The organism is Fusibacter sp. 3D3, assembly GCF_001748365.1.
Lineage (GTDB): Bacteria > Bacillota > Clostridia > Peptostreptococcales > Acidaminobacteraceae > Fusibacter_A.
Genome location: NZ_BDHH01000020.1, coordinates 1 through 86,401 on the forward strand (window position 1 = coordinate 1; position 86,401 = coordinate 86,401).

Annotated in this window: 72 protein-coding genes, 19 tRNA genes and 2 rRNA genes; 80 read left to right on the forward strand and 13 right to left on the reverse strand. The window is 37.9% G+C overall.

Annotated elements, in window-relative coordinates; all coding sequences use genetic code 11:
• The 20 genes from F3D3_RS18550 to F3D3_RS18645 all read left to right on the forward strand — a co-directional run.
• Window positions 1–842: ribosomal RNA gene (locus F3D3_RS18550) — 23S ribosomal RNA — on the forward strand; the annotation flags it as partial.
• A 374-nt stretch (window positions 843–1,216) separates the two neighbouring features.
• Window positions 1,217–1,333 (forward strand): 5S ribosomal RNA (gene rrf, locus F3D3_RS18555).
• Window positions 1,334–1,338: 5 nt separating this feature from the next.
• Window positions 1,339–1,413: transfer RNA gene (locus F3D3_RS18560), tRNA-Asn, on the forward strand.
• Between the two features lie 4 nt (window positions 1,414–1,417).
• Window positions 1,418–1,506: transfer RNA gene (locus F3D3_RS18565), tRNA-Leu, on the forward strand.
• A 66-nt stretch (window positions 1,507–1,572) separates the two neighbouring features.
• Window positions 1,573–1,649 (forward strand) — tRNA-Met (locus tag F3D3_RS18570).
• Between the two features lie 36 nt (window positions 1,650–1,685).
• Window positions 1,686–1,760: transfer RNA gene (locus F3D3_RS18575), tRNA-Glu, on the forward strand.
• Between the two features lie 34 nt (window positions 1,761–1,794).
• A tRNA-Asp gene (locus F3D3_RS18580) sits at window positions 1,795–1,871 on the forward strand.
• Window positions 1,872–1,972: 101 nt separating this feature from the next.
• A tRNA-Thr gene (locus F3D3_RS18585) sits at window positions 1,973–2,048 on the forward strand.
• A 7-nt stretch (window positions 2,049–2,055) separates the two neighbouring features.
• A tRNA-Tyr gene (locus F3D3_RS18590) sits at window positions 2,056–2,140 on the forward strand.
• A gap of 6 nt (window positions 2,141–2,146) precedes the next feature.
• Window positions 2,147–2,220: transfer RNA gene (locus F3D3_RS18595), tRNA-Gly, on the forward strand.
• A gap of 60 nt (window positions 2,221–2,280) precedes the next feature.
• Window positions 2,281–2,356 (forward strand) — tRNA-Val (locus tag F3D3_RS18600).
• A 6-nt stretch (window positions 2,357–2,362) separates the two neighbouring features.
• Window positions 2,363–2,437: transfer RNA gene (locus tag F3D3_RS18605), tRNA-Gln, on the forward strand.
• 9 nt (window positions 2,438–2,446) lie between these two features.
• Window positions 2,447–2,522, forward strand: a tRNA-Lys gene (locus F3D3_RS18610).
• Between the two features lie 5 nt (window positions 2,523–2,527).
• A tRNA-Ser gene (locus F3D3_RS18615) sits at window positions 2,528–2,616 on the forward strand.
• Window positions 2,617–2,624: 8 nt separating this feature from the next.
• Window positions 2,625–2,715: transfer RNA gene (locus tag F3D3_RS18620), tRNA-Ser, on the forward strand.
• Between the two features lie 12 nt (window positions 2,716–2,727).
• Window positions 2,728–2,804 (forward strand) — tRNA-Ile (locus F3D3_RS18625).
• 23 nt (window positions 2,805–2,827) lie between these two features.
• A tRNA-Trp gene (locus F3D3_RS18630) sits at window positions 2,828–2,903 on the forward strand.
• A 31-nt stretch (window positions 2,904–2,934) separates the two neighbouring features.
• Window positions 2,935–3,011, forward strand: a tRNA-Pro gene (locus F3D3_RS18635).
• A 25-nt stretch (window positions 3,012–3,036) separates the two neighbouring features.
• Window positions 3,037–3,113: transfer RNA gene (locus F3D3_RS18640), tRNA-Ile, on the forward strand.
• A 7-nt stretch (window positions 3,114–3,120) separates the two neighbouring features.
• Window positions 3,121–3,196, forward strand: a tRNA-Phe gene (locus tag F3D3_RS18645).
• 155 nt (window positions 3,197–3,351) lie between these two features.
• Here F3D3_RS18645 and F3D3_RS18650 read toward each other — a convergent pair.
• Complete coding sequence (locus F3D3_RS18650; RefSeq protein ID WP_069875953.1) at window positions 3,352–4,329, reverse strand: ribonuclease H-like domain-containing protein; 978 nt, start codon at window positions 4,327–4,329, stop codon at window positions 3,352–3,354.
• A gap of 227 nt (window positions 4,330–4,556) precedes the next feature.
• Here F3D3_RS18650 and F3D3_RS18655 point away from each other — a divergent pair, with 227 nt between their 5' ends.
• Window positions 4,557–5,615 (forward strand): HD-GYP domain-containing protein, encoded by a 1,059-nt coding sequence (locus F3D3_RS18655; RefSeq protein WP_069875954.1) that lies wholly within the window; start codon window positions 4,557–4,559, stop codon window positions 5,613–5,615.
• A 261-nt stretch (window positions 5,616–5,876) separates the two neighbouring features.
• Here F3D3_RS18655 and F3D3_RS18660 read toward each other — a convergent pair whose 3' ends face one another.
• Window positions 5,877–6,866 carry an asparaginase gene (locus F3D3_RS18660; RefSeq protein WP_069875955.1) on the reverse strand — a complete coding sequence of 330 codons (990 nt, stop codon included), beginning with the start codon at window positions 6,864–6,866 and terminating at the stop codon, window positions 5,877–5,879.
• Window positions 6,867–7,057: 191 nt separating this feature from the next.
• Between F3D3_RS18660 and F3D3_RS18665 the strand changes: the two genes are divergently transcribed.
• Both F3D3_RS18665 and thiI read left to right on the forward strand, forming a co-directional pair.
• Window positions 7,058–8,221 (forward strand): cysteine desulfurase family protein, encoded by a 1,164-nt coding sequence (locus F3D3_RS18665; protein WP_084389165.1) that lies wholly within the window; start codon window positions 7,058–7,060, stop codon window positions 8,219–8,221.
• A gap of 36 nt (window positions 8,222–8,257) precedes the next feature.
• Complete coding sequence (gene thiI / locus F3D3_RS18670) at window positions 8,258–9,442, forward strand: tRNA uracil 4-sulfurtransferase ThiI (RefSeq protein ID WP_069875956.1); 1,185 nt, start codon at window positions 8,258–8,260, stop codon at window positions 9,440–9,442.
• Window positions 9,443–9,524: 82 nt separating this feature from the next.
• Here the strand turns inward: thiI and F3D3_RS18675 are convergent, their stop codons facing one another.
• A complete protein-coding gene (locus F3D3_RS18675; protein WP_069875957.1) occupies window positions 9,525–12,962 on the reverse strand; it encodes a transglycosylase domain-containing protein in 3,438 nt (1,145 codons plus the stop codon).
• A gap of 162 nt (window positions 12,963–13,124) precedes the next feature.
• Between F3D3_RS18675 and hflX the strand changes: the two genes are divergently transcribed.
• The 18 genes from hflX (at window position 13,125) to F3D3_RS18760 (ending at window position 27,017) form a co-directional block, all read left to right on the forward strand.
• The gene (gene hflX / locus F3D3_RS18680; protein ID WP_069875958.1) at window positions 13,125–14,405 is read left to right on the forward strand and encodes a GTPase HflX; all 1,281 of its coding nucleotides are present in this window, start codon (window positions 13,125–13,127) and stop codon (window positions 14,403–14,405) included.
• Window positions 14,406–14,410: 5 nt separating this feature from the next.
• Window positions 14,411–15,055, forward strand: a complete 645-nt coding sequence (locus F3D3_RS18685; protein WP_069875959.1) for a YigZ family protein — start codon at window positions 14,411–14,413, stop codon at window positions 15,053–15,055.
• 34 nt (window positions 15,056–15,089) lie between these two features.
• A complete protein-coding gene (locus F3D3_RS18690) occupies window positions 15,090–15,500 on the forward strand; it encodes a CoA-binding protein (protein ID WP_069875960.1) in 411 nt (136 codons plus the stop codon).
• A gap of 18 nt (window positions 15,501–15,518) precedes the next feature.
• Window positions 15,519–16,316 (forward strand): DeoR/GlpR family DNA-binding transcription regulator, encoded by a 798-nt coding sequence (locus F3D3_RS18695; protein ID WP_069875961.1) that lies wholly within the window; start codon window positions 15,519–15,521, stop codon window positions 16,314–16,316.
• A gap of 140 nt (window positions 16,317–16,456) precedes the next feature.
• Window positions 16,457–17,326, forward strand: a complete 870-nt coding sequence (locus F3D3_RS18700; protein WP_069875962.1) for a carbohydrate ABC transporter permease — start codon at window positions 16,457–16,459, stop codon at window positions 17,324–17,326.
• A 10-nt stretch (window positions 17,327–17,336) separates the two neighbouring features.
• Window positions 17,337–18,167 (forward strand): carbohydrate ABC transporter permease, encoded by an 831-nt coding sequence (locus F3D3_RS18705; RefSeq protein WP_069875963.1) that lies wholly within the window; start codon window positions 17,337–17,339, stop codon window positions 18,165–18,167.
• 9 nt (window positions 18,168–18,176) lie between these two features.
• Window positions 18,177–19,529, forward strand: a complete 1,353-nt coding sequence (locus F3D3_RS18710) for an extracellular solute-binding protein (RefSeq protein ID WP_069875964.1) — start codon at window positions 18,177–18,179, stop codon at window positions 19,527–19,529.
• Between the two features lie 9 nt (window positions 19,530–19,538).
• On the forward strand, window positions 19,539–20,996 hold the full coding sequence (locus F3D3_RS18715) for a CehA/McbA family metallohydrolase (RefSeq protein ID WP_069875965.1): 1,458 nt from the start codon (window positions 19,539–19,541) through the stop codon (window positions 20,994–20,996).
• The gene (locus tag F3D3_RS18720) at window positions 20,974–21,672 is read left to right on the forward strand and encodes an HAD family hydrolase (RefSeq protein ID WP_069875966.1); all 699 of its coding nucleotides are present in this window, start codon (window positions 20,974–20,976) and stop codon (window positions 21,670–21,672) included. Before F3D3_RS18715 ends, F3D3_RS18720 begins: the two co-directional genes overlap by 23 nt.
• 202 nt (window positions 21,673–21,874) lie before the next feature.
• Window positions 21,875–22,591: a YebC/PmpR family DNA-binding transcriptional regulator gene (locus tag F3D3_RS18725; RefSeq protein ID WP_069875967.1), complete on the forward strand. Its 717-nt coding sequence runs from the start codon at window positions 21,875–21,877 to the stop codon at window positions 22,589–22,591.
• Between the two features lie 154 nt (window positions 22,592–22,745).
• Entirely contained in the window at window positions 22,746–22,979 is a 234-nt protein-coding gene (locus F3D3_RS18730; RefSeq protein ID WP_069875968.1) for a site-specific integrase, read from the forward strand.
• Between the two features lie 313 nt (window positions 22,980–23,292).
• Complete coding sequence (locus F3D3_RS18735; protein WP_069875969.1) at window positions 23,293–23,718, forward strand: hypothetical protein; 426 nt, start codon at window positions 23,293–23,295, stop codon at window positions 23,716–23,718.
• Between the two features lie 128 nt (window positions 23,719–23,846).
• Complete coding sequence (locus F3D3_RS18740; protein ID WP_069875970.1) at window positions 23,847–24,125, forward strand: phage portal protein; 279 nt, start codon at window positions 23,847–23,849, stop codon at window positions 24,123–24,125.
• A gap of 626 nt (window positions 24,126–24,751) precedes the next feature.
• Window positions 24,752–24,883, forward strand: a complete 132-nt coding sequence (locus tag F3D3_RS24950) for a hypothetical protein (protein WP_255364408.1) — start codon at window positions 24,752–24,754, stop codon at window positions 24,881–24,883.
• An 88-nt stretch (window positions 24,884–24,971) separates the two neighbouring features.
• Complete coding sequence (locus tag F3D3_RS18745; RefSeq protein ID WP_069875971.1) at window positions 24,972–25,631, forward strand: hypothetical protein; 660 nt, start codon at window positions 24,972–24,974, stop codon at window positions 25,629–25,631.
• A gap of 290 nt (window positions 25,632–25,921) precedes the next feature.
• Window positions 25,922–26,146, forward strand: coding sequence for a hypothetical protein (locus F3D3_RS18750; protein ID WP_069875972.1), 225 nt, complete (start codon window positions 25,922–25,924; stop codon window positions 26,144–26,146).
• A gap of 8 nt (window positions 26,147–26,154) precedes the next feature.
• Window positions 26,155–26,664, forward strand: a complete 510-nt coding sequence (locus tag F3D3_RS18755) for a hypothetical protein (protein WP_069875973.1) — start codon at window positions 26,155–26,157, stop codon at window positions 26,662–26,664.
• Window positions 26,655–27,017, forward strand: a complete 363-nt coding sequence (locus F3D3_RS18760; protein ID WP_069875974.1) for a hypothetical protein — start codon at window positions 26,655–26,657, stop codon at window positions 27,015–27,017. The genes F3D3_RS18755 and F3D3_RS18760 overlap by 10 nt, the downstream gene beginning before the upstream one ends.
• A gap of 354 nt (window positions 27,018–27,371) precedes the next feature.
• On the opposite strand, the gene F3D3_RS18765 is transcribed toward F3D3_RS18760, so the two are convergent.
• Window positions 27,372–28,241: a LysR family transcriptional regulator gene (locus tag F3D3_RS18765; protein WP_069875975.1), complete on the reverse strand. Its 870-nt coding sequence runs from the start codon at window positions 28,239–28,241 to the stop codon at window positions 27,372–27,374.
• 112 nt (window positions 28,242–28,353) lie between these two features.
• Between F3D3_RS18765 and F3D3_RS18770 the strand changes: the two genes are divergently transcribed.
• The 4 genes from F3D3_RS18770 (at window position 28,354) to F3D3_RS18785 (ending at window position 33,249) form a co-directional block, all read left to right on the forward strand.
• The gene (locus F3D3_RS18770) at window positions 28,354–29,076 is read left to right on the forward strand and encodes a hypothetical protein (protein WP_069875976.1); all 723 of its coding nucleotides are present in this window, start codon (window positions 28,354–28,356) and stop codon (window positions 29,074–29,076) included.
• Window positions 29,070–30,335, forward strand: a complete 1,266-nt coding sequence (locus tag F3D3_RS18775; protein WP_069875977.1) for a sensor histidine kinase — start codon at window positions 29,070–29,072, stop codon at window positions 30,333–30,335. Before F3D3_RS18770 ends, F3D3_RS18775 begins: the two co-directional genes overlap by 7 nt.
• A gap of 160 nt (window positions 30,336–30,495) precedes the next feature.
• A complete protein-coding gene (locus F3D3_RS18780; RefSeq protein WP_069875978.1) occupies window positions 30,496–31,182 on the forward strand; it encodes a hypothetical protein in 687 nt (228 codons plus the stop codon).
• A 36-nt stretch (window positions 31,183–31,218) separates the two neighbouring features.
• Window positions 31,219–33,249 (forward strand): clostripain-related cysteine peptidase, encoded by a 2,031-nt coding sequence (locus F3D3_RS18785; RefSeq protein ID WP_084389166.1) that lies wholly within the window; start codon window positions 31,219–31,221, stop codon window positions 33,247–33,249.
• 25 nt (window positions 33,250–33,274) lie between these two features.
• Here the strand turns inward: F3D3_RS18785 and F3D3_RS18790 are convergent, their stop codons facing one another.
• Complete coding sequence (locus tag F3D3_RS18790) at window positions 33,275–34,027, reverse strand: LytTR family DNA-binding domain-containing protein (RefSeq protein WP_069875979.1); 753 nt, start codon at window positions 34,025–34,027, stop codon at window positions 33,275–33,277.
• Window positions 34,028–34,226: 199 nt separating this feature from the next.
• Here F3D3_RS18790 and F3D3_RS18795 point away from each other — a divergent pair, with 199 nt between their 5' ends.
• From F3D3_RS18795 to F3D3_RS18825, 7 genes are all read left to right on the forward strand, one after another.
• Window positions 34,227–35,150, forward strand: a complete 924-nt coding sequence (locus tag F3D3_RS18795; protein WP_069875980.1) for a hypothetical protein — start codon at window positions 34,227–34,229, stop codon at window positions 35,148–35,150.
• Between the two features lie 119 nt (window positions 35,151–35,269).
• Complete coding sequence (locus tag F3D3_RS18800) at window positions 35,270–35,815, forward strand: LemA family protein (protein WP_069875981.1); 546 nt, start codon at window positions 35,270–35,272, stop codon at window positions 35,813–35,815.
• Between the two features lie 8 nt (window positions 35,816–35,823).
• Window positions 35,824–37,554, forward strand: a complete 1,731-nt coding sequence (locus F3D3_RS18805; RefSeq protein ID WP_069875982.1) for a DUF2207 domain-containing protein — start codon at window positions 35,824–35,826, stop codon at window positions 37,552–37,554.
• Between the two features lie 168 nt (window positions 37,555–37,722).
• Window positions 37,723–39,699: an SGNH/GDSL hydrolase family protein gene (locus tag F3D3_RS18810; RefSeq protein WP_069875983.1), complete on the forward strand. Its 1,977-nt coding sequence runs from the start codon at window positions 37,723–37,725 to the stop codon at window positions 39,697–39,699.
• A gap of 163 nt (window positions 39,700–39,862) precedes the next feature.
• Complete coding sequence (locus tag F3D3_RS18815) at window positions 39,863–40,993, forward strand: ISAs1 family transposase (RefSeq protein WP_069872581.1); 1,131 nt, start codon at window positions 39,863–39,865, stop codon at window positions 40,991–40,993.
• A 293-nt stretch (window positions 40,994–41,286) separates the two neighbouring features.
• Complete coding sequence (locus F3D3_RS18820; protein WP_069875984.1) at window positions 41,287–41,541, forward strand: HPr family phosphocarrier protein; 255 nt, start codon at window positions 41,287–41,289, stop codon at window positions 41,539–41,541.
• A gap of 227 nt (window positions 41,542–41,768) precedes the next feature.
• Window positions 41,769–44,417 (forward strand): translation factor GTPase family protein, encoded by a 2,649-nt coding sequence (locus F3D3_RS18825; protein ID WP_069875985.1) that lies wholly within the window; start codon window positions 41,769–41,771, stop codon window positions 44,415–44,417.
• A gap of 15 nt (window positions 44,418–44,432) precedes the next feature.
• Here F3D3_RS18825 and F3D3_RS18830 read toward each other — a convergent pair whose 3' ends face one another.
• A complete protein-coding gene (locus F3D3_RS18830; RefSeq protein WP_069875986.1) occupies window positions 44,433–45,797 on the reverse strand; it encodes a cache domain-containing protein in 1,365 nt (454 codons plus the stop codon).
• Between the two features lie 167 nt (window positions 45,798–45,964).
• Here F3D3_RS18830 and F3D3_RS18835 point away from each other — a divergent pair, with 167 nt between their 5' ends.
• The 4 genes from F3D3_RS18835 to F3D3_RS18850 all read left to right on the forward strand — a co-directional run bounded on the left by F3D3_RS18835 (window position 45,965) and on the right by F3D3_RS18850 (window position 51,681).
• Window positions 45,965–47,680, forward strand: coding sequence for a HAMP domain-containing sensor histidine kinase (locus tag F3D3_RS18835; RefSeq protein ID WP_069875987.1), 1,716 nt, complete (start codon window positions 45,965–45,967; stop codon window positions 47,678–47,680).
• Window positions 47,680–49,074, forward strand: a complete 1,395-nt coding sequence (locus F3D3_RS18840; RefSeq protein ID WP_069875988.1) for a sigma-54 dependent transcriptional regulator — start codon at window positions 47,680–47,682, stop codon at window positions 49,072–49,074. Before F3D3_RS18835 ends, F3D3_RS18840 begins: the two co-directional genes overlap by 1 nt.
• Window positions 49,075–49,251: 177 nt before the next feature.
• Window positions 49,252–50,172 carry a glutaminase A gene (gene glsA, locus F3D3_RS18845; RefSeq protein WP_069875989.1) on the forward strand — a complete coding sequence of 307 codons (921 nt, stop codon included), beginning with the start codon at window positions 49,252–49,254 and terminating at the stop codon, window positions 50,170–50,172.
• 54 nt (window positions 50,173–50,226) lie between these two features.
• The gene (locus F3D3_RS18850) at window positions 50,227–51,681 is read left to right on the forward strand and encodes a sodium:alanine symporter family protein (RefSeq protein WP_069876018.1); all 1,455 of its coding nucleotides are present in this window, start codon (window positions 50,227–50,229) and stop codon (window positions 51,679–51,681) included.
• A 34-nt stretch (window positions 51,682–51,715) separates the two neighbouring features.
• On the opposite strand, the gene F3D3_RS18855 is transcribed toward F3D3_RS18850, so the two are convergent.
• The 3 genes from F3D3_RS18855 to F3D3_RS18865 are packed head-to-tail and all read right to left on the reverse strand — an operon-like array spanning window position 51,716 to window position 53,697.
• Complete coding sequence (locus F3D3_RS18855; RefSeq protein ID WP_069875990.1) at window positions 51,716–52,378, reverse strand: hypothetical protein; 663 nt, start codon at window positions 52,376–52,378, stop codon at window positions 51,716–51,718.
• Window positions 52,379–53,368: a permease prefix domain 1-containing protein gene (locus F3D3_RS18860; protein ID WP_069875991.1), complete on the reverse strand. Its 990-nt coding sequence runs from the start codon at window positions 53,366–53,368 to the stop codon at window positions 52,379–52,381.
• A 14-nt stretch (window positions 53,369–53,382) separates the two neighbouring features.
• Window positions 53,383–53,697: a PadR family transcriptional regulator gene (locus F3D3_RS18865; protein WP_069875992.1), complete on the reverse strand. Its 315-nt coding sequence runs from the start codon at window positions 53,695–53,697 to the stop codon at window positions 53,383–53,385.
• A 405-nt stretch (window positions 53,698–54,102) separates the two neighbouring features.
• Between F3D3_RS18865 and F3D3_RS18870 the strand changes: the two genes are divergently transcribed.
• Window positions 54,103–55,878: an oleate hydratase gene (locus tag F3D3_RS18870; protein WP_069875993.1), complete on the forward strand. Its 1,776-nt coding sequence runs from the start codon at window positions 54,103–54,105 to the stop codon at window positions 55,876–55,878.
• 278 nt (window positions 55,879–56,156) lie between these two features.
• Here F3D3_RS18870 and F3D3_RS18875 read toward each other — a convergent pair whose 3' ends face one another.
• Window positions 56,157–56,483, reverse strand: coding sequence for an alpha/beta fold hydrolase (locus tag F3D3_RS18875; protein WP_069875994.1), 327 nt, complete (start codon window positions 56,481–56,483; stop codon window positions 56,157–56,159).
• A 179-nt stretch (window positions 56,484–56,662) separates the two neighbouring features.
• Window positions 56,663–57,568 carry a LysR family transcriptional regulator gene (locus F3D3_RS18880; RefSeq protein ID WP_069875995.1) on the reverse strand — a complete coding sequence of 302 codons (906 nt, stop codon included), beginning with the start codon at window positions 57,566–57,568 and terminating at the stop codon, window positions 56,663–56,665.
• Window positions 57,569–57,684: 116 nt separating this feature from the next.
• Between F3D3_RS18880 and F3D3_RS18885 the strand changes: the two genes are divergently transcribed.
• The 13 genes from F3D3_RS18885 to F3D3_RS18945 all read left to right on the forward strand — a co-directional run bounded on the left by F3D3_RS18885 (window position 57,685) and on the right by F3D3_RS18945 (window position 73,615).
• Window positions 57,685–58,692 carry an ABC transporter ATP-binding protein gene (locus tag F3D3_RS18885; protein WP_242877170.1) on the forward strand — a complete coding sequence of 336 codons (1,008 nt, stop codon included), beginning with the start codon at window positions 57,685–57,687 and terminating at the stop codon, window positions 58,690–58,692.
• 107 nt (window positions 58,693–58,799) lie between these two features.
• Window positions 58,800–59,885 (forward strand): ABC transporter substrate-binding protein, encoded by a 1,086-nt coding sequence (locus tag F3D3_RS18890; RefSeq protein ID WP_084389168.1) that lies wholly within the window; start codon window positions 58,800–58,802, stop codon window positions 59,883–59,885.
• A 29-nt stretch (window positions 59,886–59,914) separates the two neighbouring features.
• Window positions 59,915–61,597 carry an iron ABC transporter permease gene (locus tag F3D3_RS18895; protein WP_242877171.1) on the forward strand — a complete coding sequence of 561 codons (1,683 nt, stop codon included), beginning with the start codon at window positions 59,915–59,917 and terminating at the stop codon, window positions 61,595–61,597.
• Window positions 61,587–62,777: an MBL fold metallo-hydrolase gene (locus F3D3_RS18900; RefSeq protein ID WP_069875998.1), complete on the forward strand. Its 1,191-nt coding sequence runs from the start codon at window positions 61,587–61,589 to the stop codon at window positions 62,775–62,777. Before F3D3_RS18895 ends, F3D3_RS18900 begins: the two co-directional genes overlap by 11 nt.
• Window positions 62,778–62,790: 13 nt before the next feature.
• Window positions 62,791–63,633 (forward strand): hypothetical protein, encoded by an 843-nt coding sequence (locus F3D3_RS18905; RefSeq protein ID WP_069875999.1) that lies wholly within the window; start codon window positions 62,791–62,793, stop codon window positions 63,631–63,633.
• A gap of 328 nt (window positions 63,634–63,961) precedes the next feature.
• Window positions 63,962–64,825 carry a MurR/RpiR family transcriptional regulator gene (locus F3D3_RS18910; protein ID WP_069876000.1) on the forward strand — a complete coding sequence of 288 codons (864 nt, stop codon included), beginning with the start codon at window positions 63,962–63,964 and terminating at the stop codon, window positions 64,823–64,825.
• A 424-nt stretch (window positions 64,826–65,249) separates the two neighbouring features.
• Entirely contained in the window at window positions 65,250–66,980 is a 1,731-nt protein-coding gene (locus F3D3_RS18915) for a peptide ABC transporter substrate-binding protein (RefSeq protein ID WP_069876001.1), read from the forward strand.
• Window positions 66,981–67,060: 80 nt separating this feature from the next.
• Window positions 67,061–67,993: an ABC transporter permease gene (locus F3D3_RS18920; protein WP_069876002.1), complete on the forward strand. Its 933-nt coding sequence runs from the start codon at window positions 67,061–67,063 to the stop codon at window positions 67,991–67,993.
• 10 nt (window positions 67,994–68,003) lie between these two features.
• Window positions 68,004–68,921 carry an ABC transporter permease gene (locus tag F3D3_RS18925; RefSeq protein WP_069876003.1) on the forward strand — a complete coding sequence of 306 codons (918 nt, stop codon included), beginning with the start codon at window positions 68,004–68,006 and terminating at the stop codon, window positions 68,919–68,921.
• 7 nt (window positions 68,922–68,928) lie between these two features.
• The gene (locus tag F3D3_RS18930; protein ID WP_069876004.1) at window positions 68,929–69,942 is read left to right on the forward strand and encodes an ABC transporter ATP-binding protein; all 1,014 of its coding nucleotides are present in this window, start codon (window positions 68,929–68,931) and stop codon (window positions 69,940–69,942) included.
• Window positions 69,943–69,945: 3 nt separating this feature from the next.
• The gene (locus tag F3D3_RS18935; protein ID WP_069876005.1) at window positions 69,946–70,926 is read left to right on the forward strand and encodes an ABC transporter ATP-binding protein; all 981 of its coding nucleotides are present in this window, start codon (window positions 69,946–69,948) and stop codon (window positions 70,924–70,926) included.
• Window positions 70,920–72,293: a TldD/PmbA family protein gene (locus tag F3D3_RS18940; protein WP_069876006.1), complete on the forward strand. Its 1,374-nt coding sequence runs from the start codon at window positions 70,920–70,922 to the stop codon at window positions 72,291–72,293. The genes F3D3_RS18935 and F3D3_RS18940 overlap by 7 nt, the downstream gene beginning before the upstream one ends.
• Complete coding sequence (locus F3D3_RS18945; RefSeq protein ID WP_069876007.1) at window positions 72,290–73,615, forward strand: TldD/PmbA family protein; 1,326 nt, start codon at window positions 72,290–72,292, stop codon at window positions 73,613–73,615. Before F3D3_RS18940 ends, F3D3_RS18945 begins: the two co-directional genes overlap by 4 nt.
• A gap of 149 nt (window positions 73,616–73,764) precedes the next feature.
• On the opposite strand, the gene F3D3_RS18950 is transcribed toward F3D3_RS18945, so the two are convergent.
• Window positions 73,765–73,839: transfer RNA gene (locus F3D3_RS18950), tRNA-Thr, on the reverse strand.
• Window positions 73,840–74,118: 279 nt separating this feature from the next.
• On the opposite strand from F3D3_RS18950, the gene F3D3_RS18955 reads away from it, so the two are divergent.
• The 10 genes from F3D3_RS18955 to F3D3_RS24955 all read left to right on the forward strand — a co-directional run bounded on the left by F3D3_RS18955 (window position 74,119) and on the right by F3D3_RS24955 (window position 84,974).
• Entirely contained in the window at window positions 74,119–76,137 is a 2,019-nt protein-coding gene (locus F3D3_RS18955) for a methyl-accepting chemotaxis protein (RefSeq protein WP_069876008.1), read from the forward strand.
• 207 nt (window positions 76,138–76,344) lie between these two features.
• On the forward strand, window positions 76,345–77,511 hold the full coding sequence (locus tag F3D3_RS18960) for an iron-containing alcohol dehydrogenase (protein WP_069876009.1): 1,167 nt from the start codon (window positions 76,345–76,347) through the stop codon (window positions 77,509–77,511).
• Between the two features lie 126 nt (window positions 77,512–77,637).
• Window positions 77,638–78,804 carry an iron-containing alcohol dehydrogenase gene (locus F3D3_RS18965; RefSeq protein WP_069876010.1) on the forward strand — a complete coding sequence of 389 codons (1,167 nt, stop codon included), beginning with the start codon at window positions 77,638–77,640 and terminating at the stop codon, window positions 78,802–78,804.
• Window positions 78,805–78,995: 191 nt separating this feature from the next.
• The gene (locus F3D3_RS18970) at window positions 78,996–80,057 is read left to right on the forward strand and encodes an HlyD family secretion protein (RefSeq protein WP_069876011.1); all 1,062 of its coding nucleotides are present in this window, start codon (window positions 78,996–78,998) and stop codon (window positions 80,055–80,057) included.
• 12 nt (window positions 80,058–80,069) lie between these two features.
• The gene (locus F3D3_RS18975; RefSeq protein ID WP_069876012.1) at window positions 80,070–81,188 is read left to right on the forward strand and encodes an ABC transporter permease; all 1,119 of its coding nucleotides are present in this window, start codon (window positions 80,070–80,072) and stop codon (window positions 81,186–81,188) included.
• Window positions 81,169–82,266 (forward strand): ABC transporter permease, encoded by a 1,098-nt coding sequence (locus F3D3_RS18980; RefSeq protein ID WP_069876013.1) that lies wholly within the window; start codon window positions 81,169–81,171, stop codon window positions 82,264–82,266. The genes F3D3_RS18975 and F3D3_RS18980 overlap by 20 nt, the downstream gene beginning before the upstream one ends.
• Window positions 82,267–82,310: 44 nt before the next feature.
• A complete protein-coding gene (locus F3D3_RS24290; RefSeq protein WP_175438428.1) occupies window positions 82,311–82,484 on the forward strand; it encodes a hypothetical protein in 174 nt (57 codons plus the stop codon).
• Between the two features lie 53 nt (window positions 82,485–82,537).
• A complete protein-coding gene (locus F3D3_RS18985; protein ID WP_069876014.1) occupies window positions 82,538–83,713 on the forward strand; it encodes a TolC family protein in 1,176 nt (391 codons plus the stop codon).
• 9 nt (window positions 83,714–83,722) lie between these two features.
• Window positions 83,723–84,820, forward strand: coding sequence for a TolC family protein (locus F3D3_RS18990; protein WP_069876015.1), 1,098 nt, complete (start codon window positions 83,723–83,725; stop codon window positions 84,818–84,820).
• Window positions 84,821–84,851: 31 nt separating this feature from the next.
• A complete protein-coding gene (locus F3D3_RS24955; RefSeq protein ID WP_255364410.1) occupies window positions 84,852–84,974 on the forward strand; it encodes a hypothetical protein in 123 nt (40 codons plus the stop codon).
• A gap of 50 nt (window positions 84,975–85,024) precedes the next feature.
• Here the strand turns inward: F3D3_RS24955 and F3D3_RS18995 are convergent.
• Window positions 85,025–86,401 (reverse strand): IS1634 family transposase (locus F3D3_RS18995; protein ID WP_069876020.1); only part of this gene is annotated, 1,377 nt, incomplete at its 5' end.

The window sequence follows — 86,401 nt, forward strand, 5'->3', positions numbered from 1 at the left end:
GGAAAGACCCCGTGGAGCTTTACTGCAGCTTGGCACTGGATAATGGTATATCATGTACAGGATAGGTGGGAGACATAGAAGTGAGGACGCCAGTCTTCATGGAGTCACTGTTGGGATACCACTCTTGATATAACGTTATTCTAACTATGGACAGTAACCCTGTTCTAGGACAATGTCAGGCGGGCAGTTTGACTGGGGCGGTCGCCTCCTAAAGAGTAACGGAGGCGCCTAAAGGTTCCCTCAGCGCGGTTGGAAATCGCGCGAAGAGTGTAAAGGCAAAAGGGAGCTTGACTGCGAGAGGGACACCTCGAGCAGGGACGAAAGTCGAGCTTAGTGATCCGGTGGCACCGCATGGAAGGGCCATCGCTCAACGGATAAAAGCTACCCCGGGGATAACAGGCTTATCTCCCCCAAGAGTCCACATCGACGGGGAGGTTTGGCACCTCGATGTCGGCTCGTCTCATCCTGGGGCTGAAGTAGGTCCCAAGGGTTGGGCTGTTCGCCCATTAAAGAGGCACGCGAGCTGGGTTCAGAACGTCGTGAGACAGTTCGGTCCCTATCTGCTGTGGGCGTAGGAAATTTGAGAGGAGCTGTCCTTAGTACGAGAGGACCGGGATGGACAAACCTCTGGTGTATCAGTTGTTCTGCCAAGAGCACTGCTGAGTAGCTAAGTTTGGAAGGGATAAGCGCTGAAGGCATCTAAGCGCGAAGCCCCCCTCAAGATGAGATTTCCCATCCTTTATGGAGTAAGATCCCATGTAGATAATATGGTAATAGGCCTGAGGTGTAAGTACAGTAATGTATTCAGCTGACAGGTACTAATAGATCGAGGACTTGACCAATGACAAGTTTTCACTTGTGAAAACGAGCAAGGTTTAAGACCACAAAAGAACAAATCGGTTAATCTGATATATGCAATTTTGAGTGTGCAAACCAGCAATCTATCTTTGATAGATGCAAGGTAAGTATGGCGTTCTCGCTTGCGAGATTCTCCAGCCGACATAGCCTTTACGCAGTAAATGCAGGAGGCATGTTGGTAAAAAATACTTTAGTAGCATTCAAAAAATAGTGTTGACAATGGGTTTGCAAGATGGTAAAATTATTCTTGCTGACATAGTTGTAACAGCGAAATGAAAAAGGTAATTTCTTAACTTTACAGTTAAGACCGTTCGATTTAATGTGTTGCAAGCAACACTGCCTAAATTGAACTCCTATATCCAGTGATGAAGGCGGAGGGGCTACACCTGTTCCCATACCGAACACAGAAGTAAAGTCCTCCAGCGTCGATGGTACTTGGCGGGCAGCTGCCTGGGAGAGTAGAACGTTGCTGGTTTATGTTCCAAGATAGCTCAACGGTGGAGCACTCGGCTGTTAACCGATAGGCTGAGGGTTCGAATCCCTCTCTTGGAGCCATTTAGCCGGAGTGGCGGAACTGGCAGACGCACAGGACTTAAAATCCTGCGATCCTTACCGATCGTACCGGTTCGATTCCGGTCTTCGGCACCAATTTCTTTAACAAGAAATGTGCAAAATACTTGTTGAAATTTCAACAATAAAACAAAAGAAACACATGGCGGCGTAGCTTAGTTGGCTAGAGCGTTCGGTTCATACCCGAAAGGTCGGTGGTTCGAGTCCACTCGCCGCTACCATTTTTAGTCAATTTAGATTAAAGGATTCAAATTCATGGCCCCTTGGTCAAGCGGTCAAGACACCGCCCTTTCACGGCGGTAACAGGGGTTCGATTCCCCTAGGGGTCACCATTAGTTTCGTTCATAACTATAAAATGAACATTATGGCCTAGTAGTTCAGTTGGTTAGAACGCCAGCCTGTCACGCTGGAGGTCGAGGGTTCGAGTCCCTTCTAGGTCGCCATTTAAACATTTTGATTTATTGATCAATTGTTTGCAAGCAGCATGAATGTTGATCGTTCATGTGTACATTGATAGGAATATTGATGTAGAAATGTACCAAATGCCGGTGTAGCTCAATTGGTAGAGCAACTGACTTGTAATCAGTAGGTCGCGGGTTCGAGTCCCATCACCGGCTCCATGTTTTAGGAGGGGTTCCCGAGTGGCCAAAGGGGACGGACTGTAAATCCGTTATCAGCGATTTCGAAGGTTCGAATCCTTCTCCCTCCACCATTACTTGCGGGTGTAGCTCAATGGTAGAGCTCCAGCCTTCCAAGCTGGCTGTGAGAGTTCGATTCTCTTCACCCGCTCCAGAAACATTTAGTGATTGAATTCACGAGGCGCAGGTCGATGCCTGCAAAACGATAACCCACGGGAGTTTAGCTCAGCTGGGAGAGCATCTGCCTTACAAGCAGAGGGTCATAGGTTCGAGCCCTATAACTCCCACCATCATTTTGGGGATTCGCCAAGCGGTAAGGCACCGGACTTTGACTCCGTTATTCACAGGTTCAAATCCTGTATCCCCAGCCAACTTAATAGGGTCCATTAGCTCAGTCGGTAGAGCATCTGACTTTTAATCAGGGTGTCCCGCGTTCGAGTCGCGGATGGATCACCAAACATGGAGAGGTACCGAAGCGGTCATAACGGGGCGGTCTTGAAAACCGTTAGGGTGAAAGCCCACGTGGGTTCGAATCCCACCCTCTCCGCCAAATTTAATGGAGAAGTACTCAAGTGGCTGAAGAGGCTCCCCTGCTAAGGGAGTAGGTCTTGTAAGGGGCGCGAGGGTTCAAATCCCTCCTTCTCCGCCATTAAATTAATTGGGGCCTTTAGCTCAGCTGGTTAGAGCGCCCGGCTCATAACCGGATGGTCCGGGGTTCGAGTCCCTGAAGGCCCACCATATTTTATATTGATAAACACCTTAGGGGTGTAGCTCAGCTGGTAGAGCAGCGGTCTCCAAAACCGCGTGTCGTAGGTTCGAACCCTGTCACCCCTGCCAAGTTTCATTTAAAATTGCATATCAAAAATATCGGGGTGTAGCGCAGTTTGGTAGCGCATTTGGTTTGGGACCAAAGGGCCGCGGGTTCAAATCCTGCCACCCCGACCATTAAGGCTTTTAGTCTGAAAATTGTGGGCGTATAGCTCAGCTGGTTAGAGCGCACGCCTGATAAGCGTGAGGCCGGTGGTTCGAGTCCACTTATGCCCACCACAATTTTGCCCGGATAGCTCAGTCGGTAGAGCAGGGGACTGAAAATCCCCGTGTCGGTGGTTCGATTCCGCCTCCGGGCACCAAGTTTTTAAAATTTGAACTGTAAGGTTCTTTTTTTATTTTTTGAACTTATAAATATACGGTTAAAATCTATAAAATATGAAAGCACTCTTATTACAATAAAGCACTCTCATTACAATTTAGGAATGGATCTTAAAGGGTAACGAGAGTGTTTTTATTACAGGTATTTGCTATGAATTTTTTCCGCAATATGAACAATATTATGCCAATAAAGTTGATCATCAACGGCAATCAGATAGGTTTCCTTATCGCTTTGGCTCAGTGCGGAGAAATCAAGATTAAGGACAGAATTAGTATTTACAATGGTGAGAACAGTATCTGAATCTTTCATTTTCAATTTTTTTATTTCAAAACTAATGATTGTATTTTCAATTTTCTGATCAAAGGTTGAACCTAAAGTTTCATAATAACTTTCGATGCGAGGTGCTTTATAGGGATGACCAAGTAAAACGATACAAGTATTCTTTTTAAATTCACAGGATATTAAAAAGAATTGTTCTTGTGCAAGTGTGCATTTTTTATAAAGCGTATTGAATTTGATATTTTGATAAATACGGAGCAAAGGAACCATGTTGATTATATCATCATAATTATGAAGTAAAATAATCTCTTCGAGTTTAGGATCTTTGGTTTCAATAAAACTATGATAGAGTATGACGCTATCTTTTCCACTAATGGTATCTGATCGATGAATGCCAATAAATTTTTCAAGTGATTTTAAGGTATAGCTCTCAAAGGGAAAAAAGACTTTGTTCTGCCGTACAACCCTTAACAAATCTATATTAAATTTTTTATTTAACATACGATTGACTTTCAGAGCTTTTAATCTCGCATTGATGAATGGAAAATCAAATGAATCACCATTAAAGCTTACAAAGTAATTAATTTTATGAGCTTCAAGAAGTACAAAAAATTGCTTCAAAATATCGCGTTCGGATTGATAGTCTTCATTAAATAATTGAATGACTTTTCCCGTTTTAGTTTGATCAGAAAAGATGACCATGCCGATCAAAACAATTTTATTTTTGTGACTTAGGCCATCCGTTTCAATATCAATAAAAGCAATATTATGATCTTCAAAGAGTTTGGTGACGTAACTATAATCTTTAGAAAAGGCATATTCTAGTATTTTCATTTTAGTCCTCACTATATGAATTGAGTAAATTGGAAATTACTTTGAGAATTACTCAACTTTATTTTACTCAATTACATTATAGCACAATATTACATTTAGCTGAGTATGGTTCTCAAGAACTATTTAGCACATATTAATACTCATTTTTGTTGGCGAAGATTGAATATTATGGCAATGACAATTAATCTATGATAAGATTATAATGTGGTTGTTTGGTGGGGGGATATATGAGAGAAATTGCAATAGAAGGATTAACTTTAGGGATGTGCTTGTCGAAAGATATTTATAATGATCTTGGCAATATAATTTTGTCGCAGGGGACAGAAATTGCCGAAAAACATTTGGATTATTTTAGAAAACATGGTATTTATTTTGTTTATATAGAGGAAATTGATGATATTATATCGCGAGATCGCTATAAAAATGCTATGGCACATAAGCTAAAAGATTTAAATCATGCTTATGGGGAGGTTTTGTCACAGTTTAAGACGCTCTATTTTGAAATTGAAAACAAGAATTACACTTTCGATATAAATGCTGTTAAAGAAGGTTTAATGGAACTGATAGACACTTTACTTTCTGATAATGATATTTTAGGCAGTATGAGAGTAATCGCCCTTGATGAAAATTATCATTTTACGCATGCCGTTAATGTTGCAATGCTTAGCGCTATGATCTGTAAATGGTTAAATCTTGACAAAGAGACGATTTATATGGCATCCTTGTCAGGTTTACTACATGACGTCGGCAAAGCACAGGTATCTCAAACGCTTTTATTTAAATCAGATGATTTGGAAGCGGAGGAGTTCGAACAATTAAAGATGCATTCTAGATTTGGTTATGAGAGCTTAAAGAATAATCCGACTATCCCCAAGGCGGTATTAGCTGCGATATTATTCCATCATGAAAGAAGTGATGGCAGTGGCTATCCAAGTGGATTAAAAGAGGAACAGACACCTTATTTTGCGCGAATTGTTGCCGTGGCAGATGTCTTTGATGCCATAACTTCGGATAAGATCTATAAAAAAGGGGTGTCCTCATTTAAGGCGTTTACAATTATAAAAGACGAAAGTTTTAGGGGGCTTGATCCCAACATTTCAGAAGTTTTTTTAAGCAATATTGCAGCATTTTTTGTAAATAATCGTGTTCGGTTATCTGATGGAAGAGAAGGCGAAGTTGTATATATTAATAAATATGCACTCAATAGGCCTCTTGTCAAAGTATCCAATGCATTTATTGATTTATCTACGGATTATTCACTTGAGATTGAAGAAGTAATTTCATAAAAAAATGACGCCTCATAGGTAAAAGGCGTCATTTTTTATGTTTTATATTGTAAAAAAATGGATCAATGGGCATCCTTCAATAAAATATCTTGATATAACCCTTGAGGAGATGAACCCCCACTTCTCTAAGTGGGGGTTCATATTCCTAATTCAGTGGGAGTCCAAACGCCCACTGAATACAATCCGATAGGATTGTGCAAGTGTTACGAAGGTAGCGAAGCGGACTGAGTATACGCTTTGATCCCTTGAGTATACGCTTTTTTACTTATAGAATGAGGATTCAAATATGGTTTTAATTTCACTTATTTTTTTTGTTTTACCCAGTGCGAGCATTAATTTAATTCGAGCTTTTTGACCATTTAAATTTCCGCCAAAAATGGCCCCTAAATCTCTTAAGTTTTTACCACCGCCAAGATATCCATAAGAGTCTAATACGCGTCCTGAAGGACATCTGGAGACGATGATGACAGGTATATCTCTGGAGATGGCAAGTTTTATACCCGAAATCATTTCAGGAGGCACATTACCACGCCCCATGGCCTCAATAACAAAACCTTTAGCACCGTTATTGATGGCAAAAATCATATAGCTAGAGTCTGTACCAACACATGATTTTATGAGTTCAATTGAGGTTTCAATTTCATCCGTTTCAATGTGTTCATGCTTCATGATGTTTCTGTAAAAGATGACTTCATCGTTGTCAACGATACCAAGGGGGCCAAATTCTAGAGATTTGAATGTGTCAAGGGATAAAGTGTGTGTTTTAGTAACTTCTCGGGCTGAGTTGACTTCGTTGTTGAGTACGATGAGTACGCCTTTGTCAAGGGCTTCATCTGAGATTGCAGTACAAATTGCCGATGATAAATTGCTAGAGCCATCATATCCTAATTCAGAGTTGTTACGCATAGCGGCAACCATAACGATTGGTTTTGTTGGATTGATATTTAAGTCAAGGAAGTATGCGGTCTCTTCAAGAGAGTCTGTTCCGTGAGTGATCACGATACCATCAATATCGTCTCTTTTTATAAGTGTCTTGACGATATTGGCAAGATTGTGAATGAGCATGGGTGACATATGTGGACTTGGGTAACTACCAAAGTCAATAACTTCAATATCTGCAACTTTATCAATATTTGTAACCATAGACATGATTTCTTCGTTAGAGAGAGCAGGAACAGCTGCAGCTAATCTCTCATCAACTTTCATTGAAATCGTGCCTCCTGTGAATACCACAGCAACTTTTTTTCTCATGAATGCCTCCAAAAAATAAATGACTTAATCTGAATTCAAAATTATTATATAATAATATAGTAGTGAATAAAAGGAATAAGAAAAAGTATACACTGCGATTTGTTTTAAAAAAATAGAATATTTGATGAAACGCTTTACTTTTTGTAATTCATAATATAAAATTCTATATTGTTTGTAAGGGAGTGAATATTATGATTTATTTAGATCACAGTGCAACGACACCTGTGGATCAAGCTCAAAAAGAATTAATTTTAAGACTTATGTTTGATGATTTTGGAAATCCATCATCACTTCATAAGCTAGGGGTTAACAGTGAAAAATATTTAAAGAAGAGCCGTGCTCAAATTTCAAAGGCTCTTGGTGTAAACGAAAAAGAAATTTTATTCACCAGTGGGGGAACAGAGTCTAATAACTTTGCGATTCAAGGGGCGATCCCTAAAAGTAAAAAAGGGCGCCTTATTACATCTACTTTTGAACATCCTTCCGTTTTAAAATGTGTTGAGCAGATGGCGAAAAAGGAATTTGACGCACACTTTATAAAAATAGATTGTGATGGTTTTATTGATTTAAATGAACTTGAAATAACTCTAAGTCAAGAGACGGTTCTTGTAAGCATTATGCATATCAATAATGAAATTGGAACTATACAGCCCATTGAAGAGATTGGTCAAATGATTTATAATTTCAATCAGGCGCATAATACTAAAATCATCTATCATGTGGATGCGGTACAAAGTTTTGGAAAGCTAAGGGTGAATGTAAAGAAAGCACATATAGATTTGCTGTCCTTTAGTGCACATAAGATCAATGGTCTTAAGGGCATTGGAGGTCTTTACGTGCGAGAGGGTGTTACTTTGATGTCTTTACTTTACGGTGGGGGACAAGAGAAGGGGTCAAGACCAGGAACGGAAAATATTTGCGGCATTGCCTCTTTAGGTGCCGCTACAGAAAGTACTTTTCAAAATTTAGAGACCAATTATGAACATGTTAAAAATTTAAAATCTACAATGCTGTCGTACCTTGAAACGCATTGTAATGCATTTGAAATTAACGGGACAATATCCGATAGAACAAGTCCTTATATTCTAAATGTTTCATTCAGAGGGATAAAAGGGGAAGTATTACTTCATACTTTGGAGATGCATTCGATTTACGTTTCCACAGGTTCAGCTTGTTCTTCTAAGAAGAAAAGTTATTCTCATGTACTGGAAGCGATGGCGTTAGATGATGAAAGATTAGAGGGTGCTATTCGAATTAGTTTTTCTAAGATGAATACGTTAGAAGAGGTTATAAAAGCCTCTGAAATAATTTGCAAGGAAGTTAAAAGTTTGAGAAGTATAATCAAGAGAATGTAAATTTATAGGGATCACGTTCAGTAGAGAGGAATAGAAATGAGAGCATTAATCTTAGTAAGGTATGGTGAAATTGGACTTAAGGGCATGAACCGACGCTATTTTGAGAAAAAATTTATTAAGAATATCATAATGGCAGTTAAGCACATTGAGGATGCCTATGTGATAGATCGTCATGGAAGAGCATATGTAGATTACAATACAAAAGATCACGATGAAGTAATTGATATCGTTACTAAAATATTTGGGGTCGTATCCATTAGTATCGCTTATAAAATTGATAATGATTTTGAACTCATGAAAACAGAGGGATTAGCTGAAGTTAAAAGGCAAATGCTTTTAACAGGTGCTACTACCTTTAAAGTTGAAACAAAACGTGCCAACAAGGGATTTCCGATTAAATCACCTGATATTTGTCAAAAAGTGGGAGGCTATATTCTTTCAAATGTTGAAGGGTTAAAGGTAGATGTCAATAATCCTCAGATCACTTTGACACTTGAAATTAGAGAAAAAACATATATTTATTGTGAACGCATTCCTGGACCAGGTGGAATGCCATATGGGACAGCTGGAAAAGGGATGCTTCTCTTATCTGGGGGCATTGACAGCCCTGTGGCAGCGTATCTCATTGGGAAGCGAGGCGTTGAACTTGAAGCTGTGCATTTTCATTCTTACCCTTTTACCAGCGATCGTGCTCTAGAGAAAGTTATTGATCTTGGGAAGAAATTGACTCAGTACACACGAAATTTGAAGATACACAGTGTCAATATTTTGGAGATTCAAAAGGCAATTAATGAAAACTGTCCATCAGAAGAAATGACCCTTTTATCTAGACGTTTTATGATGAAGATCGCAGAACAATTGGCAGTTGAGCAGAAATGCGGCTGTCTGATAACAGGAGAGAATATAGGACAAGTTGCAAGTCAGACGATGGAAGGGTTAACGGTGACTAATAATGCTGTAAACATGGTCGTTTTAAGACCTTTAATCGCATATGATAAAGTGGATATCATTAAAATTGCAAAACAGATTGACACTTTTGAAATTTCAATTTTGCCTTTTGAAGATTGTTGCACCGTGTTTTTGCCTGATAGAGTCGTTACGAGGCCAAAGGTAGATAAAATAATTAACTCTGAAAATCTTGTGAACGGCGAAGAGCTCATAGCTCAAGCGATTGAGCAAAAAAAAACCTACATTATTTCCAAAGGAGAACTCCTAGAGTAAATCCAATTGAGATAAGACGATATCATAAAAACGACCTCATTCAAAAGCAAGTGAATGAGGTCGTTTTTTATAAATTGTGTTTTTAATTATTCGTGTTCATGGAATCTTCAGTGATGTTACTATTATCATCTACGCCTTGAATAGCCTCATTGACACTAGGTAATGTATCCATGTGATCAAGCTCCTCGGTTGTAAACGTAGGAATAAACTTGATCATATAGGCAGGAATCGTAGAGGCATCCGGGAATAAAATGGAATTGTCAGCTAAAATTTTTGTACCAATAGGCAATAATACTTTTTGACCATCGTTGAGTTCTATGAAGAAAGGTCTTTGAACCACAGTGCTGCCATCAGCAAACTTAATCGTAGGTGTGACACCTTCATAGTTACTATAATCAAAAGTGTCAATGATTGTGCTATTGTGGATATCGCACTCCGCAGTTGGAAGTTCATAAACCCAGTCCCCCAAAATAATTGGATTGCCACTATTATCGTAGTTTTCAGATGGTACATACGGTAATGGCCGCTTGACAAATACTTTGTTTTCAACAAGGGTTGTCGGACAATTTGGCGTTGCAAGTTTACCGCTTTCAAGACAAACGGTTGCAGAAACATGGACATCATCTTGTTCTGTTGGTTCAGTTCCTTTGATGAAAATTTCACTGATGACTGTATTTCTAGGATCCATATAAGATAAGTCGGTCGGTAGTTTGCCAGACATCGTATCTACTTTACTTGTAACGATACCGTCAGGACGTTCAAATTGCTTAGGTTCTAGCTCTGCATGAATTTCACTCATAACAGTTTTCCAAAATAATGCGGAAACACCTGAGCCTTGATCGAGGGGCATGTTAACGTCATTACCAAACCAGACACCTGCAACATAATAAGGTGTAAATCCAATAAACCAAGCATCCATTTTATTGGAAGTTGTTCCTGTTTTACCTGCTACAGGAATCGAATCGTTGTTGGGTGAAATTCTAGCAGAAGATGCGATTCCTGATGTTACAGTGGACTCCATCATATTTTTAACGATGTAAGCTACATGCTCATCGACGACGACTTCTTTAGTCTGGTTATTCTCAAGGATGATTTCACCTTTATTGTTTTCAACGGAGGTGTAAGTGATGAGTTCAGTTAAAACACCTTTGTTGGCAATGGCACCATACGCATTGGTCATTTCAAGCGGGGATACCCCCTTTGTCATACCCCCCATAGAAACGGCAGACAAGTTCATATCACTTGTGCCACCTTCAGTCACTAGGGAAGTGATTCCAAACTTCTTGAGATATGATATACATGTGTCCACACCAAGATCATTTGCAATATAAGCGGCAATAGTATTGATGGAGTATTGCATACTTCTTCTTAAAGTCACAAGGCCCCAGTGTTTCGGGTATGAGCTTGAGTGTTCATACCAGTTATAAGGCCAGCGAATTGATGGACTGCCACTCAAATAAAGCGGACGATCATCAATGGGTGTTGCCGCTGTATATCTAAGCGAATCGATGGCTGGCGTATAAATAGACAATGGTTTTATTGAAGAACCGGGTTGTCTTGGATTTACAGCTCTGTTGTAAATCTTTTGACCTGAAATATTACGGCCGCCGACGACTGCTTTAAGCTGTCCAGTATGATAATCAATGATGACCATAGCCGATTGAGGTTGAATAATACCAACATCGCTAATATAATAATTATCTTTGTCGATGAGTAGCGTTTGGTTGCCATCGAGCTTAAAAAAATCGGGTTCTTTTGCCAAAAAGGCTTTATCGATGACGACATTTTTATCGGCATCAAAAGATTTATATTCATTAGGGATGAATACATCACGGCCTTCATAAGTGTAAAGGCCCTCAATATTTTTCTTGCCTGTGCTTTTACCGCTTGCATCTTCGTTATAAGTGAATGTATTTTTAACGACGACTTGAATGCTGACAACCTGATCGCCTTGTAAATGTGGATAAAAATTCAAACGCTTATTTTTAAATAAGACCAGATTACCTTGATCATCAAATTTATAATCACTAGAAGGCAGCATTAATTGCTGATCCGTATTGATGAAATTGCTCTGTTTGAATAAAATTGTACTTTTAGTTTCTTCTGAAATAATATTGCCATCTTTGTTGAATGTGACCGTTACCCTTGGAAAGTTTTCGTTATTTCTTAAAAAACCTTGGGCATAAAGTGCTTTTTTTAGCAATATGACTTCTTCGCCGTCGGATCCTTTTTTATAGAGATTTTGTGTAAATACAGAAGTATCCATCCCAGTAACTTCGCCAATTTTAGCGATGGTGCCTTGACCCGCTATACCATCTGCAGATAAATTATATTTGGATTGAAATGATTTAACTGCGGCATGTGTGGATTCGCCAAAATAAGTGGTAAAGTTATCGGCATCGTAATTGCTTTCAAGGATCTTTTGCATATCGAAATCAATGGTAGAGTGGATCACTAAACCTTTAGTATAGAGAATATTTGAAGCTTCCTCATAGGTGTAGCCATAGGTTTCAATCAAGTCGTTGAGCACATCTTCTTTGACCATGTCGGAGAAATAAGATGAAATTTCAGTTGAAGTTAATTTACTTGGCTGAAGTTTTGTTTTCAGATCAACTGCTTTAGCAGCCTTGTATTCATCATCTGTCAAGTAACCATTATTTCTCATGAGCAAAATGACGATATTGTATCGTTCTTCACAACTTGGATTAAAAACCACTGTGAAAAGTGGATTTGAATCATCTAAGACATAATCTTCTGGCGTTACATTCTCTTTCTTTTTTGTCGTCATAGGGGCATATTTTGTCGGTGATTTTGGAACGCCAGCAAGCATTGCAGATTCCACAAGATCCAGATCTTTTGCACTCTTTGAAAAATAAGTTTGAGCAGCAGCTTCAACACCATTTGCACTAGAACCTAGGTAAATGAGGTTGAGATACCCTTCGATAATTTGCTCTTTTTTAAGGTATTTTTCGAGTTCAACGGCATAATAAGCCTCTTTGATTTTACGATCAACAGACCTTTCTGTTTTGGAATCCGGTAAATAGACATTTCTAGCAAGCTGCTGTGTGATGGTGCTCGTACCACCAAGTCTTTTGCCTGAGGTCAAGGTATCTTTCACGGCACCAAACAAGCGTACAAAGTTGAAGCCGTTATGTGACCAAAAGGTCTTATCCTCAACGGCAACAAAGGCATTGATGAGGTTTTTACTGATATCATTGTAGCGAACAATGGTACGAAGCCCATTTACGTTTTGAATTTGTTCTAAAACGCGGTCTTCGCCATCGACGATGACAGAATTTTCAGTAAGAGCCTTTTCAATTAAGGTTGGATCAATTGCTTCGATGTCCTTTAATACATTTGTGACGTAGAAATAGGCAATTCCAGATCCTAGCATACCCGCAACGATCATGAAAATCAAAAATACTTTGAGTATATTTAAAAACGTACCATTTGATTTTTTCTTTTTCTTCTTCTTCTGACTTGCATTCTTTTTAGGAGAAGCCGTTTTGTTACTTTCCATTTAAAGACCTCCAATGCTCTAAAATGACACATTTCCTTGCGGAAATTCTCACTGTATTATAACATATTTAAATGTGGGTGTTAAATTATTTAACCGTAAATAATCTTTTTGTAATATTACGGTTTTATAGTATAATGACCTTAAGAAAAGTAGGTGATATATATGGAAGAAAACAAAGTTATAACACAACGTGCTGTTTTAGTGGGACTCTATCAAGGATTGAAAGACGAATTTGATATTAAAGAATCCATGAATGAACTTGCTGAACTTACACTTGCGGCTGGCGCAGAGGTAGCAGATATTATCATTCAAAATAAGGCGTCTATTGAAGCGGCCACCTTTATAGGCTCTGGAAAAGTGGAAGAAGTCAAAATTGCGGTTCAAGATACAGAATCCAATATTGTCGTTTTTAATGATGAATTGTCAGGGGCACAAATTAGGAATCTAGAGGCAATACTTGAAACAACAGTAATTGATCGGACTGCACTCATCTTGGATATATTTGCGATTAGAGCACAGACTAAAATTGCGAAACTTCAAGTGGAACTTGCCCAGTTACGTTATAGAATGCCAAGACTAATTGGTCTTGGGGCATCTCTTTCTCGTACTGGGGGTGGCATTGGTACAAGAGGTCCTGGTGAACAAAAGCTCGAAATTGACCGCAGAAGGATTAATGAACGCATTGATGAAATAAGAAAACAAATTAGAGAAGCTGAGAAAAATAGAACAGTCCAAAGACAACTGAGAGAAAAAATGGAAGTGCCCGTGGTGGCTTTAGTGGGCTACACAAATGCGGGAAAATCGTCTATTTTAAATTATTTTATCAACCATTCTCTTGAAGGTGAACCGGATAAACAAGTATTTGAGAAAGATATGCTCTTTGCAACTTTAGATACATTTGCAAGAAGAATTGTACTTGAAGATAAAAAAGAGTTTGTTTTAACGGATACAGTTGGCTTTGTTTCAAAATTGCCACACAGCATTATTGATGCTTTTAAAGCGACACTTGAAGAAGCATTAGGTGCCGATTTGCTTTTACATGTTGTGGATGCATCCAATGATTCATATGCCATGCAAATGGAAGTGACGAAGCAAGTTTTAAACGAGTTAAAAGCGGGCGATAAGACGATGATCAACGTTTTTAATAAGATTGATTTAGTACCAAGCAAGGTCATCGGGGATCTGGATGAATCTGTACACATTTCTGCTAAAACTGGCGAAAATGTGGGAATACTCATTGAAAAAATTAAAGCGCATCTTTTCAGTAATATGAAACAGGCATCTTTTCTAGTTCCATACACAGATGGTAAAGCAGCTTCTTATCTTTGCCAAACCTATCAAGTTATTAAACTGGATCATTTAGAAATGGGCACTTATATTGAAGCTGAAGTATCTGAAATAGATTACAACAAGTACAGTCAATATTTAAAAATCGAGGCGTAAGTTAAATGAAGCCATACAAGACGATTTTAGAGGCAAGTGAAATCGAAATCAATATTCAAAAATCAAAATTTATTGGACATGCAATGCCAATAGAATCAGAAGCAGACGCGACCATTTTCATTGAGCGCATTAAAAAAAAGCATTATAATGCAACCCATAATGTGCCTGTCTATCTGTTGGGTGATGATATGAGTACTCAACGCTATTCTGATGATGGGGAACCCTCTGGGACTGCTGGTATACCCGTTTTAGAAATGCTGAAAAAGGAAGGAATTACAAACTTATGTGTTGTAATCACACGTTATTTTGGCGGTATTAAACTCGGAACGGGCGGACTCGTTAGAGCCTATACAGAAGCGGCACAGAAGGTGATTGAACAAGCTAAAATTGTGGATAAAGCAGTATACAGGGAGGTAGAATTGATTATTGCTTATCACTTGCATGGGAAGATTCAGAATGCTTTGTTGCTTATGGAAAATGTTGTATTAAAAGACACTCAGTTTAGCGATCACGTCGTGCTGTCAATTTATGTAATTGAAGGCGAGCAAGATCTTTTAACAGAAAAGTTAATTGATCTAACTTCCAATAACATAGAAGTTAAAATTTTAGAGTCAGGCTATTTGACGCTTTATAATGGAGAATTGATCTGATTTTAGTGGATTATGTACAGAAGGAGATAGCGTTATGGATGAACAAATCAAACAAATGCTCAATAAAAAAGTTTGGGCAGTGGTAGGTGCAACAGAAAATGCTTCGAAATATGGCAACAAAATATATAAAAAATTAAAGCGATTTGGGTATGAAGTTTACGCGGTTAATCCCAATTATAGTGAAGTAGATGGCGATGTTTGCTATGCATCTCTAAGCGATTTACCTAAAAAAGTGGACTGTGTGGATGTGGTAGTGGGCCCTCAATTTACTCAAAAAACACTTGAGGAAGTCATTGAACTCAGTATTGAGAATATCTGGTTTCAACCGGATACGTTTACGGTTGAACTGATTGATCAATCAGAAGCAGCAGGTATTAATACGGTTTACTTAAATTGCGTTTTAGTGGAACTTGATCGTCAAAATGGATTAGAACATACGGATTGATAGTATTGGAGAGATCAAGTGACGCATAAAGTTGAAAAGCGCAGACGAGAAATATTAAAAATACTGGATAAGGAAGGTCAAGTTTTTTTGAATGATATGGCAGACCTGTTCGATGTGAGCAAGGAAACCATTCGGCAAGATTTTGACCATCTCAACTTAAATTATGATTTGACACGAGTTCATGGTGGGCTGAGAAAAGAACGCGAGATGGCCTATCAGGAACAGTATCACTATCAATATAAGCAACATTTGAGAATAGATGAAAAGAAAAAACTATGCCATAAGGCTGTGGAATTCTTAAAAGAAGGTGATATGATTTATGTGGACGGAGGGTCTACTGTATCGTATCTCCTTAATTATCTGGATCAGCGAAAGGGCATTACTTTAGTGACGCCATCGATTGCTTTGCTGATGAAATATGTGGTTGAGGGATATGAGCGTCACTTTATGGCATCAAGCAACACGTTTATATTCATTGGTGGCAATGTGAATCAGTCCCTTATGACAACCTGTGGACCGATTTTTGATGCTTCAATTGAACCGATGCATTTTGATAAAATGATATTTTCTTGTGATGCGGTTGATCTTAGGGGTGGTGTTACCAATACAGACGATGCGACCTTCGCCATTATGCAGAGCGTTAAAAAAAGGGCTCGATTCAAGATGCTCTTATCCGATCAGTCGAAGTTTGGATTTGTGGCACATTACAGAGCTTTTGGGCTTGAGGAACTGGATTACTTGATAACTACCAAGACATTTGATGAGAAATGGCAGGCCGAATTAGAAAAGATGAGCATAAATTTCTATACGGTCTAGCGCAGTATGCATGAATAACCAATAAAAAACCAAATTTTTATTTAAAAAGCCAAGAAAAAGACTGATTTAACAGGGTCTTAACTTGGTTTTTTCTTTTTCTTTACGGGACACTGTTAATCTATGAGTGAAAGGAGATTGACATGAAACCGAAACCAATAATTCAAATTTCATATACGATTTTATTTATGATCCCTTTGCTGCTCTTTTGGATTATCCCCTTAATGATGGCTTTTGGTATCAGCTTTACAGACTGGGATTATATATCGCCATCTTCTAATTTTGTAGGCATGGACAATTACCGCTATATTTTTGAGGATGCGGATTTTATGAGAGCCTTATGGAATACGCTTATTTTCGCAATAGGCTCTATCTTGCCGACGATGATGATCGGTCTTGGATTGGCACTAATCCTCTATAAAAACTTTAAAGGATGCAGATTATATCAATTGGTTGTTTTTTCGCCTTGGATAACGCCAACAGTGGCAGTGTCTCTCGTATGGTCTTGGATATTTGAACCCGAAAGAGGCCTTTTAAATCACTTTTTAGGCATGTTATCCATTGCGCCACTTGAATGGTTAAAGAGTTCTGATACGGCTATGTTTGCTGTGATTATTTTTACAGTATGGAAATCTGTTGGATGGACTATGTTGTTTTATCTGGGAGCCCTTGAAAAGGTGCCAGAGAGTACGTATGAAGCTGCAACATTAGACGGTTGTAATGCTTTTAGCAAATTTCTCCATATAACATTACCTCTGATTTCGCCGACGACATTTTTTTTAGGCATTATCAACTTAATTGCCTCTATTCAAGTTTATGATCAAATACAGATCATGACACAAGGCGGACCTGGGGGGAGCACAACCACACTTCTGTACCTGTATTACCAGAAGGCATTTCAGAATTTTAATATGGGAGAAGCAAATGCAGTGGCGATGATTATGTTAGTCATTATAGTGTTTTTATCTCTTATCAGCACTTGGCTTTCTAAGACGCATGTGCATTATGACTAGGGAGGCGTAAATGAAAAAAAATTTACTAAAGGGCATTAAGCATTTGTTTTTGATCTTTGTCTCCATGGTATTTGCCTTCCCCTTTGTTTGGATGATCTTTGGCATGTTTAAAACCAACAATGAAATTTGGCAGGAACCCTATAAAATGTTGCCCGATCATTTTAATTTTGGTGAGGTCTTTGCAAATCTAGGGGCACTTCATTTTGAAACGTATGCTTTTAACAGTATATTTGTAGGCATTGTTGGCAGTATACTCATGATTTTTATTGCCTTGATGTTCAGCTATGCCATTGTCTTTATGGACAGCAAAGGCATGAAAATACTCTTTTGGATTGTCCTTGGGACGTATATGTTGCCAAGTGCAGTCACTTATGTACCCGCATTTGTGATCCTTGCAAAATTAAAGTTATCGGATACACTAACGGGATTAATTTTTTCAAACCTTGCAAGTGTCTTTGCGGTTTTCTGGTTGAGACAATCCTTGCTCAAGATGGACCGGAGTTATGTTGAAGCGGCACGAATTGATGGTGCAAGCCATATGGAAATCATGCGACATGTGATTTTTCCTTTAAATAAATCTGCAATTTATACTGTATTTGTCTTGACCTTCGTTCAGCAGTACAACAGCTATATGTGGCCGAGTATTATGCTCAAGAGTCAAGAAAAATACCTTATATCGCAGGGGCTTAGGCAATTTTTTATACAAGATGGTGCCTATGGCATGAACTGGTCACAAATAATGCTGGCAAGCACAGTGGCTATTTTACCAATTATAGTGATTTTTATTCTGACACAAAAGTGGTTTTTAACAGGCATTAAGGAAGAAAGTGGCTCAAAATAGGAGGGTATTATGAAGCGTTTATTGACAATCGCATTAACACTGATGGTATTGATAACAGGGTGTGGCACAAATGCAAATACTCAAGTGGGTACAGCAGCGACGCCTGAAACAACAACGACAAAAGCACCTGTGGAAATTGAATTCTGGCACGCTCTTGGCGGTGCACTTGGGGATGGTTTAAATGAAATTATAGAAGACTATAATGCAACACAGACTCAATACGTGGTCAAACCTGTGGTCATTGGCAGTTATTCAGAAATCGATGAAAAACTCCAAGCGGCATATGCAGCGGATCAAGTACCAGCACTTGTGGCTGGGGGATCCTTCAATCTCTTCGCTTCAAAGGGGTTGGTATCACCTTTTGAGGATTATATGCCAAGTGCTTATGACAAAGCGGATATTGTGGGCGGATTTTTGAAAGCGGCAACTGTTGATGGCAAATTGATGGTAGCGCCCGCTTATGGCACTTCTCAAGTATTATATGTCAACAAGGCAGTGCTAAAAGAAGCGGGTAAAACGGTGGATGATCTCAGTTCGTGGCAGTCTATTGCAGGCATGAGTTCTTCAATTATAGGCTTAGACACCCATAAGGATAAAATAGGTTATGTATGGGAACCGATGTGGGGCTCTGGTAATATTGAAGATATGGCACGCTCAAATGGTGCCCAATTTATATCTGAAGATGGTAAGACTGTGATGATCAATTCACCTGAATGGGTGGCGGTTTTAGAACAAGTGAGAGTATGGCTCCACGAGGATCAAATCATGAAAATTCACTCAGGTGGACAGGGATGGGAATATTGGTACAAAACTATGGATGACTGGGTTTATGGCAAATCTTTAGGCTATACGGGTTCTCCAGGTGACTATGCGATTGCACTAGAAGCTGTTAATAAAGCCATTTCAGAAGGTTATAAAAATGAGTTTGCAGTGGTGCATCAACCCGGTTGGGGTTCAAATGATCCAGCGCCTTATTTTAGCAGTTTGATGTACTTTATACCCAATGATTCTAATCTGACGGAAGATCAGAAAAAAGGTGCTGCTGATTTCGTAACATTTGCAACTTCAACGGATAATACCGCAAAATTCGCTATAGCAACAGGATATGCTGCTGTTAGAAAATCCGTTTTGGATTTACCAAGCTATAAGGCATATCTTGCCTCAAATCCAGATGCGGATGTGGCACTTAAGCAGATTGATTTATATGCAGTACCAGAATTTATTGATCCAACAGGAGGCGCAATTTTGACTGCACTGAGTGAAGCTGTGGACAAAGTTGAAATCGAGAACATGTCTGCGCAAGAAGCACTGGATGCAGCTGCTGTAAAAGCTCAAAAAGAGCTTGATAAAATCAACAAGTAGTGTGTGCAAATGATTGAATTCAGACAGCCTATAACGGCTTTATATGAAACAAAGTGGATTGAGATTAAAGCACCTGGAGTTGGAATTACCATAGAGTCCATACTTGAAGGCGATTGTCATCTCTATGTGCGGGTTTATAATCCTGAGGGTATTTTTATTGGTGAGAGTGTGCATGGGCACTATGGTTATCCCGCTGTAATGCAATTTGGGAAAGAGATGTCAACCCTGAATGCGATGATGCATGCGCCCTTATCAGGGACCTATAAGTTTGAATTTGTGGTATTTCAGACACAGATGCCAGAGCATGCTTGCTTTTGCACGGTTAGGATTGAAACGGATGTTGAGCGCCGATTATTGGAGGCGTCCCTTTACACTGAAAAAGTATGGTTTGGGCCTTTAAGCACTTTAGATCAAAGTGAGGTCGTAAATCTCGAAGCTCGGTACTATAGAGGTGATTTGCATGGGCACACGACTCTTTCTGATGGTAAAATGACGCCTTCTGAGGCAATGCAAGTATTAAATGAATCCAAACTTGACTTTATGGCACTAACTGAGCACAATCGGATGCCTTTTGGGCATCGACAAGGTCAGGCTTTAATGATACCTGCTTTTGAACTCACTTTACCAAATGGGCACATTAATATTTGGGGGATGGATTCAGCGGATGTCTTGTCAGCACTTCTTAAGGCACCTGAAAATAGGTTGGCAAAAGGTGTTGATGCTTTTAAAGAAAAAGCCATTATTTCAGTGAATCACCCTTTTATGGTGCCGTGGGCTTATGAGGATAAAGAAATCTCGATGGAGGCTGTAAATACTTTAGAGGTGATTTGCGATCCGACTTATAGGGATTCGCCAGAGGCCAATCGAAAAGCCGTAGCCTTTATGGATTGGGTTTGGGAAAAGGGTTATACTCTATTCGGTGTCGGGGGGAGTGATGCCCATAATCCGACTTGGGAGCATTATGAAAACGCTTCTTCGCCAAGTGTGTATGGGGATCCCTCAACTTATGTGTACTGTGAGGGCCTATCGATTGAGCATTTAAAAAGAGGATTGCGCCTTGGCAAGTGCTATGTTGCGCGGTGGGTTTCTCTAGATCTCAAAATAATGGCTTATACGATACAGCCAGGAACGACATATGATGGGACATTAGATGATTATCAAGTCACTCTTACTTGGTTTGATTCTGATGAAGGGCATGCACCTGAAAGGTTTGAAGGGCGATTTTTCTACAACGGTAGATGTATTCAAATCGGTGTGTTGACACGTGAGAATCCCATTATGATTTTGGAGAGACCCGTTTCTTTAAGGACGGCAGAAAGTTGGATTAGATTTGGTATTTATGATATGAATGGCGATGTAGTCGCTTATGTCAACCCAGTCTACTCAGCGGATAGAAAAAAACAGTCTGATGTATTAGGGACTTTAATGGAGGCATTTTCTAGAGATGATAAAGGGCATACTGTTTGATAAAGACGGGACATTGATTGAATTTGAAAGCACTTGGCATTCTATTTTAAATGCTGTGTTTAAAGTGTTGGATGAAATGGGATATCCAGCGGATATGGGTTTATTTAAAAAGCATGCAGGCTATCGTGATGACGGTTTTGAAAAGGAAAGTGCGATTCAATATCTCTCCACAACAGAGATTGTGAAAGAATGGGCTCGCCTATCTAGCAAGCGAGAAGAGGTGGCGGTTAAAGAGATTATAGAGGTGTTTGAACAAGTCACATCGGATGATAATATTGATGTCACCCTGCTTACTGGCACTGTTGATGCTTTGAATTATCTTACGGAGAAAAAGTATTGTCTTGGGATTGCCACTGCAGATACAATGGCTTCTTGCCGCAAGAGTTTACAGAAAGTGGACATTCTCGGGTATTTTGACTTTATCGGTGCGGATGATGGCGTTATTTGTCCTAAACCACATGCTGAAATGGGTGAACTGTTCTGTAAGCGCTTCAATTTAACGCCTGATGAAGTCCTTGTGGTGGGCGATAGCATTGCGGACTATGAATTTGCCAAGGCTTTTGGAGGCCATTTTATCGGGATAAGATCAACGTATAGCAATCTTGAATCAAGTGTTCCAGATGAGGTGAAACGATGTGACCATATCGCTGAGATTATCGATGTTTATCAGCTCTAAAGAGTGATTTGTTGACACTTAACATTGAAATAAAAGTACGCCAACTTTTAGAATATAAAGGGGATGTTGTTTGCACAACATTCCCTTTATATTGTCTCAAAGTTGGTTAAGCGCATTAATAAAGGGCCAATAAAAACTTTAAAAAGTATCCAAGATATGCTATGATTAGGCATAGTTAATAAAGAGATTAGGAGAGATTACTTTGGGAAGAATAGGAACGATTATTCAAAGAAAAGGTAAACAAGATGCTAAAAAAGCAAAAGAGTTTACTAAATTAGGAAGATATATTATGGTAGCTGCTAAAGAAGGTGGCGCAGACCCAGAATACAATGCAGCTTTAAAATCTGCAATTGAAAAAGCAAAAGCGGCAAATATGCCAAATGATAACATCGATCGTGCTGTTAAAAAAGGCGCGGGTGATGGTGATGGTGCAGTCTTTACAGAATTGACTTATGAGGGCTATGGTCCAGGTGGTGTGGCAGTTTTGGTAGAGTGTCTTACAGATAACACCAATAGAACTGCAGCAGATGTCAGAAGCTATTTCTCAAAAGGAAAAGGTAATCTCGGCACAAATGGTTGTGTTTCTTTTATGTTTGATCATAAAGGTGTTCTCGTTATTGATAAAAAAGAGGGCATGGATGATGAAGCACTAGAAATGATCGCAATCGAAGCGGGTTGTGAAGATTTTTCGGTGGAAGAAGATCACTATGAAATTTATACAGAAATCGGAGATTTTGCAGGCGTACGCGATGCACTTGCTGGACAAGGCTATGCCTTCAGCATGGCAGAGCTCCGCTACCTACCACAAACCATGACAGCTCTAACAGGCGAAGATGACATCAAAAACATGCAAAAACTCATCGACCTCATGGAAGACAGCGACGATGTCCAAACCGTGTACCATAACTGGGACGAATAAGGAATGTTGGAATTTCAATGCTTTCAGAGTTTAATGTTGTGAGCTACGGCATCCGTTCTATATGTAAAATTATGTATTTCTGATTTGATTGCGATGAACACACCTATTTTTTAAGTTGATTATTTGATTAATTTAAAGGGTAGGTGTTTTTTTTATGAGAGAATTAAATGTGGCACTTGAAGATTTTATTTATGAAACAAAGACAGGGGGATATAGCCTAAAGACGCTCAAAAATTATAAAAATATTCCCTTAGCATTTTTAACATGGATTAATGAAGTTCATCAAGTTGATAAGGTTGAGCAAATTACTAAGCGTCATATTCAAGAATATTTTGAGTTCAAATTGGAAAATGGATTATCTAGAACTTATGTAACCTACGGTCCTTAAAAGTGTAACGAGAATATCAACCTAAATCAAGTAAAATCAATAGTTTGACGCTATTTCTATTTACATCACTATTTTCAACAAATATCGTATCCTTAGCTACAACAGAAGAATCTGGAGACCTGATTATTTCTCGCGTAATCGAGTTTGATAAGAGCGATAATAACAAAGTTCTCAATAAGAATACAGCTCAATTAACTTCCGTTCCAAATGCTGTTGAATTAAGAGTATACAATGTCGATGTAATCTATATAAAATAATTTTAAATAAATGATTCCAATTACTTATGCTATTAACTTGAAAAGGGGACTGATTTATGAAAGTTTACCGTACTCCTGAGTTTGAAAAAATATTTTCTTTTTTTATTGACGTTTTCGTATTTTTAAAAAAAGAAGGGCGTGTTTGTTTACCAAAGTTTAATTGCATGCAACAGGAAAGTGAAACTGTAATTGCATTTATAAACGAAGGCCTTTCTTTGTTTGAAGAAGCCTACGAGCCCGAAATTTTTAATATTCACATGACAGTATTGTTTCATTCAGCTTTAAAACGATGTAGCACAGACATAGAGATAGAAAAGATTGTTATTATTTATAATTATCTTGTTATTCTTTTTAAAGAAGATTTTTATTCATTTCTCCGTACCTCTCAAATGTGGTCAACATCTATCAAGCATTACGCAATTACTCATATGAGCGATTGCTTATTAGAACTTCAGTTAAAAGATCTACATTCGTATCTCTAGGTTATTTTTTATTCAGAGATAAACTTTGGTCTTCAACTAATTTGATACCAATTAGGTCTGATGTAAATGTCGACATTAGAATGTACATTTTTGATCATATAAAAATATACAATTCTAATTAGTCTTAAATGCAGGGAACAACATTCAATGAGTTCGATTATGTTGGTGTAGAGTACCCGCTCAATAGACCAACCGATGATAAAGAGATTGTTGATATGCTTAGTACACAATTTAAAGATGGTGCATTGAGTTTAGAGAGTTATTTGGATAAGAGTCCATTGATTACAGATGTAGGTCAAGAAGTTGAAAAATTAGGAAAACTATGTTGCAATCAAATTCAGAACTTATGTTCTGTTGTATCGTGTTATTTTGTCCACGCCTTACGCACACTTATATGTGAATATTAGCCTTTCATTGAATCACACATGCCGTCAATAAGGGGGTTCAATATAGGTAATGATCGTGTTCGGTATCATACCATTAGAACTGGTACAATTGCATCAATCATAAAAAATAACTATGTAGTATTTCCAATGAATTGAATGGTATGGTTTATATAATATTAACATTATCTAAACCAATAAACGTTGTACAATCGAATGGAAATTATAGAGGTGATACATTTATCAGTGCTTATTAATATTATGGTTCAGATTGAGTGAAATTAATCAAAAATATGCAAGATTCTATTCATATTTATGCAAATTGTATAAAAATCATGATTTAGAGGAATAGTTTAATAAGCAATAGATAAATTTAAAACATTGAAAGCGTTGCAAATACTAAACTGTTAGAGATGGAAATTTCAACTATTCCGATAATATGTATTTAGGAAATAGTTTAGCCTATGTATAAATAGTTGTAGTCATAGAGGGAATGAGAATAAATTTATACCCCCCTTATGATTTATCTTTTAGTGTAATACCAATTTTTATCCACCAAACTTTTAATATCTCTCTTTATTCAATCAAATCTTGCGTACAAATGGTGGACAATTTTTCCTGTAAGTATTGAAATTAAAGGAGTATAGACCATGAACGATATTCAATTAAAATGTGAGTCGCTATTAGATCAATTTACAGTTTCAGAGATAGTGGATGCTTTAAATAAATTATACCAGTGCAGTATTGATGTCATAAATGAATCGTTGAGTGAGGTTGAATGAATTTTCTGAAAAAGTAAGATTTGATCTAGTGACTTCTTTTTGAGAATGGGATACAATGGACATATCAAATATTGGGAGGGGAAACTGTATGAATATTGGAGAGTTAAAAAATGTTCTAAGCCGTTCAATTAGTGGGTATGATGAATTTAATGAGAATGATTTTGTAAATTTTATTTTTAATCCAATTCAAATTACTTGTGATGACATGGTAATAGACAAACATTTAAATTTAGTTATTAAGACGCAAAATAAGGAGTGTTGCACTAAAAGTTGTTTGAAAGATTCAGATATTTTAGATAGACTAGATGTATATTTAACAAAGAATTATTGTTTACATCAATTTGATGCTTATTTGCAAACTAGTGAACTTTTAAGAAGAGAGGAAATACTAATAGATTTTATTATTGGAAATAGTATACATTATAATAATGGGGCATTAATTTTTGAGTTTCCAGTATCCAATGAAAATACAGACAACTACAAGACTGTATTTATACTTACAAATGTAATTGAAGGCGAAGTAAGAGACGATTTTTATTACTACGATTATTTGAAACCAAATGAATATATCAAACTTAATAAAATAGATGCTGAGAATAATCGAATGTTTGTTGAGAAAATAATTTCTATAAAATCTTTCAGTATTTACTTTTATATTGATGAATCTGTTAAAAATTATATGACTTTAACCAGTGAAACAACATCTTTAAATGATAAATACTTTACACATCATATTGTTAGCAAATAATACTTTTTGAGAACAAATCAAAGAGAGCCTAAATCCATTGGCTCTTTTTTCATGTCATTCTATATTGTTTTTTGAACCGAATTAGACGATTTATTTTTTGCCATACCATTTATCCACCTAATGAATAAAACCTCTAATTCGCCATGAAATTCCCACTGGCAATAGGAGTTATTACCACTGTGTGAGAGCCTAGAAACGATTTTATTCATTTAGCCATAGTATTTATCATGAAATTATTAAAATTGAAACTAGACGCTACACTTAATTTTAAACACGAAAGGAGCAACACCATGAAAATTATTGATAGATTAAATTTAGAATTAAACAATAAGGACTATTTCACGCAAGATAATTATATTCAATTCTTAAATGAGAACACCCTCACATCAACAAAGGATTACAATAAAGCCACGCACCAGAAACAATTACTTTATACTGTGATTGATATTCTCGAAGCAGTTTCAAGTGGCTCAGACGATGAATCACCAATCACTTTATTATTCAGTAGAAAGTAGGTAAATAAATGGACACTAGCAAATATATGTTTGATTATTACATGAAACAATACTCAATTGATGCTGAGAAATCGAATGGTGATATTATCAAGGTGTTTTTTAAAGAGATTACAGATGCCAATAATGATGATAAGAAATTCATATTTTCACATTTAGGGGATTTGACTCAAGGTGAGATTATAATTGTTGATGGGATTCATTGGATGATTACACAAGAAAGTGAACCAGTGACACATCAATCTTATGGGAAAATGACTTGTGTTAGGCTGATACATTTAATCAATTTTGGTATTGATAAGATTCTCAACTCTAATTATGGTGCAATTGAATTAGGGAATCAAGGTTTAACAGGCTCTCAATATCCTTTACAAGATGGGAAAATGATTGTGAGTTTACCTCTCAATGAGAACACAATTAAAATTCAAACTAATGATAGAATAATCAAATTTAATTCTGCTTGGAAGGTTGAGTTGAGCAAGCCACAACAGAATATAAAGATATCGTTTCATTGTATTTAGAAAAAACCTCAGTCCTTAGTGGCGATGATTTGATTAATGAAATCCCAGATGGTGTGGGTGAAGAGCCTGTTATAATTTCTGAAAACAGATGGGGCAAAACAGATTTAAAAGTAATTGAGGATTTTACAGATAGTGCTGATATTTATGAATATGTTGATGATATCGCAACTGACACTACATTCACATTTAGAATTGATGGTATTGATTCAGCGAACTATTCAATCACATCCACAACAAGTAACTCTATCACGATCAAGTGCATAAATTATTATTATACAGGTTTACTGGTAGGAATTAACAATAGAACCAGTGAAGAAACGTCTATCCCATTAACTTTAAAAGGGTTGTTTTAGGGTGAAAAATTGATTATAATGAGTTATGGTATACTAATTGTACATCAACTTAAAAGTAGTGTGAGCTATGATAGACTTCATCAAAAAAACAACAAAAAAACATAATTTTCAAAAATAAAAAACCTCGAAAGCCAGTTATATCAACGGTTTCAAAATCGACCTCATGGAAGACAGCGATGATGTCCAAACCGTGTACCATAACTGGGACGAATAAGTTAAGGAGCGAAAGGCAGCAGCTGCAAAGCAGAGGCGTTAGAGCGACTGGTTTTTCACGCAGTGAAAAAAACATCCATAGGGTTATATTTTAGACAAGACAATACCGCTGACCTACTAATGGTGAGCGGTATTATTGATTCACCACTCTGTTGCCTTCGTAATCACCATATCAATAAGTTTTTCAAGAGCAAGTGAAGAAACTCGACTTTGGTGGTAAAACAATTGCGTAAAAAAGGGCGTGTTACCATTATGCACTTGTGACAATAGCGATTTGTTATTGATTTCCATTTCAATTGCGTATGAGGGCACATAGGATAGTCCGATACCACTTGTCACATATTTTTTTATGGCTTCAACACTTCCAGTCTCCAAGAGGTTACTCTGCTGAATACCATGTTGAGATAAATAATTTAGAAAAACTTCCCGATATGTGCACCCTTCTTCTGCAACGATGACCATATGATGCGATTTAGGTAAAAAGGTTTGATCCGAATCAAGAGGCGCTATTAGCGAGAAATTTTCTTGTTTTAAAAGTATTGAAGTTAAATTTTTATAAGTGATTGAAGGCTGGAGCATAACGCAACAATCTAAGGTGCCTTTGGCAACTTGCGCTTTCAGTTCTGGGCATACACCAGTGTGAATGATGAGATCTACGTGGGGGTATTTCATTTTATAGGCATATATAATGGGATGAAGGCGGTACATCATTAATGAATCAGGTGCACCAATTCGTAATGTGCCCTTGACTTCTAAGTTTTCAAAGTCAAAAGAACTGAGTTCGTCATATTTTTCAAGCAATTGATCAACACCAATAAGGAGCTCTCTACCAAATTGAGTGAGCCTAATTTTAGAAGCAGTACGGTCCAATAAGCTCTTTCCATAATGGGTTTCAATTGTTTTTATATGCATGGAAACAGACGATTGAGTGTAGCCCAATTTCTCAGCAGCTTTACTAAAACTGCCTGTCTCCACAATGGTCTTAAACGTTCGAAAATTTCTAATTTCCATCTAATCTCCATATCATTTATTTTGATATCATATATCAATAGTTTCAATTTTATTGATGTTGATTATTATGTTACCATTATATCACAAATTAGTTTTGATGGGAGGCACTATAATGGATCATTTAAAATGGGCGGTTATCCAACATTTTTTTCAAGAACATTCGATTGATGTCTATGGTGTAGTGAATGCAGAGGCATTTATTAACGAGCCCAAGGGGCACAGACCGACTGATTTTTTAGAATCCGCAAAAGCAGTTATTGTTTTTGGACGTGAGCATTTGAAAAGTACACTTATCTGTAATGAGAACGAGCCATATGCGCTGGTTAGAAACAGCCTTACAAAAGCTATTAATGACATCAGCATTGAGCTGTGCTATATGCTTGAAGCTGAAGGTGTCATTGCCCTTCCAATACATGCTGTGGGAGGCAGTAAATATGATGATGAAACCCAAAAATCAAGAGGCATGTTGTCGCTAAAGTATGCAGCAGTTCTGGCTGGGTTGGGCTGCATTGGGAAAAATACGCTTGTTATTCATCCTAAACATGGTAATTTATTATGGTTTGGTGCTGTGGTTATCAATAGTGCACTAGAAGCCTCCCCAGTCACGATGAAACAATTGTGCCCAACGCATTGCAAACTTTGCATAGAAGCGTGCCCTGTAGGTGCTATTGCGGGTGATCTTAAATTGTTTAATCAAATAAGCTGTTGGAATCATGCTTTTGATAAGTCAGGTACAGAACTTGAAATTACATGTTTTGAATGTAGAAAAGTTTGTCCGTTTTCACATTTAAGTATAACCACCGATCTTTTGAAAGTAGGTAAAAACTCATGTTAACTGCGTTAGATTCAATTAGTGTATTGATTTATGGCATATTGATTATGGCTTTTTTTCTCGATCTCAAAGCGACCCGAAGAAATATCATCATTCTCTCCATATACGTGTTTTTGAGTAGTATTCTTCAGTATAGTCTCTATTATGTTCATGGTGCTGAAATTATTGAAAAACTCTACCCTATACTGATTCATTTCCCCCTTGTACTTTTATTTTGCACGGTATATAAAAGAAGATTGAATCTGGTATTGTTTGTCCTCTTTACGGCTTATATGTTCACATCACCAAGGAGATGGGTTGGAGAAGCAATGGCATTGGTTTTTAATAATGAGCCATCAATAGTGCTCATAACCAAAATAATAACATCTATCTTATTGCTGATCGTTATCTATAAATACCTTAAACCCCATGTAAATCGTATATTGGAATATCCAAATCCACGCATTACCCTTTTGGCAGCGGTGCCTACTTTAAGCTACTTTCTTGTGTATGCAACTACGGTGTACACCGAGGCACTTTATAATTCAAGTATCGTCTTTGTAGGCATATTCAGTGTGGGGTTTAATTCTGTTTTTTTTGTTTTTATAATTGCCTATTTTATCGAAATGAATAAAAATTATGAATCCCAGACGGAACAAACCATATTGAAAATGCAAAATGACATGATCTTAGTCCAACTGGAGGATTATAAGAGTGCCCAGAGAGACTTTGCGGTTTATCGTCATGATTTACGGCATCATTTACACTATTTGAGCAATTGTATTTCAGAAAAGCATACAGATGAAGCCTTGAATTATATAACCGAGATTAACAGCGATATTGAGGCAACGTATGTTGACCAATACTGTGAAAATACAAATGTCAATTTAATTCTATCTGCTTATGCGGCAAAAGCAAAGACGAGTATGGATAACATTGATATTATAGCAGATGTTCCAACGAATATCCCCATACAGGCCACTGATATTTGTGTGATTTTATCAAATGGCATAGAAAATGCAATTCATGCCTGCAACCTAATCCCAAACAGAAGTGATCGAAAAATAAGGGTGAGCTGTCAGTTTGATCATAAAAAGCTTTTGATTGAGATTTGTAACAGCTACGAAGGGGAGATTCACTTTGAGGAGGACATCCCAACCTCTAACGAGGCAAACCATGGTTTGGGTATAAAAAGTATTATGGCTATTGCAAAAAAATATAATGGCATATGTGCCTTTACAGAAGAAGAAGGCATTTTTAAGATGCGCGCAATTCTGTCATGATCAAGTGAGTGATAAAAAGCATACAACTTCATGAAATACTACTGAAATAGAGCTGCGGCTCTTTTTTTTAGTATTTTATGACATAAAAAAGGCATTTCATGCAAGGAACCGTTTTTATAAGAAAAACAGAATATAATGGTAAAGATAATGGAGGGATAGCATGAAAAAAATATTATTAGGGATGCTTTTGGTGGCTCTATCGATTGTATTTATGGCATGTGGAGATTCTATCGAAGAAGATCGTTCACCAGATGCAGTAAAAACAGAGGAACAGGTGAGAATTGATGAAAACAATGCGACAATTCTCCCTAAATTGGATGAATTAGAAGCCGTAATCGTTGAGATTGAAAAAGTTGTGGCGGATCATGGTTTGGGCGAACAATATCAATCTGCAATGGATCAGATTAGAGCAGAACTGGATGAAGTAACCCAAAACCATCAAACCATTATAGACATGGGGGGGTATCTAAAAGGGACTACAGAATTTGAGGCAGCAGTGGTGGGTGCAATTGAGAAGGATAAAGCAATATTGAATTTGATATTAGAAGATTTAGAAACTGGAGAAACTGGAGAAGCAGACACGGCACTCGTAGATAAGTTCAACGCACTCATTGATCTCGTAAATCAAGTGACGCTAAAAGCTCAAGAAACGGGTTGGGATAAAGATGAGGACATGCTTTCAGAGTTAGGGGTTGTGTATGGCTTTATGGATGAAGTAAAAGCAAAACTTGAAAGTTCAGAGACTATTGATGAAGGTTATAAAACTGAGAAGATCGCAATCATCAATGCATTACTTCCTGTTTTTGAGGCATATTTGCAAAAGGTTTCCGTACCGTATATTGAATAACATGAAAAAATATGAATTCAAGGAGGCGCATTAATTTTGATTAAGAAAAAACGATTAAAATGGGGTGCATTATTTCTGATGTCTGTATTGATGTTTTTACTGGTTGCTTGTGGTGGTGATGCTTCTACAAGTGAAGCATCGGTGGTATTAAATTCGGCGAATGAAATTGGCGAAACCAACCAGACGAAAAGCGTTAAGCAGACAACGCATGAGACTGAGTGGGCAATTTATTGGTATCTTTGTGGAAGTGATTTAGAATCAGGAGGGGGTTCCGCATCTATAGACCTTTTTGAACTCACCGAGGTTGAATTGCCTGAAAATGTAAAAATCATTATTCAGACGGGTGGGGCAAGTACTTGGCAGAATGAGTTCGTTGATCCCAATTATATTGAGAGATATGTTTATGACAGCAACGGGCTAGTGCAAGTGGAGCAACTCCCTTTGACAAGTATGGGAGATGAAGAGACTTTATCCAGCTTTTTAAGCTTTGCAAAGACCAATTATCCAGCGGATAAAACGATGTTCTTATTTTGGAATCATGGTGGAGGCACGGTTAGCGGTGCTGCATCTGATGAATTGTTTCAAGGGGATTCACTTGATTTAAGAGAAATGTACAGTGCATTTAATGCCAATTATGAATTGTCAGAAGCGGATCAGCCTTTTGATATCATTGGTTTTGATACATGTCTTATGGCAACGGTGGATGTGGCCTATACTTTTTCGGATGTTGGGAAATATTTAGTAGCCTCCCAAGAATTAGAGCCTTCCAATGGATGGAACTACACCGGTATGGCAGACGCATTAGCTCATAATCCAGAGATGGATGCAGAAACCTTTGGAAAAGTGATTTGTGATACTTACCAAGCGGGCTGCGAAGGGGTTGGAACAGCAGATGATATCACCTTATCTTTGACAGACCTTTCAAAATTGGGTGCATTGCTTGGCGCATATGAAGATTTTGGAAAGGAAGCCTTGGCAAGTGCCTGTGCTGAACCTTCGTTTTTCTCCTATTTTGGGCGAATTGCCTTTGCAACAGAAAATTATGGGGGGAATACAAAGGAACAAGGTTTTTCGAATATGGTGGATCTAGGACACCTTGCAAGACAGTCCTCAGAATTGCTTCCTGAAACTTCTGAGAATGTGCTTCAGGCACTTGAAAATTGCGTGACCTATAAGGTCAGCGGTCCTTATCGCCAAGAGTCTACGGGACTTTCCTGCTATTATTCTTTTAACGGAGATATCGATGATTTCAATGGTTATGCGGATTTAGGTTATGGAGAAGCGTTTAAATACTATTATCAATACGGTTTAACAGGTGAATTGCCTGAATCAGGCATGGATTTCATCGCTGAAATGAACTATGAGACAATAAAGCCACTTGAAACACTTGAAAATGAAGGCTGGGAGAATCATGAACTCGATGTTGACAGTGAAGGCTCAGCTGTACTTACACTAGGTGAAAATGCAGCGAATATTTTGAGTGGCATCTATATTCAACTTTATTATGTGGACCCTGAACTGGATCTGATGCTTTTATTAGGACGTGATAATGATCTGATTGGCGATTGGGATACGGGTGTGTTCAAAGATAACTTCCGAGGTGTTTGGGGGGCACTTGATGGCAATTTAGTCAATATGGATATTTCTTATGAGGGAGAGGGTTACAATCTTTATGCAGTGCCAGTGCTCATCAATGGAGAGGATTATAATCTAAATGTGATCTATGATTTTCAAGCAGAAGCATTTCAAATTCAAGGGGCAAGAAGACCCGTTGATGAAAGTGGCATGGCAGATAAAAACCTGTACACACTGATTGAAGGCGATATCATAACCACAATTCACTATGCGATGTCCATTTCAGGTGAGGACGATGAACTTGTGCCTGTAGAAGTCGATGAGATTGTATGGGATAACAACATGATTTTTGAGGAGATTGACCTCGGCGATGGCCTTTTTATACAAATGTTTGAAATGACGGATATGCAGGGGAATTTCGCATTTTCAGATGCCATTATGTTTGAGTCAGTAGACGGTGTTATCACCACAACCGTTGGATTTGTGGAGTGATTTTCGAGAGGCTCAATAAGGGCATTCAGAGCAATGAATCCGTTTTTTCGCGGGTTCTTTGAAAAGTATGTTCAATATAGCGCGCCTTCAATGCCGTATAATTTGCTTTAGAGACGGGGATCGTTGCGTTAGAGTAGAGTCTAATTTCACGTGTGGTTAGGACGTCAATGTAATCGAGATTGACAATAAAAGAGCGATGTGGTTTTACGAACTGTGAATAGGGAAAGAGCACCTTTTCAAGTTTGGAAATTACATTGATTTCTTCTAAAACAATACCATTTATCAAATTGTAATATACAGTTCTTCCACAAATTTCAACATACTCAAGCGTATGCAAGGGAATGTGTGTTAGACCGGTTTTACATTTTACTAAAAGGCTGGCTTCGTGTTGAGTTTGAATCGTGCTCAACACTTTATCCAAAACAGCAAATAATTTTTCTTTCCATATGGGTTTAAGCGCATAATAAAAAGCATCCACCGTATAAGAATCCACAGCAAATTCAGGTGAAGACGTAAGAAAGATAATTTTAGCGACTTGATCAAGGCGTCTGATTTCTCTGGCAGCATCCATCCCATTCAGGGAAGGCATAATGATGTCCAGTAAAATAATAGCATATTGATTACCTTCTTCAATGGCTGAGATGAGCTCTACAGCATTTTGAAAGGCAGTGTAAGTGATGTCATAACGGAAAATGTTCATTTCCTTGTAGGCGTTGATAATGTTGATGATGTTTGAAAGTTCAGAGACTTGATCATCACAGATCGCAATTTTTAACACAAAGCACCTCCCGCTGAAATAATACCATTATATCATGTCTTTCTTTGAAATGAGCAGATATTTCATGTAAAAAAGGAGACGTTTCATGCATAAAACGGTCACAGTCATATAAATCTGATATAGTTGTGGCATGGGAGAAACACGACACTTGAGTCGGTAATATCTCCTAACTTATATTGTGAAGAAAGAGGAAAAAAATATGAAAAAAATATTATCAGTAATGCTAACCCTTACACTTGTACTTTTCATTTTTACAGGTTGTGGTGGTGGTCCAGATTTAACGGGCGTGAATCAGAAGTTCAATGAAGTTTCTGCACTTTTTAATGAAACGGCAGCGCTTGTTGAATCAAACGGGTGGTCAACTGACGCAGAAATGCTAGCAACACATAATTCAATAGCAGAGGCGCTTAATGGGATCAAAGCAATTCTTGAAGATCCTGAGCAGTCAAAAGATATCGACGTAGAACAAATGACAGCAGAGCTTGATGGACTGATTCCTGTGCTCAATGATTATAAAGCAGCAGTTTCTGTACCTTATGAGCCAGTTGTTGATTTGACAGCGGTTACAGACAAGTTTAACGAAGTTTCAAATCTCTTTAACGAAACAGCTGAGATTGGAAATGCAAACGGCTGGGCAAATGAACCAAGCATACTTGAAATTCACAATTCAATTGCAGATACTCTAGAGAGTATTAGAGTGCTCATTGAAGATCCAGAACAATCTCAATTAATAGATGCAGAACAATTAACTGCTGATCTAGAGGCAATGATTCCCTTGATTAATGACTATAAGGCAGCGATTTCGGTGCCCTATGAAGCTGGCGCTGTGTCAGGATTTGATTTGACAGTACTTACAGAGCGTTATAATAAAACATTAGACCTCTATAATCAAGTCGTTGCAGCAGCTGAAGCTAATGGATGGAAAGATAAAGCAGAACTTACAGCATCGCTCAATGAAATTTCGATGACACTTGATGATTGCTATCAAATCCTCAGTGATCCGAGTGTACTTGAAGGCAGTGATATGACACAAGCGGATGTAGATGACTATGTTAGCTTAATTGAGGAACTTCACTCAATTCTAATAGATACTTTAGCAGCAGTTTCAGTACCTGCGAATTAGTTCATAAAAAAATGAACGTAGGGTGGTAGATCCTAAGAATAAACCCTTAAGCCACGACCGCTACTGCGGCCGTGGCTTTTAACAATCAATATTGATGATAAAAAATGGAGGATGTAGCTATGGTCTATTTGTTTATGGGCATAATCATTGTATTCACGCTACTATGGATCGTTTCAACACAGAGAAAATTAGTCATAATGGATGAAAATATTAACAATTCATTGTCCCAAATTGGGGTTCACCTTTCTTCGCGCTGGGATGCATTGAATGCATTATTAGAGCTTACAAAAAAGTACGCAGAGTATGAATATGAAACGCTCACAGAAACCATCAAAGCACGTCGGGCAATTACTAAAACGTCTTCCGCTGAAGACGTGGTGGGACAAGAAAATATGATTACAGAAGCACTTGGAAAAATTATGGCAGTTGCTGAAGACTATCCTGAGCTTAAAGCAGATCAAAGTTTTTTAAGAACGATGGATGCTGTCGATCAATACGAAAACATGGTGCGTACGAGTAGACTCATTTACAACGATAGTGTCACTAAGCTCAACAGGAGTATTCGTCTTTTTCCAACGCTTATTTTTTCAGGTGTTTTGGGCTTTCATAAGCGTGATTATCTTGAAGCGGATGAGTCAAAAACAAACATGCCAAGTATGAGGTAGGTGATCAATTGAAAAAGAAATTACTTTTAGGGCTTATTGTTGCAATAATAGGTGTATTTGGGTTAGGTCTATACGCATTTGCAGCAAACAATGTATCTGATATAGCGATAGAAGTGACGCTTTACGAGGACGGATCTGCTGTCATTGTTCAAACCTGGAATTGTGATTTTGAAGAAGGAACGGAAGCTTATTTTCCCCTTGAAAATTTAAAGGGCATGACCCTATCCGATTTTTCTGTAATGGATGAGAATGGTTCATATACATATCTTGAACATTGGGATGTGAGTGCAAACTTTGATGAAAAAGCAAAAAAATGTGGCATAGTAGATACAGAGCAAGGCTATGAACTGTGTTGGGGCATTACTGAATATGGACAAAAGCGCTATGCGATTCAATATAAACTGAGTGGATTAGTAGGCTCATATGAAGATTACGATGGGCTTAATTTCCAATTTATTGGAAGCAATATGGGAACACTTCCGACAGATGCCACTGTGAAAATCATGACGCATGATGGTACTGCTCTAAGTGCCGAAAATTGTGGCATTTGGGCGTTTGGATTTGATGGACAGATTGAATTCAAAGAAAATCAAGTTTTAGCATATACGGAAACGCCGCTTACAAAGGGTTCAGACAGTGTGATTATAATGATCCAGTTGAATAAAGGTGTACTCACTCCAATAAGAATGGAAAAGGGTACATTTGAAACCCTCAAAGGCAATGCGCTTGATAACAGTGATTATGATTTGGGGCCTGAAAATTCAAATGTGAGTTCGGATTCAGAAGCATATGATTTAGGTGAGATGGGATTTTTCGATAAAGTTCTGGAAGTGATCATTTTATCCATTCTTGTATTGATCCCCCTATCGCCTTTTCTATATTTAGCATTTTGGTTAATACGTACTTATAGGCGGAAATTGCCGTTAAAAAAGCTTTATGCGGCGACGACATATTATAGAGAACCTCCAATTGAAGGCAATATAGAAGCGGTAATGGCATTAGCAAGTCGCTTTGAACAGTCAGATGATGATGGAAACCTCATTGCCGCTATTTTTCTAAAATTAATTCATACAGGCAGTTTGGAACCCCTAACAGAAAAGTCAATAGGTATTTTAGGGAGAGAAAAGCAATATATTTCTTTGAAGCTTGTTAGACCCCCGAATTTTGACAGTATTACAGCGCAATTATTATATGGATTATTGATTTTAGCGAGTGGGCCTGACGGCGTTTTACAGGAAAAAGAATTAGAGCAATATTGTGCATCGCACTATACCAGTATGCTTGATCTTGTTAAGCATGCAAAGGTAGAGGGCGAAAAAACCCTTTTGGAGATCAACTGTTATAATGATGAGCCCACCGAAGACTTAAATGAGCTCACGGAGAATGGCAAAAGTTTACTCATGCAGATTATAGGTTTTAAAAAATATCTGTTGGATTTTTCTTTGATTTCCGAAAGAGGCATTAGTGAAAGTGAGATCTGGCAAGATTATTTTGTGTTTGCGGCATTACTCGGTGTTGCAGATAAAGCAATGGAGCAATTTAAAGCGGTTTATCCAGCCGTGACACCTTATCAGCAAAATGCACAGTATTATTACCACTTAGCACACCGATATCAACGTGCATCGTATTATACGGCCAGAGCTACAAGTAATGCGCGTTCATCTGGACGTGGTGGTCGCAGTTCTTTTGGCGGTGGTGGCGGATTTTCAGGTGGTGGAAGAGGCGGCGGTACAAGATAACAATTCAAAAAAAGGTGAACGAATAGTAAGAATAGGCTTTTATTTGTGCTTTATATTTGTTAAATTAAATAGTGTAGAGTGTAGAAGATTAAAAGGAAGTGTTCAATGCTAAGGTATTGTGACTTCCTTTTTGGATTGTTTACGAGACATTAGAGGAGAAGACAAAGCATGGAAGAAAATAGAATGCGGGCTATGGCTAGAGTCCAAGAGAAAAGGTTTCATTTCAAACAACTGACTGAATTGCCAATCTATGAGGGCTCTACAGGTTATGGTTGCGTTGAACAGAGCTATGATATCATCAAGCGCAATGTGGATTTAAAAGACATCATATGCCATAATGAGGGGTTAGTTGTAAACGCCAATAAAGCACATGATTTTGCTTTGACGCATAGTGATGGCTATTTGCTCACTTTTGAAGCCTGTTATAATTTCGATCATAAAGGCCTTATTTTTAGAATTGATCTCGAGCCTGGATTATATGAAATTTCGATTCGATTTAAAGGATTAGATGTAAAACCACTTGTTGCGATCTCGGGGCTTGATCCGATTCGGACGCGTCAGATCGGCTATTGGGATGATGCAAGGACAATGCCCAAGTATTTTGCGGATTGTTGGCAGGAGGATACGTGGCGGTATGGCTATATGAATGCGAAAGATCATATTCACGTGGAAGTAGAACCTACTGACAAGGGTCAATCGTTTGTGATTGAAGAAATTATTGTTGAGCGATTGATCAAAAAGGTGGAGACCTCAAGTAAACCTCAATTATTTCTACTTGGAGATTCCACAGTAAAGAATTATATTTTCGAAGAACTGCCGATGAATGGGTGGGGGCAACATTTTCCAAAGTTTTTTGATCTATCCCAAGTGGATATCGTCAATTATTCTAATGGTGGGCGTTCTCTTAAGAGAATGTATGTGGAGGGCCGGTTTAACGATTTACTCGTTCAGAGTAACCCTGGAGACTATATTTTAATCCAATCAGGGCATAATGACGAAAAAGAAGAAGTAAAAGGACATGAAAATGAAGGGCATTCATCTCGCTTTGGACGCGGGGCAACTGAAGAAGCTTATGAACGCACACTTGAGACTGTTTTTATGCCGTTATGTAAACAGTGTGGATTGAATCCGATTTTCGTAACGCCGATGACGCGACTTGATGGCAATTATAAAGCAGGTGATGAAGTGATGAATTCATTCAATCGCTTAAAATTTCCAGAGATTATGCGCAAAGTGGCAAAAAGACATCAGATACCACTTGTTGATCTCAACCGAGAAAGTATTGTCTACTTAAATGCGATTGGCGTATATGCGGCTAAAGCCATATCTATGTATCTAGAAGCAGGGGAATCGCCTGCAAAGATGAGTGCGGGTTCTTTTGCAAATGGAAATCCAAACAGCAGTCCAGATGGCACACATTTTAAAGAAGCACTCGCAAAGCAGTACGCGCGCCTCGTTTTAAAGGAACTCTATAGATTAGCACCGTCAGCTGAAAGGGTGAAGGCACTCATATCTTGGGTTAAGCCAGAAGTCCATACCTTATTAGAAGCGGGCAGATCAGAAGCCGTCTACCCAGAAGTAGCACGAGATTGTGTAAGCGGGACTCATGCAAAATATAGAAATCAAATTGAAAAAATGGTTCAAATGGGAGCCTTTGAACTGGATGAAAAAGGCTTTTTTAATCCAAATGAAGCGGTGAATGTTAAAGTTTGTCTTAGTGCCTTAAGCCAGTTGAGCAAACATTCACTGGAGATCGACATAAAGGGGATTGAAACACATTATAATCAACCGATAGAAACGCTTTTAGTGACGCGCGAATTATTGGCCTACTTAATGAATGCGTTTTATAATCAGAGCATAGCGTCACTTGCGCCCATTCCCTATTTTAGAGAGGGATATGCGCCGTTATTGGCTTTTAATGATGTTATAGATCAGGATAAAATCGAACCGATCTTCTTGGATGCGGTGCAGTCCGTATGGCAACTTGGGCTTTTGCGTTCAGAGGTGGATGTCCATCGTGGGTTAGTTGCGCATGGCCGTTATTTTGAACCGAAACGCATAATCACGCGCGCATTATGTGCAAAGTATTTTTACTTCATGTGGGTGCTTATGCAAAAGGAACTCAAAGAGTGCCATGAGATCTAATCGTGTGATCAGCCACGGCTATCGCATGAAAAAAATGTAGAGTATTTTAGGAAAAGTGAATGCGAAAATGCAGAAGGAATAAATGGTAATAATTACAAAAAGGAATTAAAGAAGTAATGTCGAATTCAATACTAGAGGAAAAAAACTCTGGAGGAGAATTCATATGGACAAAACAATGTTTAAAAGTGCATTTGAAAATGTAAGCGATTTTAGACAAGAGTGGAAAGTAAAACATAAGCTGATAGAAATAATCTTTACAACAGTGATTGCAACGATTGCAAATGCGAATACCTGGATAGAAGTAGAATCCTTTGTAGAGGCAAAAAAAGAATGGTTTAAAAAATATGTGGATTTAGAGAATGGCGTACCTTCTCATGATACGTATAAACGCGTATTTGAAAATTTGGATAGTGATTCTTTTAATAGAGCCTTTATAAGCTGGACAAGCAAGCTATCGAATGAATCCGCTGGCAGAATAATCGCTGTAGATGGAAAAACATCAAGGGGATCACATACAGAAGATAGAAAGGCAATCCATCTGGTAAATGCGTGGGTAGAAGAAAATGATCTTTTGCTAGGACAATTGAAAACAGAAGAAAAGAGTAATGAAATTACAGCAATCCCCGAACTGTTGGATTTGCTATTTATAAAGGATAGCATAATCACAATAGACGCTATGGGTACACAAAAAAAGATAGTCGAAAAAATAATAGGAAAAGAAGCAGATTATGTACTCTCATTAAAAGGGAATCAAGGTAATTTTAATGAAGAAGTAAAAAGTTATTTTGAAGATGCAATTGAATCCAATTTTAGAGATTACCCAGTAAGTAGAAAAACAACTCTAGAAAAAGGTCATGGAAGAATTGAAAAAAGAGAGTATTATCAGACAAACGATATAGAATGGTATGTAGAAAAAGACAAATGGAAAAACTTATCAAGCATAGGTATGGTAAGGCGCACAGTGACCACAAAAGGAAAAGAAAGCGTAGAAGTGAGCTATTTCATATCCAGTTTAAAAACACCAGAAGAAGGACCATGTGAAGTGTTTGCAAAGGCCGTGAGATCACATTGGGGTGTAGAAAGTTGTCATTGGATACTTGATGTTGTTTTTAGAGAAGATCATAGCCGAGTAAGAATGAATAACGGTGCTGCAAATCAATCCATGTTGAAGAAGATAGCCATGAATATTTTAAAACAAGAGACCATCACGAAAAAGAAGACCAGTTTAAAGTTGAAGCGTTATAAAGCATCAATAGATGAGTCTTTTCTAACGAAAGTAGTATCTGAGCTGTAGAAAAAAGGCTGAGTTATACCATTCGTAGGGTAAGTCGGCTGTAGTGATACAAACGGTTTATTAGTTGTGCCCTCAAAACTGTAAAAAGGATTGAGCTCTGCATTAAAACATAAGTCATGCCACATAATCCAATAGCGCAATGCTATTTTTTTAAGACTTTGAATAAAAGCCTTGATTATGGTAGATTTTCATGCGATAGCCGTGTATAACTTTGGAATATGACTTGATCAAAGCAGTGATTAGGTCTATACTATAAAAAGCTTATGACGAAAAAGTATAGAAGGAGTTAAACAATGGAAAAAAACCTGATTCTTACAGCAGAAGCTGGATTTCATGCAAGACCAGCATCCATTTTTGCAAAGAAAGCAATGGAATACAGCGGTGATGTGACAATTACCTTTGAGGGCAAAGAAATAAACGGCAAATCTGTTATGAGTATCCTTACACTGGGTGCAGTTTGTGATTCAGCAATTACAATAAAAGTAGTTGGTGAAGAGGAAGCTCTGATGATGGATCAACTGGTTGAGATCGTGGAAACCATGAAATAACTCTTAAAATGCATAAAAATCAGTTAATAAAAGGCAGAGTCTGTTAAAGGGACTCTGTCTTTTTTGAGAATACAATAATTTATCGATCAATATGTTGGTGCTGGTAGTTTGTATTGGGTTGTATAAACAGTGTTGTGTAAAACACAAGTAATTGATATGATGTTAGAGGAGCTTAGAGGAAATCAAATGGCTCATAAGACATATATATAAAGGATTTGAAATCTAAAATGAAAAAATTAGTAGTGGGTATACTTGCACATGTGGATGCAGGGAAGACAACTTTATCAGAGAGCATGCTTTTTTTAAGTGGTAAAATACGTCAAATGGGACGTGTTGATAATAAAGATGCGTATCTAGATACTTATGAACTTGAAAAAGCTAGGGGCATCACAATCTTTTCCAAACAGGCTATTTTTAATATAGAAGATACAGAAATCACTTTGCTGGATACACCAGGACATGTGGATTTTTCTGCTGAAATGGAGAGAACTTTGCAAGTGCTTGATTACGCTATTTTGGTGATCAGCGGGGCAGATGGTGTGCAAGGACACACAAAGACTTTGTGGAGATTGCTGGAAATCTATAAGATTCCAACGTTTATATTCGTCAATAAGATGGATCAAAAGGGAACCGATAAAAATGCACTTATCCATGAGATCAAGAGGACCTTGGGAGAGGGGTGTATAGAGTTCAGTGAAGTGAAGACAGAGTCGTTTTTTGAGGCACTTGCGCTATGTGAGGAGTCCTTAATGGAAGTGTATCTTGAAAAAGGAACGGTAAGTGATAAACATATCTGTGAAGGGATTCAAAACCGAAGTCTATTTCCTGTTTTTTTGGGTTCGGCATTAAAACTTGAAGGTGTGGCATTTTTCATGAAGGGTATTAAAGCGTATGTAAAATTGCCTATTTACGCAGATCCGTTTGGCGCAAAAATCTATAAGATCTCAAGAGATGAACAAGGCAATCGGTTAACACATATGAAGATAACAGGCGGCACACTCAAGGTAAAAGATGCTATAAAAAGTGAGGATTGGGAAGAGAAGGTCAACCAGATTCGCATTTATTCAGGACAAAAATACGAAGTGGTAACTGCGCTTAAAGCAGGTGCTATTTGTGCGGTCACAGGTCTTAGCCAGACTAAACCTGGAGCCGGTATTGGGATAGAAGGCGCGTCAAGTGAGCCTATTTTGGAACCTGTTTTATCCTATAAAATGGTATTACCGGATGGTATAGACGCGCGCATGATGCTTCCAAACCTCAAAGTGCTTGAAGAAGAAGCGCCAGAACTTCATTTCGTATGGGAAGAAGAACTGAAAGAAATCAAAGTTCAAATCATGGGAGAAGTTCAACTGGAGATATTACAATCGCTCATCATGGACCGGTTTAATGTGTGGGTGACTTTTGGAGAAGGTCGGATTGTCTATAAGGAAAAAATAGTCCATGTGGTTGAAGGTGTTGGTCACTTTGAACCCTTGAGACATTATGCAGAAGTCCATCTTTTGCTTGAACCCAGTGCAAAGGGGAGCGGGCTTCAATTCACATCGATTTGTAATGAAGAAATTTTAGAAAAAAACTGGCAAAGGTTAGTATTATCACACCTTCGAGAGAAAGCACATAGAGGCGTTCTCACAGGCTCAATGATTACGGATATGAAGATTACCTTGGTCTCTGGCCGTGCGCATAATAAGCATACTGAAGGTGGGGATTTTAGAGAGGCTACTTATCGTGCTGTAAGGCAGGGCCTAATGGAAGCTGAATCTATTTTACTGGAACCCTACTATGCATTCCAATTAGAACTGCCTGAAAATCTAGTGGGCAGAGCCATGACCGATGTGGAGAACATGCACGGCACTTGTGAAATTGCACAGACTGATGGTGAAATTGCCGTGATCAAAGGGCGAGCACCTGTTGCGACGATGCGCAATTATCAAAAGGAAGTGATTGCTTATGCCAAAGGACGCGGGCAATTATTCTTGACCTTAGAAGGATACGATACCTGTCATAATGCAGAAGCTATTATAGAGCAGATGGCTTATGAACCTGAAAGAGATTTTGAGAATCCCACAGGGTCTGTTTTCTGTACACATGGGTCTGGATTTACGGTGCCTTGGGATGATGTTAAAAATTATATGCATGTGGCAGCGCATCTTAAACCTTCTAAACCTGAAATTAAAGAGGTCTTAGAAGTATTGACGTTGCCGAGTGAAACCGAATGGTTGAGTTTAGCAGAGATCAATCAGATTATCAACAGTACTTATAATGCGAATCAAGGCAGAAAATCGGTTTGGAAAAAGCACACCAAGAGTCGCGAAACCTTTTATGAATCCACTGTGCGGCCAACGATCAGAAAGCCAAAAGAAACCTCAGAAGAATATTTGCTCGTGGATGGGTACAATATTTTATTCGCATGGCCTGATTTAAAGGCACTCGCAAATGAAAATATGGATGCGGCTAGGTTGAAATTATTGGATATCTTGAGTAATTATCAAGGGATACGCAAGTGTCATATCATCGCCGTATTTGATGCTTACCGTGTTGAAGGGCGCCAAGAGTCCATCGAAGCTTATCATAACATCCATGTGGTTTTCACAGGAGAGGCGCAAACCGCAGATCATTATATTGAAAAATTCGCACATACCAATCAGCATAAATATCATATCACTGTGGCCACTTCAGATGGACTTCAGCAAGTGATCATAAGAGGTGCTGGATGTGCCTTGTTATCGGCAAGGGAGCTCATGGCAGAAATAAAAATACAAAATGAACGCTTACAGCAAGAATTTCTTGCTCCAAATGATAGAGAGCGTACGGCATTAGAAGACACACTATCATTGGAAGAAAAAGAAAAAATTAAGGCATTAATGGACACTATTTAAAGGCATAATCGAGCATTAGAAGCTGGATATAATAAGCGTCTCAAATCGATTAAATTCGGCGTCTATATCCACAGCAATGGATTTTTGGCGTAAAACACGCATCTGTTCTTTTAATTCTAACAAAAAATGATTGATGCTAATCACTTGTATTTCGTGTGATTTGAGCGATAAATTGAGACCGTTTTTATAACGGGCAAGTTTTGTGAGTGAAAGGTTAATCGCTTTGATCTTGGTGATGCTTAGCGCGTCTATATCATTAAGGAGGCTTCTTATATTCTCTTTTTCTGCTTCAATGTAAAATAGAAGATTAATGTGGGACGTTGATTTCTCGAACATAAGGTCTTCAGATTCCAGTTTAATTTGACTAGGATGTGCAATGGGCTTATCTTCCGTAGCGAGAATAGAACCGCTTAATGTTTGTATTGTACTGCCAATCTGTTTTTTGATGTAAAGCACGCTGAAGAGGGTTATTAGGAAAATGGTGACAATACTGGCTACTAGATTGATGATGAGGTTTGTCGTAGCCTTTGTAAACTTGTATGGATCAATGACGCCGATGACTTTCCAGCCTGTAATAGGATTTGTGGCATATGAGATGTAATAATGGCTGGATTTATTTTCAAAATATAGCGAAGCGGATTCATTTTGGTAAATTTGATGAATGAGGTCGTCTGTGAAAAGTGTTTTGGAGATCACGTTATCCGCGCTATCAATGGTAAAAAAATGTTGATCATCCATTTTTAATACGATAAAAACAGAACCCTCATTGTATTTTTTTAAAGCGTTAATTTTCTCAGATAAGTCATCAAGATAAATATCGATTGCTAAAACACCTTTAAATTTTTGTGCTTTGTCTATAACCGTTTTGGAACCTGTGATCACATGTTTATTTGTGGTCGTATCGATATAAGGTTTAGTCCAAACAAAGGCAGGATTTGAATTAATCGCATTGATATACCATGGTCTTTGCTCTGCTTCCCACGACGTGTTTGAAAGTTCTTCTGACGTGTCAGGCCATGAAATCAGTTTTTGAGTACCAAAAATTTTTTTTTCAGGTGTAAAATAAGCAAATGCAGTGGCATCATATACTTGGTAAAAATTTTTTAAGAGTTCAAGTGTGGATTCGTAATATTTTTCGGGATCATCTGATACATATTGAATCAATTCGTTTTTTGACAGCATTTCAGCAGCACTTTCAAGATTAGAAAAGAAATCTGAAATGGAAAGATTGTATTGCTCAACAGAGTGATCAAATGAAGCTGTATAATCATTCTGTAAGAGCGTTTGATAAGTGTGCTCATAAATGTTTAAAATAAGAAAAACAATAATAAGGATCGTTAAAAGGATTTTTAGGACCTTGTTATTCAATCGTTTGATCACACAGACACCTCCATAAAATGACGCACAATTATTATAACATATGGGTGAGAGATGCGTTAAATAAATCTGATTCAGTATATCTCAATAGACTAGGGGTGTGACAATGTGTCATAATTTGATATAATTCATTTATGTAACAAACAAAAGAGAAAGCTGCGGTAATTTATATGAAATTAAAGCTTCAAAGGAAAATCGTATTGCCTATTTTAGTGTTGATGATAGTGCCGACAATCCTGTTAAGTGTTTTGTTCTTTGTGAGCATGCAAAGATTATCTTATGAGAATCATGTGGAAAAAATAGAGCATGCCTTTAACTTGATTGAAGAAAGAACGCGTCAGATCGAATCTGATTTTTATACAAAACAGAGGCTTATAAGCGAGTTGACTGTGCTGGATCCGTTAGAGGTTTATGCCTACGAAGGTGATAAACTTCTATATTCTAATCAGGCAAACGTCAACTTAAGTATAGATGAAATGAAAAGTAGATACAAAGCGCCTCAAAGATACGAGATCAGAAATAGAACTTATGAAAATTTAAACACGGGGGTCTATATCGTAATAGATAAACGCGCCATATGCTTTGATGTTCTAGAACTTTATAAACCCTATCTCATCTTAATTATTATTTCGATTCTAATTACATTAAAAGTCATTTTGCTTGCGTCTGACAGTCTTTCTAAACCCGTATCCATATTACTTGAAGGTTATAATGATATCATAGCGGGTAACTTTAAAAATGATATAGAGATCAAACGCGAAGACGAACTGGGGCTCTTGGGTCAAGCTTTCAATGAAATGAAGGCACAAATTGCAATAGGGAGTAATCGGTTTTTACAGATGAAAAAGTTCAACGAAGATATACTGCAGAGTATTTCAACGGGTATAATAACGACAAATGAAGTCGGTGAAATTAGGAACTGTAATGATTTTGCAATGCAGATGATTGAACGGGTCATGTGCCTCGATAAGGAAAAGCCTAAGATCATTAGAACATTGATGATGCAGATCAATGAAACCATAGAGCGTATGGATTCTATCAATAGAGTCGCTTATTTCAATGAATATAACACGAAGGCAGCCATTTATCTCGATATAACCACAGCGTTGATGAAGCGCTCTTCTGGAGAATTTGTTGGTGTGATTTGCAGTTTTAACGACATTACCAGCAGAAAAAAAATAGAAGAAAATGTGGAGCGCATAGATCGACTAGCTTCGCTTGGACAGTTGTCGGCGGCTTTGGTTCATGAAATAAGAAATCCACTTTCGGGCATAAAAATGGGGGCTCAAATCCTCAACAAGCGCTTAAGCGAGCACCTTGAAACCTCAGAACAAGATATATTTGAAGCGATGATTAAAGAGACGGATCGGTTAGATTTGCTCATGACGGACCTTTTGAATTTTTCAAAGCCTAAAATCCCAAAAGCTCAAATTGTAGATGTATTTGAAGTGATCGACAGAGCACTTCTTTTTTCAGAAAAAAGAATCAGAGAAAAAATGGCTTTAATCCACATGAAGGATCAAATGAGAGGCATACAAGTGCTCTTTGACAAGGGACAGCTTATTCAGGTTTTTTTAAACATCATAGCAAATGCACTGGATGCCATTGAACTAAAAGGGAAGCTTGAGATCGCGGTAGAGTATTTCGACAAAGAGGACGGGCAAGGGGTGTTGGTTTTATTTGAAGACAATGGCTCTGGCATCAAGAAGGAAAATATGAATACCATTTTTGATCCTTTTTTTACGACGAGAGAGACCGGAACAGGATTAGGCCTTTCAGTGGTTCATAAGTTGATTATTTCAAACAAGGGCAACATTGAGATTGATAGCATAGAAGCTGTAGGCACTGTCGTTAAAATTTATTTACCCATGTATAGGAGCGCATAATGCATACAAAAATTCTGATAATTGATGATGAAGAAATCATGAGATTAACGCTCGGAGAAGGCCTTAGCGACCTCGGATATGACACGGAAACGGCGGCTGATGGCAGTGACGCCATCGTCAAATTAAAACAATTTGAACCAGATGTCATTTTACTCGATATGAAGTTAAAGTCCGAAAGTGGTTTAGAAGTTGCTAAAAAAATCAAGCAGACTGATGAGTATGTGGAAATCATCATCATGACGGCCTATGCAGATATTAATACCGCTATTGAAGCTATAAAACTGGGCGCTACAGATTATATCAAAAAACCATTGGATCTTGATGAAATTCAAGTGAATATTTCAAGGGCAATCGCAAGTCAAAGTATGAAGAAAAAGTTGAAGCTTTATGAAGAAAAAGAGATGAAAGCGGAAGATACATTCATCAGTAAAGACCCCATCATGGAAGATATCAAAAAAAGAATGACTATTCTAGCTGAAAATGACTCTGTAACTGCATTAATTGGTGGTGAAACAGGAACGGGTAAAGAGGTTGTGGCCAATTATATACACAAAAATGGTGCTCGGAAAGATTTTTTAATGCTCAGTGTTAACTGTGCAGCAATCCCTAAGCAACTTTTGGAAAGTGAACTCTTCGGATTCGAAAAGAATGCTTTTAGCGGTGCAAATTCAAGGAAGAAAGGTCTTTTGGAAATGGCACAAGGGGGGACTTTATTTTTAGATGAACTTGGGGAAATGCCACTGGATATTCAATCAAAAATGCTTAGATTTTTGGAGACGAGAAAGTTTAATCGCATTGGAGGTCTTGAAGAAATTGAGGTGGATATTAGAATTATAGCAGCCACAAATAAAAATTTGGAAGAAGCCATTGCGAAAAAAGAGTTCAGAGCAGATTTGTATTATAGATTAAATGTGGTGCCCATTCATTTGCCACCCCTTCGAGAAAGAAAGGTTGATCTCCTTGAACTTTCAAAGTATTTTTTAGAGATTTACAACATCAAATTCAAAAAAAATTTCAAGGGTTTTACCAGTAATGCCTTTGAACGCATGCTTTCTTATCAATGGCCTGGCAATATCAGAGAACTTAAAAATATCATAGAACGGATCGTGATTCTCAATGATTTAGATTATATTGATGTCAAGCTTCTTCCCAATGAAGTCCAAAATCAAAGTTCGAAAGAGAGTGGCTCGGCAATCCTCAAAGCGGAAAATGTGTTTATAGAAGAGGGCTTTTCTCTAGAAGAGCAAGTGGCAGACCTTGAAAAATACTATATTTCAAAGGCGTTAGAACTGTCTAAGGACAATTTTAGTGCCACTTCCAAACTCTTAGGCATTTCGAGGCATGCGCTCAACAGAAGAATGAAAAAGTACTATGAAGATAGGGCACTATCGTAAAAGTGCTCGAAATCGAACGTTTTGTTTGATTTCGAGCACTTTTTGTGTGCGATATTTTACATATGAGTCACAGTTGTTACCAAAAAGTTATCCAATACCTCCATTTCAGTATAATCACATCTTGGCATACATCTTGCAAAATATAGTGAGGTGTTAGAAATTGAACAGGAGGTAATAATGGAAAAAACAGCTTTAAAAAATGCAATCGAAAATAGTCGAGATGCGACAAAGCTTGGGGAAGTGGCATCTTATATTCCAGAGCTTGCAAAGGGGAATCGAGATGCGCTCGGGGCGTGTATCTTTGATACAAGTGGCAATTTGATTTTAGAAGGGGACTATCAAACTAAGTTTACGATTCAGAGCGTTTCAAAAGTAATAACGCTGATATGTGCACTGATTGATAATGGCAAAGAAGCCGTGTTTTCTAAAGTGGGTAATGAACCTTCCTCGGACCCTTTTAACTCGTTATTAAAGCTAGAAATTGTAGAGAATCATAAGCCCTTAAATTCATTTATCAACGCAGGCGCCATTGTCTGTACTTCTCTTGTGGCTGGGGATAACGGCATAGAAAAGTTCACGAGAATTCTTAATATGATTCGGAAATTGGCAAATAACGACTCTATAGAAGTCAATTATTCTGTTTTTAGATCTGAAAAATTAACCGGCAATACCAATCGAGCAATTGCCTACTTTCTCAAGGGCGCTGGGATTATAGAGAAAGATGTAGAAGATATATTGGACACCTATTTCAAGTGCTGTTCTATTGAGGTGGAAGTTGAGGATATCGCGAAAATAGCCTCTGTGATTGCCAATAATGGAATAGCGCCATGGTCTAATGAAGTGATCATTCCAAAAGATGTCAACCGCATTATAAAAGCGACGATGTCTGCTTGTGGCTTGTATGATTCTTCTGGAAAATTTTCAGTTGATGTGGGCATTCCCGCTAAAAGTGGTGTGGGCGGCTGTATCATGGGCGTTGTTCCAAATCGAATGGGTATAGCAGTTGTTGGCCCAGCACTTGATAAACACGGCAATAGTGTTGCTGGGATAAAAGTTATGGAGGCGCTTTCTAAGGCGCTTGAACTCAGTATTTTTTAAGTTGGCAGTTTAAAGTGTAAAAGCAAAATAAAATAAAAGGGGAATAATTTTATGTTGAATTTTATCAATGATTTCGTAGCATTTAGCAATAATATACTTTGGTCGTATGTATTGATCTTTTTATTGATAGCAGTGGGGATCTACTTTACTATATATCTTAAATTTTCACAATTTAGATTTTTTGGAGACACATTTAAAATTTTAGGTGGCGGGAATAAGACCTCAAAAGAAAAGGGGAAGTCAAGCATTTCATCATTTCAAGCATTTTGCTTAAGTGTTGCATCTCACGTGGGCACAGGTAATTTAGCAGGGGTTGCCATTGCGGTTACAGTTGGAGGTCCAGGTGCCATATTTTGGATGTGGGTGATTGCACTTTTGGGTTCAGCATCGAGTTTCGTTGAAAATACATTGGCGCAAATTTATAAAGTAAAAGATAAAGAGGGTTACCGAGGTGGTCCAGCCTACTACATGGAAAAAGCACTTGGAAAGAGGAATTTAGGGATCGTATTTTCGATATTGATTACCATCTCATTTGGTCTTGTATTTAACTCTGTTCAAGCCAATACAATTATTTCGTCATTTGAAGGTGCATTTGGTTTAGAAAAAATATGGGGCGCAGGCATTTTGATTGTACTGACAACTTTGGTTATATTTGGTGGCGTCAGCCGAATTGCAAGAGTGACAGAAGTGATCGTTCCTGTGATGGCCGTTGCATATGTATTAGTGGCATTTTTCGTCGTATTTAAAAATATTTCAGAACTTCCAAATGTATTTAAAATGATTTTTGAAGGTGCTTTTGGTTTTAAACAAGTTGCAAGCGGAGGGCTTGGCGCTACTATTATGATGGGGATCAAAAGAGGTTTATTCTCAAATGAGGCGGGTATGGGAAGTGCCCCTAATGCAGCGGCAACAGCAGAAGTAAGTCATCCTGTTAAGCAAGCGATTATGCAAGTATTTGGTGTCTTTCTGGATACAATTGTGATCTGTAGTTCAACAGCATTCATCATATTCGTTTCTGATATTCCAGAAAGTGCTGGTCTTACAGGTATACAATTAACTCAAGGTGCTTTAACATCACAAGTAGGTGCTTGGGGTAATATTTTCATTGCAACCTGTATATTCTTATTTGCATATAGTTCTATCCTTGGAAATTACTATTATGGAGAGTCTAATATTGAGTTTATGAATGGGAGTAAAACACTCTTAACTGTGTTCAGACTTGCTGTATTAGGCATGATATTATGGGGATCAATGTCTTCGTTAGATATCGTTTGGAGTATGGCGGATCTATTTATGGGATTGATGGCTATTATGAATCTTTTGGTGATCTTTAAGTTGAGAAAGGTTGTTTCAAAAGTAGTTGCAGATTATATTGCTCAGAGAAGAGCTGGAATAGATCCTGTCTTCAATTCAAAGTCTATAGAAGGTCTTTTTAATGCAGAGTGTTGGGATCAAGAAAAATCTGTAACTTGCACAGTAGATAAAGTTAAAGAAAAGCAAGTGGTATAAATGGAGTACGTCGTCTAATGAAAAAAACCTGATCTCAAGCATGATTTGAGATCAGGTTTTTTATGTCTGTATATTGAGCTTCATCAATCTTTAGCCTTGCGAAACCCTCTATTGAATTGATATCTAAATAATAGCCGCCTTTTATAAGTTCGATAAACTGGTATTTTTTTATGTGTTCATAAGCGATAAGGGTCGTTCTATTCACAATGAGTGTTTTAGAAGTGAAGAAACAAGCAGAAGTGCCTAATCGATTCAGAGCAAAAACAATGGGCATCATAAAGACCAGATGCATTGTCCCTAAAATGACAACTAGGACTAGACTTGACAACAATTCATAATATAGAAACACCAGCACAAATAATAGGAATAGACTATAAACTAAAAGTAAAGCCTTATAATTCCAAATGTTGCCTTTGACAATACCTATAAAATTGTCTACACAATGATAAATGGGTTCATTTCCTACTGTTTGTTCAATTTCTTTTAAGCGCATTTGACTTACTTTGAATAATTTTTTTACAAAATGTGTAATGATCATGACCAATAATACAATCCACACCGTCATAATGAAGCGGTCGTGCCAAGTCTCTCTATGAAATATCAATACACCTATAAAAAGGCAAATGTTGAGTAAAACGAATCTAAAGACTCTTTTTTTATAAATCTTGTAGGATAACAGATAGTCACTATAATTCATCTATACACGCTCCCTTAAAATGGATATGACTTGATGATATTGATTGGCATTGACATCGATGCTCTTTTTTATGGTCATGGGGCTCATCTTGGCATTGTTATTGGGCAATTTATGGATGTGCTCAATAATCAATTTATAGTGCTTTTCATTTGAGGCCATATAATCTCTCGACCAAGAGATGCGATCTATCGCCGTCCAAGACACAAATCTGTTTTTTATAACGATACCATCTTCAAGGATTAAATACTTAGGAATCCGATATTTCTCACTGTGGATGAATAACCAAATTGAAAATGCGATTGTGACGATAAATCCAATCATGAGGAAAATATTGTTGCCTTCGTAAGCAAAGATAACCATAAAGACTAAAATGATTGGGATAAAGAAGATTGAAATAAAAAAATACTCCCATGGAAATCTCTTTTTATAGGCCCATAATACCAATAGGGGATCTTGTGAGATTTTAAGTTGATGGACAGGAATACCATTCATACCAGTGAACCCTTGTGTCTGAAAATTGGAATAGATCATTATCGGGAAATATAGACAATAAAATAGCATCGTCCATAAATCGCCAAAGGATCGAGGTCCATCTATTTTAGGCTCAGTGGAAGCACCCGAAAAAATCATGACGGATCCAAGTGTGGCAAGTATAAGAATGGATGCCAATACTTTTAAGCCAATGCGTAAAAATTTTCTGCGTTTCATGCCGTCATAATCTGTGAAACTGTAACCAATTTCAGAAGGATCACCCATTTGGAGCAATGCTTTTCGAATAGAGGCTTCTTTATAGTGTCCGGCGTTCATATAATCTTCTGCGAGGCTGTACAAGTGATCCAGAAGTTCATCTTTTATGACTTTGCCTTCGTCCTCTGTATACACTTGGTCTAACACTTTTTGTATAAAAGCAATCACACTTTCATGATTTAAAATATCCTCCACTTGGAGTGATTCAATTGTTGATTTAACTTCTGTCGAGTCCTTTATCATGACTTATCTCCCTGTTACTCCATTAATAATTTCATAGCAACTGTGAAATCTTGCCATTCACTTTGCCTTTCATTTAGGTTTTTTCTACCCTTATCTGTGATCTTATAGTATTTTCGTTTTCGACCTTCAATATTATCCCAGTAGGATTCAATATGCTCTTTTTTTTCTAAGGCATGTAAAATAGGGTATAAAGTCCCTTCTTTTAGTGAAAAAACACCATTTGACATGATTTCAAAATGTTTAATCATGCCATAGCCATACATGGGCTGACGATCCAGTGCTTTGAGAATCATCATATCAGTAGTGCCTTTAAGCAGTTCTTTATTCATAGGATGCTCCTTTCAGAATGATACATAGCGAATCAATGCATCGGATTACTATGTATTATTGTAGCAAATTATAAAATGATGGTCAAGTGTTAAGTGGATTAAAGAGGTATGAAGATGAGTTATGTCTCTTATAATCCTTATGGTGAAAATGATTGTATCAAAGAGAATCGAGATATATTACATACGGCAGAAGGCGATGTTATTTTTCAGTATCGGAAATCCCCATAGATTATGAAACCATAAATGCACTACTGAAAGTCATACATTGATATAACTTTGTATAAAAACTAGACACATGTATGAATTTGTCTGTTGTAGGGGAATTCTTGAAATGTTAAATTTAGATTATAGAAACGGTCACTAAAGTGATTGAGTCTAAAAATTAATTATTACAAGGAGGAACTTATGTATTATAGCAGTGGTAATTATGAATCTTTTGCACGTCCATTAAAACCAGAGGGTGTGGATCATAAATCGGCTTATTTAGTGGGGGCTGGACTTGCTTCTCTATCAGCAGCGTGTTTTTTAGTGCGCGATGGTCAAATGAAAGGTGAAAATGTTCATATTTTAGAGAAAACAGATTTATCTGGTGGCGCATGCGATGGTTATGAATTTAATAATCTGGGTTATGTTATGCGTGGCGGTAGAGAAATGGACAATCATTTTGAATGCATGTGGGATTTGATGAAATCAATCCCTTCCATTGAAACGGAAGGCGTCACAGTTCTAGATGAATATTACTGGCTCAACAAAAGTGATCCTAACTATTCTTTAATGCGTGCAACTTTGAATCAAGGTGAAGATGCACATACAGAGGGTAAGTTTAATTTGTCAGATAAGGGCGCTATGCAAATCATGAAACTTTTCTTCACACCAGATGAAGCTTTACAGGATAAACGTATAGATGAATTATTCGATGCAGAGGTATTGGACTCAAACTTTTGGATGTACTGGCGCACCATGTTTGCATTCCAAAATTGGCACAGTGCTCTAGAAATGAAACTTTATATCAAACGTTTCATTCATCATATCGGTGGTCTACCTGATTTTAAGGCACTTCGTTTCACAAAGTACAATCAATATGAATCTTTGATCTTGCCAATGGTTAAGTATTTAGAAGGACATAATGTTAAATTTCATTACAATACACATGTTGTCAATGTTGAATTTGAAATAGGCAAAGATAAAAAAGCAGCAAAAAAATTACATTATATCCAAGAGGGCAAAACGGTTGAACAAGATTTAACGGAGAATGACCTCGTCTTTATTACAAACGGCGGCTGTGTTGAAAATGCAACATTAGGGGATCAAAACACACCGGTTAACTACACCCCTGAATTGAAAGAAGGCGGCGGCTGGGATATGTGGCGTAAAATAGCAGCCCAGGATAAAGCTTTCGGAAATCCAGATAAATTCTGTAGTGCACCAGAGCAAACCAACTGGATGTCTGCAACCGTTACGACATTTGATGACCGCATTCCCCCTTATATCGAAAAAATCTGTCAAAGAGATCCCTTTAGTGGCAAAGTGGTAACGGGTGGAATTGTCACTGCAACGGATTCAAATTGGCTCTTAAGCTGGACGTTCAACAGACAACCACAGTTTAGAAATCAACCAGAGGGTCAATTAGTAGGTTGGATTTACGGCCTATTTAGTGATAAACCAGGCAATTACGTTAAAAAGACAATGCTCGAATGTACAGGTAAAGAGATTTGTATGGAATGGCTCTATCACATGGGTGTTCCAGTGGATCAAATTGATGATCTGGCAGAAAACAGTGCAAACTGTATTCCATGTATGATGCCTTATATTACGGCATTCTTCATGCCGCGTAGCAAAGGTGATCGACCTGATGTTGTGCCTAAGGGCAGTGTTAACTTTGCTTTCCTAGGTCAATTTGCCGAGACCAAACGTGATACGATCTTTACGACGGAGTATTCTGTTAGAACGGCAATGGAGTCTGTGTATACGCTACTTGACATCGACAGAGGTGTTCCTGAAGTTTGGGGCAGTGTCTATGATGTGAGAGACCTTTTAGATGCAACTGTCAAAATAAATGATGGTAAGAAAATAACCGATCTAAATATGACGCCTGAACAAAGAATGATGTTAGCAGGGCTAGTCGGTAAAATTCAAAACACGGATATAATGAAATTGCTTTTGGAATATCAAGTGATCTAAGTTGATTTAATAAAATTTTTGAAACTACCAATAGTCGGATGTGCTGACTCTTGGTAGTTTTTTTATAGACCACAAATTTGAATAAAAGGGCCAATAATTTAAGCAAAAAGACAGTTGACAATAGTCCTAAATCGTACTAAACTAACATAATGCGATTCGGGACTAAAAAGCAGAGGTGTATATGAACAAAAATATTAGAGCTTAAATTGAGGAACTCAATGCGATGATCAGCAGAATTAATGAACTCTATGCTATGGTCTAAAGCTTTTTTAGGTTACTTATTCTTCTAGAAATTCATCTATAATGCTACTCAATAATGCTCTTTCTTCGAGCATAGGGACATGGCCGGAATGTTGCATCTCTATAAAAGTTGCATTGGGAATTAGAGCGGCACATAATTTGCCTTCAGCAGGGGAATTAAGGCCGTCATACTTACCACTTATAACAAGGGTTTTAGCTGTAATTTTGGGAAGATTGGAGCGAAAGTCAAAATGCTCCAAGGCCTTATTTGCAGCCAAGGTTTCTTTTTGTGTCAGAGAGCTGTTGAGGACTTCTGGTTTATCAGATTTACCATGACCTCTACAGTCTAAAGCAATCTTTTCCACTGATGTCTACATTCAAATGGATGCCATTTATCTTCATCATTGACATAAGTCGTTCTCCTTTCCACTATAAAAACGTGTAATAAGTTGTATTTTATCGTAATAGAAGTATTATATTAAATGTGTCTGTGACTGTCAAACGCCTCAAGCGGATAATTGAAAATAGAGTGAGCCCTAAGAACCTATGCAGGATGTGAAGTTTCCGAAAGCTGATGTTTAAGAAGTTTAATAAAATCCTTAAGCACTTCTGGCATATAGCGATCTTCGTTATAAACGAGATAGATATTGCGAGAGGGCGAATAACCGGGCAGATAGGCATAAGCGAGTTTGCCAGAGGCGATCTCTTCTCGGACGGAGAGCTCAGATAGGATAGAAATGCCCACATTGCACATGACAGCACGTTTTATGGCTTCAGTTGAGTTAATCTCCACAGAAGTTTTTATATTGAGGTTGAGGTCTGTGGCCCATTTGTCCGTGAGCATACGCGTGGTGGAATTTTGGGTATGCAAAATAAATTTTTCATTTTCTAAATGAGCTTTGTCAATAACAGCGTATTGATTCAAGGGATTTTCTTTGGCGTAGATTAAGACCATCTTGTCCGTACATAATTTTTCGTGTGGTATGTTTTCAAGCAATAAATCCGTGGAGGAAATAATCCCTAACGAAAGCTCATAATTGGAGATCAGCGTTTGAATTTCTGGTGCGGTCATTACTGTTATTGAAACCATGGCATTTGGATGCGTATTTTTGAAGAGGCCAATGATCTCAGGCAATACATATATAGACGGTACAGAGCTGGAACCAATGGTGATGTGATAGCCTTCGGGATCGTTAAATTCTTTAACGACTTTTTGAGCATCATCAGCAAGCTGTAAAATTTTTTGTGCATAAAACAGAATGGCTTTCCCTGCACTGGTTAAGACGGTTTTACTGGCATTGGTTTGGAAGAGTTTGGTTTGTGTTTCTTCTTCTAGCCCCTTCATATGAAAAGTTACTGTTGGCTGCTTAATCTTTAGATGATGAGCAGCTTTTGTAATGTTATTAAACTTATCAATGGCAACCAGTATTTCTAATTTTCTATAATTCATATGCCCTCCACAATAATTCGGTATAGATAAAATCTATAGATATAGAGATTATTTCAAAGTTTATTTAACTCTAGGTTAACCCAGAGTAAATATTAAGTTAATATATAAAATCTATAATGAACAAGAATAAGCAATGTAAAAAAAGAGTGGGTGGCAGTATGAATGTTAAAATCGTCAACTTGAACAAGTGGTATGGGGAAGTTCATGCCTTAAAAAATATCAATGTTATCATTCAAACTGGGAAGTTTACGTCTTTACTTGGGCCATCTGGATGTGGCAAGACGACACTTCTTAAAATTTTAGCGGGATTGGAAACACCTGATCAAGGTGACATTTATTTTGATGATCAATGTGTTTTTTCAAGGGATAGAAACATCAATGTTTTGCCTCAAAAAAGGCAAATTGGCATGGTTTTTCAAGAGTTTGCACTCTGGCCACATATGAATGTCTTTGAGAATATTGCATTTCCATTAAAAGCTAAAAAGATGCATGTAGAAATTGAACGTAAAGTTGAGTCTATTTTGGAGACCGTTAGATTAGAGGGCATGTCAAAGCGTTATCCAGATCAGCTCTCTGGAGGACAACAGCAGAGAGTAGCGTTTGCAAGAGCTGTAGTTGCGAATCCTAAAATCGTACTCTTTGATGAGCCGTTAAGTGCATTGGATGCTGTTCTGAGAGACGAAATGCGCTTTGAAATTAGCAATATGGTGAAACAGATGAATTTAACAGGGATTTATGTGACGCATGATCAGATAGAAGCCATGTCCATGTCTGACCAAATTATAGTTATGAATAAAGGCAATATTTTACAAGTGGGTACACCTGAAGACATCTATGATAGACCTGTAAGTAAGTTGGTCATGGACTTCGTAGGGAAGAGTAATTGGTTTGAATGTGGGACTAAAGCCATTAGACCTGAAAGGCTTGCGCTGTATCCGACTGGACCTTATAAGAAAGTCTCAGGTGTTGTTCAAAGTATAGCCTATCTTGGTGATAAATACGAAATGATTGTTCAAATTGAAAAAATGGGCAATTGGATGAGTTATCATAATAAGCGATGCCAACTCGGAGATAGAATTGACCTCTATTTTAAGCATTCGGATGTAATACGTTTTGCAGATTGATTAAGCTTTTCGTGAATTGAAAAGTTTAACATAAAACTCAGCGATCGTGCTTTGGGGCATGGCTGAGTCAACCATAATAAGTGAGAAATAAAAGCGAGGGAAAGAAGATGAAGAAGATTTTAAGTTTGTTGTTAATGATGGTGATCTTAATTGCAGGATTTACGGGTTGTGCGCAGAATCAAGTTACAAAAGAGGCTACAACAGCTGGAAGCGAAAATACAAACAATGCAGTGGTGGCGCCACAGCCAGTCTCACAGCCAACCTCAGAACCAGTAGAATCGAAGTCAATGACACTGGTTGTCTACAGCGCTGGACCTGGTGGATTAGCAACTGGTATTGCAGAAGCTTTTGAAGCTGAAACGGGCATCAAAGTGGAACTTTTTCAAGCGACATCAGGAAAAATTTTAAGTAAATTAGAAGCGGAAAAAAACAATCCAATTGCAGATGTCGTGGTATTGGCATCATGGCCGTCGGCTATGGGGCTTAAAGATGCTGGTATGACTCAGGCTTATCCTGAAGCGAAAAACAAAGAAAAGTTATATTCAAATTTTGTGGATCAAGATTCTCATATATTTGGATACAGTGCATCGGCTTTAGGCATTACGTATAACACCAACTTGGTTACAAATCCAGGGTTAGACTGGAAGGACTATACAGGTTCTGAATGGACTGGAAAAGTCAATTTACCAGATCCTACACTTTCAGGGTCATGCATGGATTTTATATCAGGATACATTTGCAATTATGGCGATGATGGCTGGCAATTATTTAGCGCTTTAAAGGACAACGATGCAAGCGTGAATGGTGCTAATACAGAAGCGCTTGAAACGGTATTAACCGGTGCTAAAAGTGCTGTTTTAGCAGGCGTAGATTATATGGCTTATTCTGCTAAAGCAAAGGGGGAGCCTATTGATATTCTCTACCCTACAAGTGGAACCGTGGTCAATCCCAGAGGTGCAGTGATTATGAAGTCCAGTCAAAATGTAGAGAATGCACGTCTATTCATTGATTTCTTATTATCAGATAAGGCTCAAGGATTGGTCAAAGATGCTTACATTATTCCGGGTCGGTCAGACATTAGATGTGATAATAGAGCGAACATGGATGAAATCCCATTATTGAAATATGATTGGTCCATAATGACTGAAGCTCAAATTGAAAATATCGAAAAATTTACAGCTATTTTTCAATAGAAATGCATTAAATCAGAAATAGAAAATAGGTGATTGGATTGATAAACCCCATTAAAAAATATATAAAATTTGAATTGATTGCTGCGCTGACACTGTTAACGGTGTTGGTTGCAGCCCCTATTTTTCAAATACTGTTACGGAGTATGTATGATGGCCACACACTTGATGTGGTGGCCCCTTTTAAAATTATTTTACAAGGCAATTTGATTAAGCCCATAATGAACACCCTGTTATTGGGAATCTGTGTGGTTATAGGTGCAGGTGTGGTTGCATTTCCCTTGGCATTTATAACAGCTAAAACAGAAATCGGCAAACATAAATGGCTTGATCTGATTATACTTGTTCCATTTATGACACCACCTTATATCGGTTCAATGGCATGGATTCTTTTCTTGCAACCCAATGGTTTTTTTAATCAATTGGTGCCAGGAATCACTGGACAAGAGTCGTTATTTTTCTCTTTCTTTGGGCTCGTTATGATTATGAGTTTGCATCTCTTTCCATTTATCTATCTTATTTTAAAGAATGCAATGGAAAGGATTAGTGGGAATCTCGACGAAGCGGCAATCGTACATGGTGCAAGTCCAGCTTACAAGTTAATTCGAATTACGATGCCGTTACTGTTTTCAGCCTTTATTCTAGGCAGTTTATTGGTCTTTGTAAAATCCATTGGAGAATTTGGCACGCCAGTTACTTTTGGAAGACGTATTGGATTTAATGTATTGACCACAGAGATTCATAAATATGTCTCTAGTTGGCCGATTAGTTTAAGTAAGGCAACTTCGCTTGCCTATTTTTTACTATTTATCTGCATTCTAATTTGGTATGTCCAATCCGTATTGTCCAATAGGTTTAGTTATCAGACGGTTAATGGTAAAGGCATGACTAATCTCAAGAAACCCTTAAATAAGTTTCAAAAAATAATCAGCTATCTTTACATTGGATTTGTACTTGCCATATCTGTTGGAATACCCTATTTTTCAATCATAGCCACCTCATTAATTAAACTTAGGGGTTATGGTCTTCAGAAGGGCAATTTTACACTGGCGCATTACAGGTCACTTTTTGAAGTAGGGTCCAGTGGTTCTGAAGCATTCTTAACAAGTTTGAAGATTGCAGTTATATCGGCAACGCTTTGCGTAATCATTGGCATATTGGTAGCGCTTATTGTAACCTATTATAATGGCAAAGTGAGCAAACTCATCGATTTGCTGAGCTTACTGCCTAACTCCGTACCCACAATTGTGCTTGCCATTGGTCTCATTCTCTTTTGGAATGCCAAGTGGCATGTTATCTCTATATACAATACATTTTGGATGGTTATTGTGACCTATATGACTTTTTTCATTCCTTATTCAGTACAGTATATAAAATCATCTCTATCACAGATTTCTAAGTCTTTGCAATCTGCGGGTAAAATATGTGGGGGGAGTTCCTTTTATAATTTTAGAAAAATCATGTTGCCTCTGATGATGCCTGGGATTATAGCGGGATGGACGATGACATTCACGATTGCTTTTAGAGAGCTTGTGGGTGCACTTATGATTTTACCGCCAGGAATGGAGACGTCTTCGACGTATATTTTTAATCAGTTTGAACAAGGGGATGCATCAAAGGGGATGGCAATGGCTGTTGTCTCTGTGTTGATCACCATAACCATTTTGATGTGTCTCAATATATTTGTAGATAAAAGGATGAATGATGCTAGGTAGATTAGAAGTGTGGGGCGGGACGACTGAACATGGTCGTGCCTGCTACTATGTAAGTGTTGGTGATAAATCACTCTTGTTGGATTGTGGCATAAACATTGTCACTGGAGAAATGCCAGAAATTGATTATGACAAATTGGATAAAGTGGACTGTATTTTGCTAACACATTCCCATGAAGACCATTCAAAAGGGATTGTTGAACTTTTAAAAAAGGGGCATCCAAAAAAAGTCATCATGACTGAAGAGACAGGTCGTCAGCTTGATGAGATGTATTCAGAAGAACTTAAGCAATATGCACATGAATTTATATTTGTTGAAAAAATTGCGAGCCATCTAGAGTGGTTTAAACTGTCAGATCATATTGAGCTCTGCTATGGCGCCAGTGGGCATATGTATGGTGCAATTTGGTTCTTGATTAAAATCTATGATAAAACAATTTTTTACTCCGGTGATTATAATCGGCAGGTGCAGATTTTACCTTTCCATGTGCCAGAGAAGAGCGCCGTTTTAGACCCGATTGATCTTGCCATTATAGATTGTGCAAATGGTATGCAGAAGATGAATGCCAAAATAAATCGTCGTGAAATGCACGATCATATGGATCATGCGTTAAGACAGAAAGGTCAAAATCTTTTTATAGCAAATCGATTCAGTAAAGTAATTGAAACCATCATACTTTTAAGGGAGCAGTATCCTAATCTCGTGTTTTATTATGATGAGGCACTTTATTACGAAATTGTTAGGCAAGTGAAGTCCATAAGCCTATTTAAACAATTTCGGGATGAAAGCCTAAATAGGCATTCAGAGAACTTCAGAGCAAAATGGTTTGAAAAGGCTAATTTTATTTTTTTAGATCAAGATGTTTTATACTTGGAAAAGCAACTTGCCGTTGAATCTTTTTTACAAAATGGGCATAATCAGATGTGGCTCACATCAAAGGCAAGCTTTATGAAGCATCAAGATGAGCTTCAGGGACCATCTACAGAGCGTGTGTTTTTTTGTGATATAGAGGCGCATCAAGGTGTGAATGGTGTAATAGAGTTGTTGAATGCACTCAATATAAATAAGGCTTTACTGTGTCATTTAGACGGTCATGAAAATTTAAAGAGCGTTAAATTTTTAAAGTCAAAAGGTTTTTATAATGTTGATATTTGTCAGATCAAGGCATCCGTTGCATTTTAATTGGAGGTGAAATATGAGGAAGATCAGAACGATAATCACAATAATTGCGATCACATTAATCAGTTCATACATGATCAGTGGTGCAAGTACGAACTATGCGAATCCCAATTACGAGGTCAAATTTTATTTGAAAGCAGATCAAGTTTTGGATTCAAATTATAAGCTTAAGAAATCGGTAAGAGAAATTTTTGACATGCCGTCTTCAGTAACCAAGATGCGTGTACAATATTTAGATGATGCTGTGCTTGATCTAAATACTTTTGGTTGGTATTGCAGGCTTAGAAAAAAAGAAGATTCAAAAGCATTTGAGTTGACCTATAAAAAAAGATATCCAATTAATGAGGGGGATATTGAAGCTACATTAGCACTTGCAGCATCTGAGGGATTTGATGCAGGTGAAGATGATTATGAGGCACAAATGGATTGGGGATATTCGAAGCAGACGCTCAGTTTCTCCAATACAAAGACCTTTAAAGACGATGATTATAGTGGCATGGATCTTCCCAACTTAAAGGATTCTATAAAAGTTGCTGTGAATGAAGCCCCAGGTAAATTCGAAAATTGGCAATATAAGAATTGGGGAAAATCTATATTAGAAGATTCTAAAATATATGGTTATGTCAATGCAAAACGCTATATTGGCACATTTCAAAAGGCTAAAACCTATATTGAAGTTTGGGAGATTTTGAATGAAGAGGGTAACGGATACGAATATGTCGTTGAAATTTCCTTTAAAGCGGACGACTATGAAACGGCTTTATCACTTAGAACGGATTTAAAAGAACTGCTACAAAATCAGAATTGGTTAGAAGAAACGGATATTTTAAAGACCTCTATGATATTAAACCGGTATTGAAATTAAAGTAAAATTGAGGAGCGCTACTTCTATTTGTTCTGCCACATTAATGGTAAGTGGACTGCCAGCCACATAGAATCGTACAGTCGCATTGTAGCTATAAGCTAAATCATATTTTTTTTGTTACAATTTTCATGAAGCCAATTAAGCATTTACTTCACCCTTGCGCATGAAACACTTTAAATTGAGATGTACGAAGCTTATGTTTTTATAGATCACAAGGATATCTTGATTATCAAAATGATATGTAGTAAACTTATTAACAAACTCAGATTATAAATTAGAGTAAATACTTTAAATCTGAAATTTGAAAGAGATGAGGCTGCATATGAATATTGTTGACAACATTAAGGCGCAATATGATAATATGACTAGGAAACAAATGGAACTCGCAGATTTTATGTTATCTGATCCCAATATCATGTGCTTTATAACACTTAAAGAACTTTGCTTAGCAACTAAAATTTCAGAAGTTACAGTTCTTAATGCGTGTATGGCTTGGGGATATGACAATTATAATGATCTAAAAAGTGCCTTTCGTAATTATATGTCCGAGTATGGTAAAAACCTAGTTGAATGTGAAAATGCTTACAGTGCACCGCGTGTTCCAAGATCGGAGCTGGGGAATAAATCTCGATATTTGATGGATATTTTAGATAGGGAAGTGAGCCTCTTAAATGAATTTGGGAAAAGTTTTGATCCTGAATATTATTTAGAAGCTGCTAAAGTCATTTTAGATCATAAAGACATTATTATTTGTGGAAGAGGAATATCTCTTCAACTTGCAGAAACAATTTCCATAAGACTGGCGACTATTGGTGTATCATCAGTGCTTGTCAATACGGAGTTAAATGACAGTGTTCATAGCGCATTGCCTATGTTGTGCAGTAAAACCCTTATTATTTCGATTTCATTCCCAGATTACTATTTTGTAACCAGCAAATTTACAGAATATGCAGCAATGAAAAAAGCGACCATCATTGCTATTACGGATAGTGAAGATTCTGAAATCTCTAAGATGAGCAATATTTCACTTTTCACATCAAGCGCAACGCCGTTATTCTTAAATACACTTTCAGCACCAATGATGCTCGTGAATTTGCTGACATCAGCGGTGAGCATAGAACTAAATGCCAGTAGGCGTAAGCGAAGAAAGTCAAGTGATGAGTATTCATCACTTTTTACGCGATGATGTTATTAGAGTAAGCTGACCACCTCATACAAAAGTATGAGGTGGTTTTTTATAAAACTAACGTAGCGCAGGCAGCGCTTTCGCGCAGCAAAACGCGTTAAGCGGAGTGGTTTTGACCGTAAGGGCAAAAAGTATCCTTAAACTAACGTAGCGCAGGCAGCGTTTACGCGCAGCAAAACGCGTTAAGCGGAGTGGTTTTGACCGTAAGGTCAAAAAGTATCCTTAATCTTTTAATATGGTGCATCAATAAACCGATACTAAGTATAGCCTTCAGTGGCATACAAAAATAGCTCTAAATAATAAAAAATATAGTAAATACAATAATATATCGCAAATTTATAAAAAAACATTGACAGATTATTAAAGTAAGTATTATAATTTTCTAAAATATCAGATAATTAAAGTTAAAAAAAGGGGGAGCAATATGATGATGAAAAGAACAGTAATGGTAATTTTGAGTTTGGTCTTGTGCATAAGCCTGCTTTCAGGTTGTGGGGGCAATCAAGCAGTGAGTGATACTGGACAAACTGCAAGTAGTGAGCAAGCAAATAAGGGTGCACAGGCACCCGTATCTGGAGAACCAGATAAGGAACAATATCTCAATACGTATATTTCAGCGGATCCAACTTCTTTCGATGTTTCACTCCGTTCAGACTCGTATTCCAGTACAATGATTATCAACACCATGGAAGGTCTGATCAGAACGATAGAAGTTGATGGAGAATATGTCACGTCACCTGGAGATGCACAGACTTGGGAAAGTACTGAGGATGGACTTGTATGGACATTTCACCTTGGTGATAATAAGTGGACAGATGGTGAAGCTGTAACAGCGGATCAATACGTTTATTCACTTAAAAGGAGTGCAGATCCTGCGGTAGGTTGTCCCAATGGGTGGTTCCTCTCTCCCGTTTTAAACTACGAAGCCATCAGCAATGGGGAAATGTCTGTAGACGAACTTGGCGTTAAGGCATTAGACGAGAAAACCTTGCAGATCACATTATCTGCAGTGACCCCTGCATTTTTAAAGATGTGTGATGCGACGATTTACTATCCGCAACGTCAAGATAAAGTTGAAGCATTTGGTGAAAAATATGGATCGGATGTTCAATATATCATAAGTAACGGCCCTTTTTATTTAGACAGCTGGACGCGTAATAGTGCATTGGTTTTGAAAAAAAACCCAAATTATTGGGATAAAGATTCTGTAAAACTTGAAACGATTAATTTTGCAGTTATGTCTGAAACAAGCACAATCACCAGTGCTTATGAAAGCGGTGAGATTGATGAAGTTTCAGTGGCCTATCAGGAATGGGTTGATAAATTTACAGCACGTGAGGACAGCAAGTATCAAAAGACAGTGAATAACTCTATCTTATTTTCTTTCTACAATACAAAAGATGCATTATTTCAAAATGCCAATATTCGTAAGGCTTTTACGCTTGCAATTGATAGAGAAGATGCCAATATTATGTGTTACAGTGGGCTTAGATTGCCAACTTATGGCTGGGTTGTTCCAACGATTTCAGTAGGAGATACTAACTTTCGTGAAAAAGCAGGCGATCCAATCAAGGAGATGATTGATGACCTCAAAGCTGAGGGGAAAACACCTAAAGATTTACTGCTCGAAGGTATGAAAGAACTTGGGCTTGGCGATGATCCAAGCACTTTAAATGTAACATTCTCCTTAGGTGGCACTACGGAATGGTTTAAAACACTAGGCGATTATTTGCAACAGACTTATAAAGCAGAAATGGGTTTAGATGTTAATATTACCTTTAACGATTGGAGTCTTTTTTATAACAATGTTGAAACCGGCAATTATCAAATGGGTTATATGAGTTGGGGTGCATACTATGATGATCCCTATGATGTTTTGAGTATTTTTAAATCAGAGTACGATCAAGTGAGCACAGGGTGGGCCAATGCAGAATACGACGAACTCATTGACAATGCAGGCATTGAACTTGATGCAGATAAACGCTTGCAGTACTATATGGATGCCGAAAAAATCTTAATTAAGGAGGCGTGTGTGGTCTCACCAATGCAGACATCAACGACAAATGGTTTTTTTAGAAAATTTGTGTATGGATTTAATACTTTAGGCTTTAGCAACGCGGGCTATAAATATGTGTATACAAGTGGCAGAAAATAATCCCCCAAGATAAAAGGTGAATAGCGCATCACAGCAGTCTAAGCAGTGATGCGCTATTCTATGAGTAGAGGAGATTGGATATGAGCAAATACATTTTGAAAAGGGTTCTGTACATGTTCTTAACCCTTTTTATCGTGACAACTTTAACTTTTTTTCTGATGAGGAGCATCCCAGGAGATCCTCTAGCCAGTATGGCTCAAGCACTACCAGATCAGATTAGAGCGAATTTTCTCGCAAAATATGGATTGGATAAACCTCTATTCGAACAATACTTACTCTATTTAAAAGGACTCATTCACTTAGATCTGGGAGATAGTGTTGTATATGCGGGGCGTTCTGTAAGCGAAACCATAAGGACGACATCTCCTGTGTCTGGATTTGTAGGCGGTATAGCACTTTTTATAGGGGTTGGCATTGGATCCCTATTAGGCATTGTAGCGGCACTGAATAAAAATAAATGGCCCGATTTTTTAGTGATTTTTATTGCAGTATTAGGGGTGAGCGTACCGGCGTTTGTTTTAGCAGCGTTGCTTCAAATGATATTTGCTGCGCGTCTAGGTCTTTTGCCATCTTCTGGTTGGGGAGGCGCTAAATATTGTATTTTGCCAATTGTGGTGCTCTGTTTAGGCCCAATTGCCAGCTATGCGCGGTATGTGAAATCTTCTATGTTGGACACACTGGATCAGGATTACATTATGACAGCACGTGCCAAAGGCATGTCTGAGTCACGTGTGATTCGAAAACATGTACTTAGAAATTCGATGCTCCCTGCAGTAACTTTATTTGGGGGTAGCGTTGTAGGTGTGTTTACAGGCTCTTTTGTCATCGAGAAGATGTTTTCAATTCCTGGAATTGGGTTTTATTATATCAACTCCATCAACAATAACGATTATACAATGATTCTAGGCACCACTATTTTTTATGCAACATTATTCGTGGTGATGCAACTGATCGTAGATTGTGTTTATGTGGTCATTGATCCGAGAATTCGCATTACAGGCGAAAAAATATAGGGGGTGTGTTATGGAAATTCAGTCGAATCTGTTTGAAATGATTGGCATAGAAGAAAATGAGACAGATGTTATTTCACGACCTCGTGTGGGCTATCTTGCAGATGCTTGGAGACGTTTTAAACTCAATAAAGTTGCTGTTGTAGCCATGATCATTCTGGCCATTCTCATTTTTATGGTTTTGTTTGGTCAAGCGATCAGTGGTTATAATTTTTCGGATATGGATAAGACAGCGCGAAATTTAGCACCCAATGGATCACACTGGTTTGGTACAGATAAGCTCGGACGGGATACTTTTGCACGTGTATGGCAGGGTGGTAGAATTTCGCTTGCTATTGGTGTTATTGGTGCACTGGTTTCCACGGTGGTGGGTTGTCTATATGGTGGCATTGCAGCTTATATCGGGGGTGTAGTGGATGATGTGATGATGCGTATTGTTGAGATTCTCATCAGTGTGCCTTATCTGATTGTAGTGATTCTCATGTCCGTAATCTTACAAAGTAAAAGTGTAGGCACTTTACTCCTTGCGATGACCATTACCAGTTGGTGCGGGATGGCGCGGTTTATTCATGCTCAAATGTTACAAATAAAAGGTCAAGAATATATTTTAGCGGCACAAGTGCTTGGAGAGCGTCGCTGGCGCATTGTGACCAAGCATATGATTCCCAATACTTTGAGTGTCGTCATTGTATCCATCACTTTTGACATACCCGGCTATATTTTTTCAGAAGCTTTCTTGAGCTTTATTGGACTCGGGGTACAATCGCCAGATACAAGTTGGGGTGCGCTCGTCTCAGAAGCACAGTCTACTTTTATTTTTTATCCGTATCAATTGCTGTTTCCGGCACTTATGATTGCACTTACCATGCTGTCGTTTACCCTCATGGGAGATGGCTTGAGAGATGCACTTGACCCTAAACTTAGAAAGTAGGAGACTGATGGAGAAAATTTTAGAAGTTAAAAATTTAGAGGTATCATTTCACACCTATGCAGGCGAAGTACGCGCAGTAAGGGGCATCAATTTCCATATTCATAAAGGTGAGACTCTTGCTTTTGTAGGGGAATCGGGTAGTGGTAAAACGGTAACGGCAAAATCCATTATGCGGCTTTTAAAAGCACCCCTTGCCGAGATTAAAGAGAGTTCTTCCATCCTCTATAAGGGAAGAGAAGTGCTTCAAATGAACAAGACAGAACTACAAGATTATAGAGGCAATGATGTGAGCATGATTTTTCAAGATCCCATGACTTTTTTGAATCCTACCATGACTTGTGGGGATCAAATCATAGAGAGCTTTATATTACATCAAGATATCAATAAGAGAGAAGCACGTCAGAAGGCGCTTGAAATGCTCAATGTGGTTCGGATTCCCGATGCTGAAAAAAGACTTGATGCTTATCCCCATGAGCTTTCTGGGGGGATGAGACAACGTGTGATGATTGCCATGGCACTGGCTTGTTCACCGTCGATCCTAGTGGCAGATGAACCCACCACAGCGCTTGACGTGACGATTCAGGCACAGATTATGGCACTTTTAAACGCGCTTAAAGTTAAATTTGATACGGCGATTTTATTGGTGACACATGATCTTGGCGTCGTATCCAATTTTGCAGACCGTATTCAAATTATGTATGCTGGAAAAGTACTGGAAGAGGGAACCGCTATGGAAATCTTCTACAAGCCACAACATCCTTATACATGGGCGCTATTAAAATCGGTTCCCAAGTTATCCAAGCATAACAAGCAAGAACTCTATGCGCTAAAAGGAACACCGCCTGACTTGATTTTACCCCTAGAGCATTGTCCTTTTGCTGCTCGGTGTGAATACTGTATGAAGATATGCCGTACAGCTATGCCGGATCGCACAAAAATCACTGAGACACAATATGTTTCCTGTTGGCTCAAACACGAAAAAGCACCCGTTATAGAACCGGGCTATAAAAGGGAGGTTTGATTCATGTCAGAGACACTTATAGAAGTAAAAAACTTAAGCAAACACTTTAAAATCAGTAGAAAATTAGTCCTGAAAGCAGTGGATCATGTGAGCTTTGAAATTAAACGCGGTGAAACGTTTGGACTTGTGGGCGAATCAGGCTGTGGTAAAACCACATGCGGACGTACTCTAATCAATCTCTATAGCGCCACTGATGGGCAAGTTCTCTATAATGGACAAGATATAAGTCATTTGCCTAAAGGCAAGGTATTAGACTATAAACAGCGCATACAGATGATTTTCCAAGATCCATATTCCTCGCTAAATCCACGAATGACCATTAGTGAAATCATCGCGCAAGGGCTCAATATTCATTTTAAAATGAGTAAAAGAGAGCAAGAAGAAAAGGTGAATGCTTTAATGGCAGACGTGGGGTTAACAGCGTCATTTGGGAATCGGTTCGCACATGAATTGTCTGGTGGACAGAGACAGAGAGTGGGCATTGCACGTGCACTTGCTGTTGAACCAGAGTTTATCGTATGTGATGAGCCTATTTCGGCACTTGATGTCTCAATCCAAGCTCAAATCATCAATTTGCTCATTAAATTACAAAAAGAGCGCAAATTGACCTATTTATTTATTTCACATGATCTTTCCATGGTCAAACATATATCGGACCGTGTGGGGGTTATGTACTTGGGGCATATGGTTGAGATTGCAACGAGTTTAAACTTATTTGATGAACCGCTTCATCCCTATACTCAAATGCTACTTTCAGCAATTCCGGAAGCAGAGCCTGACCCAGCCAAACGCCGAAAAAGCGTCAAAATTGAAGGGGAAGTGCCAAGTCCGATTACCCCACCGCCTGGATGTAAGTTTTCGAGCAGATGTGTCTATGTCAAAGATCAATGTAAATTAGAAGTGCCCACATTAAAAGAAATAAGGCCTGACCATTTTGTAGCCTGCCATTTTCCTAGAGTTTGTGAGGAGGTGTCTTCATGTTAAATAAACGTATAGTGGAAAATCTTCTAGAGGTTTTATCTGGTGGGGGTGTCTTTGCTGAAATTTTTGATGAAGAAACACAGTTTAATGAGATCGAAGTCCGAAAAGAAGGGCTTTATAATCATTCTATGGGTTATGAAAGTGGTGTAGGCCTTCGCATTATAGATGGGCTTCACACCAAATACGCTTTTACAAATGATAAAAGTGAAAAAGCGTTGATGGCACTTGCTCAAAAAATGGGTTGTGGTGAAGGGCAACGCAATTTAAAAGCACTTAGCGCTCTAAAAACTTTTAAAATGAACCAAGGAAATCTCCTCCTGCCAAAAGATCATTCGATAAAATATCGCATTGAACTCGCCAACAGAGGGATTCGCAGTGGTTTGGATTATCATAAAGACATTGTACAAATGCAGGCAAAAGTACTGGATTTTTCACAATTGGTCTGTATCGCAAACTCAGAGGGTGTTTATGTCTCTGATGAGCGCATAAAGACCCGGCTGTTTTTAATGGCAACGGCACAAAATGGACATGGTAATTATTCAGGTTATTACGGTCCAGGCTCTATGCAGGGGTTTGAGTACTATGAATATTTAGATGTAGAATCATTTGCCACAGAGGCAGCTCGCATCGCTAAAACCATGGTAGATGCACCTTACTGTATTGGTGGACAAATGAGCGTAGTGGTAAACAACGGTTTCGGTGGTCTTATGTTCCACGAAGCTTGTGGTCATTCACTCGAAGCGAGTTCAGTGGCTAAAGGTGCATCTGAATTTACGGGTAAACTCGGTCAAAAGGTGGCCTCTGAAAAGGTGACACTCATTGACGATGGTGCCATGAGAAATGAATGGGGCTCTTTACATGTGGATGATGAAGGCACACCAACTCAGAAGAATGTACTCATTGAAAAGGGTGTTCTTAAAAGTTTTTTGGTTGATAAACTCGGCGGCAAGAGGATGGGCATGTCATCAACAGGGTCAGCACGAAGACAAAATTATCGATTTGCACCAGTGGCTCGGATGAACAATACTTATATTGCCCCCGGAGCAGATACCCCCAAAAGTATCATATCGGATACAGAGAAAGGCATTTATGTAAAGTATATTAATGGCGGTTCAGTGGATCCTTCAACAGGGGACTTTAATTTTAATGCTGCAGAGTGCTATCTCATTGAAAAAGGCAAGCTTACCAATCCCGTAAAAGGGGTTACGTTAATTGGAAATGGCATGACGCTACTTCAATCCGTAGATCGCGTTGGAAATGATTTTGACCTCAGACAAGGCTATTGCTATGCAGAGAGTGGTGCGCTTTTTATCAGCGCTGGTCAGCCTACGGTAAGGGTTAAAAATATGACCGTGGGAGGCGTGGAATGATCGTTGAAACATTTATTAAAAATTTTATACCTTTAGCAGAACGAGCAGGTATTGGGCGGTTGCGTTTCTATGTGGAAAAAATAGAAGAAATAACTGTAACTGTTTTTGAAGGTGATCCAGAAAATATTGAAATTTCAATACTTGAACGTATTTTCATAGAGGGGGAATGGCAGAATAAAGTGGGGAGTGCGTATACCGAAATATTGGCGGCATCTGCATACGATGAAATCATTCGTACAATTTGCCAAACTGCAGAATGTGGTGAGAAAGTATGGCAGTATTGCGACCTTAAGCCTATTGAATTATTACCAGTCCAAAATCAAACTTTTAAGGATTCAGAGGTGATATTGTCCGATCTTTTAAAGGCTGAGAAACTTGCTATTGAATGTGATCCTAGAATTGTAAATGTCAGCGAATGCCGATATGAAAGCAATCATCGTACGGTTTTATTGACAGATGGCAAAGTCTCGTTACAAGATGATTGTGGTGTGGCAGAGATTTTCATGTTAAAGGTGACCGCAAAAGAGGGTGAAAAGGTACAGAGCTGTTATCGTAGATTTTTAATGGGCGATTTGGATACGTTTAAAAAATATGTTGAGCAAACAGTGAAATCAGCTGTTGAAATGCTAGGCGCTCAAATGGTCCCTACAGCTCATTATGCGGTCATATTACAGAATACAGTCGTCAGTGAACTTCTCGAAGCCTATATACCAGCTTTCTATATGGAAAATGTCAATAGCGGGATGAGCTGTCTATGTGGAAAACTAGATCATAAGATCGGAAGTGATGCTGTTTCGTTATTTGAGGTACCTCTTATGGAAGGCACGGGATTAAAGCGTCGTTTTGATGATGAAGGCGTTCAAACTCAGTTTAAGACGTTGATGAATTCAGGTGTTCTTAAAATTTTTTTGAGGAATGAGCATTCCCTAAAAGATGGGAAAAGCACTGGTAATGGTTTTAAACTGCTTTACAAGCAACCAGTTACAACAGGCACGACAAACTTAGTTTTAAAAAAAGGAAATTTTTCAAAGCTTGATTTGATTAAGACTTTAAATGAAGGTTTGATTATAACGGATATAGCGGGGACTTTCGCAGGTGCGAAGTATGCTTCTGGGGAGTTTGTGCTCATTGCCAAGGGGTTTCAAGTTAAAGCGGGGCGTATCGTGGGCGGTGTTCATCAAATCACCATTGCAGGAGACTTTGTGAAAATGCTTCAAGCTGTTAGAGCTGTAGGTAATGACCCGTTCACGCTTTATGAGGGCAATAGAACCATCACAGCACCGTCGTTGCTGCTAGATCAGCTTAAAATATCTGGCACTTAGTTTTTGTAAAATAAAAGTCTCCAGAGTCTTGGGGACTTTTTTTGTTGAATTTCACAAAAGGTTCTGGTTTTTACACCAATGCGCATAGAAATTTCATTTTTCTAGAGGTTGCAGTCAGACTTCTTAACTCTATATATAGTGAGAAACTTTGGAGCTGATGATGGGATTTGAACCCACGATCTGCGCATTACGAGTGCGCTGCTCTACCCCTGAGCCACATCAGCAAGTTATTATTTCTAATATAACTTTACGACTTTAAGGATAGGTTTGTCAACCTTAAAATGTTATAATACAACTAATAATCTATAATAAATGTGCACTATGCTGCTAAAAGGGGTAATAAAGATAGAAGAAAGTGTATGTTTGGTTAACAATAATTGTTAAAAAAATAACGTTAATTGATGAACCTATGGTCAGTTGAGTAAATATTGAGCGCTTTAAATCTGTTCTCATCGCAAAATTTTATTCAGCCACTATAGTATCTAAAAGAGTGAGGTGCAGACATGACAAAGAAGAAAAATAGAAAGCGTATTGCTAAAGAAATTGCACGGTATGTGAGTTTATTTGCAATCTTAATTTGTGTTCTAATTGGGGGGGTCTCCATCTACATAAGCAGGAGCTCAATGATTGAAGAGGCAGAAATGACGCTTCGTCAAACGACCCTTTTAGGCGCACAAAAGATCACAATGGCAATAGAAGATCGGTTGCTTATATTAGAAGAAATCGCAAATAGAGCTCGGACGAGAACCATGGATTTTGAAGTTCAGAAGGCGTCCATTCAAGTGGATGTTGAAAGATTAGGTTATTTAGATATGGCAATTGTCACCCCAGATGGAATGGCGCATTATGTCATCGGAGAAAACACAGCAGATTTATCAGATCGAGAATATGTAAAAAAAGCGTTAAAGGGTGAATCGAATGTTTCGGATGTGCTGATCAGCAAAGTGACGCATTCGGCGGTACTCATGTATGCGGCTCCAATCACAGTGGATGGAAAAATTGTGGGAGCGCTCATTGCAAGAAGAGATGGCAACGCTCTTTTTGAAATTACGGATGAAATGGGTTATGGTGCGTCGGGGTATGCTTATATGATCAACGATGAAGGGATTACCATTGCTCATCCCGATAGAGAACTTGTCATGACACAGTTCGCACCTATTGAAGCGGCTAAAAATGATGCGAAATTTGAACCTGTTGCCAAGGTTTTCTTGGAGATGATAGCGCATAAAACAGGCGTAAGTCAGTATCGATATGGAGGCCAAGCGTTATACAATGCTTATGTGCCCGTAGAAGATACAAATTGGATTTTAGCAAGTACGGCATTGCAGTCAGAAGTATTGTCTGGTGTCAATCATCTTATTTTGGTGCTTGCGATCCTTATTGTGATCGTAATCCTAATTTCGGTGGTGATTTCTATGATTCTTGGTAAGACAATTGCGAGACCTATTTTACATCTTACTAAAATTGTTGAAAAGCAAGCAAATCTTGATTTTGGTATAATTGATCAAGATATGATTCGAAAAATTGCAAAGCGAGAAGATGAAATTGCGGATATGGCCCTGTCTTTACAAAGCATGTCTCAAAATGTAAGAGATTTAATCGTGGATGTTTCGAATACAGCTGAGCAGGTCTCTGCGACTTCTGAGGAACTCACCGCAACTTCTGAGCAAACAGCCACGGTATCCCAAGAAGTGGCTCAAACTGTAAATGAAATCGCAAAAGGGGCCATGGATCAAGCCGAAAATACGCTTGATGCGTCCACTGCACTGAATAATCTCAGTGGTGAAATCGAAAGTAATCTACAGAGAAGTAATACACTTTCTGAGGACTTTAATCAAATAAACGTACTTGTTGAAGGTGGGATTAAGACGATTGATTTGCTCAATCATAAGACAAAAGCAAATAGTGATGCCGCTCAGATTGTCTTTCAAAGTATCTTAAAAACAAATGAGAGCACAGGCAAAATAGGTGAGGCCAGTAATTTGATTTTAAACATATCGGATCAGACAAATCTATTGGCATTAAACGCTTCAATTGAGGCCGCAAGAGCAGGGGAACAGGGAAGAGGCTTTGCAGTTGTAGCTGAGGAAATAAGAAAGTTGGCTGAGCAATCTAGAAATACCACAGGCATTATCAATGAAATTGTAAGTGATTTAGTGGGTAACGCACAAACCACAGTAGATAAAATGAAGGAAGCAAGCGATATCGTAAAAGAACAAGAACAAAGTGTTCGCTTGACGGGAGAAACTTTTAACTTGATTGCTTTAGCTGTTGAAAAATCGGAGAAGATGATTCAACAAATTGACAGTTCCAGCGAAACGATGCAGTTGAGTAAAGAGTCTGTTGTGTCCAATATTGAGATGTTATCAGCACTTGCACAACAAAATGCAGCATCTACCGAGGAAGCTTCTGCCTCAATTGAAGAACAATCCGCTTCAGCACAAGAGATTGCAAGTGCAAGTGAGGATTTGGCCAATATGGCGCAATCACTTCAAATATTAATTGATAAATTTAAAGTATAAACCTTGAAGGAACTATCTGCCGTATGGATAGTTCTTTTTCATACGGCATTTTAGGACGCCTGTTGGCAAGTAAATATTGCAGAAGAAGCAGTGTTTAGTATAAAATAGGACTTGTTAAATGAATAGGACTTGTTAAATGAAATAGAGGGTTTATTCAAAACTGAAATTAGCACTTTACTATAAAAAGAGGTTCAAAAGGAGTAGAAAATGAAGCATTTTATATATGATATACCGACTAAGGTCTATTTTGGAGAAAATCAATTGGGGCATTTAGGTGCTGAAATAAGCCGACTTGGGAAAAAGGTATTGGTGACATATGGTGGAGGTTCCATCAAAAAGACGGGACTATATGGTCAAGTGATGGCAGAACTCCAAAAATCTGGACTAGAGATTTTCGAATTTTCTGGCATTGAACCCAATCCTAAAGTGACATCCGTAAATGCTGGCGCAGAAATTTGCAAAAAAGAAAATATAGATGTGCTATTGGCAGTGGGTGGGGGATCGGTAATTGATTGTACTAAAGCAATTGGTGCTGCTGCTTATTATGAAGGTGATGCATGGGATCTTGTAATCAAAAAAGCACCAGTAGATAAATGTATCCCCGTTGTATCCATCTTAACGCTCTCAGCAACTGGATCAGAAATGGATGCAAATGCAGTGATTAGCAATCCAGAAACGCATGATAAAATCGGCTTGAAATCTCCCGTGATGGTGCCTAAAGTTTCTTTTTTAGACCCAACGGTTACGTATACAGTCAATAAATATCAAACTGCTTGTGGTGCTGCCGATATTTTAAGTCACATCATGGAAGTCTATTTTAACATGGAGCAAGATTTATACATGCTAGATAGGACGATGGAAGGCATCATGAAAACAGTTATTAAATATGCGCCGATTGCCCTAGCAGAACCCGAAAACTACGAAGCACGTGCAAACTTGATGTGGGCTTCTTCGTGGGCTATTAACGGTTTCTTGAAAGGGGGCAGAACCTTAGGTTGGAGCTGCCATCCTATGGAGCACCAACTCTCTGCATATTATGATATCACGCACGGCCTTGGACTTGCAATATTGACGCCAAGATGGCTTGACTATATTTTAGATGAAAATAATGTCTCTAAACTTTATGATTTTGGAACCCATGTGTTTGAGATCGATAAAAACTTACCAGCGATGGCAGTAGCAAAACAGAGCATTGAAATGTTAAGTGACTTTTTCTTTAAAACGCTTGAACTTCAAAGTACGCTCACCGAAATTGGGATCGATGAGACGCATTTTGAGATGATGGCAAAGAAAATATGTGGCGATGGTACTTTAACGGGTTTTAAGCCTCTAACGCAACAAGATGTTGTTAATATATTTAAAATGTGTTTGTAAATATTAAAAAGGATTGAAAAAAACCTTTGGCTTAGAGCTGATTAGTAAGAGGTCGTTATGGGTATCATCTCTATCGGGGGAAGACGACGCTGAATAACCTCTTTAAGATTAGAAAAGGAGACAAAAATGAATAAATTTGTATATGATATACCCACTAAAGTTTATTTTGGCGAAAATCATTTAAAACATTTAGGAACCGAAGTGAGTCGGTACGGCAAAAAGGTGCTGCTAACTTATGGGGGTGGCTCTATAAAAAAAAGTGGTCTCTATGACAATGTCATGGCAGAACTTGAAAAATCAGGACTTGAAGTTTTTGAATTATCTGGGATTGATCCAAATCCTAGAGTTGCCTCTGTAAATGCAGGTGCGGAGATTTGTAAGAGAGAAAACATAGAGGTATTGCTTGCAGTGGGTGGCGGCTCAGTGATTGACTGTACCAAGTTCATTGGCGCAGCAGCTTTCTATGAGGGGGACGCGTGGGATATTTCGACTGGAAAAGCACCTGTTACAGATTGCCTACCCATTATAACCGTCTTGACGCTTTCGGCAACGGGTTCCGAAATGGATGCTGTAGGTGTGATCAGTAATCCAGAGACAAAAGAAAAGATCGGCATGGGTTCTCCCTTGATGCAACCTAAAGTTTCGTTTTTAGATCCCACCAACACGTATACGGTAAGTCGATTTCAAACTGCTTGTGGTGCAGCAGATATGTTCAATCACATCATGGAAATCTACTTTAACAGGGAAGCAGATCTGTTCATGCTTGACCGTGTTATGGAAGGCCTCATGAAGACCATTATCAAATATGGGCCAATAGCAATGGCAGAACCTAATAACTATGAAGCACGTGCGAATTTAATGTGGACGGCATCATGGGCGATCAATGGCTTTTTAAGAGGTGGTAAACGTCAAGAATGGAGCTGTCATCCTATGGAGCACGAACTCTCAGCTTATTATGACATCACGCATGGTCTTGGACTCGCTATTCTTGGACCAAGATGGTTGACATACACGTTGGATCAAAGTACAGTTTCAAAATTTTATCAGTTTGGAATCAATGTGTTTGAGATTGACAAAAGTTTAGAACCCATGGTAGTGGCAAAGCAGGGGATTGAAAAACTAGAGGATTTTCTATTTAACACTTTAGAACTTCAAAGTACACTTACTGAAATAGGCATTGATGAGACTTATTTCGACATCATGGCTAAAAAAGCATGTGCCGATGGCTTTTTGCAGGGGTTCAAACCCTTAATACAACAAGATATTAAGGCCATTTATAAAATGTGTCTGTGATGGTATAGAAAAAAATAGATGGTGCTGTTGCAAAATAGAGCGCGTGTGCTCAACTTTTAATTTTTGACATCCTAAAAATGAATGAAAATAAAAACATAAAAAATATTAGTAAATATATTTACTAATATTTTTTTTAGTAGTATACTAAGAAAGTTCTAAAAATTGAATTTAAAAAAGGAGAATGAAAAGAAATGAAAAGGAAACATATTTTATTATCACTTTTATTATCAATGATATTAATCGCCTCTACAGGATGTCAACAAGAGCTGGCTGTAAATAAAACCGTATTTCAAGGAACTATTGAAGCGAACAACGTCGATATCAATTCCAAAATAGCAGGAAGACTTGCATCACTCGTTATAGAAGAAGGACAATATATTGAAGAACAGGCAGTGGTTTCAACCATTGATGCAAGGGATTTACAGGCCAAACGCGATGGGTTAGTAGCTGTTTCAAAAGCGGCACAAGCAGGCATAGAAGCGGCTAAAGCACAGGCTGAAGCGGCTGAAGGGCAACTCGCTGCAGCACAAGCAACATTAAATAAAGCACAAAATGGTGCAAGGGTGGAAGAAGTGGCTAAAGCACAGGCCAATTACGATATCATGAAAAAAAGTTATGACCGTGTAAAGACATTGTTTGACAATGAAGCTGTGCCACAAGCAACACTTGATGAAATGGAAACGAAATTAAACGTAGCTTCTCAAGATTTAAAAATGGCAAATGAAGGTGCAAGATCAGAAGATATTGAAGCCGCGAAAGGCCAAGTGGCAGCATACCAAGGGCAAGTTGCTGCGGCAAAAATGAACATTGCTGCATCAGAGGAAAAATATGCACAAGCACTTGCGGGTATCGCTGAGGTGGATACTTATATTACAGACGCTTCCATTAAATCACCACTGGCAGGTTACGTGACGTCTTTAAATGCTTCAAGTGGTGAAATGGTTTCCACAGGTATGAACATTGCAACGATTACAGATTTAACAGATACATGGATCGCTCTGGATGTTGATGAAACAGAACTTTCTAAATTTAAGGAAAATCAAGAAGTCGTCATAACGACGCTTTCATATAAAGATCAAGAGTTCAAAGGCACAATTGTTCAAATCAATAAAAAAGCAGATTTTGCGGTTAAAAAGGCAAGCAATGAGAATGGTGATTTTGATCTGGTATCTTATGCTGTAAAAGTTAAAATTGAGAACCCCGATGAGCTGTTTAGACCTGGAATGACCGCATTTGTTAAGGTAGGGCTATAGAAAGGAATTCAAATGAGACCAATTATTAAGAAATATCTAGCCCCACTTGTGCTCATAATCCTAATCCCGCAGCTTACCAATTGGATCACCTGTCAAATGATGAGCGATAAACAACTTCGGGAAATCCCCATGGCAGTTTATCTTGGGGATGATACTTCTTTAACAAGAGAAATCGTAAGAAGTTTTGATGAGAATGAAACTTTTGAGGTCAAGTATTACGCGGAATCACCACAAGACATCGAGGCCTTAATGACAGAGGGGAAAATATATTTTGGCTTATCTATACCAGTTGATTTTACAAAGGATATGAAAGGGTTTAAATCCCCGACCATTAATACCGTAATTGATGGGAGCCAATTATCGCTTGCATCGTTTACCAAGTTGAGATCTTCCGAGATCTTACTCACAATTAAAACAGGTGCCATGGTAAAGTTATATCAGGGCAAGTACAGTATTTCTGAAAATGAGGCACTTCATATGGCGATGCCAATTGCAATTACCACTAGACTTGCAGGGAATCCAACCCGGAATTATATTAATTTTTTATTGACTGGCATGATGGCCGCATTAGTACAAGTTGGACTTGTCATGAATGCTGCAGCGGTATTTACAGCACAAGAGCGGAAATTGTTTTCTAAAAATTTGTGGCGATATTTAAGTGTGTATTCGGGTCTTGCCTTTATATCGATTATGAGCATTATTTTAGTCCAGTCTGCCTTTTTTAGTGTCCCAGTCAAGGGGAATTTATCTCAGATTATGATATTGACAGCTTTTTTTGCGGTGACAGTTACCTCGGTAGGCTTGATGATTGCTTCTGCATTCTCTAATAAAGTATTTGCAACTCAAGTGGGTGCAGTATGGTTTATTCCAAGCTCAATAGTTGCAGGATACACATGGCCAACGATTGCAATGCCAACTGTTATTCAGAATCTGTCTAAAATGATGCCGTTTACGTATTACGGAGATGCGTTGAGAGATTTATTACTCAAAGGGACATCACACGTTTACAGTATAAATTTAGTGAAATTGTTTACTATATATATGATCTCTTTGGGATTAGCTTATTTTTTTAATCGTATAAGAACGCGATTTTTAACCGAGGAGGATGAACATGACCCCGTTTATAGTTGAACTTAAAAAGTTCTTTTCCGTTCCTAAAAATCTTGTATTTATGATATTAGGACCTCTGGCGCTCACTCTATTTTTTGGATACGTTTTTTCTAACGATTATGTGAATGGGATACCAATTGCAGTTTGTGACATGGATGGAAGTGCATTGTCAAGAAGTGTGAGTGAGCTTTTTTCGAATGATGATCGATATGAAATCATTTACTATACTCATGATTTAGAAAGTATTAAAGAACTGGTAGATACAAAGCAGGTCTATATGGGATTAGTAATCCCGAAAAACTTTCAAAAGGATATGAAAAGCAAAAAAGGTACTACGGCTGCATTGATGGTAGACGGTACGAACATTGCGATTGCAAATAACGCTGTGGCAACAGCTTCTGAAATTTTAAACACGATAAATGCTGGCGTAAATATCCAATTTTTATCAGGAAAAGGGACGCCAGAGCGTCTTTCAGAAAATTATGTAAAACTTTTTGCATTCAACACAAGGATCTTATGGGATCAAAAGCTTTCATATCGGTATTATATAATGCCCGGAATGGTACTTGTGTTAATTCAGCAGTTGTTTTTATCTGTATTTGTAATCAACTATATTAAAGATCAAGAAAATGTTATTTTAAAAGCACTTATTCATATTGTTACAGGGATGTTTTCATATAGGATCTGTTTATTGCTGTTAAACGAGATTTTAAATGTAAAATTATTAGGGCATGTGGGGATCGCCACAGCAATCTTAGGGGTATATCTCGTATGTCTGACTGGGATGGGCATGACGATTGGTGCTTTAACGAGAAATTCACTAAGAGCCACACAATTTTGTATGATGATGTCCTTGCCTACATTTTTAACAGCAGGATATGTCTGGCCAATGTTTAAAATGCCTGCAATAACGACTTGGATCGTGAAGTTGTTTTGGCCATTAATTTACATGGTTTCACCGCTAAGAGATTACTTGATTAAAGGCAGTTTTCCAGCTGAATTTAGGAATGGATTTATTCAATTGCTCGTATTTGGTGCATTCTGGCTAATGATGGGGCGATGGATTTCTAAAAAACGGTTGTTGACAAAGGAGGCATAAGCCTTTGATAAAAATGGATTTAGAGCTGTTACAAAAGTATGTAGATGCCTATGCCTTCATTGAATTTATTTGATGAAGTAAAGTTATTGCATAAAGAATTTAGCGAAAAAATGATGCAATCTTTGACAAATGACGAAATTGATTCTCTAAATCGTTTGTTGAAAAAGCTTCAATTTGGAATAATAAATGATTTTAACCCAAGAGAATGGCTTGCATAAGAGGTACGAAGTATACTGAGTATCCGCCTTGATATAGGAGGAAAAACCAAAATATGAAATTTAGAAAAAGAAAAAAGAGGATAAGTCTAATTCTAATCTCGCTATTGCTCCTGTCAATACCCGTTTCTTTTGTATCAGCAGAAGAAAGCCAAAAGACAGACGCAGATCAAGTTGAAACTGTAAATCTCGTTGAATTAAGAGCACTATTTATTGAAGACTCGGCGGATATCAGGAAGCTCAATGATTTTATAGGACAAATTGATGATGCTTTATATGCGTTTGAGAAAAATAAGAAGTTGATTTACTATTTTGGTGAGAGGCTGACTAATGGTTATCCTGAAGATCGAAAAGGACGCTATTATGAGTATTATTACAAGTACTTTGTCGCCATTGAAAATGCAAAAGCGAAGCGGGAATCTTTGTTTATTCTGAGAGACTTAGCGGAAGCTAAGCTGGGTTTTGGCGCGGATCAACTGCTCTCAGGCCGGGCATTATTGCAAGAGAAGATTGATCTTTATAATAAAATGATTGATCGGACTGAGTTAATATACAAAACAACTTTGGATAAAAAGGCGCAAGGGTTATTAACCAAATATGATCTGGAATACGCTCGGATTGTACTTGAAAATACGAAACTCAATAGAGATCAACTCGAAAATCAACTGGATAGTTTGGAAGCGCAAATTATTTCTATGACAAATTTAGACAGCGATAAAACGTATAAGTTTCCAAAACCCATATTCACAGAAACTGATTTTGTACAAGAAAATCTACCACAATATTACGAACAAGCTTTAAGTACAAGTCTTACGATTGCAGATGTGAAGCGTCAAATGGAAGCTTTGGAATATGAAGAAGATTTTATAATGACATACCAAAGAGATGTTTTGAAAACCGATCTGTTGGATTTTAATAAGAGAATGGAAGATGGCAAAAAGGCTCAAGAGGATGCTAAACGTGATGTCTACAAGTTGCTTGTAGAGCATCTAAATGATTACAATCATGTGGTGGATGAGATTGATGTGATCAATTTGCAAATTGAATACGATCAAAATAGGCTTAATACACTCAAAATAATGGAAGAACAAGGTCAAGTCATAGATACGGATCGCTTGGGCTATGAGTTAAAATGCTTTCAATCTAGATTGCAAAAGATGAGTTTGGAAAATGAACGGATGTTATTGGGCCAAAAAATTCAAATTATGATAGGCTCAGGGATTAACCTTTAGGAGGCACAAATGAAGAAAGTTAATATCGTCATTTTGATGTGTCTGATGATGTTTCAGATCGTATCATTTGCAGGGGATACTGAAATAATAAATTACGAAGATGCAGTCAAAATATTACTTGAAAATAATAGTGAAATTGAAAATTTAAAAAAACAGATTGAAATTCAAAAAGAAATCATTATTGAGGTCGATAATGATGCTTCGAGATTAGATGGGTTTGTAAGCGAAGATGAAGACAAAATCAACGAAAGAGGGACTGCAGTCTATGTAGAACCTATCATTGCTAGAAACAAACTCAATAATTTGGAAAGAACCCTCAAAGATAAAGAATATAATCTCAAGCAAGGCGTTCTCGACTTTTATGTGGATTTCATAAAGAGAGAAAATCAAATAGATCTCTATAAAGAGGTCATAGAAGTTCAACAAAAGTCATTGGATCAAATGAAGCTTAAAAAGGATTTGGGCGAACTTACAAGTGATGAACTATTGGTCTATCAAATTGAGCTTGAAAAAGCAATTAAAGATTTAGAGAAAGCTCAGCGTGACTGGCATATTAAAATGATGGACTTTAATTATTTGATCAATGATACACTTGTAGTTCTTTATACACCAGAATTAACAGATGTTGAAAAAGTCTTAAATGACTCATATATTGACATTGGAAGTATTGATATCAAAAAAATAACAGAAAACAACCTTGCAAATGATGCCTTGTTGGCCGATTATAATGAAAATATTCCCATGTATGAAAAACAAAAGTTTGTGGAAAGACTGGACCCTGCAAATGCGAGTGCTTATTTAAACTATGAGACGAACTTCAAAAACAATGAGTTTGATATTTCTAGGAGAAATAAAGTCATAAAATATCAAGTAATCTCGGATTATGATGATCTTAAAAATAAGTTGATTGATATCAAATTGGCTCAGAATACACTTTCGCTTCTTAAAAACAAGCAAGAGACCACTCAGTTAAAATTCGATGTTGGAATGGCAACATCACTGGATATGATCACTGTAAAAAAAGAGCTTAAAAAGAGCGAGAACGATGTCATCAATGCATTGAATATGTTTTATAAAGCTTATCAAGATTTTACACGATATTATTAAATTCTGACCAGCTTCATAAGGAGCTGGTCTTTTGAATGCTTTAGGAGTGCCCTATTTTAGAATAAGCGCATGGCGATTGCTTGATGCAATTGATATTTGGTATAATCCCGTTTTCGACAGTTTGAAAATAAAAAGAGGTTACAAATGGCTTTAAATGGCTGTTTGTGACCTCTTTATTAGTGTTGACTTTGTTGTACGGAAATCTTATCCTAAAATTTTTTTAATTTTTTTGTTGAGTTCTTTTGGTTGATAATACTTTTTATTCAGTTCTAAATCAAATACAGTGTTTAACGCCGTGCAAACTTGAGAGCATGTGTAGGTTGACATATAACACATATCTTCGATATTTGCTATTTCCATATTTTTTAGAGTTTCAACAATGTTTTCAACAGAAAAATGAGTTTGATTCAAGTCTAGTTTCTTTTCTAGCAAGCGATAGATTAGAAGAGCTGTGTAGCATATCATAAAATGCGCGATGATTCTTTCTTTGTTCTGATGAAACACAGGACGGGCTGAAAAGTTTGTTTTCATAACGCGGAAACAGTCTTCGATTTTGTATCGTTTAGAACTGATTTCAATAATATCTTTTGCAGAATCATCAAGATTAGTAGCTATTGCGTAATAACCATCGTATTTTTCTTCTGCCTCAATGGCATCTTGGTCAAGCGCATAACGATCAATAACTTTGTCGCCCATTTTGGAAGAAGACGTTCTTTTGATAAATCGAGTAACATCATTAGGTCCCTTTTTATATAAATCGGGATCTATGTTTTTTAGCAGCGCTTTAGCTCTTTCTATCTGACGGTTTCTAATAAATCTCTGATATTCCATCATCTTTCTTGAAAATGTAATGATGATTTTCTGCTTAACCACCGCTTTTGATTTTACTGTCTTTGTCTTGCCACTTTTTAAGGTTTTTTCTTCGTAAAGACCAAGATCTATAGCTTTGTCTGCTGTTACAATCTTATATAGTTTGTCGTCATATAGATTCCTGTTTGCAGGATCATTTTTATCAAAACGCTTCATAGCTGCTACAGATACTTCGTTGTCAGTGGAGAGTAGTCTGTAATCGGTATCGTTAAATACAGCTTCTTTTAAGGTGCCTGAAAGTTTCTTGATGGATTGTGTGACAATAAACGCTCTACCACCCATAGAATTAAAGTTCCTGATGCTGAGAGCACCCAAACCAGCATCTGCACAGTAGATGAACTTTTTCCCTTTAAACATTTCAGTCAGTTTTTTTTCTAATGGAATGACTGTCGTCTGCTCGTTATCGGCCCCTGGAGTAAGGCACATGGAAAGTGGTATGCCATCTGAATCCATAAATAGTCCCATCTGAACAAGAGGTGCTGGTTGATGTTGCTTGGATATGCCGTATTTGCGAAAACCTTTAATGATTTCACCGGTAATCTCGTCAACATAATCATCATCGGGAGATTCGATTTCAAAATAATAATTAGAGCAGTCATAATAGCAAACAGATGTATCACGTTTAACTATAGTCTTGCTTTTATCAAAAAGATAAGCAAGATAGTCGTCATAATGAGCCTCTAGAAGATCCATAGTGCGCAGTATATGGAC

Bases quoted from the DNA above. Each gene is read 5' to 3' on its own strand.
- F3D3_RS18650 (WP_069875953.1), bottom strand. From the start codon at position 4,329: ATGAAAATACTAGAATATGCCTTTTCTAAAGATTATAGTTACGTCACC.
- F3D3_RS18655 (WP_069875954.1), top strand. From the start codon at position 4,557: ATGAGAGAAATTGCAATAGAAGGATTAACTTTAGGGATGTGCTTGTCG.
- F3D3_RS18660 (WP_069875955.1), bottom strand. From the start codon at position 6,866: ATGAGAAAAAAAGTTGCTGTGGTATTCACAGGAGGCACGATTTCAATG.
- F3D3_RS18665 (WP_084389165.1), top strand. From the start codon at position 7,058: ATGATTTATTTAGATCACAGTGCAACGACACCTGTGGATCAAGCTCAA.
- thiI (WP_069875956.1), top strand. From the start codon at position 8,258: ATGAGAGCATTAATCTTAGTAAGGTATGGTGAAATTGGACTTAAGGGC.
- F3D3_RS18675 (WP_069875957.1), bottom strand. From the start codon at position 12,962: ATGGAAAGTAACAAAACGGCTTCTCCTAAAAAGAATGCAAGTCAGAAG.
- hflX (WP_069875958.1), top strand. From the start codon at position 13,125: ATGGAAGAAAACAAAGTTATAACACAACGTGCTGTTTTAGTGGGACTC.
- F3D3_RS18685 (WP_069875959.1), top strand. From the start codon at position 14,411: ATGAAGCCATACAAGACGATTTTAGAGGCAAGTGAAATCGAAATCAAT.
- F3D3_RS18690 (WP_069875960.1), top strand. From the start codon at position 15,090: ATGGATGAACAAATCAAACAAATGCTCAATAAAAAAGTTTGGGCAGTG.
- F3D3_RS18700 (WP_069875962.1), top strand. From the start codon at position 16,457: ATGAAACCGAAACCAATAATTCAAATTTCATATACGATTTTATTTATG.
- F3D3_RS18705 (WP_069875963.1), top strand. From the start codon at position 17,337: ATGAAAAAAAATTTACTAAAGGGCATTAAGCATTTGTTTTTGATCTTT.
- F3D3_RS18710 (WP_069875964.1), top strand. From the start codon at position 18,177: ATGAAGCGTTTATTGACAATCGCATTAACACTGATGGTATTGATAACA.
- F3D3_RS18715 (WP_069875965.1), top strand. From the start codon at position 19,539: ATGATTGAATTCAGACAGCCTATAACGGCTTTATATGAAACAAAGTGG.
- F3D3_RS18720 (WP_069875966.1), top strand. From the start codon at position 20,974: ATGATAAAGGGCATACTGTTTGATAAAGACGGGACATTGATTGAATTT.
- F3D3_RS18730 (WP_069875968.1), top strand. From the start codon at position 22,746: ATGAGAGAATTAAATGTGGCACTTGAAGATTTTATTTATGAAACAAAG.
- F3D3_RS18735 (WP_069875969.1), top strand. From the start codon at position 23,293: ATGAAAGTTTACCGTACTCCTGAGTTTGAAAAAATATTTTCTTTTTTT.
- F3D3_RS18740 (WP_069875970.1), top strand. From the start codon at position 23,847: ATGCAGGGAACAACATTCAATGAGTTCGATTATGTTGGTGTAGAGTAC.
- F3D3_RS24950 (WP_255364408.1), top strand. From the start codon at position 24,752: ATGAACGATATTCAATTAAAATGTGAGTCGCTATTAGATCAATTTACA.
- F3D3_RS18745 (WP_069875971.1), top strand. From the start codon at position 24,972: ATGAATATTGGAGAGTTAAAAAATGTTCTAAGCCGTTCAATTAGTGGG.
- F3D3_RS18750 (WP_069875972.1), top strand. From the start codon at position 25,922: ATGAAAATTATTGATAGATTAAATTTAGAATTAAACAATAAGGACTAT.
- F3D3_RS18755 (WP_069875973.1), top strand. From the start codon at position 26,155: ATGGACACTAGCAAATATATGTTTGATTATTACATGAAACAATACTCA.
- F3D3_RS18765 (WP_069875975.1), bottom strand. From the start codon at position 28,241: ATGGAAATTAGAAATTTTCGAACGTTTAAGACCATTGTGGAGACAGGC.
- F3D3_RS18770 (WP_069875976.1), top strand. From the start codon at position 28,354: ATGGATCATTTAAAATGGGCGGTTATCCAACATTTTTTTCAAGAACAT.
- F3D3_RS18775 (WP_069875977.1), top strand. From the start codon at position 29,070: ATGTTAACTGCGTTAGATTCAATTAGTGTATTGATTTATGGCATATTG.
- F3D3_RS18780 (WP_069875978.1), top strand. From the start codon at position 30,496: ATGAAAAAAATATTATTAGGGATGCTTTTGGTGGCTCTATCGATTGTA.
- F3D3_RS18795 (WP_069875980.1), top strand. From the start codon at position 34,227: ATGAAAAAAATATTATCAGTAATGCTAACCCTTACACTTGTACTTTTC.
- F3D3_RS18800 (WP_069875981.1), top strand. From the start codon at position 35,270: ATGGTCTATTTGTTTATGGGCATAATCATTGTATTCACGCTACTATGG.
- F3D3_RS18810 (WP_069875983.1), top strand. From the start codon at position 37,723: ATGGAAGAAAATAGAATGCGGGCTATGGCTAGAGTCCAAGAGAAAAGG.
- F3D3_RS18815 (WP_069872581.1), top strand. From the start codon at position 39,863: ATGGACAAAACAATGTTTAAAAGTGCATTTGAAAATGTAAGCGATTTT.
- F3D3_RS18820 (WP_069875984.1), top strand. From the start codon at position 41,287: ATGGAAAAAAACCTGATTCTTACAGCAGAAGCTGGATTTCATGCAAGA.
- F3D3_RS18825 (WP_069875985.1), top strand. From the start codon at position 41,769: ATGAAAAAATTAGTAGTGGGTATACTTGCACATGTGGATGCAGGGAAG.
- F3D3_RS18835 (WP_069875987.1), top strand. From the start codon at position 45,965: ATGAAATTAAAGCTTCAAAGGAAAATCGTATTGCCTATTTTAGTGTTG.
- F3D3_RS18840 (WP_069875988.1), top strand. From the start codon at position 47,680: ATGCATACAAAAATTCTGATAATTGATGATGAAGAAATCATGAGATTA.
- glsA (WP_069875989.1), top strand. From the start codon at position 49,252: ATGGAAAAAACAGCTTTAAAAAATGCAATCGAAAATAGTCGAGATGCG.
- F3D3_RS18855 (WP_069875990.1), bottom strand. From the start codon at position 52,378: ATGAATTATAGTGACTATCTGTTATCCTACAAGATTTATAAAAAAAGA.
- F3D3_RS18860 (WP_069875991.1), bottom strand. From the start codon at position 53,368: ATGATAAAGGACTCGACAGAAGTTAAATCAACAATTGAATCACTCCAA.
- F3D3_RS18865 (WP_069875992.1), bottom strand. From the start codon at position 53,697: ATGAATAAAGAACTGCTTAAAGGCACTACTGATATGATGATTCTCAAA.
- F3D3_RS18870 (WP_069875993.1), top strand. From the start codon at position 54,103: ATGTATTATAGCAGTGGTAATTATGAATCTTTTGCACGTCCATTAAAA.
- F3D3_RS18880 (WP_069875995.1), bottom strand. From the start codon at position 57,568: ATGAATTATAGAAAATTAGAAATACTGGTTGCCATTGATAAGTTTAAT.
- F3D3_RS18885 (WP_242877170.1), top strand. From the start codon at position 57,685: ATGAACAAGAATAAGCAATGTAAAAAAAGAGTGGGTGGCAGTATGAAT.
- F3D3_RS18890 (WP_084389168.1), top strand. From the start codon at position 58,800: ATGAAGAAGATTTTAAGTTTGTTGTTAATGATGGTGATCTTAATTGCA.
- F3D3_RS18900 (WP_069875998.1), top strand. From the start codon at position 61,587: ATGCTAGGTAGATTAGAAGTGTGGGGCGGGACGACTGAACATGGTCGT.
- F3D3_RS18905 (WP_069875999.1), top strand. From the start codon at position 62,791: ATGAGGAAGATCAGAACGATAATCACAATAATTGCGATCACATTAATC.
- F3D3_RS18910 (WP_069876000.1), top strand. From the start codon at position 63,962: ATGAATATTGTTGACAACATTAAGGCGCAATATGATAATATGACTAGG.
- F3D3_RS18915 (WP_069876001.1), top strand. From the start codon at position 65,250: ATGATGATGAAAAGAACAGTAATGGTAATTTTGAGTTTGGTCTTGTGC.
- F3D3_RS18920 (WP_069876002.1), top strand. From the start codon at position 67,061: ATGAGCAAATACATTTTGAAAAGGGTTCTGTACATGTTCTTAACCCTT.
- F3D3_RS18925 (WP_069876003.1), top strand. From the start codon at position 68,004: ATGGAAATTCAGTCGAATCTGTTTGAAATGATTGGCATAGAAGAAAAT.
- F3D3_RS18930 (WP_069876004.1), top strand. From the start codon at position 68,929: ATGGAGAAAATTTTAGAAGTTAAAAATTTAGAGGTATCATTTCACACC.
- F3D3_RS18935 (WP_069876005.1), top strand. From the start codon at position 69,946: ATGTCAGAGACACTTATAGAAGTAAAAAACTTAAGCAAACACTTTAAA.
- F3D3_RS18940 (WP_069876006.1), top strand. From the start codon at position 70,920: ATGTTAAATAAACGTATAGTGGAAAATCTTCTAGAGGTTTTATCTGGT.
- F3D3_RS18945 (WP_069876007.1), top strand. From the start codon at position 72,290: ATGATCGTTGAAACATTTATTAAAAATTTTATACCTTTAGCAGAACGA.
- F3D3_RS18955 (WP_069876008.1), top strand. From the start codon at position 74,119: ATGACAAAGAAGAAAAATAGAAAGCGTATTGCTAAAGAAATTGCACGG.
- F3D3_RS18960 (WP_069876009.1), top strand. From the start codon at position 76,345: ATGAAGCATTTTATATATGATATACCGACTAAGGTCTATTTTGGAGAA.
- F3D3_RS18965 (WP_069876010.1), top strand. From the start codon at position 77,638: ATGAATAAATTTGTATATGATATACCCACTAAAGTTTATTTTGGCGAA.
- F3D3_RS18970 (WP_069876011.1), top strand. From the start codon at position 78,996: ATGAAAAGGAAACATATTTTATTATCACTTTTATTATCAATGATATTA.
- F3D3_RS18975 (WP_069876012.1), top strand. From the start codon at position 80,070: ATGAGACCAATTATTAAGAAATATCTAGCCCCACTTGTGCTCATAATC.
- F3D3_RS18980 (WP_069876013.1), top strand. From the start codon at position 81,169: ATGACCCCGTTTATAGTTGAACTTAAAAAGTTCTTTTCCGTTCCTAAA.
- F3D3_RS24290 (WP_175438428.1), top strand. From the start codon at position 82,311: ATGCCTATGCCTTCATTGAATTTATTTGATGAAGTAAAGTTATTGCAT.
- F3D3_RS18985 (WP_069876014.1), top strand. From the start codon at position 82,538: ATGAAATTTAGAAAAAGAAAAAAGAGGATAAGTCTAATTCTAATCTCG.
- F3D3_RS18990 (WP_069876015.1), top strand. From the start codon at position 83,723: ATGAAGAAAGTTAATATCGTCATTTTGATGTGTCTGATGATGTTTCAG.